The sequence below is a fragment of the Streptomyces sp. NPDC001770 genome, assembly GCF_053596135.1.
Genome location: NZ_JBSFFN010000002.1, coordinates 230,687 through 343,105 on the forward strand (window position 1 = coordinate 230,687; position 112,419 = coordinate 343,105).

General features: G+C 72.4%; 102 protein-coding genes, 1 pseudogene and 1 riboswitch (2 of these 104 only partly in view). Of the genes and pseudogenes, 57 read left to right on the top strand and 46 right to left on the bottom strand.

Going from position 1 to position 112,419, the window contains the following annotated elements:
• Positions 1 to 285 carry the 3' portion of an alkaline phosphatase PhoX gene (locus ACWCSV_RS03345; RefSeq protein ID WP_451138135.1) on the top strand. The gene continues 1,197 nt to the left of window position 1, outside the view, so only the last 285 of its 1,482 coding nucleotides appear in the window; its start codon lies off the left edge, out of view; its stop codon occupies positions 283 to 285.
• Between the two features lie 67 nt (positions 286 to 352).
• Here the strand turns inward: ACWCSV_RS03345 and ACWCSV_RS03350 are convergent, their stop codons facing one another.
• From ACWCSV_RS03350 to ACWCSV_RS03360, 3 genes are all read right to left on the bottom strand, one after another.
• Positions 353 to 3,694 carry an ATP-binding protein gene (locus ACWCSV_RS03350; RefSeq protein ID WP_451138136.1) on the bottom strand — a complete coding sequence of 1,114 codons (3,342 nt, stop codon included), beginning with the start codon at positions 3,692 to 3,694 and terminating at the stop codon, positions 353 to 355.
• An 85-nt stretch (positions 3,695 to 3,779) separates the two neighbouring features.
• Complete coding sequence (locus ACWCSV_RS03355; RefSeq protein ID WP_451138137.1) at positions 3,780 to 6,728, bottom strand: FG-GAP repeat domain-containing protein; 2,949 nt, start codon at positions 6,726 to 6,728, stop codon at positions 3,780 to 3,782.
• Complete coding sequence (locus ACWCSV_RS03360) at positions 6,728 to 9,313, bottom strand: S8 family serine peptidase (RefSeq protein WP_451138138.1); 2,586 nt, start codon at positions 9,311 to 9,313, stop codon at positions 6,728 to 6,730. Before ACWCSV_RS03360 ends, ACWCSV_RS03355 begins: the two co-directional genes overlap by 1 nt.
• Before the next feature lie 427 nt (positions 9,314 to 9,740).
• Here ACWCSV_RS03360 and ACWCSV_RS03365 point away from each other — a divergent pair, with 427 nt between their 5' ends.
• Positions 9,741 to 9,971: a hypothetical protein gene (locus ACWCSV_RS03365; protein ID WP_327175093.1), complete on the top strand. Its 231-nt coding sequence runs from the start codon at positions 9,741 to 9,743 to the stop codon at positions 9,969 to 9,971.
• Between the two features lie 155 nt (positions 9,972 to 10,126).
• On the opposite strand, the gene ACWCSV_RS03370 is transcribed toward ACWCSV_RS03365, so the two are convergent.
• Together ACWCSV_RS03370 and ACWCSV_RS03375 are read right to left on the bottom strand one after the other, a co-directional pair.
• Positions 10,127 to 11,359, bottom strand: coding sequence for a TerD family protein (locus ACWCSV_RS03370; protein ID WP_451138139.1), 1,233 nt, complete (start codon positions 11,357 to 11,359; stop codon positions 10,127 to 10,129).
• 152 nt (positions 11,360 to 11,511) lie between these two features.
• Positions 11,512 to 12,321: an NAD-dependent epimerase/dehydratase family protein gene (locus ACWCSV_RS03375; RefSeq protein ID WP_451138248.1), complete on the bottom strand. Its 810-nt coding sequence runs from the start codon at positions 12,319 to 12,321 to the stop codon at positions 11,512 to 11,514.
• Between the two features lie 255 nt (positions 12,322 to 12,576).
• Between ACWCSV_RS03375 and ACWCSV_RS03380 the strand changes: the two genes are divergently transcribed.
• From ACWCSV_RS03380 to ACWCSV_RS03445, 14 genes are all read left to right on the top strand, one after another.
• The gene (locus tag ACWCSV_RS03380; protein WP_451138140.1) at positions 12,577 to 13,536 is read left to right on the top strand and encodes a 5-dehydro-4-deoxyglucarate dehydratase; all 960 of its coding nucleotides are present in this window, start codon (positions 12,577 to 12,579) and stop codon (positions 13,534 to 13,536) included.
• On the top strand, positions 13,533 to 14,726 hold the full coding sequence (locus ACWCSV_RS03385; RefSeq protein WP_451138141.1) for a hypothetical protein: 1,194 nt from the start codon (positions 13,533 to 13,535) through the stop codon (positions 14,724 to 14,726). Before ACWCSV_RS03380 ends, ACWCSV_RS03385 begins: the two co-directional genes overlap by 4 nt.
• 474 nt (positions 14,727 to 15,200) lie before the next feature.
• A complete protein-coding gene (locus ACWCSV_RS03390) occupies positions 15,201 to 15,878 on the top strand; it encodes a GntR family transcriptional regulator (RefSeq protein ID WP_451138142.1) in 678 nt (225 codons plus the stop codon).
• 26 nt (positions 15,879 to 15,904) lie between these two features.
• Positions 15,905 to 16,807: a dihydrodipicolinate synthase family protein gene (locus ACWCSV_RS03395; RefSeq protein WP_451138143.1), complete on the top strand. Its 903-nt coding sequence runs from the start codon at positions 15,905 to 15,907 to the stop codon at positions 16,805 to 16,807.
• Positions 16,804 to 18,531, top strand: coding sequence for an L-arabinonate dehydratase (gene araD, locus ACWCSV_RS03400; RefSeq protein WP_451138144.1), 1,728 nt, complete (start codon positions 16,804 to 16,806; stop codon positions 18,529 to 18,531). Before ACWCSV_RS03395 ends, araD begins: the two co-directional genes overlap by 4 nt.
• Positions 18,532 to 18,660: 129 nt before the next feature.
• Positions 18,661 to 19,590, top strand: a complete 930-nt coding sequence (locus ACWCSV_RS03405) for a carbohydrate ABC transporter permease (RefSeq protein WP_450770809.1) — start codon at positions 18,661 to 18,663, stop codon at positions 19,588 to 19,590.
• On the top strand, positions 19,587 to 20,495 hold the full coding sequence (locus ACWCSV_RS03410) for a carbohydrate ABC transporter permease (protein WP_451138145.1): 909 nt from the start codon (positions 19,587 to 19,589) through the stop codon (positions 20,493 to 20,495). Before ACWCSV_RS03405 ends, ACWCSV_RS03410 begins: the two co-directional genes overlap by 4 nt.
• Positions 20,496 to 20,501: 6 nt before the next feature.
• On the top strand, positions 20,502 to 21,662 hold the full coding sequence (locus tag ACWCSV_RS03415) for a Gfo/Idh/MocA family protein (RefSeq protein ID WP_451138146.1): 1,161 nt from the start codon (positions 20,502 to 20,504) through the stop codon (positions 21,660 to 21,662).
• On the top strand, positions 21,659 to 22,486 hold the full coding sequence (locus ACWCSV_RS03420) for a DUF6807 domain-containing protein (RefSeq protein WP_451138147.1): 828 nt from the start codon (positions 21,659 to 21,661) through the stop codon (positions 22,484 to 22,486). The genes ACWCSV_RS03415 and ACWCSV_RS03420 overlap by 4 nt, the downstream gene beginning before the upstream one ends.
• A complete protein-coding gene (locus tag ACWCSV_RS03425) occupies positions 22,483 to 24,021 on the top strand; it encodes a family 43 glycosylhydrolase (protein WP_451138148.1) in 1,539 nt (512 codons plus the stop codon). Before ACWCSV_RS03420 ends, ACWCSV_RS03425 begins: the two co-directional genes overlap by 4 nt.
• 320 nt (positions 24,022 to 24,341) lie before the next feature.
• A complete protein-coding gene (locus tag ACWCSV_RS03430) occupies positions 24,342 to 26,372 on the top strand; it encodes a pectinesterase family protein (RefSeq protein ID WP_451138149.1) in 2,031 nt (676 codons plus the stop codon).
• A gap of 62 nt (positions 26,373 to 26,434) precedes the next feature.
• Positions 26,435 to 27,769, top strand: a complete 1,335-nt coding sequence (locus ACWCSV_RS03435) for an ABC transporter substrate-binding protein (protein ID WP_451138150.1) — start codon at positions 26,435 to 26,437, stop codon at positions 27,767 to 27,769.
• A 123-nt stretch (positions 27,770 to 27,892) separates the two neighbouring features.
• The gene (locus ACWCSV_RS03440; protein ID WP_451138151.1) at positions 27,893 to 28,711 is read left to right on the top strand and encodes a rhamnogalacturonan acetylesterase; all 819 of its coding nucleotides are present in this window, start codon (positions 27,893 to 27,895) and stop codon (positions 28,709 to 28,711) included.
• Between the two features lie 107 nt (positions 28,712 to 28,818).
• Positions 28,819 to 30,144, top strand: a complete 1,326-nt coding sequence (locus ACWCSV_RS03445) for a pectate lyase family protein (RefSeq protein WP_451138152.1) — start codon at positions 28,819 to 28,821, stop codon at positions 30,142 to 30,144.
• Positions 30,145 to 30,347: 203 nt separating this feature from the next.
• On the opposite strand, the gene ACWCSV_RS03450 is transcribed toward ACWCSV_RS03445, so the two are convergent.
• Positions 30,348 to 31,061, bottom strand: a complete 714-nt coding sequence (locus ACWCSV_RS03450; protein WP_451138153.1) for a hypothetical protein — start codon at positions 31,059 to 31,061, stop codon at positions 30,348 to 30,350.
• Positions 31,061 to 31,636, bottom strand: a complete 576-nt coding sequence (locus tag ACWCSV_RS03455; RefSeq protein ID WP_451138154.1) for a SigE family RNA polymerase sigma factor — start codon at positions 31,634 to 31,636, stop codon at positions 31,061 to 31,063. Before ACWCSV_RS03455 ends, ACWCSV_RS03450 begins: the two co-directional genes overlap by 1 nt.
• A gap of 233 nt (positions 31,637 to 31,869) precedes the next feature.
• On the opposite strand from ACWCSV_RS03455, the gene ACWCSV_RS03460 reads away from it, so the two are divergent.
• Together ACWCSV_RS03460 and ACWCSV_RS03465 are read left to right on the top strand one after the other, a co-directional pair.
• Positions 31,870 to 33,378: an NCS2 family permease gene (locus tag ACWCSV_RS03460; protein WP_451138155.1), complete on the top strand. Its 1,509-nt coding sequence runs from the start codon at positions 31,870 to 31,872 to the stop codon at positions 33,376 to 33,378.
• 204 nt (positions 33,379 to 33,582) lie between these two features.
• The gene (locus ACWCSV_RS03465) at positions 33,583 to 34,413 is read left to right on the top strand and encodes a glycoside hydrolase domain-containing protein (protein WP_451138156.1); all 831 of its coding nucleotides are present in this window, start codon (positions 33,583 to 33,585) and stop codon (positions 34,411 to 34,413) included.
• A 101-nt stretch (positions 34,414 to 34,514) separates the two neighbouring features.
• Here ACWCSV_RS03465 and ACWCSV_RS03470 read toward each other — a convergent pair whose 3' ends face one another.
• Positions 34,515 to 35,966, bottom strand: a complete 1,452-nt coding sequence (locus ACWCSV_RS03470; RefSeq protein ID WP_451138157.1) for a peptidoglycan D,D-transpeptidase FtsI family protein — start codon at positions 35,964 to 35,966, stop codon at positions 34,515 to 34,517.
• Positions 35,967 to 36,083: 117 nt separating this feature from the next.
• Entirely contained in the window at positions 36,084 to 36,854 is a 771-nt protein-coding gene (locus tag ACWCSV_RS03475; protein ID WP_451138158.1) for an IclR family transcriptional regulator, read from the bottom strand.
• 180 nt (positions 36,855 to 37,034) lie between these two features.
• On the opposite strand from ACWCSV_RS03475, the gene ACWCSV_RS03480 reads away from it, so the two are divergent.
• The 3 genes from ACWCSV_RS03480 to ACWCSV_RS03490 all read left to right on the top strand — a co-directional run bounded on the left by ACWCSV_RS03480 (position 37,035) and on the right by ACWCSV_RS03490 (position 39,882).
• On the top strand, positions 37,035 to 38,546 hold the full coding sequence (locus tag ACWCSV_RS03480; protein ID WP_451138159.1) for an aldehyde dehydrogenase (NADP(+)): 1,512 nt from the start codon (positions 37,035 to 37,037) through the stop codon (positions 38,544 to 38,546).
• 5 nt (positions 38,547 to 38,551) lie between these two features.
• Positions 38,552 to 39,163 carry a DUF1349 domain-containing protein gene (locus tag ACWCSV_RS03485; RefSeq protein WP_451138160.1) on the top strand — a complete coding sequence of 204 codons (612 nt, stop codon included), beginning with the start codon at positions 38,552 to 38,554 and terminating at the stop codon, positions 39,161 to 39,163.
• A 149-nt stretch (positions 39,164 to 39,312) separates the two neighbouring features.
• On the top strand, positions 39,313 to 39,882 hold the full coding sequence (locus ACWCSV_RS03490) for a DinB family protein (RefSeq protein ID WP_451138161.1): 570 nt from the start codon (positions 39,313 to 39,315) through the stop codon (positions 39,880 to 39,882).
• A 53-nt stretch (positions 39,883 to 39,935) separates the two neighbouring features.
• On the opposite strand, the gene ACWCSV_RS03495 is transcribed toward ACWCSV_RS03490, so the two are convergent.
• Positions 39,936 to 40,472, bottom strand: coding sequence for a kinase (locus ACWCSV_RS03495; protein WP_451138162.1), 537 nt, complete (start codon positions 40,470 to 40,472; stop codon positions 39,936 to 39,938).
• 127 nt (positions 40,473 to 40,599) lie between these two features.
• Here ACWCSV_RS03495 and ACWCSV_RS03500 point away from each other — a divergent pair, with 127 nt between their 5' ends.
• Positions 40,600 to 41,085, top strand: coding sequence for an N-acetyltransferase family protein (locus tag ACWCSV_RS03500; protein ID WP_451138163.1), 486 nt, complete (start codon positions 40,600 to 40,602; stop codon positions 41,083 to 41,085).
• A gap of 16 nt (positions 41,086 to 41,101) precedes the next feature.
• On the opposite strand, the gene ACWCSV_RS03505 is transcribed toward ACWCSV_RS03500, so the two are convergent.
• Positions 41,102 to 41,785 (bottom strand): 2-phosphosulfolactate phosphatase, encoded by a 684-nt coding sequence (locus ACWCSV_RS03505; RefSeq protein ID WP_451138164.1) that lies wholly within the window; start codon positions 41,783 to 41,785, stop codon positions 41,102 to 41,104.
• 266 nt (positions 41,786 to 42,051) lie between these two features.
• Between ACWCSV_RS03505 and ACWCSV_RS03510 the strand changes: the two genes are divergently transcribed.
• Complete coding sequence (locus ACWCSV_RS03510; RefSeq protein WP_451138165.1) at positions 42,052 to 42,783, top strand: DsbA family oxidoreductase; 732 nt, start codon at positions 42,052 to 42,054, stop codon at positions 42,781 to 42,783.
• Positions 42,784 to 43,171: 388 nt separating this feature from the next.
• Here ACWCSV_RS03510 and ACWCSV_RS03515 read toward each other — a convergent pair whose 3' ends face one another.
• Positions 43,172 to 43,738 (bottom strand): hypothetical protein, encoded by a 567-nt coding sequence (locus tag ACWCSV_RS03515; protein WP_451138166.1) that lies wholly within the window; start codon positions 43,736 to 43,738, stop codon positions 43,172 to 43,174.
• Positions 43,739 to 43,958: 220 nt separating this feature from the next.
• Between ACWCSV_RS03515 and ACWCSV_RS03520 the strand changes: the two genes are divergently transcribed.
• Positions 43,959 to 45,053, top strand: a complete 1,095-nt coding sequence (locus ACWCSV_RS03520; RefSeq protein WP_451138167.1) for an aminotransferase class V-fold PLP-dependent enzyme — start codon at positions 43,959 to 43,961, stop codon at positions 45,051 to 45,053.
• 17 nt (positions 45,054 to 45,070) lie between these two features.
• On the opposite strand, the gene ACWCSV_RS03525 is transcribed toward ACWCSV_RS03520, so the two are convergent.
• The 4 genes from ACWCSV_RS03525 to ACWCSV_RS03540 all read right to left on the bottom strand — a co-directional run bounded on the left by ACWCSV_RS03525 (position 45,071) and on the right by ACWCSV_RS03540 (position 49,325).
• Positions 45,071 to 46,123 carry a LacI family DNA-binding transcriptional regulator gene (locus tag ACWCSV_RS03525; protein WP_451138168.1) on the bottom strand — a complete coding sequence of 351 codons (1,053 nt, stop codon included), beginning with the start codon at positions 46,121 to 46,123 and terminating at the stop codon, positions 45,071 to 45,073.
• A gap of 69 nt (positions 46,124 to 46,192) precedes the next feature.
• Entirely contained in the window at positions 46,193 to 47,086 is an 894-nt protein-coding gene (locus tag ACWCSV_RS03530) for a carbohydrate ABC transporter permease (protein ID WP_451138169.1), read from the bottom strand.
• Complete coding sequence (locus tag ACWCSV_RS03535; protein ID WP_451138170.1) at positions 47,083 to 48,009, bottom strand: carbohydrate ABC transporter permease; 927 nt, start codon at positions 48,007 to 48,009, stop codon at positions 47,083 to 47,085. Before ACWCSV_RS03535 ends, ACWCSV_RS03530 begins: the two co-directional genes overlap by 4 nt.
• Positions 48,006 to 49,325: an ABC transporter substrate-binding protein gene (locus tag ACWCSV_RS03540; protein WP_451138171.1), complete on the bottom strand. Its 1,320-nt coding sequence runs from the start codon at positions 49,323 to 49,325 to the stop codon at positions 48,006 to 48,008. Before ACWCSV_RS03540 ends, ACWCSV_RS03535 begins: the two co-directional genes overlap by 4 nt.
• A 306-nt stretch (positions 49,326 to 49,631) precedes the next feature.
• Between ACWCSV_RS03540 and ACWCSV_RS03545 the strand changes: the two genes are divergently transcribed.
• The 5 genes from ACWCSV_RS03545 (at position 49,632) to ACWCSV_RS03565 (ending at position 54,652) form a co-directional block, all read left to right on the top strand.
• Positions 49,632 to 51,665: a beta-galactosidase gene (locus tag ACWCSV_RS03545; RefSeq protein WP_451138172.1), complete on the top strand. Its 2,034-nt coding sequence runs from the start codon at positions 49,632 to 49,634 to the stop codon at positions 51,663 to 51,665.
• Positions 51,666 to 51,767: 102 nt separating this feature from the next.
• Positions 51,768 to 53,378 (top strand): glycoside hydrolase family 53 protein, encoded by a 1,611-nt coding sequence (locus tag ACWCSV_RS03550; protein ID WP_451138173.1) that lies wholly within the window; start codon positions 51,768 to 51,770, stop codon positions 53,376 to 53,378.
• 235 nt (positions 53,379 to 53,613) lie between these two features.
• Positions 53,614 to 53,799, top strand: coding sequence for an NUDIX domain-containing protein (locus ACWCSV_RS03555; RefSeq protein WP_451138249.1), 186 nt, complete (start codon positions 53,614 to 53,616; stop codon positions 53,797 to 53,799).
• Complete coding sequence (locus ACWCSV_RS03560; protein ID WP_451138174.1) at positions 53,796 to 53,939, top strand: hypothetical protein; 144 nt, start codon at positions 53,796 to 53,798, stop codon at positions 53,937 to 53,939. Before ACWCSV_RS03555 ends, ACWCSV_RS03560 begins: the two co-directional genes overlap by 4 nt.
• Positions 53,940 to 54,046: 107 nt before the next feature.
• Positions 54,047 to 54,652, top strand: a complete 606-nt coding sequence (locus tag ACWCSV_RS03565; protein ID WP_451138175.1) for a dihydrofolate reductase family protein — start codon at positions 54,047 to 54,049, stop codon at positions 54,650 to 54,652.
• A 42-nt stretch (positions 54,653 to 54,694) separates the two neighbouring features.
• Here the strand turns inward: ACWCSV_RS03565 and ACWCSV_RS03570 are convergent, their stop codons facing one another.
• A complete protein-coding gene (locus ACWCSV_RS03570; protein ID WP_451138176.1) occupies positions 54,695 to 55,309 on the bottom strand; it encodes an RraA family protein in 615 nt (204 codons plus the stop codon).
• Positions 55,310 to 55,435: 126 nt separating this feature from the next.
• On the opposite strand from ACWCSV_RS03570, the gene ACWCSV_RS03575 reads away from it, so the two are divergent.
• Both ACWCSV_RS03575 and ACWCSV_RS03580 read left to right on the top strand, forming a co-directional pair.
• A complete protein-coding gene (locus tag ACWCSV_RS03575) occupies positions 55,436 to 56,077 on the top strand; it encodes a GNAT family N-acetyltransferase (protein ID WP_451138177.1) in 642 nt (213 codons plus the stop codon).
• Between the two features lie 124 nt (positions 56,078 to 56,201).
• A complete protein-coding gene (locus ACWCSV_RS03580) occupies positions 56,202 to 57,086 on the top strand; it encodes a sulfurtransferase (RefSeq protein WP_451138178.1) in 885 nt (294 codons plus the stop codon).
• A 57-nt stretch (positions 57,087 to 57,143) separates the two neighbouring features.
• Here ACWCSV_RS03580 and thpD read toward each other — a convergent pair whose 3' ends face one another.
• The 5 genes from thpD to ACWCSV_RS03605 all read right to left on the bottom strand — a co-directional run bounded on the left by thpD (position 57,144) and on the right by ACWCSV_RS03605 (position 62,021).
• Positions 57,144 to 58,037, bottom strand: a complete 894-nt coding sequence (thpD, locus tag ACWCSV_RS03585) for an ectoine hydroxylase (RefSeq protein WP_451138179.1) — start codon at positions 58,035 to 58,037, stop codon at positions 57,144 to 57,146.
• A gap of 2 nt (positions 58,038 to 58,039) precedes the next feature.
• Positions 58,040 to 58,438 carry an ectoine synthase gene (locus ACWCSV_RS03590; RefSeq protein ID WP_451138180.1) on the bottom strand — a complete coding sequence of 133 codons (399 nt, stop codon included), beginning with the start codon at positions 58,436 to 58,438 and terminating at the stop codon, positions 58,040 to 58,042.
• Between the two features lie 132 nt (positions 58,439 to 58,570).
• Positions 58,571 to 59,836 (bottom strand): diaminobutyrate--2-oxoglutarate transaminase, encoded by a 1,266-nt coding sequence (ectB, locus tag ACWCSV_RS03595; protein WP_451138181.1) that lies wholly within the window; start codon positions 59,834 to 59,836, stop codon positions 58,571 to 58,573.
• A 140-nt stretch (positions 59,837 to 59,976) separates the two neighbouring features.
• Entirely contained in the window at positions 59,977 to 60,441 is a 465-nt protein-coding gene (ectA, locus tag ACWCSV_RS03600; protein WP_451138250.1) for a diaminobutyrate acetyltransferase, read from the bottom strand.
• Between the two features lie 473 nt (positions 60,442 to 60,914).
• On the bottom strand, positions 60,915 to 62,021 hold the full coding sequence (locus tag ACWCSV_RS03605; protein WP_451138182.1) for a pyridoxal-phosphate-dependent aminotransferase family protein: 1,107 nt from the start codon (positions 62,019 to 62,021) through the stop codon (positions 60,915 to 60,917).
• 117 nt (positions 62,022 to 62,138) lie between these two features.
• Between ACWCSV_RS03605 and ACWCSV_RS03610 the strand changes: the two genes are divergently transcribed.
• Positions 62,139 to 63,263 (top strand): amidohydrolase family protein, encoded by a 1,125-nt coding sequence (locus ACWCSV_RS03610; RefSeq protein WP_451138183.1) that lies wholly within the window; start codon positions 62,139 to 62,141, stop codon positions 63,261 to 63,263.
• A 25-nt stretch (positions 63,264 to 63,288) separates the two neighbouring features.
• On the opposite strand, the pseudogene ACWCSV_RS03615 reads toward ACWCSV_RS03610, so the two are convergent.
• Both ACWCSV_RS03615 and ACWCSV_RS03620 read right to left on the bottom strand, forming a co-directional pair.
• Positions 63,289 to 63,801: pseudogene (locus tag ACWCSV_RS03615) on the bottom strand (GlxA family transcriptional regulator); the annotation flags it as partial.
• Positions 63,802 to 63,839: 38 nt separating this feature from the next.
• Positions 63,840 to 65,351 (bottom strand): PH domain-containing protein, encoded by a 1,512-nt coding sequence (locus ACWCSV_RS03620; RefSeq protein WP_451138184.1) that lies wholly within the window; start codon positions 65,349 to 65,351, stop codon positions 63,840 to 63,842.
• 433 nt (positions 65,352 to 65,784) lie between these two features.
• Here ACWCSV_RS03620 and ACWCSV_RS03625 point away from each other — a divergent pair, with 433 nt between their 5' ends.
• Complete coding sequence (locus ACWCSV_RS03625; RefSeq protein ID WP_451138185.1) at positions 65,785 to 67,062, top strand: SCO1860 family LAETG-anchored protein; 1,278 nt, start codon at positions 65,785 to 65,787, stop codon at positions 67,060 to 67,062.
• Positions 67,063 to 67,247: 185 nt separating this feature from the next.
• Here the strand turns inward: ACWCSV_RS03625 and cobC are convergent, their stop codons facing one another.
• A complete protein-coding gene (gene cobC, locus ACWCSV_RS03630) occupies positions 67,248 to 68,822 on the bottom strand; it encodes an Rv2231c family pyridoxal phosphate-dependent protein CobC (protein ID WP_451138186.1) in 1,575 nt (524 codons plus the stop codon).
• Positions 68,823 to 69,008: 186 nt separating this feature from the next.
• Here cobC and ACWCSV_RS03635 point away from each other — a divergent pair, with 186 nt between their 5' ends.
• Entirely contained in the window at positions 69,009 to 69,731 is a 723-nt protein-coding gene (locus ACWCSV_RS03635; protein ID WP_451138187.1) for a ZIP family metal transporter, read from the top strand.
• A gap of 85 nt (positions 69,732 to 69,816) precedes the next feature.
• On the opposite strand, the gene ACWCSV_RS03640 is transcribed toward ACWCSV_RS03635, so the two are convergent.
• The 7 genes from ACWCSV_RS03640 to ACWCSV_RS03670 form a co-directional block, all read right to left on the bottom strand.
• A complete protein-coding gene (locus tag ACWCSV_RS03640; RefSeq protein WP_451138188.1) occupies positions 69,817 to 71,148 on the bottom strand; it encodes a cobyrinate a,c-diamide synthase in 1,332 nt (443 codons plus the stop codon).
• A gap of 38 nt (positions 71,149 to 71,186) precedes the next feature.
• Entirely contained in the window at positions 71,187 to 71,801 is a 615-nt protein-coding gene (gene cobO / locus ACWCSV_RS03645; protein ID WP_358762947.1) for a cob(I)yrinic acid a,c-diamide adenosyltransferase, read from the bottom strand.
• The gene (locus ACWCSV_RS03650; protein WP_451138189.1) at positions 71,801 to 73,888 is read right to left on the bottom strand and encodes a putative cobaltochelatase; all 2,088 of its coding nucleotides are present in this window, start codon (positions 73,886 to 73,888) and stop codon (positions 71,801 to 71,803) included. The genes cobO and ACWCSV_RS03650 overlap by 1 nt, the downstream gene beginning before the upstream one ends.
• Positions 73,885 to 75,525, bottom strand: a complete 1,641-nt coding sequence (locus ACWCSV_RS03655) for a cobyric acid synthase (RefSeq protein ID WP_451138190.1) — start codon at positions 75,523 to 75,525, stop codon at positions 73,885 to 73,887. Before ACWCSV_RS03655 ends, ACWCSV_RS03650 begins: the two co-directional genes overlap by 4 nt.
• Positions 75,522 to 76,517 carry a cobalamin biosynthesis protein gene (locus tag ACWCSV_RS03660; RefSeq protein ID WP_451138191.1) on the bottom strand — a complete coding sequence of 332 codons (996 nt, stop codon included), beginning with the start codon at positions 76,515 to 76,517 and terminating at the stop codon, positions 75,522 to 75,524. The genes ACWCSV_RS03655 and ACWCSV_RS03660 overlap by 4 nt, the downstream gene beginning before the upstream one ends.
• Before the next feature lie 134 nt (positions 76,518 to 76,651).
• Positions 76,652 to 76,766, bottom strand: a riboswitch (cobalamin riboswitch).
• A 161-nt stretch (positions 76,767 to 76,927) separates the two neighbouring features.
• On the bottom strand, positions 76,928 to 77,158 hold the full coding sequence (locus tag ACWCSV_RS03665; RefSeq protein ID WP_451138192.1) for a hypothetical protein: 231 nt from the start codon (positions 77,156 to 77,158) through the stop codon (positions 76,928 to 76,930).
• A 12-nt stretch (positions 77,159 to 77,170) separates the two neighbouring features.
• Complete coding sequence (locus ACWCSV_RS03670; RefSeq protein WP_451138193.1) at positions 77,171 to 78,460, bottom strand: inorganic phosphate transporter; 1,290 nt, start codon at positions 78,458 to 78,460, stop codon at positions 77,171 to 77,173.
• Between the two features lie 311 nt (positions 78,461 to 78,771).
• Between ACWCSV_RS03670 and ACWCSV_RS03675 the strand changes: the two genes are divergently transcribed.
• The 3 genes from ACWCSV_RS03675 to ACWCSV_RS03685 all read left to right on the top strand — a co-directional run bounded on the left by ACWCSV_RS03675 (position 78,772) and on the right by ACWCSV_RS03685 (position 82,296).
• Positions 78,772 to 79,455, top strand: a complete 684-nt coding sequence (locus tag ACWCSV_RS03675) for a class II aldolase/adducin family protein (protein ID WP_451138194.1) — start codon at positions 78,772 to 78,774, stop codon at positions 79,453 to 79,455.
• 168 nt (positions 79,456 to 79,623) lie between these two features.
• The gene (locus ACWCSV_RS03680; RefSeq protein ID WP_451138195.1) at positions 79,624 to 80,751 is read left to right on the top strand and encodes an alpha/beta hydrolase; all 1,128 of its coding nucleotides are present in this window, start codon (positions 79,624 to 79,626) and stop codon (positions 80,749 to 80,751) included.
• 225 nt (positions 80,752 to 80,976) lie between these two features.
• Positions 80,977 to 82,296, top strand: a complete 1,320-nt coding sequence (locus ACWCSV_RS03685) for a hypothetical protein (protein ID WP_451138251.1) — start codon at positions 80,977 to 80,979, stop codon at positions 82,294 to 82,296.
• Between the two features lie 22 nt (positions 82,297 to 82,318).
• Here ACWCSV_RS03685 and ACWCSV_RS03690 read toward each other — a convergent pair whose 3' ends face one another.
• The gene (locus ACWCSV_RS03690) at positions 82,319 to 82,738 is read right to left on the bottom strand and encodes a VOC family protein (RefSeq protein WP_451138196.1); all 420 of its coding nucleotides are present in this window, start codon (positions 82,736 to 82,738) and stop codon (positions 82,319 to 82,321) included.
• A 200-nt stretch (positions 82,739 to 82,938) separates the two neighbouring features.
• On the opposite strand from ACWCSV_RS03690, the gene ACWCSV_RS03695 reads away from it, so the two are divergent.
• From ACWCSV_RS03695 to ACWCSV_RS03705, 3 genes are all read left to right on the top strand, one after another.
• The gene (locus tag ACWCSV_RS03695) at positions 82,939 to 84,537 is read left to right on the top strand and encodes an ABC-F family ATP-binding cassette domain-containing protein (protein WP_327175038.1); all 1,599 of its coding nucleotides are present in this window, start codon (positions 82,939 to 82,941) and stop codon (positions 84,535 to 84,537) included.
• A gap of 384 nt (positions 84,538 to 84,921) precedes the next feature.
• Entirely contained in the window at positions 84,922 to 85,143 is a 222-nt protein-coding gene (locus tag ACWCSV_RS03700) for a helix-turn-helix domain-containing protein (RefSeq protein WP_266702971.1), read from the top strand.
• A 145-nt stretch (positions 85,144 to 85,288) separates the two neighbouring features.
• The gene (locus ACWCSV_RS03705; protein ID WP_451138197.1) at positions 85,289 to 86,080 is read left to right on the top strand and encodes an enoyl-CoA hydratase/isomerase family protein; all 792 of its coding nucleotides are present in this window, start codon (positions 85,289 to 85,291) and stop codon (positions 86,078 to 86,080) included.
• A 5-nt stretch (positions 86,081 to 86,085) separates the two neighbouring features.
• Here ACWCSV_RS03705 and ACWCSV_RS03710 read toward each other — a convergent pair whose 3' ends face one another.
• Positions 86,086 to 86,967 (bottom strand): hypothetical protein, encoded by an 882-nt coding sequence (locus tag ACWCSV_RS03710; RefSeq protein ID WP_451138198.1) that lies wholly within the window; start codon positions 86,965 to 86,967, stop codon positions 86,086 to 86,088.
• Between the two features lie 96 nt (positions 86,968 to 87,063).
• On the opposite strand from ACWCSV_RS03710, the gene ACWCSV_RS03715 reads away from it, so the two are divergent.
• The 5 genes from ACWCSV_RS03715 to amaP all read left to right on the top strand — a co-directional run bounded on the left by ACWCSV_RS03715 (position 87,064) and on the right by amaP (position 89,469).
• Positions 87,064 to 87,543, top strand: a complete 480-nt coding sequence (locus ACWCSV_RS03715) for an Asp23/Gls24 family envelope stress response protein (RefSeq protein WP_327175035.1) — start codon at positions 87,064 to 87,066, stop codon at positions 87,541 to 87,543.
• Between the two features lie 108 nt (positions 87,544 to 87,651).
• Positions 87,652 to 87,843 carry a hypothetical protein gene (locus ACWCSV_RS03720; protein WP_451138199.1) on the top strand — a complete coding sequence of 64 codons (192 nt, stop codon included), beginning with the start codon at positions 87,652 to 87,654 and terminating at the stop codon, positions 87,841 to 87,843.
• Positions 87,840 to 88,193: an Asp23/Gls24 family envelope stress response protein gene (locus ACWCSV_RS03725; protein WP_451138200.1), complete on the top strand. Its 354-nt coding sequence runs from the start codon at positions 87,840 to 87,842 to the stop codon at positions 88,191 to 88,193. The genes ACWCSV_RS03720 and ACWCSV_RS03725 overlap by 4 nt, the downstream gene beginning before the upstream one ends.
• Positions 88,190 to 88,885 carry a DUF6286 domain-containing protein gene (locus tag ACWCSV_RS03730; RefSeq protein ID WP_451138201.1) on the top strand — a complete coding sequence of 232 codons (696 nt, stop codon included), beginning with the start codon at positions 88,190 to 88,192 and terminating at the stop codon, positions 88,883 to 88,885. The genes ACWCSV_RS03725 and ACWCSV_RS03730 overlap by 4 nt, the downstream gene beginning before the upstream one ends.
• Positions 88,882 to 89,469, top strand: a complete 588-nt coding sequence (amaP, locus tag ACWCSV_RS03735) for an alkaline shock response membrane anchor protein AmaP (RefSeq protein WP_451138202.1) — start codon at positions 88,882 to 88,884, stop codon at positions 89,467 to 89,469. The genes ACWCSV_RS03730 and amaP overlap by 4 nt, the downstream gene beginning before the upstream one ends.
• Before the next feature lie 23 nt (positions 89,470 to 89,492).
• On the opposite strand, the gene ACWCSV_RS03740 is transcribed toward amaP, so the two are convergent.
• From ACWCSV_RS03740 to ACWCSV_RS03760, 5 genes are all read right to left on the bottom strand, one after another.
• On the bottom strand, positions 89,493 to 90,248 hold the full coding sequence (locus tag ACWCSV_RS03740) for an SDR family oxidoreductase (protein WP_451138203.1): 756 nt from the start codon (positions 90,246 to 90,248) through the stop codon (positions 89,493 to 89,495).
• Positions 90,249 to 90,252: 4 nt separating this feature from the next.
• Complete coding sequence (locus ACWCSV_RS03745) at positions 90,253 to 92,046, bottom strand: glycoside hydrolase family 15 protein (RefSeq protein ID WP_451138204.1); 1,794 nt, start codon at positions 92,044 to 92,046, stop codon at positions 90,253 to 90,255.
• A gap of 85 nt (positions 92,047 to 92,131) precedes the next feature.
• Positions 92,132 to 92,941 (bottom strand): SURF1 family cytochrome oxidase biogenesis protein, encoded by an 810-nt coding sequence (locus ACWCSV_RS03750; protein ID WP_451138205.1) that lies wholly within the window; start codon positions 92,939 to 92,941, stop codon positions 92,132 to 92,134.
• A 60-nt stretch (positions 92,942 to 93,001) separates the two neighbouring features.
• Entirely contained in the window at positions 93,002 to 93,235 is a 234-nt protein-coding gene (locus ACWCSV_RS03755) for a hypothetical protein (RefSeq protein ID WP_136320436.1), read from the bottom strand.
• A gap of 64 nt (positions 93,236 to 93,299) precedes the next feature.
• On the bottom strand, positions 93,300 to 94,274 hold the full coding sequence (locus tag ACWCSV_RS03760; RefSeq protein ID WP_451138206.1) for a DEDDh family exonuclease: 975 nt from the start codon (positions 94,272 to 94,274) through the stop codon (positions 93,300 to 93,302).
• An 84-nt stretch (positions 94,275 to 94,358) separates the two neighbouring features.
• Between ACWCSV_RS03760 and ACWCSV_RS03765 the strand changes: the two genes are divergently transcribed.
• The 4 genes from ACWCSV_RS03765 to ACWCSV_RS03780 all read left to right on the top strand — a co-directional run bounded on the left by ACWCSV_RS03765 (position 94,359) and on the right by ACWCSV_RS03780 (position 97,886).
• Entirely contained in the window at positions 94,359 to 95,102 is a 744-nt protein-coding gene (locus tag ACWCSV_RS03765) for a VIT1/CCC1 transporter family protein (RefSeq protein WP_451138207.1), read from the top strand.
• 114 nt (positions 95,103 to 95,216) lie between these two features.
• Positions 95,217 to 96,119: a sterol desaturase family protein gene (locus ACWCSV_RS03770; RefSeq protein WP_451138208.1), complete on the top strand. Its 903-nt coding sequence runs from the start codon at positions 95,217 to 95,219 to the stop codon at positions 96,117 to 96,119.
• Positions 96,116 to 96,823, top strand: a complete 708-nt coding sequence (locus tag ACWCSV_RS03775; RefSeq protein ID WP_451138209.1) for a lysoplasmalogenase — start codon at positions 96,116 to 96,118, stop codon at positions 96,821 to 96,823. The genes ACWCSV_RS03770 and ACWCSV_RS03775 overlap by 4 nt, the downstream gene beginning before the upstream one ends.
• A gap of 19 nt (positions 96,824 to 96,842) precedes the next feature.
• Positions 96,843 to 97,886: a zinc-dependent alcohol dehydrogenase family protein gene (locus ACWCSV_RS03780; RefSeq protein ID WP_451138252.1), complete on the top strand. Its 1,044-nt coding sequence runs from the start codon at positions 96,843 to 96,845 to the stop codon at positions 97,884 to 97,886.
• 63 nt (positions 97,887 to 97,949) lie between these two features.
• Here ACWCSV_RS03780 and ACWCSV_RS03785 read toward each other — a convergent pair whose 3' ends face one another.
• Positions 97,950 to 99,473 (bottom strand): S8 family peptidase, encoded by a 1,524-nt coding sequence (locus ACWCSV_RS03785; RefSeq protein WP_451138210.1) that lies wholly within the window; start codon positions 99,471 to 99,473, stop codon positions 97,950 to 97,952.
• 306 nt (positions 99,474 to 99,779) lie between these two features.
• Here ACWCSV_RS03785 and ACWCSV_RS03790 point away from each other — a divergent pair, with 306 nt between their 5' ends.
• The 3 genes from ACWCSV_RS03790 (at position 99,780) to moaA (ending at position 103,038) form a co-directional block, all read left to right on the top strand.
• Complete coding sequence (locus tag ACWCSV_RS03790; RefSeq protein ID WP_451138211.1) at positions 99,780 to 100,145, top strand: DUF485 domain-containing protein; 366 nt, start codon at positions 99,780 to 99,782, stop codon at positions 100,143 to 100,145.
• Positions 100,142 to 101,785, top strand: coding sequence for a solute symporter family protein (locus ACWCSV_RS03795; RefSeq protein ID WP_451138212.1), 1,644 nt, complete (start codon positions 100,142 to 100,144; stop codon positions 101,783 to 101,785). The genes ACWCSV_RS03790 and ACWCSV_RS03795 overlap by 4 nt, the downstream gene beginning before the upstream one ends.
• A gap of 263 nt (positions 101,786 to 102,048) precedes the next feature.
• Entirely contained in the window at positions 102,049 to 103,038 is a 990-nt protein-coding gene (gene moaA, locus ACWCSV_RS03800) for a GTP 3',8-cyclase MoaA (protein ID WP_451138213.1), read from the top strand.
• Positions 103,039 to 103,096: 58 nt separating this feature from the next.
• Here moaA and ACWCSV_RS03805 read toward each other — a convergent pair whose 3' ends face one another.
• Both ACWCSV_RS03805 and ACWCSV_RS03810 read right to left on the bottom strand, forming a co-directional pair.
• Positions 103,097 to 103,342, bottom strand: coding sequence for a hypothetical protein (locus tag ACWCSV_RS03805; RefSeq protein ID WP_451138214.1), 246 nt, complete (start codon positions 103,340 to 103,342; stop codon positions 103,097 to 103,099).
• Positions 103,343 to 103,564: 222 nt separating this feature from the next.
• On the bottom strand, positions 103,565 to 103,987 hold the full coding sequence (locus ACWCSV_RS03810; protein ID WP_451138215.1) for a DUF3099 domain-containing protein: 423 nt from the start codon (positions 103,985 to 103,987) through the stop codon (positions 103,565 to 103,567).
• Between the two features lie 201 nt (positions 103,988 to 104,188).
• On the opposite strand from ACWCSV_RS03810, the gene ACWCSV_RS03815 reads away from it, so the two are divergent.
• Positions 104,189 to 104,467, top strand: coding sequence for a GlsB/YeaQ/YmgE family stress response membrane protein (locus ACWCSV_RS03815; protein ID WP_266702929.1), 279 nt, complete (start codon positions 104,189 to 104,191; stop codon positions 104,465 to 104,467).
• 72 nt (positions 104,468 to 104,539) lie between these two features.
• Here ACWCSV_RS03815 and tyrS read toward each other — a convergent pair whose 3' ends face one another.
• The 3 genes from tyrS to ACWCSV_RS03830 all read right to left on the bottom strand — a co-directional run bounded on the left by tyrS (position 104,540) and on the right by ACWCSV_RS03830 (position 108,849).
• Entirely contained in the window at positions 104,540 to 105,808 is a 1,269-nt protein-coding gene (gene tyrS, locus ACWCSV_RS03820; RefSeq protein WP_451138216.1) for a tyrosine--tRNA ligase, read from the bottom strand.
• 126 nt (positions 105,809 to 105,934) lie between these two features.
• Positions 105,935 to 107,329 carry a metallopeptidase TldD-related protein gene (locus tag ACWCSV_RS03825; protein ID WP_451138217.1) on the bottom strand — a complete coding sequence of 465 codons (1,395 nt, stop codon included), beginning with the start codon at positions 107,327 to 107,329 and terminating at the stop codon, positions 105,935 to 105,937.
• Positions 107,326 to 108,849 (bottom strand): TldD/PmbA family protein, encoded by a 1,524-nt coding sequence (locus ACWCSV_RS03830; protein ID WP_451138218.1) that lies wholly within the window; start codon positions 108,847 to 108,849, stop codon positions 107,326 to 107,328. Before ACWCSV_RS03830 ends, ACWCSV_RS03825 begins: the two co-directional genes overlap by 4 nt.
• 262 nt (positions 108,850 to 109,111) lie before the next feature.
• Here ACWCSV_RS03830 and fabG point away from each other — a divergent pair, with 262 nt between their 5' ends.
• The 3 genes from fabG to ACWCSV_RS03845 all read left to right on the top strand — a co-directional run bounded on the left by fabG (position 109,112) and on the right by ACWCSV_RS03845 (position 111,246).
• Positions 109,112 to 109,831: a 3-oxoacyl-[acyl-carrier-protein] reductase gene (gene fabG, locus ACWCSV_RS03835; protein ID WP_451138219.1), complete on the top strand. Its 720-nt coding sequence runs from the start codon at positions 109,112 to 109,114 to the stop codon at positions 109,829 to 109,831.
• 5 nt (positions 109,832 to 109,836) lie between these two features.
• A complete protein-coding gene (gene fabI, locus ACWCSV_RS03840; protein WP_450770951.1) occupies positions 109,837 to 110,604 on the top strand; it encodes an enoyl-ACP reductase FabI in 768 nt (255 codons plus the stop codon).
• A gap of 249 nt (positions 110,605 to 110,853) precedes the next feature.
• Positions 110,854 to 111,246 (top strand): hypothetical protein, encoded by a 393-nt coding sequence (locus ACWCSV_RS03845; protein WP_451138220.1) that lies wholly within the window; start codon positions 110,854 to 110,856, stop codon positions 111,244 to 111,246.
• Between the two features lie 98 nt (positions 111,247 to 111,344).
• On the opposite strand, the gene ACWCSV_RS03850 is transcribed toward ACWCSV_RS03845, so the two are convergent.
• Positions 111,345 to 112,019 carry a FadR/GntR family transcriptional regulator gene (locus ACWCSV_RS03850; protein WP_451138221.1) on the bottom strand — a complete coding sequence of 225 codons (675 nt, stop codon included), beginning with the start codon at positions 112,017 to 112,019 and terminating at the stop codon, positions 111,345 to 111,347.
• A gap of 248 nt (positions 112,020 to 112,267) precedes the next feature.
• Here ACWCSV_RS03850 and ACWCSV_RS03855 point away from each other — a divergent pair, with 248 nt between their 5' ends.
• A protein-coding gene (locus ACWCSV_RS03855; RefSeq protein ID WP_451138222.1) for a CynX/NimT family MFS transporter crosses the window boundary here: on the top strand, positions 112,268 to 112,419 show its beginning. 1,156 nt of this gene lie beyond the right edge of the window; 152 of the gene's 1,308 nt are visible here — the first part of the coding sequence; the start codon lies at positions 112,268 to 112,270; its stop codon lies off the right edge, out of view.

Here is a 112,419-nt window from a genome sequence, read left to right on the forward strand (position 1 = left end):
GGCGCCTTCGACGGTCCGGACAACATCACCGTCTCGCCGTACGGCGGCCTGGTCATCGCCGAGGACGGCGAGGGTGTCCAGCACCTCTTCGGGGCGACCGACAGCGGAGCCACCTACCCCATCGCGCGCAACGAGCTGAACGAGGGCACGGCCGAGAAGCCCGCGTACAGCGAGTTCACCGGGGTCACCTTCTCGCCCGACGGCAGGACCCTCTTCGCCAACATCCAGACCCCCGGCATCATGCTCGCCATCACGGGGCCCTGGAAGCGCCAGCCGAACAAGTAGCGGCACCGCCCCACCAGCGGGCCGGGCCGGCGCCTCACCCGCGGTCCGGCCCAGGCGGGGCCCGGCGTCACCCGAGTCGCGCCTCGCGCAGCAGCGCCCGCGCCCGCTCGGTCCTGCGGGCTCCCGCCGGGTACGGCAGGGTCCTGGCCAGGGCCTCGGCGCGGGCCAGTTCCCTGGCGCCCTCCCGCTCCTGGGCGAGCCGGGAGAGGGCGGTGCCGAGCGCTGTCCGGGCCTCCACCTCGGCGAGGCGCTCCCCGGTGCGCTCGGACCGGGTCACCTCGGCGCGGGCCAGGCGCGCCGCGCTCTCGGGGCGTCCCGACAGGAGTTCCGCCCAGGCCACCAGGACCGGGGCGTCGCCGGTGTGGCCGTCCAGGGCACGCAGCGCGTCGTCGGGACGGCGTGCGCGCAGGGCGGATTCGGCGCGGGCGGTGCGCACCTCGTACTCGGCCTGGCGGTCGCCGAGGGCGGTGGCGGCGGCTCCGGCGCGGTCCAGGAGGGCGGCGGCCTCCGCGGGGTCGCCCAGGAACGCCCGTACCCGGGCCATCGTGGCCAGGGCGTAGGGGAGGCACCAGGCCTCGTAGGCCTCCGCGCCCGCCACGGCCTGTTCGGCGAGCGCGCGGGCCGGTTCGGGTTCTTCGAGGAGCAGGCGGAGTTCGGCGAGGTTCCCGCGCTCGAACGCGGCGGCCGTCGGATCGCCGGACTGCTTGGCCAGCCCGAGCGCGCGGGCGCCGATCTCGACCGCCTCGCGCAGCCGGCCGGCCCGTCGCGCGTTCTCCCGCAGCGTCGACAGGACCGTACCGAGCAGCGTCGGGTCCCCGTACGCCTCGGCCGGCGCCAGGGCCCGGTCGCCCGCCTCGCGTGCCTGGTCGAGGTGGCCGGCGAGGCCGAGGTTGGCGGCCCGCAGGCCGAACGCGCGGGCCGACAGGCCCTGTCCGCGCGTTCCCGGCACGTTCCGGGCGGCGGCCAGGGCGTCCAGGGCGGCCTCGGCCCCGGCCATGTACCGGCCCTGGACGCAGCGGATGAGGGAGAGGGCGAGGTAGTGGCCGGCGGCCGGTTCCGGTGCGGTGTCCTCGTTCACCGGGTGGTCCCGCAGGGTCCGCAGGCCGGTGCCCGGGCCGCTCGTCTTGGCGAGCGTCTCGGCGAGCAGCGCCGCCGCGAGGACCGCGTCGTCGTGGTCGCCGCGCCGCTCGAACTCTGCCAGGGCGAGCCGTACCGCATCGGCGGCCTGCTCGAAGTGGCCCATCCTGCGCAGGACATGGGCGTGCGCGAGGCGGGCGCGGGCCGCGTCGACGTCGAGGCGGGCCACCAGGTCGCGGTAGTAGCGGTCGGCGGCGTCGTTGGCGTACAGGGCGGCGGCCCGTTCGGCGGCCCGGCGCAGGTACTCGGCGGCGCGCGGGTCGTCGGCGCGCGCGAAGTGGGAGGCGAGGGTGTCGACGGCGTCGGGCCGCCGCCGCTGGACCGCCTGCGCGAACGCGGCGTGCAACTGCCTGCGGCGGACCACGGCCAGCTGCTCGTAGCAGGTCAGCCGGACCAGCGGATGGCGGAAGGCGACCCCGGCCTCGGGCCGCCCGGCCACCACCACCTGCCGTTCCTCGACGAGCGAGGCGGCGATGGCACGTTCCAGGGCGTCGGCCGCCGCCGCGCCGGACACCTGCGGGTTGAGCCCGTGCTCGGCGACGTCGAGCAGTTCGGAGAGGGCCGCGTCACCGCCGGCCACCGAGAGCGCCTCGACCAGGCGGCGCGCGTCCGTGTCGAGCCGTTCGAGCCGGTCGGCCACCAGGTCCCGCACCCCCTCGGGGGCGTAGTCGCCCATGTCGCCGCGGGGCAGGTCGCGGGCGAGTTCGAGGGCGAAGAGCGGGTTGCCGAGGGAGAGTTCCCACACCCGGTGGGCCCCGCCGCCGTGCGGCGGCCCGCCGCCCGCGTCACGTACCACCGCCAGGCACGCCTCCTTGTCGAGGCGCTCCAACTCCTCGCGCACGGAGAGGCGCTGGCGCATCAGCGAGGCCACCACCGAGCGGCGCGCGTCGCCGTCGGGAAGCTCCTCCTCGCGGTAGGTCGCCAGGAAGCGCAGCGCCGTGCCCCGCTGCACGGCCCGCCGGGCCAGATGGCCGAGGAGCTGGTACGAACCGGAGTCGGCGCTGTGCAGGTCGTCGAGCACCACCAGCACCGGGCGGACCGCCGCCAGATCGCCGAGGAGCGCCGTGCTCGCCCGGAACAGCCGGTCCCGCTCCTCCTCCGGGCTGCGCTCGCCGGTCGTCCCCACCTGCCCGAGCGACGGCAGGAACGCCGCCAGTTCGGGGTACTCGGTGCCGACCCGGGCCCGCTCGGCCGCGCTGTGCTCGGCGAGCCAGCCGTCGAGCGCCTCCGCGAACGCCCCGTACGGCGTGTGCCCCCCGGCGTCCTGGCCGCTGCCCCAGAGCACGGCCGTACCGGCCGAGGCGGCCCGCCGCGCCACCTCGCCGACCAGGCGGGTCTTCCCCACCCCCGCCTCACCGGTGAGCAGGGTGAGGGGCGGCCCTTCCGCCGCGAGGAGACGGCGCAGCACCGCGTCGCGGCCCCGCAGCGGCGGTGCGGCCACCGCCCGCAGCGGGGCGGGGAGCAGGGGGGTGGCGGGCACGGGAGCGGGTGTGGCGGCCAGCGCGGCCCGGTGCAGACGCTCCGTCTCCGGGCCCGGTCGCACCCCGAGTTCGGTGTCGAGCGCCTCGCGGCACACGTGGTACTGGTGCACGGCCCGGCGCCGCAGCCCCTGGCGCAGCCAGGCGTCGATGAGGATGCGGTGGGCCAGCTCCTCGGCGGGGCTGCCCGCGAGGACCTGTTCGGCGACGGCCGCCGCATCGGCCGCCGCACCCCGCTCCAGGTGCTGCCCGGCGAGCCGGAGCAGCAGTTGCTCGCGGAGCAGGGTGAGCCGGCCGCGCCGGTCGTCCGCCCAGCGCGCGTACCGGTCCTCCGGCAGCAGTTCGCCGGTGAACCGGCCGATCGCGGCCATCAGTTCGTCGGGCCCGCCGTCGGCGAGGGCGGTGCGGGCCGAGGCCTCGGCCTCGTCGGCGTCGATCCACACGGTGACCGGGTCGAGGTGGAGCAGCGCCCCGTCGGAGACCAGGTACGAGGAGGTGGCGCGCGGGGCGAGTTCGGGTTCCAGGGCGCGGCGGGCGGCGTGCAGGGCGACCCGCAGGCTGCCGGCGGCGGCCTTCGGACCGGCGTCGGGCCAGCAGACGGCGATGGCCTCCTCGCGGTGGAGGCGGTGACCGGGGACGACGGCGAGCAGCTTCACCAGCGCGCGGGCGCCGGGGCGCGGCCACCGGTCGGCGAGCTCGGGGCCACCGTCGCGGGTGGCGTGGAATCCGCCGAGCAGGTGCAGGCGCAGCAACGGCGCGGCGGAAGTCGTGCTGTCCGGTCGTTGCGCGTTCATCAGGATGCACTGTAATCGAACACGCATGGGACCCCCCGGGCGAGGCCCGGGGGGTCCGTGTCACGTCAGGGCGTCAGCCCGCGGGTCAGGAGAGCTTGTACGTGGCGACCTGGTGGATGCCGTTGTCGTCGACCAGGTAGCGGCCGCCGAGGTCCTCGGCGAGCCGGTCGAGGCCGTAGTCGTCGCCCTGGAGCGAGACCACCTCGTCGGTGCCGTCGCCGTCGAGGTCGGCGGCGAGGAAGTTGCGGGCGCCGATCAGGCCGGCGTCGCCGAGAGTCGACTGGAAGGACCGGCCGCTCTCGAAGAAGTCCGCGTCCCCGGCATAGGCGGAGATGGAGCCCTCGCTGCCGGCGATCAGCAGCTTCCGGCCGCCGGGCCCGGTGGCGAACGCGCCGTTGTAGGTCTGGCCGATCACCGAGGCCAGGGCGTCCTCGGTGCCCTCACCGGAGTACCTCCGGAAGGACGAGGTGCCCGCCTCGTAGAGGCTGCCTTCGTCGGTGAAGAAGCCGCCGTGCGTCCACAGCCCGCCCATGGTCGCGGAGTGCACGACCGCGCCGGTGCGGCCGTCACGGATCTCCAGGTAGGTGTGCGGAGACGGGCTGTCGGTGGAGTTGGCGAACGGCTGCGCCTGGATCTCCCACGTGTAGGCGACCGCGTGGCCGTCCGCGTACGGGATCTCCGGGGAGGCGAAGGTGCCCTGGTAGGTGAGTGCGGCGTGGATGACCCCGTCGGTCGAGACGGCCGGGGCCTGCGGTGCGATGTTCCACTTCGTCCTGCCGGTCCTGGCGTTGAGCGCGAGCGCGGTCGCCGCCGGGTCGGCCAGGCCGAGCGAGTCGGCCTTGGAGTACGAGGTGTAGACCTTGCCGTCCTGGACCGACGGGTCGGAGAAGACCACGTCGCCGAGGTCCTCGGGCGCCGCGTACGACCAGATCCTGTGCCCGTCGCCGTAGTAGGCGTTCAGGGTGTTCGTCGGAACGACGATGTCCTGCTCGCCGTCGCCGTCGAGGTCGGCGAGCTCGACGGAGTGGACGAACTGGCCGCCGCTGTCGATGGTGGCCAGCGTCTTGCCGTTCTTCGCGTTCAGGACGACCACGGCGGAGTCGGCGGCGACGACGATCTCGTCCTTGCCGTCGCCGTTGACGTCACCCTTCCGCATGTCGTGCACCGCGCCGGGGACGGTGGCGCGCCACAGCTTCTCGGGCTTGCCGGAGAGGAGTGAGGGACCGGAGTAGGCCCACACGCCGTCCGACGAACCGGCCATCACGACGTCGGCCTTGCCGTCCTTGTTCACGTCGGCGGTCTGCGCGTAGGAGATGTCCGCCTGGAGCGGAGTGATGTTCTCCTGCTTGCCGTTGGTGAGCCGATACGTCCGGATGTTCTGGCTCTGGTCGATGACGCGGACGTGGGTGCCAGCGGCGTCGCTGAAGACGTCCTGGTACATCGGCGCGCCGCTGAGGCCCTTGTTCTGCCAGACGAGGGTGCCCTTGCCCGAGTACACGGTCGTCGCGGCGAAGCGCGCGCCGCCCGGGTTCTGCGACTCGAAGACCTTGCGGTCGTCCTCGCCCGCGGCGACGAGCTTGCCGTCGGCGACCTGGAGACGCCAGACGCTCGGCCCGTTGTCGGTGTTGTCGGCGTCGCGCTTGGTCGTCTGCGACCAGAGCAGCTTGCCGGGGGCGTCGCCGTTCACCACGCGCACCGTGTTGGCGTTCACCTGGAGGTAGTTGTCCAGGGAGGACTCGGCGACCACGTACTCGTCGCCCGCCTTGGCGGTGAGGTCACCGACCGTCAGGGCGGTGGGCAGCACGTTGACCCGGCTGTCCAGCGTCGAGCGGTTGCCGTTCTTCAGGTCGTAGGCGACGATCTCGTACTTCACCGCGTCGTTGACGTCGGCCTGCTCGACGGCGACGAGCCGCTTGCGGCCGGTGTCGACGCGCAGCTGGCGGCTGTAGAGCACGCTGTCGGTCTGCCAGGTGACCGAGCCGTCCGCCACGTTCAGGGCGAGGGTGTGGCCCCGCCCTTCGACGGTGCCGGACTTGGCGCGGTCCCAGGAGACGGCGACCTTGCCCTTGCCGAGGTCCTGGATGTCGCCCCAGGCGGAGTCCCCGGCCTCACCGGTGTCGTACGTCCACGTGGACGACGGGGTCAGCTTGCCGTCCGCCGACGAGAAGCGGATGCCGTGGAGCTTCGCCGTGTCGGCGGCCGGCGAGTTCATGTTCATCCGGGGCGAGTCGGCGACGAGCAGCGTCCCGTCGACGATCTTGACCATGGTGGCGTAGTCGTACAGCTTCGACCACACCGTCCTGCCGGTCCTGCCGTCGAGGATCGTCACGAACGTGCCGTTGGGCAGCGACGAGCCGGGCGAGGTGAACGGGCGGTAGGACGCGATGCCGACGCTCGCCGAGAAGACGATGTCGTCGACGCCGTCACCGGTCAGGTCGCCCGTCGAGTAGCCGGAGTCGGAGGACGGGGCGAACGGCGAGACAGCGTTGTAGCCCATCATGATCCGCACCGGGAACGGCTCGGTCTGCCACGGCCGCAGCGGCTTGACCTGCCAGTCCGCGTAGTACGAGGTGTTGGTGCGCTCCCACACGGACTCGCCGTCGGCGGTGTGCAGCTGCACGTTGCCCCGGCTGTGGACGGTGAGGTAGTTCCCGTTCTTTCCGACGGGCACGGTCGCGCCCATGCCCCGCACGCCCTCCAGGGAGGACTTTCCGGTGAAGGTGACCGGGGCGGCGGCGTCGGTGGCGGCGTCGGTGGACGCGCCGTCAGGCGACGAGCCGGAGCCGGAGGACGTCTCGTCCGTACCGGACGCCGGCGCGTCCTCGGCCTTGGGGCTGACCTGGTTCTCGGCCGCGTCACCGTACGGGTCGAGGGCGACGTCGGCGGTCAGCTGCTGCGCCTGGGCGGCTGTCAGCTTCAGGACGCCGTCACCGCCGTCGGCGGCCAGGGCCTGCGGGGCGACGCTCAGGCAGAGCCCGGCGGCGACCAGGGCGGAGGCGAGCTGGAGGCCCCGCCGCGAGTGGAGGTTTCTCATCACTTGGCTCCCTGCGTGAAGCGGATCGCCGAACCGGCGGTGATGACCGACTGGTTGTAGGCGTACTGGAGGGCGTCGGTACCGGCCTGGTTCTGGATGCCGACGGTGGCACCCGCACCCTGGTCCGCGACCGACTTGTACTGCAGGGTCACCGCGCCGGTGGCCTCGTCGAAGACGGCCTCGAAGGTGGCGCGCCCGGTGGTGCCGTTCGCGTAGGCCGCGTCGTTCCAGACGACGGCGAACCTACGGCTGCCGGTGGTGCCGGTGGTGGCGGTCTGGACGGACGACTTCTTGTCGAGCGTCAGGTCGTCCCAGAGCGGGGCGACGAAGCCGTTGGGGTTGTACTCGGTCGGCAGCGCGGTGTTCGCGTAGTCACCGACGCGCGGCGCCAGGAAGTTCAGCATGCCGTCGGTGGTGACGGAGGTCGTGGAGTACGAGACCCCGTACAGCTTCACCGGGAAGGGCAGCGAGATCGTCGTGGCGTCCTCGTCACCGGTCAGGGCGACCTTCTTCGAACCGGCGATCCATGAGTAGGCGGCCGGGGCGCAGCTGTTGCCGGCGGCGTCGGTGCGGGCCGGGACCTGGACGTCCTTGGTCAGGTCGGCGGCGACGGTGGTGGAGCCGGTGAAGACGCCGTTGCACAGGACCGGCGCGGTCGGCTTCACGGTCAGGGTGTAGGAGCCCTCGGCGACCTTCGGCAGGGTGTACTTGCCCTTGGCGTTGGTGACGACCGAGGGGACCGGGGAGCCGGTCAGCTCGACGGTCGCGCCGGGCAGCGCCTTGCCGGTGACGTCCAGGACGGTTCCGGTGACCTTGTGCGAGGGGACGGTGGACAGTGCGACATCCTGCGTCAGGGCCTGGTTCTCGGTGACCTCGACGCCGGTGACCTGGGCGGTCGCGTAGCCGTAGCCGCTGAGGGCGAAGTCGTAGCGGCCCGGGTTGAGCGACAGGCGGTAGGCGCCGTCGGTGCCGGTGGTGACCGTCCGGGTGCCGTAGGTGGCGTTGGTGGCCTTGACGACGATGCCGGAGAGGGCGGCGCCGGTGGCCTTGTCGGTGATCCTGCCGCTGACGGTGCCGGCGGTGTGCGGGGCCTTGTCGACGGAGGCGAGGATGTCGAGCTTGCCCTCGCCCCAGACGTTGTTCATGCCGGCGGTGCCACCGCAGTGGGTGTCGTCGACGTCACGTGCGCCCTGGTTGAGCAGGTCGCGCGTTCCCTGGATGTCGCCGATCAGCGAGGGGGCCGCCGACCACAGGAGGGCGACCGCGCCCGCGACGTGCGGGGTGGCCATCGAGGTGCCGTTCTCCGTGTTGTACGAAGAACCCGGCCACGTCGACTCGACGTTCACGCCCGGTGCCGAGATGTTCGGCTTCGCCGAACCGTCGACCAGCGACGGGCCGAAACCGGAGAAGGACGCGATCTCGCCGTTCGCGTCGTACGCGCCTACGCCGTAGGCGGGAGCCTGCGAACCGGGGGCGTGTGCGGTGGAGCAGGTGGTGCCGTCACCGTCGTTGCCGGCCGCGAACGCCTCGAAGATGCCCGCGGAGTTCCAGGCCTCGACGATGTCCTGGTAGAACGTCGTGTCGTCGCCGCCCCAGGAGTTGTTGACGATGTTCGGCGCCATGTCCGGGCGCGGGTTCTGCCCGTTGTGGTCGGTCGGCGCGAGGATCCACTGGCCGGCGGCGAGCAGGTACTCGTCCGAACACTGGCTCGACTCGCAGCCCTTGGCGGCGATCCACTTGGCGTTCGGCGCGATGCCGATGCCGTTCTTGCCGACCATGGTGCCCATCGTGTGGGTGCCGTGACCGTTGTTGTCGCACGGGGTGCCGTCGGCGGCGCAGGTCCCGGACGGGTCGTAGAAGTTGTAGTCGTGCGTGAAGGTGCCGTCGCCGTTGTTGCCCCGGTACTGGGCCACCAGGTCGGGGTGGTCGAACTGCACGCCCGAGTCGACGCTGGCGATGACGATGCCCTCGCCGCGGTCGTCGTACTGGTTCCACACGTCGTCGGCGTTGATGTCGGCCACGCCCCACTCGGGGGTGGTGTCACCGTTCGCGGAGGAGTCCGTGGCGCTCCTGGCCGACGAGCCCGCGGCCGAGGGGTTGGTGCGCGACGTGGTGATCTTCGCGTCGGAAGTCTCCATGTCGTCGAGCTGGTAGTGCCGCTCCTTGACGATGCTCGCGACGTCCGAGCGCTTCGCCAGCTGATTGATCAGGTCCTGGTCACCGGTCACCTTGACGGTGTTCGCGATCCAGTAACCTTCATGGCTCACCTTTTCCTTGTCGAGGAAAGAGTTGAGCGACTTCTGGCTGGACTCGGCGTGTGCGCGCAGCTCGCCGTAGGCGGCCTTGGCCCGCGCCGCGTGGGACTTCTGCTTCTTGGCGGAGGACAGGTCCGCCTGGTCCTTCAGCGTGACGAAGAAGGTCGCCTCGCCACCGCCGTCGACGGCGTCTCGCAGGGCGGAGTCGACCTTCGGGGACGGCGCCGCGTCGGCGGCCGCGGCCGGGGGGCCGATCAGCAGACCGGCGGCGGTGAGCGCGGCGGCCACCAGCGCGGCGGATCTGCGCCGGGACGATCGGGGCAGGTGCATCGGGGGTGCTCCTCCAGGGACGGTACGGGGGAGCCCGGACGTTAGGCAGACGCCGTTACTCGGGCATTACAGCCCGCAGTGGTGTCCGGTGGACGGGACCGATGCGCGGGACCGGGGGGCCGGGCCGGGCACGGGTGACGGCCCGCCGGGCCCGCCGGGCGGGCGCCGCCCGTCGGCGGCTCGTCCGCCGCTCGCCGCCCATGCGGCGGATCGGGCCCGGCGGGCGGCTCCGCCCCCCGCCGGACGCCCCCGAACCGCCACACCTTCGGGGGTCTTTCCGGACCGATGACCTGGGCGGCCGCGCCGTCCGAAGCGCGTCGTCGCGGCGACCGGCCCTGGTCGCGGGCGCATCACGAATGCGGCACTACTGGGCCGAGGGCGGGAACGGGCATAGCGCCCGGCGTCCGGGTGGCGCATACTCAAGGTAATGAAACAGTCAGCCGGATCCCGGCGTCACCTGCCTTCCAGTCCCTTCAACCGCCCGGCCCAGGCGGCCCCACCGGTCGAATGCTTCGACGTGGGCGACCGGGTGTCGCACGACCAGTTCGGCCTCGGGCGCATTCTCGCTGTCGAGGGCGACAACGACGCAGTCCTGATCGACTTCGCCGGGCGTCAGGGGAGGATCCTCAGCCCGTACTCCAAGCTGACCAAGCTCTGAGAGCGCCAGGGACGTGTCGGACGGACATGTCCACGGGCACGAGCGGCCGTCCGCCGGAGGACATCCGGAACCGGGGCACCTGCGAGACACCAGGTGCCCCGGAAGCCTTTCCGGGGCCGTTCCCGCGGGACGCCGGACCGCTCGGGGCCGTACGGCTAGAGAGCCGCGGCCGCGGGCTTCACCATGCCGCGTACGGTGCGTGACTTCACGTACTCGCCCATGGCGGTCATCTCCCACTCGCCGGTGAACTGCTTGATCAGCTTGGCCATCATCACCCCGGTCTGCGGCTCCGTGCTGCTCAGGTCGAAGCGGACCAGCTCCTCGCCGGTGGCCGCGTCGAGCAGCCGGCAGTACGCCTTCGCCACCTCGGTGAACTTCTGGCCGGTGAAGGAGTTCACCGTGAAGACGAGGCCGGTGGCCTCCGCGGGGATGCGGCCGAGGTCCACGACGATCACCTCGTCGTCCCCCGCCCCCTCACCGGTGAGGTTGTCGCCGGAGTGCTTGATCGCGCCGTTGAGGATGGACAGCTTGCCGAAGTAGCAGCTGTCCAGGTGCTTGCGGTCGGGGCCGTAGGCGATCACCGAGGCGTCCAGGTCGATGTCCTTGCCCCGGAACGCGGGCTCCCAGCCGAGGCCCATCTTGACCTGTGACAGCAGCGGACGGCCGCCCTTGACCAGCGAGACCGTCTGGTTCTTCCGGAGGCTGACCCGGCCCTTGTCGAGGTTGATCTTCCCGGAGGCCGCGGCAGCCGGCGGGGCGGCCGGGGGCGCGGGCGGCATCGGCGGAGCGATCCTCGGGTCCACGGGTGCGGCCTGCGGAAACGCCTGTGCGGCAGGGGCGGGAGCCGCCTGGGTGGCGGGGGCCGGGGGAGCGGGCTGGGCGGCGGGCTCCTCCACCGTCACGCCGAAGTCCGTGGCGATGCCCGCCAGGCCGTCGGCGTACCCCTGGCCGACCGCGCGGGCCTTCCAGGCGCCCTGGCGGCGGTAGATCTCGATGACCACGAGCGCCGTCTCGGTGCCCAGACGCGGCGGGGTGAACGTCGCGAGGGCGCTGCCGCTGTCGGCGTCGCGCACGGTGGCGGTGGGCTCGATGCCCTGGAAGGTCTGGCCCGCCGCGTCGGGGCTCGCGGTGACGACGATCTTCTCGATCCCGGGCGGCACCGCCGCGGTGTCGACCACGATCGAGTCCGGCGCCGTGCCGCCGCCGGAGCGGTAGGTCACTCCGGGGCCCGAGGGCTGGTTGTAGAAGATGAAGTCGTCGTCGGAGCGGACCTTGCCGTCGGCGGAGAGCAGCAGGCCCGAGACGTCGAGCCGCACCGGGGCGGCGACGTCCACCGCCACGCGGACGGCGGAGAGAGGGATGTTCGAGCCGGGGGTCATTGCGGTCATGACCGGGGTAACGAACGACCCCGCTTTGCCGTTCCCTTACCTTCCGTCCCTTCCGTGCCCTCCGGATCCTTACCTGTACGGGCGAGCGCGCCGGAGGAGGCCGCGCGCCCCCCCTCCGGCCGGACCCCGGGTGTTCTGCGCGGTCCGGAGGCTCAGTACGGCCAGATCGGCGGGTCGGTGACGAAGGGGCCGCCGACGTGCGTCTGGGCCGGGTCGGCCGGGTCCAGCTCACCGAATTCGGCGACCAGCTTCTCCGCGAACCGCTCCGAGTCGTCCTCCGGCTCGTACCCGAGCGCCCGGGCGGCCGACAGGTCCCACCACAGCCGGGTGTTGGCGGAGGAGCCGTAGACCACCGTGTGGGCGACGTCCGGGGCGGTGAGCGCGGCGTGGAAGAGGCGGGCGCCGTCCTCCGGGCTCATCCAGACCGAGAGCATCCGCACCGACGTCGGCTCGCGGAAGCAGGAGCCGATGCGGACCGAAACGGTCTCGACGCCGTGCTTGTCCTGGTAGAGCTGGGCCAGGTCCTCGCCGAAGGACTTGGAGAGGCCGTAGAAGGTGTCGGGGCGCCGGGGCGTGCCGACCGGGATGAGCGGCTCACCGGCGGCCGGGGCGGGGGTCCAGCCGATCGCGTGGTTGGAGGAGGCGAACACGATCCGGCGCACGCCCTCCTCGCGGGCCGCCTCGTACAGGTTGTACGTGCCCTCGATGTTGGCGCGCAGGATCTTGTCGAAGGAGGCTTCCAGCGAGATGCCGGCGAGGTGGATGATCGCGTCGACGCCGCGTACCGCCTCGCGCAGCGCCTCCCGGTCGGCCAGGTCGGCGACGATCGCGTCGGGCTCGCCCTCGATCGGCACGAGGTCGAAGAGGCGCAGCTCGTATCCGTAGGCCGGGAGCAGCTCGCGCATCAGCGTGCCGAGGCCGCCGGCGGCTCCGGTGAGCAGAATCGTGCGGGGAGCGGGCAAACCGGGCACTGGGCCTCCTCGGCGCGGCGGGGGCTGCACCGCGACGCGCCAGATCCATGGATGACATTCACATGCGTGGACAACGTAGGGACGGGTGACGGCGCGCGTCAAGAGGGGTGGGGCGCGTCGAACTCGCTTCGACCGTCGCGGTTTCCGCCTTGACCGCCCCCGGGAAACTGCCTTAGCGTGACGTCGTTCATGAATATGGACATCAATCAGAATTGTGTACGCCCGGAACTCGCTCAGGGAGCGCCCGTGACCTCAGCCCCCCTTGCCGCCCGGCTCACCGCAGTCGCCGGGCCGCTCTTCTTCCCCGTCACCGCGTACGGCCCGGACGGCGACGTGGACCTCGCCGCGTTCCGCCGTCACGTCCGGGCGGGCATCGACGCCGGCGCGGCGGCGGTCTTCGCCTGCTGCGGCACCGGTGAGTTCCACGCGCTGACACCCGCCGAGTTCGGGCGGGTCGTCGCCGCGGCGGTCGAGGAGACCGCCGGCCAGGTACCCGTCGTCGCCGGGGCCGGTTACGGCACCGCGCTGGCGGTGGAGTACGCCAAGCTCGCCGAGGCGGCCGGCGCGGACGGGCTCCTCGCCATGCCCCCGTACCTCGTCGTCGCCGACCAGCGGGGGCTGCTCGCGCACTACACCGCGCTCGCCGCGGCGACGAGCCTGGAGACGATCGTCTACCAGCGCGACAACGCCGTCTTCACCCCCGAGACCGTCGTCGCCCTGGCCCGCACGCCCGGCATCATCGGCCTCAAGGACGGGGTCGGCGACCTGGACCTGATGCAGCGCATCGTCAGCGCCGTCCGCACCGCGCTGCCGGGCGCCGACTTCCTCTACTTCAACGGGCTGCCCACCGCCGAACTCACCGGGCTCGCCTACCGGGGCATCGGGGTCACGCTCTACTCCTCCGCCGTCTTCGCCTTCGCCCCCGACATCGCGCTCGCCTTCTACCGCGCGCTCGCATCGGGCGACGACGCGTTGGCCGACGCCCTGCTCGACCGGTTCTACCGGCCGCTGGTCGAACTGCGCGCCAAGGGGCGCGGCTACGCCGTCTCCCTGGTCAAGGCCGCCGTACGGCTCCAGGGGCTCGACGTCGGCGAGGTGCGCACCCCGCTCACCGAACCGCCCGCCGCGCACGTCAAGGAGCTCGCCCAGATCATCGACGACGGCCGGGCCCTGCTGGCGGAGCGTGCCGTGGGGGGCGGGGCGTGAAGACCTCGGCCTTCCTCTACCCCTGGGACGTCGTCGGCGACCCGGACGCCGCCGCCCGCATCGCGGGACTGGGCGTCCAGCAGGTGACCCTCGCCTCCGCGTACCACTCCACCCGGGCGCTCACCCCGCGTCACCCCGCGACCCGGATCGTCACCGCCTCGTACGCCGCGGTGCTCTATCCGCCGGACGAGAAGCGGTGGGCGGGGCGGGAGCTGGCACCCAGGAGCCAGAAGTGGACTCCGGGCGAGGACCCTTGGGCGGCCGCGGCCGAGGCGCTCTCCGGCGCCGGTCTGGAGGTGCACAGCTGGGTCGTCCTCGCGCACAACTCCCGCCTCGGCGAGGAGTTCCCGCAGACCTCCGTGGTCAACGCCTACGGGGACCGCTATCCGTGGGCCCCGTGCATCGCCCGGCCCGAGGTCCGCGCCCACCTCGTCGACCTGGCAGCCGAGTCGGCCACCCGGCCCGGCGCGCGCGGCACCGAGCTGGAGTCGTGCGGCTGGTACGGCTTCGCGCACCTGCACGGCCACGACAAGGTCCAGGGGGTGGCGCTCGGCGAGGCGGCCCAGTACCTGATGTCGCTCTGCTTCTGCGCCGAGTGCGCCGCCGGGTACGCCCGGCACGGGCTCGACCCGGACGGACTGCGCGCCGCCGTGCGCCACGCGCTGGAACCGGTGTGGACGGGGGCCGAACCCGCGGCCGGCTGGGCCGGGGTGGAGGAGCTGCTCGGTGCCGGAACCGCGGCGGCCACCCTCGGATGGCGCCGCGAGGTCGCCCACGGCCTCCAGGAGGCCGCCGTCGGCGCCGTACGGGAGACCGCGGCCGGGGCTCCGGGTGAGGGGGGCTTCCAGGTCCTGCTGCACGCGGACCCGGCGTTCCACCGTACGGGCGCCAACGTCGGCGTCGACCCCGGGCACATCCTCTCCGTCGCCGACGGCGTGGTGCTGCCGTGCACCGGGGGCGACGCCGCCCGCGAGGCGGTCCTCGGGCCGTTCGCGGAGCACCGGGGTGTGCTCGCCGCCAACTTCGGCGTGGTCTCCGGCATGGGCGGCAGCCCCGCCACGCTGGAGCGCGACGCCGCCCACGCCGCGTCCCTGGGTGCCACCGAACTCCGGCTCTACCACGCCGGACTGGCCTCCGACGCCGACCTCGCGGCCGTCTCCGGCGCGCTGGGACGTATCGCCACCGGATGAGCCGGACGAGCCGGACGAGCACGACAGGCCGGACGAGCCGGACGGGATGACGCCCGCCGGGGCATGAGAGCCCGTACCGGATTCCGGTACGGGCCGCACCGGCTGCCCCGGCACGACGACCGGCGGGAGACCTGACCTCCCGCCGGTCGTCGGCATGCCTGTTTGGAGGGGGTGTGCCGATCGGAACGCCGAGAGACGGAAGAAGCCCGTACGCCCCTACCGCGGGCGGACGTTCGCGCCCTGCCCGACGTGCGCGGTGCCAGGCCCCCGGCGCCCGCCCCGACCTGCGCCGCAGCGTCCCGTGGATCACCTCCCGGTCAACGCCCCTGCCCGCCGGGCGGCATGGCTCTCGCGAAGTCGAGCGAACTTCTTCTGTCCGAAGCGTTGACGAAACATCTCGCCCGCTTTAGCTTCATCGCGTCGTACTTCGTACGTCATATATGAGACGCGATACGCGAGATGCGAGAGCCCTTCATGACTTTTGCGCCCACCCCGATCCCGTCCAGGACGCAGTTCGTGCTGGAGGCGATCAAGCACGCGATCCTGACGGGCCGGCTCCAGCCGGGGCAGGCACTCGTGGAGACCGAACTCGCGGGCCGGTTCGGGGTGTCGAAGACGCCGGTACGCGAGGCGCTGAAGACGCTCGCCGGCACCGGTCTGGTGGTCATGAGCCAGTACAAGGGCGCCACCGTCCGGTTCGTGGACGCCGAGATGGCGCGCGAGGTCTACGACGTACGGCTGCTGCTCGAGCCGGAGGCGCTGCGCCGCACGATCACCTGCGGAGCCTCCCTGGACGCGGCCCAAGAAGCCCTGGAACGCGCCGATTCCGCACCCGACAAGGCCGAACGCTCGCTGGCCAACCGGGACTTCCACCGCGCCCTGTACCTGCCGTGCGGCAACCCGCTGCTGGGCCGGATGCTCGACGAGGTCCGCGACCAGGCGGCGCTCGTCTCCACCGTGGCGTGGGCGAGCAACCCGTCCTGGGAGCGAGAGGCGGCCGAGCACCGGGAGATCCTGCGGCTCGCGCTCGGCGCGGACGCCGCGGGCGCGGCGGCCGCTCTCCACGAACACATCGCGTCGTTCGTGCGCCGCGCCTTCCCCGACGGCTCAGCCGGCATCGCCGCCGACGCCACCGAGGGCGGGCAGGCGTGAACCACATCGACGAAAGGCCAGTTGGCATGGACCTCATCCCGCTCAAGGCGGCCCTCGCCGACGTCGTGGCGATCCCCGTGACCCCGTTCGCGGAGGACGGGACGATCGACAAGGACACCCACCGGGCGCTGCTGCGGCGGCTCCTGGACGGCGGCGTCCGCATCGTCACGCCCAACGGCAACACCGGGGAGTTCTACGCGCTCACCCCGAAGGAGCGGCGGGCGGTCACCGAGCTGACCATCGACGAGGTGAGAGGCCGGGCCACCGTCCTGGTGGGGGTCGGGCACGACGTGCCCACCGCCGTGGCCGCCGCCGAGCACGCCCGGGATACGGGCGCCGAACTGGTCATGGTGCACCAGCCGGTCCACCCGTACGTCTCCCAGGACGGCTGGGTCGACTACCACCGCGCGATCGCCGAGGCCGTCCCGGAGCTCGGGGTCGTCCCGTACATCCGCAACCCGCTGCTCGCCGGTGAGAAGCTCACCGAACTCGCCGACCACTGCCCCAACGTGATCGGCGTCAAGTACGCCGTCCCGGACGCCGCCCGCTTCGGCGCCTTCGCCCGGGACGCGGGACTGGACCGGTTCGTGTGGATCGCCGGCCTCGCCGAGCTGTACGCCCCCTCGTACTTCGCCACCGGCGCCACCGGCTTCACCTCCGGCCTCGTCAACGTCGCCCCCGCCGTCTCGCTCGGCATGCTGGCGGCGCTGCGGGCCGGCGACTACGCCGCCGCGATGAAGATCTGGGAGCGCATCCGCCGCTTCGAGGAACTGCGCGCCGACCGGCAGTCCGCCAACAACGTCACCGTGGTCAAGGAGGCGCTCGCGGTTCTCGGCCTCTGCCGCCGCGACGTCCGCGCCCCCAGCCGGGTCCTGCCCGAGGCGCAGCGTGCCGAGGTCGCCGACCAGATCGCCGGGTGGTCGGTGTGAACACCCGCATCGCTCCCGAGGAGCTCCGCAGCCACCAGTGGTACGGCACCGACGGACTCCGTTCGTTCAGCCACAAGGCGCGTACCCGGCAGCTGGGCTACCTCCCCGAGGAGCACCTCGGCAAGCCGGTGATCGCGATCCTCAACACCTGGTCGGACATCAACCCGTGCCACGTCCACCTCCGCGACCGGGCGCAGGCCGTCAAGCGCGGGGTGTGGCAGGCGGGCGGCTTCCCACTCGAATTCCCCGTCTCCACCCTGTCGGAGACGTTCCAGAAGCCGACCCCGATGCTCTACCGCAACATGCTCGCGATGGAGACCGAGGAGCTGCTGCGGTCCTACCCGGTCGACGGGGCCGTGCTGATGGGCGGCTGCGACAAGTCGACGCCCGCGCTGCTGATGGGCGCCGCCTCCGTCGACCTGCCGACCGTCTTCGTACCGGCCGGACCGATGCTGCCGGGCCACTGGCGCAACGAAGTCCTCGGCTCCGGCACCGACATGTGGAAGTACTGGGACGACAAGCGGGCCGGCATCATCGGCGACTGCGAGATGGCCGAACTGGAGAACGGGCTCGCCCGGTCCCCGGGCCACTGCATGACGATGGGCACCGCCTCCACCCTGACGGCCGCCGCCGAGGCACTCGGCGTCACCGTCCCGGGCGCCTCCTCGATCCCCGCCGTCGACTCCGGTCACGACCGGATGGCCGCGCGGTCCGGTCTCCGTATCGTCGAACTGGTGTGGCAGCAGCGAACGTTGTCGCAGATCCTCACCCCGGAGGCGTACGAGGACGCCGTCGCCACCGTCCTCGCGCTCGGCGGCTCCACCAACGCCGTCATCCACCTCATCGCGATGGCGGGCCGCTCCGGCATCAAGCTCTCCCTCGACGACTTCGACCGCATCGCCCGCACCGTGCCGGTGCTCGCCAACCTCCGCCCCGGCGGCAAGTACCTCATGGAGGACTTCCACTTCGCGGGCGGGCTCCCCGGCTTCCTCTCCCGGCTCACCGACGTCCTCCACCTGGACCGGCCCACCGTCACCCACGACACCCTGCGCGAACAACTCGACGGGGCCCTCGTGCACGACGACGACGTCATCCGGGACCGCGAGAAGCCGCTCGCCGGTGAAGGCGGCGTCGCGGTGCTCCGCGGCAACCTCTGCCCGGACGGCGCGGTCATCAAGCACATCGCGGCCGAGCAGCACCTGCTCCGCCACACCGGTCCCGCCGTCGTCTTCGACGACTACCGGGAGATGCAGCGCACCATCAACGACCCGGCCCTGGCCATCACCCCGGACCACGTGCTGGTGCTCCGCAACGCCGGCCCCAAGGGCGGCCCCGGGATGCCCGAGTACGGCATGCTGCCGATCCCGGACTACCTGCTGAAGCAGGGGGTGCGCGACATGGTGCGGATCTCCGACGCCCGGATGAGCGGCACGAGTTACGGGGCGTGCGTGCTGCACATCGCGCCCGAGTCGTTCGTCGGCGGCCCGCTCGCCCTCGTCCGCACCGGCGACCTCATCACCCTGGACGTGACGGCCCGCCGCCTCAGTCTCGACATCGACGACGAGGAACTGGAGCGCCGCCGCGCCGCCTGGACCCCGCCGCCCGCCCGGTACGGCCGCGGCTACGGCGCGCTGTACCAGGACCAGATCACGCAGGCCGACACCGGCTGCGACTTCGCCTTCCTGGCCCGCGAGGGCGACGTACCCGACCCGTACGCCGGCTGACACCGGCGCCGCAGCATTCCGGCGCACCCCCTCCTTCCGAGAAGCCCTCCGGGGCCTCGCACGGCAAGGAGAAAGCGCTTGCAGCAGGACCGCACCACGACCGGAAACACGAGAGAACGGAGAGGTGTCATGGCACAAGCTGCCGCCGTGGCCAAACCGCCCAAGGTGCCCAGGCGCCGTTCGGCGAACCCCCGCAAGCTGCCCTATCTGCTGATCGCGCCCGCCGGTCTGCTGATGGTGGGGTTCATCGCCTATCCGGTCATCAGCGTCTTCTACTACAGCCTGCAGAACTACAACGTCACCAAGCCCTGGCGGAACGGCTTCGCCGGCCTGGACAACTACACCAAGATCTTCACCGACGACGACCAGTTCTGGACCACCCTCGGCTTCAGCGCCCAGTGGGTCGTCACCCAGGTCAGCCTGCAGCTCGTGCTGGGCCTCGCCCTGGCGCTGATCGTCAACCAGTCCTTCATCGGCCGCGGCATCTCCCGCGCGATGGTCTTCTCGCCCTGGGCCGTCTCCGGCGTGCTGACCAGCACCATCTGGATCCTGCTCTACAACTCCTCCACAGGGTTCAGCCGTTACCTCGCGGACGCCGGGATCGGCGACTACGGCACCTCGGTCCTCTCCGACACCGGGACCGTCTTCTGGGCCGCCACCGTCTCCGAACTCTGGCGCGGTGTCCCCTTCTTCGCCATCCTCATCCTCGCCGACCTCCAGTCCGTCTCCAAGGAGCTCTACGAGGCGGCCTCGGTGGACGGCGCCGGACGGTTCCGGCAGTTCTTCCACATCACGCTGCCGCACCTGCGGGACGCGATCGTCCTCTCCACACTGCTCCGCGCGGTCTGGGAGTTCAACAACGTGGACCTGCTGTACACCCTCACCGGCGGCGGGCCCGCGGGCGTCACCACCACGCTCCCGCTCTACGTCGCCAACACCGGCATCGACGGACACGACTTCGGCTACGCGTCCGCGCTGACCACCGTCGCCTTCGTCATCCTGCTCTTCTGCTCGATCGTCTATCTGCGCCTGAGCAAGTTCGGAGGCGACCACAAATGACTGCCGCACTCGCCGAGAAGACCGGCACCACCCCGCCTCCGGTCGCCGAGGTGCCGCCCCCGGCCGGCAACCGCCGCCGCGGACGCGAGCGTTCGTACGACGACGTCCCGCGCTGGCAGATCTACGTGCCCCTCGGTATCTATCTGCTCTTCACGCTCATCCCGTTCTACTGGATGCTCCTCTTCGCCGTCCGCCCCGCGGGCTCCACCTCACTGGTGCCCTGGCCGATGACCGGCGAGCACTTCGAGAAGGTCTGGACGGAACGCAGCTTCGCCGTCTTCTTCCAGAACAGCATGATCGTCGGCATCGCCACCCTGATCGCCACCACCCTGGTCGCCCTGGCCGGCGGATACGCCCTGGCCCGCTTCGACTTCAAGATCAAGGGCGCCTTCATGCTGGCGCTGCTCTGCTCGCAGTTCATCCCGGGCGCCCTGATGCTCGTACCGCTCTTCGAGATCTTCAAGAACCTCCAGATGATCAACTCGCTCGGCAGCGTGGTCATCGCGGAGACCGTCTTCCAGCTGCCCCTGTCGATCATCCTCATCAGCGGGTTCATCAAGAACGTGCCCGTCACGCTGGAGGAGGCCGCCTGGGTGGACGGATGCTCGCGCTTCCGCGCCTTCTGCGCCGTCGTCCTCCCGCTGCTGCGGCCCGGGCTGATCGCCGTCGGCTCCTTCGCCTTCGTGCACAGCTGGAACCACTTCCTGTTCGCCCTGATGTTCCTCAGCGAGCAGGACAAGCAGACGATCCCGGTCGGCCTGAACACCCTCATCGGCGCGGACAGCGTCGACCTGGGCGCGCTGGCCGCGGGCGGAGTCATCGCCGCGGTCCCCGTGGTGATCGTCTTCGCCTTCATCCAGAAGTGGCTGATCACCGGCTTCAGCGCCGGTGCGGTGAAGGGCTGACCCGCGATGACCACCCCCCTCCCCATCGTCCTCGCCGGCGCCAGGGGCCACGGCCGCTGGCACCTCGCCAACATCGAACGCCTCCAGCGGCAGGGCGTCCTCCGGCTCGCCGGGATCTGCGAACTCAACCCCCTGACCGAGGCCGAACTCGGACCGTTCGCCGGTCAGCACGTCCAGCAGTCCTCCGACTTCGGAGCGCTGCTCGACTCCACCGGCGCCCGCGCGGCCGTCGTCTGCACCCCGATCCCGACCCACACCGACCTCGCCCTGACCGCCGCCCGGCGCGGCGTCCACCTCCTCCTGGAGAAGCCCCCGGCGGCCACCTTCGCCGACTTCACCCGGATGAGCGACGGCGTACGGGAGGCGGGCACCGCCTGCCAGATCGGCTTCCAGTCCTTCGGCTCGCACGCCGTGCCCGCCATCCGTGAGCTCGTCGCGGACGGCGCCATCGGGTCGCTCCGGGGGATCGGCGCGGCCGGCGCCTGGGTGCGCGAGGAGGCCTACTACAGGCGCGCACCCTGGGCCGGGCGCCGCCGGCTCGGCGGCGCCGACGTGGTCGACGGGGTCCTCACCAACCCGCTCGCCCACGCCGTCGCCACCGCCCTCGAACTCGCGGACCGGGGCACCGCCGCGGACGTCGCCGACATCGAGGCCGAGCTCTTCCGGGCCCACGACATCGAGGCCGACGACACCAGCAGCCTCCGCGTCACCACCACCGACGGCCTGACCGTCACCGTCTGCGTCACGCTCTGTGCCGAACGGGCCGCCGAACCGTACGTCGTCGTCCACGGCGACCGGGGCCGGATCACCTTCTGGTACAAGCAGGACCGGGTCCTCCTCCAGCGCGCCGGACACGGCCCGGAGGAGACCGTGCACGGCCGCACCGACCTGCTGGAGAACCTCGCCGCCCACCTCGCCGACGGCACCCCCCTCCTGGTCCCGCCGCACCGCACCGGCGCCTTCATGCGGGTGGTCGAGGCGGTACGCACCGGAGCCGAGCCCACCGCGCTGCCCGCCGACGCCTGGTACAGCGAACCCGCCACCCAGGGACCCCGGCGCGTGGTCAAGGGCATCGACGCCGTCGTCGACGCGGGCGCCGACTCCCTCTCCCTCTTCTCCGAACTCGGCGTCCCCTGGGCCCGCTCCCGCGAGGTGAGCGCCTCGTGACCACGCTCCGCCTCACCTGCGCGGGCCGCCCCGTGGGCCGCTACGGCCACCACCCCGACGCCCACGCCGGCCGCCCCTACCTGCACCCCGTCACCACCCTCGCGGGCACCCCCGTCACCGAGGAACGCCCCGCCGACCACGTGCACCACCTCGGCGCCTCCGTCGCCGTGCCCGACGTCGCCGGATACAACTTCTGGGGCGGGCGCACCTTCGTCCGCGGCCAGGGCCCCACCGTCCTCGACAACCACGGCGTGCAGCGGCACCTCGGGTGGAAGCTCCGCGACCCGGACGGCTTCGTGGAGGAGCTCGGCTGGGAGGCCGGCGGCAGCGAACTCCTCCGTGAGCACCGCACGGTGGCCGTCGTCCCGCTGACCGGCACCGCCTGGGCGCTGGACTTCTCCTTCTCCCTCACCAACCGGAGCCGCACCGCCCTGTCCATCGGCAGCCCGGCCACCAACGGCCGGCCCGGCGCCGGGTACGGCGGCTTCTTCTGGCGGGCCCCCAAGGAGGAGCAGGCACCCGAGGTGTTCAGCGCCACCCACGAGGGCGAGGAAGCGGTGCACGGCGCCCGGGCCGACTGGCTGGCCCTCGCCGGCGACGGCTGGACCCTCGTCTTCGCCGGGGCGACCGGGGACACCCGCCGCGACCCGTGGTTCGTCCGCACCGCGGAGTACCCGGGCGTCGGCTCCTCCCTCGCGGCCGAGGACCGGCTGCCGGTGGAGCCCGGCGCGACCGTCGTACGGCGGATCGTCACCGTCGTCGCGGACGGGAAGCTCGGCCGCGACGAGGCGGCGGCCCTCGTCCGCAAGGTGGTGACGGCGTGAACCCCGGACCCTGGACCGCCGACCTCGGCGACGGCACCTACCGCAACCCGGTGCTCAACGCCGACTGGTCCGACCCGGACATCGTCCGCGTGGGCGACGACTACTACCTCACCGCGTCCAGCTTCGGCCGCGCCCCGGGGCTGCCGCTGCTGCACTCCCGTGACCTGGTCAACTGGTCCCTGATCGGACACGCCCTCGACACCCTCGAACCGGCCGCCGACTTCGCGGTCCCACGCCACGACCGGGGCGTCTGGGCACCGTCGATCCGCCACCACGCGGGCCGGTTCTGGATCTTCTGGGGCGACCCCGACCACGGCATCCAGCAGATCAACGCCGAGGACGTACGCGGCCCGTGGAGCGTGCCGCACCTGGTGAAGGCGGGCAAGGGTCTGATCGACGCCTGCCCGCTCTGGGACGAGGAGACCGGCGAGGCCTACCTGGTCCACGCCTGGGCCAAGTCCCGCTCCGGGATCAAGAACCGGCTCACCGGCCACCGGATGAGCGCCGACGGCCGTGAACTCCTGGACGAGGGAACGACGTTGGTCGACGGGGACCTGATCCCCGGCTGGTTCACCCTGGAGGGCCCCAAGGCCTACCGTCACGAGGGCGAGTTCTGGATCCTCGCCCCGGCGGGCGGGGTGACCACGGGCTGGCAGGGCGCGTTCCGGTCGAAGGACTTCTTCGGTCCGTACGAGGAGCGCGTCGTCCTGGCCCAGGGCCGCACCGCCGTCAACGGCCCCCACCAGGGCGGCTGGGTCCGCACCCCGGCGGGCGAGGACTGGTTCCTGCACTTCCAGGAGCGGGGCGCGTACGGCAGGGTGGTCCACCTCCAGCCCATGCGCTGGGACGAGGAGGGCTGGCCGGTCCTCGGCGACGAGGGCGAACCCGTCCTCACGCACGCCAAACCGACCGCACCCCAACAGCCCGTGGAGGCACCGGCGTTCGCCGACGGCTTCCCCGGCGGCCGGCACGGCAGGCAGTGGCAGTGGACCGCCAACCCGCGGGCCGGCTGGACGGTCGAGCACGCCGGGGACGGACTGCGCCTCGCCTGCGTCCGCACCCCGCACGCGCACGACCTGCGAACCCTGGCGAACGTACTCGTCCAGCGGCTGCCCGCCGAGGAGTTCACCGTCGAGGTGGAGCTCGCCCTCGGCAGCGACGTACCCGGAGCCAAGGCCGGACTCGCGGTACTCGGCGACGCGTTCAGCTGGATCGGCCTCGAACGGGGCGAGGACGGCGCGGTGTCGCTCGTGCACCGGTACGCGGAGGGCGTCGCCGAACACGAGCGGGACGCCGCACCGGGCCGCCCCGCACCCGAGGGGCGGGCCCGGCTCCGCGTCGAGGTGAGCGCCGGAGCCCGCTGCCGCTTCCACGCCGACACCGGGGACGGCCTCCGCCCCTCCGGCCAGGTCTTCGCCGCCGAACCGTGGCGCTGGGTCGGCGCGCTGCTCGGCCTCTTCGCCACCGCCCCGGCCGGTACGGGCCCCGCGGGCACCGCCGAGTTCACCGCCTTCGGCCCGCCGCAGCCCGCCTGACCCGTACCACTGTCCGACCCGCACAGCCGCCGTACCCGCGCCACCCGTCCGACCCGCACCGCAGCCTCACCCGCACCACCGTCGTACCCGCGCCACCGCCCGTACGCGCACCGTCGCGCGTACGGGCACCACCGCACACCGGTCGCCCCGCACCACCGCACGTCACGCACCTTCGCACCGGCACCTCGCACACCACGCACCGCCCGCACCTCATGCACCGCCGCACGTCACGCACTGCCCGCACGGCCACACCCGCACCACACGCACGGAACGCCGCACCGCAGCACGGACACATCTGCACCGCACGTATGGGAGCCGCAATGACGCACCTCCGTACCTCGCGCACCTGGGGAAGCACGCTCGCCGCGGTGCTCGCCCTGGCCGGGTCCTTCCTCCTGCCCGCGAGCCCGGCAGCCGCGGCGGCCCCGCCATCCGCACCTGCTCCGCCAACCGCACCGGCCGGCGCGGGACCCTCCGCCCGGCCCAGCACCTGGTCCGACACCCCGCACGGGTTCGCCTCCCTGGCGGGCGGTACCACCGGAGGGGAGGGCGGGCCGGTCGTCACCGTCACCACCGCAGGCGGCCTGGCGCAGTACGCCGGCGCCGAGGGGCCGTACACCATCCGGGTCGCGGGCTCGCTGGCCGTGGAACCCTTCGGCCACGACATCGACGTGACCTCGGACAAGACCATCGTCGGCGTCGGGGACACCGCCGAGATCGTCCACGGCGAGCTCCACCTGAACCCCGGCACCCACAACGTGATCATCCGCAACCTCACCATCCGCGACAGCTACGTCGAGGGCGACTGGGACGGGAAGACCACGGACTTCGACGCCATCCAGATGGACACCGCCGACCACGTCTGGATCGACCACAACCGCTTCACCCGCATGGGCGACGGGCTGCTCGACATCCGCAAGGACAGCCGGTACATCACCGTCTCGTACAACCAGTTCGCCGACCACAACAAGGCGTTCGGGATCGGCTGGACGACGAACGTCACCACCGAGATCACCATCGACCACAACTGGTTCACCGGCACCAAGCAGCGCAACCCCTCGGCCGACAACTGCGCCTACGCCCACCTCTACAACAACTACGTCTCCGCGCAGGTCGCGGACGGCGACCCGGTGTGGACGTACGGCAACTGGGCGCGCGGCGCCACGAAGATGGTCATCGAGAACAGCTACTACCAGGACGTCCAGCACCCGTACCAGGCCGACGCCACCGCCCAGCTCGTGCAGCGCGGCTCGGTCCTGAGGCACACCACGGGCCGCACCGACGCCTGGGGCGCGGCCTTCGACCCGCACGCCTTCTACCCGTACCGGCTGGACCGCGCCGCCGACGTGCCGGCGCTCGTCACCCGCGACTCCGGCCCGCAGAAGGACATCGGCACCGACACCGTGCTGCGGGTCCCCGCCGACTACGCCACCGTGCAGGCGGCCGTCGACGCCGTGCCGCAGGGCAACGACGGCCGGATCACCGTGCGCCTGGCGCCCGGCACCTACCGGGAGCACGTCCGCATCGGCAGGAACCAGCCGTACGTCTCCCTCGTCGGCACCGGCAAGCGCCGCTCCGACACCCTGATCGTCTTCGACACCCCGCAGGGCGAACTCAAGCCGGACGGCACCACCCAGGGATCCACCGGCAGCGCCACCGTCCTGGTGGAGGGCCACGACTTCACGGCCGAGAACCTCACCTTCTCCAACGACTTCGACGAGGCCGCCGTGGAGATCAGCGGCGAGCAGGCGCTCGCCGTGAAGACCACCGGTGACCGCCTGACCTTCGAGAACACCGCGTTCCTCGGCAACCAGGACACCCTGATGACCGACACCCCGGCGCTCACCCAGAAGGCCCGCGTCTACCTCACCGGCGCGTACCTCGAAGGCGACGTCGACTTCCTCTACGGCCGCGCCACCACCGTCGTCGAGAACTCCGTGATCAAGGCGCTCAGCCGGGGCTCGGACACCAACAACGGTTACATCACGGCCGCTTCGACCTGGAAGGAGAACCCGTACGGCATCCTGATCACCCGCAGCCGGATCATCAGCGACGCCCCTCGGGACACCTTCCACCTCGGCCGCCCCTGGCACCCGAGCGGCAACCCGGACGCGATCGGCCAGGTGCTGATCCGCGAGACCTCACTGCCCGCCGCCGTCAAGGCGAGCCCCTGGTCCGACATGAGCGGCTTCTCCTGGCGGGAAGCCCGGTTCAGCGAGTACCGGACCCACGGTCCCGGCGCCGCCGTCACCACGGACCGCCCCCAGATGTCCCCGGCCGACGCCGCGCTCCACGAGGTGGGCGACTACCTCGCGGGCGAGGACGGCTGGGCACCGCACCGCCGGCGCTGACGCCCCCCACCTGCACGGCGTACACGGCACACCCGTACCCACCCACAGAGAAGAGCAGAACCATGACCATGTCGAAGAAGTACCGGGGGCGCGCCGCGGCAGCGGTCTCGCTGACCGCGATGCTCGCCCTGACGGCCACCGCCTGCGGCGACGACGGCAGCAGCTCCGGCACCGAGGGCAGCGGCAAGGGCGAGATCACCTTCTGGGACAACAACGGCGGTCCGCGCACCGCCATCTGGACCGAGATCATCAAGGATTTCGAGAAGGAGAACCCGGACATCAAGGTCAAGTACGTCCCGATCCCGATCGCCGACGTGCAGTCCAAGTACGACACCGCGATCGCCGGCGGCGGCCTGCCGGACGTGGGCGGCGTGGGCACCGCGTACCTCGCCAACATCGTCTCCCAGGAGGCGCTGGAGCCGGTCCAGGACCGGATCGAGAAGTCCCCGCTGAAGGGCAAGCTCGTCGAGGGCATGGTCGCGAGCGTCAAGGACGCCGGCGGCCGGGGCGACGACATGTACTCCGTGCCGACCTCCGCCAACAACGGAACGCTCTGGTACAGAACCGACCTCTTCCAGGCCGCGGGCCTGGAAGCCCCCTCCACCTGGGCGAAGTTCTACGAGGCGGCCGACAAGCTGACCGACTCCAAGAACAACAAGTTCGGCTACACCATCAGAGGCGGGGCGGGCTCCATCGCCCAGGCCCTGGACGCCGCCTACGGCCAGTCCGGCATCACGGACTTCTGGAACGGCGACACGACGACGGTCAACGACCCCAAGAACGTGGCCGCGTTGGAGAAGTACGTCGGGCTGTTCAAGAAGGCGACGCCGTCCGCCGACGTCAACAACGACTTCACCAAGATGGTCGCGCAGTGGGACACCGGCACCATCGGGATGCTCAGCCACAACCTCGGCTCCTACCAGGACCACGTGAAGGCGCTCGGCGACGGCAAGTTCGCCGGCATCCCGAACCCCGTCGGTGACAGCGGCACCCGCGTCCAGGTCTCCAACCCGGTCGACGGACTCGGCCTCTTCCGCAGCAGCAAGAACAAGACCGCCGCCTGGAAGTTCATCGAGTTCGCCGCCTCGCACGCCTCCAACAGCAAGTGGAACGAGTCGGCCGGCGCCATCCCCGCCAACACCGAGGCCGCCCAGGACCCCTGGATCAACGCCTCCGAGCCGACCGCGCTCGCGGCCAAGGCCCTCACCGACGGCTCCACCAAGATCGTGAACCTGCCCTACTACCTGCCCGACTGGAACAACATCAGCAAGGCCGACAACGAGCCCGAGTTCCAGAAGCTGCTGCTCGGCAAGGTCTCCGCGAAGGACTTCCTCGACAAGATCGCCAATGAGCTGAACGCCGCCCAGAAGGAGTGGAAGGAACTGGGCAACGGCTGATCCGCGCCCGCCCGTTCGCACCCCACCCCCTGCATGCCGGGGCCGGCGGCGGCCCGGGACCACCCACCGCCGCCGGCCCCCTCCATCCCGTCCCTCCATGTTGTCCAGTGAGGCAGGTACACCGTGTCACTCACCCGCAGACGGACGGCGGCCGCGCTGGCGGCCCTGCCCCTGGCCCTCGCCGCCACACCGGCGACGGCGAAGGGCACCGGACACCGCCCCCGCACCCTGCACATCGCCGGCGACTCGACGGCGGCCCAGAAGTACGCGGACGCGGCGCCCGAGACCGGCTGGGGCATGGCCCTGCCGTTCTTCCTCGGCCCCGGACTGCGGGTCGCCAACCACGCGATGAACGGACGCAGTTCGAAGAGCTTCATCGACGAGGGGCTGCTCGCCGCACTGCTCGTGGACGTCCGCGCCGGTGACTTCCTGCTCATCCAGTTCGGGCACAACGACGAGAAGACCACCGACCCGCTGCGCGGCACCGACCCCTGGACCACCTACCAGGACCATCTGCGGACGTACGTCACGGAGGCCCGCGCACGCCACGCCCGCCCCGTCCTGCTCACCCCCGTCGAGCGCCGGCGCTTCGCCGAGGACGGCACCGCCAAGCCGAGCCACGGCGAGTACCCGGCCGCGATGCGGGCACTGGCCGCCGAGGAACGCGTACCGCTGATCGACGCCCAGGCGCTCACCCTGGCCCGCTGGCAGCAGCTGGGGCCGGACGCCACCCAGGACTACTTCAACTGGCAGGCGCCGGGGGAGTCCCCCAACTACCCGGACGGGGTGCAGGACAACACGCACCTCCAGCCACGCGGCGCCATCGACGTGGCCCGGACCACCGCCCGCGCCCTCCTGGACGCCCGCGTGCTCGCCCCCGGCCAGGTGCGCCGGCTCGACGCCCCCGTCCCCACCGACTGGATCACCTGGCCGCAGCCATGACCCCGGATCTCCGCCCCACCGGACCACGGCACCACCCCCGGCACCGCCCGTCCCCCCACTCCGTCGCACACCCCACCCCCATCCGTCGCACCGAACGAAGGAACCCCATGCCCGCACGCATGCGTCACATCCGTGCCATCACCGTGGTGATGGGCTGCGCCTCCCTCGCCCTCGCCGTGTCGCTGCCCGCCCAGGCCGCCTCCCGGCCGCACGCGAACCCGATCGAGCGCGCCGTTCTGCCCGCCCACGACGGCTGGGCCGCCGCGGACGGCTCGACCACCGGCGGCTCGAAGGCGACCCGCGACCACATCTACACGGTGACCAACCGCGCGGAGCTGATCGCGGCGTTCGAGGACGCCGGCGACGCGCCGAAGATCGTCAGGATCGCCGGGACCGTCCACGGCAACTCCGACGTGAACGGCACCCCCATCGGCTGCGAGGACTACTACACCGGCGGCTACACCCTGGAGAAGTACCTCGCCGCCTACGACCCGGCGGTCTGGGGCACCGACGCCGTGCCCAGCGGCCCGCTGGAGGACGCCCGCGCCGCCTCCGCCGCCCTCCAGGCCGCGGCCGTCAACGTCGAGGTCCCCTCGAACACCACCCTGATCGGCGCCGGCGACGACGCCACCGTCATCGGGGCCAGCCTCCAGATCAAGAACGTCTCGAACGTCATCGTCCGCAACCTGACCTTCGAGGACACCTACGACTGCTTCCCGCAGTGGGACCCGACCGACACCGAGACCGGGGCCTGGAACTCCGAGTACGACAACCTCGTCGTCACCGGCTCCTCCCACGTCTGGGTCGACCACAACACCTTCAGCGACGGCGACCGCCCCGACTCGGCCCAGCCGCACTACTTCGGCACGGTCTACCAGCAGCACGACGGGCTCTTCGACATCGTGCGCGGCGCCGACCTGGTCACCGTCTCGTGGAACGTCCTCAAGGACCACGACAAGACGATGCTCATCGGCAACAGCGACAGCGCGGGCGCGACCGACCGGGGCAAGCTCCGGGTGACCCTGCACCACAACCTCTTCCAGAACCTCAAGGAGCGGGCCCCGCGCGTCCGCTTCGGCCAGGTCGACTCGTACAACAACCACTTCGTGTCCACGGCCGGCAGCCCGTACGGCTACTCCTACGGCATCGGCATCGAGTCCCAGCTCGTCGCCGAGCACAACGCGTTCACGCTCTCGGCGGACCACGACCCGGCGCTCATCCTGAAGAAGTGGAAGGAGTCCCCGCTGACGGCCGGTGACAACTACGTCAACGGCAAGAAGACCGACCTGATCGCCGTCCACAACGCGGGCGTTCCCGCCGAGCAGCTCGCCTCGGGCGCCGGCTGGACCCCGGTCCTGCGGACCAGGGTCGACTCGCCGCGCGCGGTTCCCGCGCTCGTGGACCGCGAGGCCGGAGCCGGCGGCCACTGCTGACCCCGTCCCGCCCGGGCTGCCGGCCGTCTGCGGTTGTCTGCCGGCTGCCGGCCGGCCCGGGCGGGACCTCCACCGGCGGGAGAGCGTGCGGACTGTGCGGGTCCGCGCCCTCTCCCGCTCCACTCTCCGGCCAGCACGAGCACGAGCGCGGTCCTGAGCACGAGCGCGGTACCGAGTCTCGTCCGTCCGCGGCCCGTGTCCGCTCAGCCGGCCGGCGCGAACACGCCGCCGCTCGCCGAGACACCCGTGTCGAAGGTGCTGTGCACCGTGAAGTCGTCGCCGCTCGCGTCCCGTTCGCCCTCCGCGTGGTTGTACTGCCCCGCGAAGGTGAGGGTGGTCGCCGGGGCGGTACGGCCCGGCAGCAGGGTCCAGCGGAACACGAGGAAACCGCCCTCCTCGCCGACAAAGAGCGTGTAGTCCTCCTTGTGGCCGGACGTCCACGCGTCCGTCTTGGTCACCCCACCGGTCAGCGCGACCCGCAGCTCCACCGTGAGGGAGGTGAGCGGCCGGGTCGCGGTCACCAGTACGTCGCTCTGCGCCCAGTACGCGTTGGACCCGGGGTCCACCATGCCCCGGGTGGACACCGGGCCGTTCGCCGCCGGGAGTTGGGTACCGCGGTCCCCGGAGAGGGCGGGCGCCGTCCCCGTACGACTCGGAGAGACCGCCACCGGCGGCCCGGAAGCGCCGTCGCGGGCCGTCCACGCGACGGCGAGCGGGACCGCCACGAGCACCCCGCAGACCGCCGCCGTCGCCGCCGCGATCCGCAGCTTCGGCATCGGCGCACGCGGCGGGCGGGCGATGCGTCCGGGCGGCGGGTCCTGCGTCATCCCGCGCTCGATCCGCGCCCACATCCGCTCGCGGTCCGGGCGGTGCTCCAGCGCCGCACCGCGCAGACGCTCCCGCAGCTCCTCGTCCATCAATGCCTTCCTCCGCCGGGCTGCCCCGCCACGGCCACCCGTGCCGGAGCCGGACCCGCCTCGGGGCCGAGCAGCCGCTGCAACTCCGCCAAGCCCCGGGAGGTCTGGCTCTTGACCGTACCGACCGATATCCCGAGGACCAACGACGTGTCCCGCTCGGACAGGTCGAACGCGTGCCGCAGCACGACGCAGGCACGCTTCCTGAACGGCAGCTTACGCAGGGCCTCCTGGACGTCCACCACGGTCGGTACGTCGGGATCCTCCACGGCGAACCCGTCACCGGCCCCGGAGCGCGGCGCCCAGAACAGCGCGATCCTGCGGCGCTCGCGCACCGCGCCCCGGATCCGGGTGCGCGCCAGGTTGGCGACGACCCCGCGCGCGTACGCGACGGGATGATCGGCCTCCCTCATCCGGTCCCAGCGGTGCCAGAGGGCCATCAGGGCGTCGGCGGCCAGATCATCGGCCGCATCCGCCTCGCCTGTCAACAGGTGTGCTAGGCGGGCCAGTTCGGCGTAGTGCGCCTCGAAGAACTGATGGAACTCGGCGGCAGCGGCAGCGTCGACCACAGTGCCCACGGGTACCTCTCCCTGCTCTCGAATCCCTGTACGCGAACCGCGTCGGCTGTGTACGTTCCCTCAGCGGCACCCAGGGGTGCGAGCGGTGCGAGAGCGTACCAGCGCACCTCGGAAGCGCTGTGAAGCGGGTGTCACTCCAAGTAAGGCGTAACACGGCGAAAACCTGAACCCCCTTTCGGCAGGGGAACATTCAGTCACTCAGCCCGCAGACCACTCACACTCCGAGGAGCGCCATGCCGGACACGCCGGAAGCACCACAGGCACCAGCAGTACCCGAGGCACCGGAAGCGCAGGCGGCACCGGAGACCGCACCGGCCGCAGGCCCGGCCGCGGCTCCCAGGAACGCGCTGGACCGCTACTTCGCGATCACCGCGCGCGGATCGAGCATGGCCCGCGAGATACGCGGCGGCTTCGCGACCTTCTTCACGATGGCGTACATCCTGGTCCTCAACCCGATCATCCTCGGCTCGGCCGAGGACAAGTTCGGCGCCCACCTCTCCACGCCCCAACTCGTCACCGTCACCGCGCTGGTGGCCGCCGTGATGACCGCGATCATGGGGCTCGGCGGCAACCTCCCGCTCGCCATCGCCGCCGGCCTCGGCCTCAACGCGGTCGTCGCGTTCCAGATCGCCCCGCTGATGAGCTGGCCCGACGCGATGGGCCTCGTCGTCCTCGAGGGGCTCATCATCTGCGTCCTGGTCGTCACCGGGCTGCGCGAAGCCGTGATGCGCGCGATCCCGCCCGCCCTCAAGCAGGCGATCAGCGTCGGCATCGGGCTCTTCATCGCGTTCATCGGCTTCGTCGACGCCGGGTTCGTCACCCGCATTCCCGGCGAGACCGGCTCGACGCCCGTACAGCTCGGCGCGGTCGGGCACCTCACCGGCTGGCCGGTGCTGGTCTTCTGCGTCGGCGTCCTGCTCACCGTCGCCCTGATGGCCCGCAAGGTGAAGGGCGCCATCCTCATCAGCATCGTGGTCAGCACCGTCCTGGCCGTCGTCGTCAACTCGATCGCCGACATCGCGCCGACCGCCTGGGGCCTGACCGTCCCCGAGGTTCCCGAGGACCTCGTCGCCGCCCCCGACTTCGGGCTCGTCGGCTCCTTCAGCCTCTTCGGCGCCTTCCAGCAGGTCGGCGTGGTCACCATCGTCCTGCTGATCTTCACCCTGATCCTCAGCGACTTCTTCGACACCATGGGCACGGTCGTCGGTGTCTCCCAGGAGGCCGGGCTGCTCGACGAGAAGGGCGACGTCCCGAACATCGGCCGCGTCCTCCTCATCGACGGAGCGGCCGCCGCCGTGGGCGGAGCCGCCTCGGCCTCGTCCAACACCGCCTACATCGAGTCGGCGGCGGGTGTGGGCGAGGGCGCCCGCACCGGCTTCGCCTCCCTGGTCACCGGCGCCCTCTTCGCCGTCGCGCTCTTCCTCACCCCGCTGGCCACCGTCGTCCCGGCCCAGGCCGCGGCCCCGGCGCTCATCGCGGTCGGCTTCCTGCTGATGGCTCAGGTCCGCCACATCGAGTGGGAGAGTTACGAGATCGCCATCCCGGCGTTCCTGACGATCGCCGTCATGCCGTTCACGTACTCCATCACCAACGGCATCGGCGCGGGCTTCCTCGCCTACGTCGTGATCAAGGCGGCCCTCGGCAAGGCGCGGGAGGTCCACTGGCTGCTCTGGGCCACCTCGGCCCTGTTCGTGGTGTACTTCGCGATCGACCCGATCGAGCAGCTGCTCGGCGTGAAGTGAGCCCCGGACGCACAGTCGGCTGACCCGGTGGCGGGCGTCCGTGCCGAGGACGGACCCCGCCGCCGGTCATGCCGGTGAAGTCGGTTATGGTGCCTTCCGCTCCGAACGCCCGTCCAAGGGCGCCGTCTTCCGTGTTCCGGCCGCGCTCCGACCACGCCCGGAACGGCTCACGGCCGGAGGCACGAAACCGAATGGGGTGGGGGATTGTCCAAGCACCGTTTGTCCAAGAAGGGCCGCTACATCGCCTGGGGGGCGGCGGCCGCGGTCGCCGTCGCGGGGTCCGGGGCCGTGGCCCAGACCTCGATGGCGGCCACCACCTGGCCCGCGCAGAAGACGTTTACGGGCCAGGCGTTCGACACCTGTACCGCGCCGTCGCTCGCCGCGATGAAGGCGTGGAAGGCCGACAAGTTCTACGGCGGCGCCGCCGTCTACATCGGGGGCAGGAACCGGGGCTGCGCCCAGCCCAACCTGACCTCCTCCTGGGTGAAGTCGGTCAACTCCGCGGGCTGGAAGCTCATCCCGCTCTACGTGGGCGCCCAGCCGCCGTGCCAGAAGAGCTCGAACCCGGAGAAGCTGACCGCTTCCACGGCGGCCTCCCTCGGCGTCAAGGACGGCAACGACGCGGTCGCCAAGGCCGCGGCGCTCGGCATGAAGCCCGGCAGCCCGGTCTACCTCGACATGGAGCCGTACACGATCACGGACAAGGCGTGCAACGACGCGGTCCTGACCTACGTGCGCTCGTTCACCAAGACCCTGCGCGCCAAGACCTACCGGGGCGGGTTCTACGGCTTCAGCAGCTCCAGCGCCAAGGCGATCGCCACGGCGACCAACAGGACCGACCTGCCGGGCAACCTCTGGTACGCCCTCTGGGACGGCAAGTCCACCACCACGACCGACTGGCCGTGGAGCAAGACGCTCTACACCGACCACAGCCGGGCCCACCAGTACAAGGTCAACAGCAAGGAGACGCGCGGCGGCTACACCCTCACCGTCGACCGCGACGCCTGGGACGCCCCGGTCGCCCTCGTCGGCTGACCCGCACGACCCGCACCGTACGGAGAACGGGCCGGCCCCGCACCAGAGGGCCGGCCCGTGCTCGCTCCGCGAGCGCACTGCTCGCTCCGCGACGTCCGTGCTCACTCCGCGAGCGCAGCCTTCATCATCTTCCGCGCGATGGGCGCGGCCAGGCCGTTGCCGCTGACCTCGGAGCGGGCCGCCCCCGAGTCCTCCACGACCACGGCGACCGCCACCTCCTTGCCGGAGGAGTCGTCCTTCGCGTACGAGGTGAACCAGGCGTACGGGGTGTTCCCGTTGTCCACGCCGTTCTGGGCCGTACCCGTCTTGCCGCCCACCTCGGCGCCGTCGATCCGCGCGTTGGTGCCCGTACCGTCCTCGACCACCGTCACCATCGCGCTGCGCAACTGGGCGGCGGTCCGCTCCGACACCACGCGCTCGGTGTCGCCGTCCGCGTACTCCTGGAGCGGCGAGCCCTTGGCGTCGGTCACCGAGGAGACCATGTGCGGGGCGGCCAGCTCACCGTCGTTGGCGAGGGCCGCGGAGACCATCGCCATCTGCATCGGGGTGGCCGTCACCTCGAACTGGCCGATGCCGGTGAGCGCGGTCTGCGCGCTGTCCATCTTCTCCGGGTACACGCTCGCCGAGGCGCGCACCGGCACGTCGAGCTTCTCCACGTCGAACCCGAACTTCTCCGCCATCGCCCGCAGCTTCTCCTGGCCGAGGTCGGCCGCCACCTTGGCGAAGACGTTGTTGCAGGAGTACTGGAGCGCGGTGCGCAGGGTGGCGTTCTCGCAGGGCGCGGAGGCGCTCTCGTTCCTCAGGACGGTCGTCGTGCCGGGCAGGGTGAAGGGGTCGGGGCTGTCGGTGACCTGGTCCACGGAGTCGTACAGGCCGTTCTCCAGCGCGGCCGAAGCCACCACCAGCTTGAACGTGGAACCCGGCGCCAGCGGCTGTCGCAGCGCGCGGTTGACCAGCGGCTTGTCGGGGTCGTCCAGCAGTTTCCGCCAGGCGTCCCCGTCCGTGGTTCCGCTGATCGTCGAGGGGTCGTACGACGGGGTGGAGACCATGCCGAGGATCCGGCCGGTCTTCGGGTCCATCGCGACCGCCGCGCCCTTGTCGTCGCCGAGCGCCTCGTACGCGGCTTTCTGCACGTCCGGATCGATCGTCGTCAGCACGTCGCCCGGCTTGGCCTGCTCGCCGGTGATCACGCCGGCCGGGTTCTTCAGCCGGTCGTCCGTGCCGTCGAGCACCGAGCCGTAGATGCCCTCCAGCTGGGTGGCGCCGTACGCCTGCGAGCCGTAGCCGGTGACGGCGGCATAGAGCGCGCCGTTCTCGTAGGTGCGCCTGTACGCGAGATCTCCGCTCTCCGTCCTCTGCGATCCGGTGACCGAGGAGCCGGCCACGATGATGTCACCGAGCGGCTGCGCGTACTGCGCGATGGTGTTCCGCCGGTTGTTGTCGTTCTCCGCGAGTGCCTTCGCGTCGTACACCTGCACCCAGCTCGCCCGCGCCAGCAGCGCGAGCACCAGGAGCAGGCAGAAGACCGAAGTGCGCCTGATCGTCTTGTTCATCCCGATGGGGGACGAGCGGGGGAGCGGCGGATGTTCCCGGTTGTGCCGCTTCTCACCGATTTCTCAGGCGGCTCGTGGGGTTCTCCGGGAAGGCCGGCGGAGGCGGGTGCGGTGAGGTCAGAGGCGGCGGGTCGCCAGCGTCAGCCGGTCGCGGGCGTCGAAGAGGGCGTCCTTCACCGTCTGCTCGTGGGCGGGAGTGAGCCGGGCCACCGGTACCGAGCAGCTGATGGCGTCGCGCGAGGGCGTCCGGTACGGGATCGCCACACCGAAGCAGCGCAGCCCCAGCGTGTTCTCCTCGCGGTCCACCGCGTACCCCTGCTCGCGGATGGTGTGCAGCTCCTCGATGAGCTGCTCGCGGTCGGTCAGGGTGTGCTCGGTCAGCGCCGGGAGCGTCTCGGGGAGCATCTTGCGCACCTGCTCGTCGCTGTAGGTGGCCAGCAGCGCCTTGCCCAGGGAGGTGGAGTGGGCGGGCAGCCGGCGGCCGACGCGCGTGAAGGGGCGCAGGTAGTGCTGGGACTGCCTGGTCGCGAGGTAGACCACGTTGGTACCGTCGAGCCGGGCCAGGTGGATGGTCTCCGTGGTGTCGTCGGAGAGCCGGTCGAGGGTGGGCCGGGCCGCGGCCACCACCTCGTCGCCGTCGATGTACGAGGTGCCGACCAGCAGGGCCCGCACCCCGATGCCGTACCGGGTGCCGGTGGCGTCGGTCTCCACCCAGCCCAGTTCGACGAGGGTGCGCAGCAGCATGTAGAGGCTGGACTTGGGGTAGCCCACCGCTTCCTGCACGGCGGCGAGGGAGTGCATCCCGGGGCGCCCCGCGAAGTATTCGAGGAGCTCCACCGTCCGTACCGCGGACTTGACCTGCGCCCCACCAGACTCGGCAGCCGACATCGCCCTCGCCCCTTCCAAACTTCTTCGAAATCCCGTGACTTCGCTGTGACTTCTTGCCTGTGACTTCTTGCCAACGCGGAAGGCCCGGAAATAGAGTTCCAGGACATTCACGATGAGGAACGCTGTTCAGAATACCGAACAACTTCCTGGCGTGTGGCAGAGAGTACGGAAGGGAAAAAGGTGGCAGCAGCACCAGTCTGGAGCGTCGACCCCCGCACCGGGAACCCGCGTGAGCAGGTTGCGGTGGAGGCCGGCGCGGAGGAGGTCGACCGCGCGGTACGGGCGGCGTACGCCGTCCGCGACGCCCTCGCCGACCGCACCGTCCGCGCCGCCTTCCTGCGCACCGCGGCCGACCTGCTCGCCGGGGCCGAGGAGGAGGCCGTCGCGACCGCCGACGCCGAGACCGCGCTCGGAGCGCCCCGGCTGACCGGCGAACTCGCGCGCACCGCTGAGCAGTTGCGGGCCTTCGCGGAGGTCGTCGACGAGGGTGCCTTCCTGGACATTCACATCGACCACGAGGACGCCGGCCGCACCCCGCCCTGGCCCGACCTGCGCCGCTGGAAGATCCCGCTCGGTGTCGTCGCCGTCTACGCGGCCAGCAACTTCCCGTTCGCCTTCTCCGTCCCCGGCGGCGACACCGCGAGCGCCCTCGCCGCGGGCTGCCCGGTCGTGGTCAAGTCGCACCCCGACCACCCGGCCACCTCCGAGCTGAGCGCCTCCCTGCTCCGCCGCGCCGCCGCCGCGCACGGACTGCCCGAGGACGTCGTCCAGCTGGTGCACGGCTTCGAGGCCGGCGTCGAACTCGTCCGCCACCCGCTGATCTCCGCGGCCGGCTTCACCGGCTCGATCCGCGGCGGGCGCGCCCTCTTCGACGCGGCGGCGGCCCGCCCCGCCCCCATCCCCTTCCACGGCGAGCTCGGCTCCCTCAACCCCGTCGTCGTCACCGAGGCCGCGGCGGCCGAACGCGGCGAGCAGATCGGCACCGGACTCGGCTCCTCCATGACCCTGGGCGCCGGGCAGTTCTGCACCAAGCCCGGCCTGGTCCTGGTCCCCGAGGGCGAGAGCGGCGACGGACTGGTGAAGACCCTCACCGCGACCGTCGGCGACACCGTTCCCGCCGTCATGCTCGACCACCGGATGCGCGACGCCTTCATCGCCGGAGTACGCGACCGGGCCGCCCTCCCCGACGTGGAAGCGCCCGTCACCCCGGGCGACGGCGGCGAACACGCCGTCGCCCCCGGCTTCCTCACCGTCCCGGCCGCCCGGCTCACCGAGGACGGCCCGCACGAGGCGCTGCTGGAGGAGTGCTTCGGCCCGGTCACCGTCGTCGCCCGGTACGCCTCCGAGGACGAGGTCGCCGCCGTGCTCGGCCGCCTCCCCGGCAACCTCACCGCCACCCTGCACATCTCCGGCGAGGAAGAAGGGGGCGGCGCCGCAGGGCTCCTCGCCTCCCTCACCCCGCTCGCCGGGCGCGTACTCGTCAACGGCTGGCCCACCGGCGTCGCCGTCGCCCCGGCCCAGCACCACGGCGGCCCGTACCCGTCGACCACCTCCACCTCGACCTCGGTCGGCGCCACCGCCATCGAGCGCTGGCTGCGCCCGGTGACGTACCAGTCGACCCCCGAGGCCCTCCTCCCGCCCGAGCTCCGCGACGACAACCCGCTGGGCCTGCCCCGCCGGGTGAACGGATGACGACCATGACCCTGAGACTTCCCGAACTCCCCTTCGATCTGGAGCCGTTCGGCCCCGAGGGCAAGTGGACCTACGAGGGCGGCGTACTGACCGGCCGCGCGGGCGCCCAGCAGGACCGCTTCGTACCGCCCGGTGGCGACTCCCTGGAACCGACGAGCGACGCACCGCGCCTGCTGGGCACCGCGCCCGCCGGCGACTTCCAGCTGCTCGCCCGGGTCAAGGTCGGCTTCGCCGGCGCCTACGACGCGGGCGTCCTCTACCTGCACGTCGGGGAGCACGACTGGGCGAAGCTCTGCCTGGAACTCTCGCCCGCAGTCCCCACCATCTGCACGGTGGTCACCCGGGGCGTCTCCGACGACGTCAACTCCTTCACCGTGGACGGCGACACCTTCTGGCTCCGCCTCACCCGCAACGGAGGCGCCTTCGCCTTCCACGCCTCGCCGGACGGCGTCACCTGGACCTTCGTCCGGGTCTTCGCCCTCGGCGACCCGGAGGGTACGGCCACGGCCTCGGTCGGCTTCCTCGTCCAGGCGCCCGTCGGCGACGGCTGCGAGGCGTCGTTCGACGAGATCGCGTTCCGCACGGAGGGCGTCGCGGACCTGCGCGACGGCAGCTGAGCACCGCTCGTCGCCACCACCCCGGCCCCTGCCCGCCGCCTCCGTGCGGCGGGCAGGGGCCGGACCCGTGCGTGAACCTTCCTGCGGGGTGGCCGCGTCGGACGGGGCCCGGTGAAACACGCTGGCGTGGCACGCCCCGGTGGCCGATCATGCGGACCATGAACGAGCAGCCCGCACGCTGGACCCAGGCCACCGTCCACCCCGACATGTGGACCGACCCCGACAAGGATCCGCGCGAGAACGACGGGAACAGCCCGGACGGTGAACTCCCCACCCTCCAGGACTATCTGCGCAACTACCGCCTCACCCTCCTGATGAAGTGCGAGGGACTCGACCCGGAGCACCTGGCGCGCCGCGCCGTTCCGCCGTCCACGATGTCGCTGCTCGGCCTGGTGCGCCACCTCGCCGAGGTCGAGCGCGACTGGCGCAACTGGATCACCGACGGCGACCCGCTGCCCAAGCTCTACGGGGTCCGCGACGGTGACTTCGACGGAGCCGTCGGTGAACAGGCCCTGGTGGACGGCGCCTACGCCGACCTCGCACGCGAACAGGCCGCTACCGACGCCGTGCTGGCGGCCCACCCGGACCTGGGCGAGCGGCTCGGGAAGGGCGGCATCGTGGTCAGGGAACTGCTGGTGCACCGCATCGAGGAGTACGCCCGCCACTGCGGCCACGCCGATCTGCTCCGCGAGTGCGTCGACGGACGCGTGGGGCAGTGACGAAGCCCCGCCCCCGGCGTGGCCGTACGCCGCCCCGGCCGGTCGGCGGCCCGTCAGCGGTCCACCGCCGGGAGCCGGTCCAGCCCGGTCTCCCGCAGTACCCGTCCGACCGTGTCCACGAGGGCGCTCTCAGCGCCGACGACGGTCTCCGCGCCGCCCGGCAGCAGATCGAGAGGCCGGTACCAGGAGCGCAGATCGTCCGCCCCGACCACCTCGGCGATCGGCTTGGTGGCGTGCCGCCGCAACGTCTCCTCGAACGGCACGTCCAGGTAGTACCCGTGCGTCGGACCGCGGTGGTCCGCGCGCAGCCGGGCGAGCATCCCGCCGTAGTGGTCGGCGTACAGGATGCCTTCCAGCACGACGTGGAACCCGGCGTCGAGGGCGTACCGGACCACCGCGTCGATCAGCCCGATGTTCGCCGCCCCGGGCCGGTCGCGCTCGCGCAGCACGGTCCGCCGCAGATTGTCCTGGCCCACCAGGGCCACCCCCCGGCCGAACCGCTCCCGCACCCCCGCCGCGACGGCGGACTTCCCGGAGGCGGAATTCCCGCGCAGCACGACGAGACGGGTCTGGGCGGTGCCGGTTCTCATCCACGGGACTCTACGGACGCGGGTTTCCGGGTACACGGTGGTACGAAGCGGTGTCATGCGCCCGTAGCCCACGCCGGTACGCGCCCCGCGCGGAACCGACCCCGCGCGCCCCCGCGTCCCCTCCGGCATGTCCCTCCTCATCCGCACCGCCACCCCCGTCGACCTGGACGCGATCGTCCGCCTCCACACCGAAGCCCGCGCCACGTATTACCGCGGGCACCTCGACCCCGACGCGTACGAGGGCCCCGAGGAGGTCGGCCGGTCCGCCGCGGGCTGGGCGCGCGCCGTGGACGCCGCGCACGCCACCGTCCTCTGCGCGGAGCGCGACGGCACTCTGGTGGGCGTCGCCGGCCACGCCGTACGCGACGGCGGCACCACTCTCACCCAGCTGCACGTGCACCCCTCGCAGTGGCGTACGGGCGTGGGCACCGCCCTCCACACCGCCTGCACCGACGCCTGGCGCCGGGCCGGCGTCCGTACCGCGCGCCTGGAGGTGTTCGCCCCCAACACCCGCGCCCAGGCCTTCTACGCCCGCCACGGCTGGACCGCCGACCCGGACACCCCGCGCGACGGCACCCACCTGGTGCTGCGGCTCGTCCTCGGCGACGGCTGAGACCGCCGCCGCGGGCTCAGGTCCGGGGTGCGGGGTGCGGGCGCAGGACCATGAGAGAGTCCTCCACATCTGCCACCATGGCGAACGGGAACCGGTCGAGTTCGAGGCAGAGAGCGACGTCATCGGGGTGGGCCCCCTCGCGCACTCCCTGGGCCAGTTCGGCGGCGGCGCGCGACGCGCCCGCACGCCGGAGGAACCCGGCAGCGTCCGTCTCGACCCCGGTGGCTCTCCGCGCGATGTACCGCGCGCACGCCAGATCCTCCTCGGCCCGTCCGTCCTCGCCGGTGACCACGAAGGTGACCCTGTCGCTCCCGCTCGACCGCAGGAGCCGTGCGGTCGCCTCCGCCACCACGAAGCCCGCGCACAGCACCAGCGGCGCGTCCCTGACCGCGAGCGCGCCGACCGTACCCGCCGTGGTCTTCTGCACCACGGTCCGCCCGCCGAGGTCCACGGAGCGCAGCAGCGCGGGCGAGTTGACGGCGTCGAACCCGGGGGCGGGCGGACCGTCCTTGAGCGTCACCCACTCCGGGTGGCGGGACTTGAGCGCCAGCGCTTCGTCCAGGGACCCGGCGAGCACGATCCTCTCCGCCCCCCGGGCGAAGACCCAGGCGGCCACGGTGAAGGCGCGCATCACGTCGACCACGACCGCCACGCGCGGGGTTTCGGCCAGATCATCGGTACCGAGGAAGAGGGCGTCCATGACTGCCATGATCGTGGGAGCACGGCCCGGTCACCGGAAGAGTGGGCCGCATCACACCAGGTGGGGACGAGGGCCCGGAGGACCGTCCACGGGGACGACGCGGTGCCCGACGGGAATCCGGGCGGGGGCGCCGGTGTTGTTCCCCCTGGCGCGGAGGGCCCTCCGCGCGCGTCACCGAGCCCGTCCGGGAAAGGGCTCCCGCCACGGGAAGACCTCCCGCTACCGGGAAGACCTCCCGTCACGGGAAGAGCTGGAGAGAAGAGAGAATGCGCGTCGAGATCTGGAGCGACATCGCCTGCCCGTGGTGCTACATCGGGAAGGCCCGCTTCGAGAAGGGGCTGGCGGGGTTCGCCCACCGCGACCAGGTCGAGGTGGTGCACCGCTCCTTCGAGCTGGACCCGGGGCGCGCCAAGGGCGACATCGCGCTGGTCGTCGACATGCTCGCGCAGAAGTACGGCCGCACCCGCGAGGAGGTCCTCGCGATGGAGGGCAACGTCGCCGCGAACGCGCAGGCCGAGGGGCTCGGGTACCGCAGCGAGGGCCGTGACCACGGCAGCACCTTCGACATCCACCGGCTGCTCCACCTCGCCAAGGCGCGCGGGCTCCAGGACGAGCTGCTGACCCTCGCCTACCGGGCGAACTTCGCCGAGGAGCGCTCCGTCTACGACGACGCGGTCCTCGTCGAGCTGGCCGTGGAGGCGGGTCTCGACGAGGCCGAGGCCCGTGCGGTGCTCGCCGACCCGACGGCGTACGCCGACGACGTACGCGCCGACGAGCGCGAGGCGTCCGAACTCGGCGCCAACGCCGTCCCGTTCTTCGTGCTCGACCGGCGGTACGGCATCTCCGGCGGCCAGCCCTCCGAGGTGTTCGCCCAGGCGCTGGAGCAGGCGTGGAAGGACCGCGAGGTCACCGCCCTCACCCCGATCGGCGACGACGCGGCCGCCTGCGACGCCGACGGTGCCTGCGAGGTCCCGCAGCGGGGTGCCGCCACCGCCTGACGGCCGCGCGCGGTCGCGGTGGGGACAAGGTCCAGGAGGGGACATGCCCCCTTCCCCACCGCACCGCGCGGGTCGTACAGGTGGCTGAGGACGTGCGTTCTCCTGCCGACGGGCGATGATCTTCGCGAGGGAACTCCCGAGGATCATCGTTCGCGTGGAGTCCGTCGCCCCGCCCCGCCGCGCAGTCGGCCGGCGGCCACCGACGCGCGGCGGCGCACGGCCGGCAGGCCGAAGCCATGACCGAGACCACCACGATCCGGCTCACGGCCCGACCGCCTCGCCGAGGGGGCCATCGAGCTCCACGGTCCCGGAGAAGCCGAAGCGGCCCGACGCCACCGGCGAACCCGGCCACGAGTGATCAACCGGCTGGTGGCCCCCGGGCTTCACCTCAGTTCTGCCGCTCCAACGCGTCGGCGAAGGCGCGGAGGGCATCGGCCAGCTCTCGCTCGGTGGGCAGTTCATCCACCTTCTTCTCCAGTTCGTCGATGCGCGCCGTCAGATCCTCCAGGCTCGGTGGAGCCGTGGATCCCCCCGTGGGACCCGGGGACTCCGGCGGCTCCGTGCCGCCCGAGCCGCCCGCGTCCGAACCGTCCGAACCTCCCGTGTCCGTACCCGCGACACTGCCCCCGTCCGGGGAGCCGCCGTCGGTGGAGCCCTCGTCGGTGCTCCCCGAGCCGCTGACGGAACCGCTGTCCCCGCCGCCGGTGTCCGCGCCCTCCGTGACCCCGGAGGTGTCCGAGCCCCCTGTGTCTCCGCCGGTGTCCGTGCCCCCTGTGACCCCGGCGGAGTCCGTGTCGGGTGCCACCGTCACCGGGGTCGTCGGCGTCGGACCGGCGTGTCCGCCGTCCTCGGCGGCCACGGCGATCGCCCCGCCGACCCCCAGTACCACCAGCGCCGCCGCCCCGACGAGCGCCACCGTCGTCCTCCGCGCCTGAACCTTCCTCATGTGCGTCATGCGACGGACACTAGCCATGGATCCACGTGGAGGGATTTGTTCCGACGAATCGGCGCTCCGCCTCCTCCCCGCGCAGGTGCGGGGCGGGAGGCGGAGCGCCGATTCGCCGGGCCGGCCCGATCTGCCGGTCGGGGCACACGGGTTGTCGCGCTCGGGCGCCTCGGCGCGTCGCTCTCCGTCTCGTTGACGGCCGGGTGGAAGTCGGCTCAGGCTGGAGCGTATGGAGACCACCCCGTTGAACCGTACGACAGAGCCGGGCGAGACAACTCCGCTGGGCCGTGCCGCAGCCGCCGAGTTCGCTCCCACCACCACCTACCTCAACACCGCCTTCGCGGGCCTGCTGCCCCGCCGCACCGTCGCAGCCGTCACCGAGCTGGCCCGGGCCACCGCCGAGGGCGGGCCCGTGGGGACCGGGGACTTCGAGGTGGTGGACGCCGCGAGGGCCGGGTTCGCCCGGCTGGCCGGGGTCGGAGCCGACCGGGTCGCCGTCGGAAGCTCGGTCGCGGTGCATGTGGGGCTGATCGCGGCCTCACTGCCCGCCGGGGCCGAAGTGCTGTGCCCAGTAGGCGAGTTCAGCTCGGTCGTGGCCCCCTTCGCGCACCGCGGGGACCTGCGGGTGCGGTACGCCCCGCTCGCGGAGCTGGCCGGAGCGGTGCGGCCCACCACCGCGCTGGTCGCCCTCTCGGCCGTGCAGTCCTCGGACGGCCGGGTCGCCGATCTCGCCGCCGTACGGGCCGCCGCCGCCGCGCACGGGGCCCGGGTGCTGCTCGACACCACGCAGTCGGCGGGCTGGCTGGCGGTGGACGCGGGGGAGTTCGACTACACGGTGACCGGCGGGTTCAAGTTCCTGCTCTGCCCGCGCGGCGCCTCGTTCCTCACGGTGACCGAACAGGCGCAGGAGTCGCTGAAGCCGATCTACGTGGGGTGGGTCGCCGCCGCCGACACGGCGAACAGCACCTACGGCCCGATCGACCGGCTCACGCTCTCCGCGCGGCGGTTCGACTCGGCACCGGCCTTCCTCTCCTACTACGGGGCGGAGCGGTCGCTCGCCCTGCTGGCGGAGGTCGGCGCCGGCACCCTGTACGCGCACGCCACCGGGCTCGCCGCCCGCTTCCGCGAGGGGCTGGCGCGGCTCGGCCGGCCCGCCGTGGCGGGGGAGTCGGCGATCGTCGCGGCCCCCGGACTCGGCGAGCGCCAGGCGGAGTTGAGCAGGGCCGGTATCAGCGTCTCCGACCGCGCGGGCAATCTGCGGGTCTCCTTCCACCTCTACAACACCGAGGCCGACGTGGACCGGGTGCTCGACGTGCTCGGCTGAGCCCCGCGACGGCACGCCTACGCCGACTCCCGCCGCACCAGCTCGGTGGGGAGGATCACCGCCGCCGGGTCCTCGCCGCCGATCTGGGCCAGCAGCACGCGCACCATCTCGGCGCTGATGCGGTCCCAGGGCTGCCGGATGGTGGTCAGCGCCGGGCGGGAGTCGAGCGCGGCCGGGGAGTCGTCGAAACCGCCGACCGCGATGTCCTCGGGGACCCGGCGCCCGGCCCGTTCCAGCGAGGTCAGCACGCCCTGCGCCATCAGGTCGGACGCGACGAAGACCGCGTCCAGGTCGGGGGCGCGCTCCAGCAGCAGCGTCCCGGCGGCCTCGCCGCCGGCCCGGCTGTAGTCGCCCGGGACGATCAGGTCCTCGTCCACGGGCAGCCCGCACTCGGCCAGCGTCTCGCGGTAACCGGCGAGCCGTTCCACGCCGCCCGGGGTGTCCAGGGGGCCGCTGACCGTACCGATCCGGCGGCGCCCCGACTCGTACAGGTACCGCACCATGTCCCGGGCGCCGTCCCGGTCGTCGGCCGCCACATAGCTGACCTTCGAGCCCTGTCCGAGGGGCTTGCCGCAGGTCACCACCGGTACGCCGGCCTCGTGGAGCTGGGCGACCACCGGGTCGCCCGAGTGGCTGGAGACCAGCAGGACGCCGTCCACGTGGCCCGCGATGTACCGCATGTTCCGGCGCCGCTCGGCCTCCGTACCCGCGATCATCAGCAGCAGCGGAACGTCGTGCGCGGCCAGCGCGCTCGTGCAACCCCGCAGCAGGACATTGAAGTTGGGGTCCTCGAAAAACCGCTCCTGAGGCTCCGTCAGCAGAAACGCCACCGAGTCCGAACGGCCGGTGATCAGCGACCGGGCGTGCCGGTTGACGGTGTAACCGGTCTTACGGATCGCCGAGTTGACCGCTTCGAGGGCGGCCGGGCTGACGTTGTGGCCGCCGTTCAGCACCCGGGAGACGGTCCCGCGCGACACCCCCGCCTCGCGGGCCACGTCGTGGATCGTCGGCGGCCGGCGGCGTCCCCTTCCGGGCTGCCCGGAGAGCGGGGGAGGTTCAGTGCGGCTCATGGTGCGTGTTCTTTCGTTTTCGGGGCCCCCGGGGCGAGGGGGCGGGTCCGGCGGCCCCTGAGGGCATGGTCAGGACTTTACGGCGCCGGAGAGCAGGTCGAGACTCCAGAACCGCTGGACCACGAGGAAGAGCGCGATCAGCGGCAGGATCGCCAGCAGCGCACCGGTGATCACCAGCGTATAGAGGGCCGGCGTGTTCGAGCCCTGCTGGAGCAGGGTGAAGAGCCCGAGGGTGACCGGAAACTTCTCGTCGTCGCTGAGCATGATGTAGGGCAGCAGGAAGTTGTTCCAGATCGCGACGAACTGGAACAGGAACACCGTGACCAGCCCCGGCAGCATCATCGGCAGCGCGATGGTGCGGAAGATCCGCCACTCGCCGCCGCCGTCCATCCGGCCCGCCTCGATCACGTCGGGCGGCACGGCGGCAGCCGCGTAGATCCGGGCGAGGTAGACACCGTACGGGGAGAGCACGGTGGGCAGCAGCACCGAGAGGTACGAGTCCGTGAGGTCGGCCTTCGCGAGCAGCAGGTACTGCGGGACCGCCAGGATCACCGGCGGCATCAGCACCCCGGCGAGCAGGATGTTGAAGATCGACTCCCGGCCCCGGAAGCGGTAGACCGCCAGGGCGTACCCGGAGACCGCCGACACCGCCGTGGAGAGCAGGGCGCCCACCCCGGCGTAGAGGGCGGAGTTGCCCATCCACGTCCAGTAGACGCCGTCGCGGTACGCCGAGAGATCGGCGATGTTGTCCGTGAACCCGGAGCCGGGCAGGAAGGTGAAGGTGGAGAAGAGCTCGCTGCCGGACTTGGTCGACGCCACCACCACCCAGAGCACCGGCAGCAGGCAGTAGACGGCGCCCAGCAGCAGCGCGGCGGTGGGTATCGCGGCGAACCGGCGCGGGGCGCGGGCGGCGCGGGAGGCGCCGGGCTTCCGGGCGGTGGCCGGGAGGGTCTGCGTGCTCATCGTGCATCACCCTGCTTGGTACGGGAGTTGGCGGCCCGGAGGAAGCCGAAGGACAGGGCGAGGGTGGCGACGGCGATGATGACCGCCTGGGCCGCCGCCGCGTAGATGTCGTTGTTGACGAAGGCGTCCTGGTAGACCTTCATCAGCGGACTCCACGTGGTGGAAAGGGAGTTGGTGAGCGGCTTGAGCGTGGTCGGCTCGCTGAACACCTGGAGCGTGGCGATGATCGAGAAGAAGAAGGTCAGCACCAGCGAGGGCGCCACCATCGGGATCTTGATCCGCAGCGCGGTCTGCCACTGCGAACAGCCGTCCAGCCGGGCCGCCTCGAAGATCTCGGCGGGGATCGCCCGCAGCGAGGTGTAGATGACGATCATGTTGAAACCGGTGCCGCCCCAGACCGCGATGTTGGCGAGCGAGGCGTAGAGCGGCCCGCCGTCCAGCAGGTCCGGCTGCGGCAGCCCGAGGTGGTCCAGCACCCAGAAGAACGGGCTGACGTCGGGCAGGTAGAGGAAGCCCCACATCAGCGCGGCCACCACCCCGGGGATGGCGTACGGCAGGAAGATCGCCAGCCGGGTGAAGCCGCGCAGCCGGACCCGCTCGGTGTCCAGCAGCAGCGCGAACAGCAGCGCGAGCCCCAGCATCACGGGCACCACGATCAGTCCGTAGCCCAGGATGCGCAGCGCGCCGTGCAGCAGTTCGGAGTCGGAGAGGGCGTCCGTGTAGTTGGCGAGGCCGGCCCAGACCTCGTCCCGCGCGCCCTTGCCGAGACCGAGGCCCTTGACCTCGGTGCGGCGGAAGCTGAGGTAGAGGGCATAGCCGATGGGCAGCGCGAAGAAGAGCAGGAAGAGCAGGGCGGCGGGGACCAGGAAGGCGTACGGGGCGCTCTTGACCCCGTACGACCCACTGCGGCGTGCGCGTGTCACTCGGAGACCCCGAAGCCCTGCTTCTTCAGGTCGGCGACCGTGGCGTCCTGCATCGCGGACAGCGCCGCGCCGAAGTCCGACCTGTCCTTGGCGGCCTTGGCGAACCCGTCCTTGAACGCGGTGTACGCGACGTTGACGTTCGGGCCCCAGGCGGCGGGGGCGGTGCCCTTCGCGATCTCGGAGGCCTTGGTGTAGAAGTCGGGCTGGTTGGAGAAGTACGCCGGCGGCTCGGCGAGCGCGCCCCCGGTCTGCGCGGCGGTCGCGGCGGGGTAGATGCCGGACTCCTTCACCAGTGCGGCGAGCGCGGTGGGGTCGGTGTTCAGCCACTTCGCGAACTTCGCCGCGGCGCCCTTGTTCTTCGAGTCGTTGGTGACGGCGGTGGAGGAGCCGCCCCAGCTGCCGGTGACGTTCTGGCCCGCCGTCCACTGGGGGAGCGGGGCCATGGCCCACTTGCCCGCCGTGTCGGGGGCCGCCGTGGTCAGGGTGCCGGGGGCCCAGACCGCGCTGACCCAGGCGATCTGCTTGCCGGTGTCGAGCGCCTTGTTCCAGGCGGGGGTGTACATCGGCTGGTTGTCGATCGCCCCCTCCTTCACCAGGCCGCCCCAGAAGCCGGCGACCTTCCGCGTCGCCGCGTCGTCGATGGCGACCTTCCACTTGTCGCCGCCGGCGGTCCACCACCGGGCCCCGGCCTGCTGGGCGAGGCCCGCGAAGAGCCCGGAGTCGTTCGAGGAGAACGTCGTCAGGTCGGTGTCCGGCGACTTCTTCTTCAGCGCGCGGGCCGTCTCGGCGAACTCGTCCCAGGTGGTCGGGACGGTCAGCCCGTACTTCTCGAACAGGTCCTCGCGGTAGTAGAACATCAGCGGGCCCGAGTCCTGCGGCAGCGCGTACAGGGCGTCCGTACCCAGCGTCGCCTGCTGCCAGATCCCGTCCGCGAACGCGCTCCTGGCGTCGCCCGCCTCCTTCGATATGTCCGCGAGGACGTCGTTGGAGACCAGTGTGGGCAGCGCCTGGTACTCCGCCTGTACCAGGTCGGGCGCCTTGTGCGCCTTGGCCGCGGTGATGATCTTGGTGACCAGGTCGTCGCCCGACGCCTGCTTCTTCACCGTGACCGTGATGCCGGCCTTCTTGCCCTCGCCCTTGTTCCAGATGTCCGCGACCTTGTCGAGGCCGGGCGCCCAGGACCAGTAGGTGAGCTGGGCGGGACCGGCGGCGGCGGGCGCGTCACCCTTCCCGTCGTCCGACGAGCCGCAGCCGGTGAGGAGGGCGGAGGCGGCGAGGACGACGGCCGTGGACAACGCGACGTTGCGGTGCTTCATGGTTTTCCCCTGACGAGAACCGAGGGTTCAGCGCGGTAGGTGCGCTGTGAGCGTTCACAGTAGAGAAACGGAACCGACACTTGTCAATGGTTGTAACTGTGCGGTTATCTTGGCCTCACACCGCCGAGTGGTCGTGTGCACGTTCCCAGCATCATGCACACAAGGGTCCGAGGAGCGTCGTCGCAGGGTGGCGGTGCCACCACAGCGCCGACCGGTCGGGGTGCATCCGTACCGCCCGGTGACGGGCCGCCGCCGGACCCGGCGCCGGACGACCGCCGTCACCACCGAGAACGCCAGGAGACCCCCATGCCCCACACCGCTCCCCGAGGTCTGGACCGGCTCGCCTTCGGCGGCGACTACAACCCGGAGCAGTGGCCGGAGGAGATCTGGCCCGAGGACGTGCGGCTCATGCGCGAGGCCGGCGTGACCATGGTCAGCGTCGGGATCTTCTCCTGGGCCCTGCTCGAACCCGAGCCCGGCGTCTACGACTTCGGCTGGCTCGACCGCGTACTCGGCCTGCTCCACGAAGGCGGCATCCGCGTCGACCTCGGCACCCCGACCGTCGCCCCGCCCGCCTGGTTCTACCGCGCCCACCCCGAGGCGCTCCCCGTGAACCGCGACGGGGTCCGGTACGCCTTCGGCTCGCGCGGCGCCATCTGCCACAGCAACCCCGACTACCGCGCCGCCGCCGCCCGCATCACCGAGGAGATCGGCCGCCGCTACGCCGGCCACCCCGCCCTCGCCCTCTGGCACGTCCACAACGAGTACGGCGTCCCCGTCTCCGCCTGCTACTGCGACAACTGCGCCGCCCACTTCCGCCGCTGGCTCACCGCCCGCCACGGATCGGCCGAAGCCGTCAACAAAGCCTGGGGAACCGCCTTCTGGGGCCAGCACTACCGCACCCTCGACGAGATCGACCCGCCCCGCACCACCCCCACCGTCGGCAACCCCTCCCAGCAGCTGGACTACCGCCGCTTCGCCGACGCCACCCTGCGGGAGAACTTCACCGCCGAACGCGACATCCTGCACCGGCTCGCCCCCGGCATCCCGGTCACCACCAACTTCATGACCGCGCTCAGCCAGTGCGACTCCATCGACTACTGGGCCTGGGGCCGCGAGGTCGACCTCGTCACCAACGACCACTACCTGATCACCGACGGCCGCCGCACCCACGTCAACCTCGCGATGGCCGCCGACCTCACCCGCTCCGTCGCGGGCGGCGCTCCCTGGCTGCTCCTCGAACACTCCACCAGCGGCGTCAACTGGCAACCCCGCAACCCCGCCAAGCGCCCCGGCGAGATGGCCCGCAACAGCCTCGCGCACGTGGCCCGGGGCTCGGACGGCGCCATGTTCTTCCAGTGGCGCCAGTCCCGCGGCGGCGCCGAGAAGTTCCACTCCGCGATGCTGCCGCACGGCGGCACCGACACCCGGATCTGGCGCGAGGTCACCCGTCTCGGCGCCGGCCTCGGCCTCCTCGACGGCATCCGTGGCACCCGTACGGTCGCCGACGCCGCGATGGTCTGGGACTGGCAGTCCTGGTGGGCCCAGTCCCTGGAGTGGCGCCCGAGCCAGGACCACGACGCCCGCGAGCGCGCCGACGCCTACTACCTCTCGCTCTACGACCGCCACCTCACCGTGGACTTCGCCCACCCCGAGGCCGACCTCTCGGCCTACCCGCTGGTCGTCGTACCCGCCCTCTACCTCGCCACCGAGCAGGCAGGCGCAAACCTGCGCCGGTACGTCGAAGGGGGCGGCACCCTCGTCGTCTCGTACTTCTCCGGCATCGTGGACCCCGACGACAACGTCCATCCCGGCGCCTACCCCGGCGTACTGCGCGACGTCCTCGGGCTGACCGTCGAGGAGTTCTCCCCGCTCGGCGAGGGTGACACCGTCCGCCTCACCACCCCCGAGGGCGCCCCCGAAGGCCCCGCCCTCACCGGCGACCTCTGGTCGGACGTGGTCGTCCCGCGCGGCGCCGAGACGGTCTGGTCGTACGCGGACGGAGTCGCCGCGGGCCGCCCCGCCGTCACCCGCAACCGCCTCGGCGACGGCACCGCCTGGTACGTCTCCACCCGGCTCTCCGGCACCGGCCTCGACGCCGTACTGGACCGCGCCTGCGAGGACGCCGGGATCGCCCCGCGCACCTCGCTCCCGCACGACGTCGAGGTGGTCCGCCGCACCGGGGAGACCGGCAGCTACCTCTTCGTCATCAACCACACCGGGGGCGACACCAAGGTGCCGCTCGACGCCCCCGGCACCGAACTCCTCACCGGCGAGCCCGCCTCCGGACACCTCGCCGTCCCGGCGGGCTCGGTCCGGGTCGTACGGCTCGACGCCTGAGGCGCACCACCGCACCACCAGCCCCCCACGTAGCACCAGCCCCCACGTACCGCCCGCACCATCCCCGTATCCCGCGCAACGGTCGAAGGGACATCGACGACGATGTACGGAAAGACGCTGTTCGGCAGGACGAAAGACGAACAGGGAGCGGCGGCCCGCCGCACCCCGCGCGGCAGCCGCAGGGCCGCCGCCGCGCTCACGGCCCTCGGCGGGCTGCTGCTCGCCGGGCTCCCCGCCCAGGCCGCCCACGCGGCGGCCACCGTCACCAACCCCGGCTTCGAATCGGGCGCCACCGGCTGGACCGCCTACTCCGCCGCCGGCCAGACCGCCGCCTCCTTCACCGAGGCCGGCGGCCACGCGGGCACCACCCGGCTCAGCCACTGGTCGGCCTCCGCCTACAAGGTGGAGACGTACCAGTACCTCTCCGGGCTGACCGACGGCACGTACACCCTCAGCGCCTGGGTCCGCTCCAGCGGAGGCCAGAACTCCGCCTACCTCGCCCTGCGCAACTGCGGCTCCGCCGAACAGCGCACCGACCTCCCGCCCACCGCCAACGGCGCCTGGATACGCCTGGTGACCTCGGTCAAGGTCACCGGCGGTGCCTGCACCATCAGCCTCAACTCCGACGCGCACGCCGGGGAATGGGCCAATTTCGACGACATCTCCTTCACCTCGGGCACCACCGGCCTCAGCGTCAAGGGCGGCGACCTTTCCACCCTCCCCAAGAACGAGGCCCACGGCGCCGTCTACCGCAACGCGAGCGGCACCACCGGCGACGCCATGACCCTGCTGCACTCCGCCGGGATGAACTACGTACGCCTCAAGGTGTGGGTGAACCCGGCGGACGGCTACAACGACAAGGCCCACGTCCTCGCCATGGCCAAGCGCGCCAAGGCGCTCGGCATGAAGGTCCTCGTCGACTTCCACTACTCCGACGCCTGGGCCGACCCGGGCAAGCAGACCAAACCCGCCGCCTGGGCAGGTCACACGTACACCCAGCTGAAGACCGACGTCTACAACCACACGTACGACGTGCTCAACGCCCTCAAGGCACAGGGCACCACCGCCGAGATGGTCCAGATCGGCAACGAGATCAACGCCGGAATGCTCTGGCCCGAGGGCTCCACCGACAACTGGTCCCAGCTCGCCGGACTCCTCACCTCCGGCGCCAACGCCGCCAAGGCCGTCTCCTCCAGCACCAAGGTCGCCCTGCACCTCGCCAAGGGCGGCGACAACGCCGGAACCCGCTGGTGGTTCGACAACGCCGTCGCCTACGGCGTCCCGTTCGACGTCATCGCCCTCTCGTACTACGGCTACTGGCACGGTGCCCTCTCCGACCTCCAGACCAATCTGGACGACGCCGCCTCCCGCTACGGCAAACCGGTCCTCGTCGCCGAGACCGCCTACGCCCACACCCTCGCCGACAAGGACGGCCTGGAGAACAACATCGCCACCGCCGACCAGCTCGTCACCGGCTACCCCGCCACCCCGGCGGGCCAGGCCGCCAACCTCCGGGACGTACTCAACGTCGTCGAAGCCGTCCCGGGCGGCCGGGGCCTCGGCGCCGTCTACTGGGAGCCCGCCTGGACCGCCGTCACCGGCAGCGGCTGGGACCCGGCCGACGCCACCTCGGGCAACGCCTGGGAGAACCAGGCACTCTTCGACTACAACGACAAGCTTCTTCCGGCGGCGAGCTGGTTCTCGCACCGGTAGGACATCCGGTACATGACGACGCCCCGCGGCGCATCCGGGTTCTGGAGGCGCGGCGGGGCGCCTTTGTCGCGGTGCGGGGATCCGTACTCGAAAGGACGTACCTCGCACGATCGCCCGCGCCTCTCCCGCCCTTCTCGCTACCGTCCGCCCCCATGAGCGCCCACACCCAAGTCCCCACCCCCGTCCGCCCGATCATCGACGTCCACGTGATCGTCCGGACGGCGAGAAGCTCCTGCTGTCGCAGCGCGGCGGCCCCTACGGACACGGCCGGTGGCACGCGCCGTCCGGGAAGCTCGACGAGGGGGAGGCCCTTGCCGTGGGAGCCGCGCGGGAACTGGAGGAGGAGACGGGACCGCACGTCGACCCGGGGGCGCTCACCCTCCTGTCTACGAGGCGCGCGCGTTCACCGGGCACCCGGTGAACCGCGAGCCCGACAAGTGCCTCGACCTGCGGTGGTTCGCCGAGCACGACCTGCCCGAGGACCTGATCGAGTACCCCGCCGCAGGGCTGCGCGGCAGCCTCACCCGTCCCGGCGGGGTCACCTTCCACAACTGGTCGTAGAAACGGAGGTCGCGCCGCACGTCGAGGAGCCCGGAGCGGGGAGGCGGATGCTTCCCTGTCCGGGAGAGGCCGGGAGAGGAGAGTCCGGCAGAGAGGAGCGGTGCGCGATGAGGCTGGTACTGCAGGAGTTCGTGTCGCTGGACGGCGTCTCCCAGGGGCCGGGCTCCCCGGACGAGGACACCAGCGACGGATTCACCGGGGGCGGCTGGTTCGTGCCGCATCTGGACGAGACGTTCGAGCGGGTGGCCGCCGACTGGCTCGGCAGGGCGGACGCGTTCCTGTTCGGCCGCCGTACGTACGAGAACTTCGCCCGGGACTGGCCGGAGATGACCGACCACCCGAACGCCCGCATCCTGAACGGCTCACCGAAGTACGTCGCCTCCCGGACCCTCACCGGGGCCGGGTGGGCGCCGACCACGATCCTGTCCGGTGACGTCCCCGCGCAGGTCGCCGCGTTGAAGCGGCAGCCCGGCCGTGAGCTCCAGATCCACGGCAGTGCCCGGCTCGGCCACTGCCTGCTGAGCGCCGGTCTGGTCGACGAAGTGCGCCTCGCGATCGCCCCCGTCGTGGTGGGCCGGGGACGGCGGCTGTTCCCGGACGGCGGCACCCCCGTCGGCCTGCGCCTGCTGCACCACGGGACGACCCCGCGCGGCGTCGCGGTGCACGTCTACGAGCCGACGGGCCGTCCGGAGTACGGGACGTACGGGGGCTGACACCCGGAGGCCGGCCCTCGTACGCCCCGTCCCGGGGGCCGGTCAGCCGGTGAAGCCCCCGTCGCTCAGCGCCTTCTCGATGCGGGCGCGGTGGTCCGCCTCCCAGGCGTCGAGGGACTCCTCGGCCTCCTTGGCGAGCCTCGCCCGCGAAGCCGTGAGGATCTCCTCCTGGCGGGCGGCGGGGGTGACGACGACGCCCTCCTCGTCCGCGACAACGATGTCGCCCGGGTGCACCAGCACGCCGCCGACGCGGGCCGGCTCACCGAGTGCGCCGATCTTCTTCTTCGTGCCGGGGATCGGGATGACGCCGCGTGAGAAGACCGGGAAGCCGGCCTCGCGCACCTCGTCGAGGTCGCGGATGACACCGTCGACGACGAAGGCCGCGACGCCCCGGCGCTGGGCGACGGCGCACACGTTGCCGCCGGCCAGCGCGTAGTCCACGTCGCCCGACTCGACGACGATGACCGAGCCGGGCTCGGCGCGGTAGATCGCGGCGTGCAGCATCAGGTTGTCGCCGGGCTCGCACCGCACGGTGTAGGCCGGTCCCGCGATCCGCGGGGAGTTCCACAGCGGGCGGATGCCGATGTCCATGATCTGCTCGCGGCCCAGCAGGTCGGCCAGGGTGGTGGGGGGAATGTCCTTGAAAGCGGCGTTCATTGGCGTCTCTGTTCCTTTGTGCGGCGAGTCGGCCGGCAGGGGGCCGGCCGTGGTCTTCACCAGACCGTGAGGGCGGTGTTCCCGGTTGACATCATGGTCGGAGTCCGAGTCGTGCGGGAGGTCGCCTTGCTCACACTGCGGGATATCGCCGAGGACCCCGGCGTCCTGACGCGCCGTCTGGAGCCGTCTGACGGTACGGCGGTCGTCCTCCGCCCGCTCGTCCCCACCGACGCCGAGCGGCTGGCGCACTTCCTGGAGTGCTTGTCGGCCGAATCGAGGCGTCTCAGCACGTTCGACGGGTACGGCATCGCGGCTGCCCGGGAGCTGTGCGACGCGATCGCGCGGTACGACAAACTCCGGCTGGTGCTGGAGGACGTGCCCTCCTCCCGGATCGTCGGTCTCCTCGAACTCGCTCTCGCCCTCACCCCCGCCGACATCGCGCGGTACGGGGAAGCGGGCGTGCTCCTCGACGAACTGACCGACTGCCGCTTCGGCCCCACTCTGGCCGACGACCACCAGGGACGAGGGGTGGGAACCCTGGCCCTGCCTCTCGTGTGGGAGGCCGTACGGACGCTCGGCAGGTCGAGGGTCATCCTGTGGGGCGGCGTCCTCGCCGGCAACGCCCGCGCCATCCGGTACTACGAGAAGAACGGCTTCCGGTCCTTCGGCTCCTTCGTCGGGGCGGACGGTTCGCGCTCGCTCGACATGATGCTCGATCTCCGCGAGGCGCCGGACCGCGCGCCGGACCCGCCAAGTCCACAGGCGTGACGCCGAAGCCCATGAGCAGTCCTCCGGCGGCCGGCCGGCCCGCCCGCACCTCCGCGCCGACCGTCGTCTCGTCATGCGGGACGCAATTGCTCACATGGCGGACGGATCGCTAACGTCCGGAGCCATGACCGAACTCGTGGATGTCCCGCCGTTCGCGCGGGTCGAAGAGCTGGAAGGTCTGCCGGGGCGCGTGGTCCTGGCGGACGTGAGGTGGTATCTGGACGGGCGCTCGGGGCGTGCCGCGTACGAGGGGGGACACCTGCCGGGCGCGGTCTTCGCGGACCTCGACCACTGGCTGACCGGCCCGCCCACGACGGTGGGCGGCCGCAACCCCCTTCCCGCGCCGGAGCTGTTCGCCGAGGGCATGCGGGAGCTGGGCATCGGCGACGACGACATCGTGGTGGCCTACGACGACCAGGGCGGGGTCATCGCGGCCCGGCTGGTGTGGATGCTCCGGGTCACCGGGCGCCGTGCGGCGATCCTCGACGGCGGTCTCGCCGCCTACCTCGATGCCCACCCCGGCTCCCTGCGGACAGACGAACCGAGGCCGGAGGAGGGCGAGTTCTCCGTACGCCCCTGGCCCGCGGAGGCACTGGTGGGGGCCGACGACCTGGTGGGGCCGGAGGTCCTGACCGTCGACGCCCGCAACCGGGACCGCTTCGTCGGCGCGCAGGACCCGGTCGACCCCCGCCCGGGCCACGTGCCCGGCGCCGCGAACGTCCCCTGCCGGGAGAACCTGGACGGGCTCGGCCGGCTACTGCCCGTCCAGACCGTCCGGGACAACTTCGCCGCCGGCGGCGTGGACGCGGACACCGCGTCGAAGGTCGTCTCCTACTGCGGCTCGGGCGTGACGGCCTGCCACAACCTCCTGACCCTGGAGCACACCGGGCTCGGCCGGGGCCGGCTCTACGTCGGCGGCTGGTCCGCCTACAGCCGCGACGAGACCCGCCCGGTGGAGACCGGACCCGCCCGCTGGGACGGGAGGACTCCGGCTCCGGCGCGTACGTGACGGGGTGGGGCGGGACGGTGTGAAACCGTCCCGCCCCACCCCGTCGCCCGACTTCCGCTACCGCACCGGGGTGAAGTCGCGGGCCCCGATGAACTCGGGGCGGCGCACCGGGGCCTGGAAGGGCTCCTGTGCCGGGTTCTCCACGCTGTTGAAGACGATGAAGACGTTGCTGCGCGGGAACGGGGTGATGTTGTCACCCGACCCGTGCATCGCGTTGCAGTCGAACCAGGTCGCCGAACCCGCCCTGCCCGTGAAGAGCTTGATGCCGTGCGCGTCGGCCATCCGGGTCAGGGCCTCGTCGGACGGGATGCCCGCGTCCTGCATCTGGAGGGACTTCTTGTAGTTGTCGGCCGGCGTCTCGCCCGCGCAGCCGAGGAACGACCGGTGCGAACCGGGCATGATCATCAGCCCGCCGTTGGTGTCGTGGTTCTCGGTCAGCGCGATCGAGACGGAGACGGTCCGCATGTTCGGCAGGCCGTCCTCCGCGTGCCAGGTCTCGAAGTCCGAGTGCCAGTAGAAGCCCGAGGCGCCGAAGCCCGGCTTCACGTTGATCCGGGACTGGTGCACGTACACGTCCGAGCCGAGGATCTGCCGGGCCGCGCCCACCAGCCGCTCGTCGGAGACCAGCCGGGCGAACACCTCGCTGATCCGGTGCACTTCGAAGACGGAACGCACCTTCCGGGACTCCGGCTCGACGATCGACCGCGCGTCCGCGCCGATCGCCGGATCGGCGATCAGCCGCTCCATCTCGGCGCGGTAGCCGGAGACTTCGTCCGGAGTGAGCAACTGGTCGACGGCGAGGAAGCCGTCCCGCTCGAAGGTGAGGAGACTCTGTACGGGTACGGGCCCCGGGGCGCCCGGCGCGGACCAGACGACCGGGTCCCGGCGGGGAGTGATCGTCTCGGCGGCACCGCGCGAGGGGTACAGATCGGTGCGCGCGTAGGTGGTCATGGTCAGCCCTCCTCGGTCAGCAGCGGGTAGACGCCGTTCTCGTCGTGGTCCTCCCGTCCGGTGACGGGCGGGTTGAAGACGCAGACGCAGTGGAAGTCGGTCTTCGGCCGGAGCGTGTGGTGCTCGTGACCGTTGAGCAGGTACATGGTGCCGGGGGTGATCCAGTGCTTCTCACCGGTGTCGTCGTTGGTGAGTTCGGCCTCCCCCTGGGTGCACAGGACGGCCTCGATGTGGTTCGCGTACCACATCGACGTCTCGGTGCCCGCGTACAGGATGGTCTCGTGGAGCGAGAAGCCGACCTTCTCCTTGGCGAGCACGATGCGCTTGCTCTCCCAGGTGCCGGAGGCGGACTTCACGTGCCGGTCGGTGTTCTCGATGTCGCTGAACGAACGGACGATCACGGTGGTGTGGTGCCTTTCTCTGCGGCGATGTGCCCAGCGCCCCGGCCGGCAAGGGGTGGCCGGTGAGGCGCTCGGTGCCCGCCTGCCGGAAGTCCCGGTCCCAGGCGGGTGGTTCATGGTGGAACGGGCCGGTCAGGCGGCCGTCTCGCGGACGGACCGGGCCAGCGTGCGCAGCCCTTCGTCCAGTTCCTCGGGGGTGATGGTCAGCGGCGGCAGCAGCTTCACGACCTCGCTCTGCGGGCCCGAGGTCTCCAGCAGCAGCCCGAGCTCGAAGGCGCGCGCGGTGACCGCAGAGGCGCGCGCCGGGTCGGTGAACTCCAGCCCCCACACGAGGCCCCGGCCCCGGAAGGAGGCGGTGGGCTCCTCGGCGCAGAGGGAGAGCAGGGTCTGCTCCACCTGCTCGCCGCGGGCCTTCGTCTGCCGCTCCATGTGGCCGTCCGCCCAGTAGGCGTCGAGCGCGGCGGCGGCGGTGACGAACGCGGGGTTGTTGCCGCGGAAGGTGCCGTTGTGCTCGCCGGGCTCCCAGACGTCCAGCTCGGGGGTGAACAGGCAGAGGGACATGGGCAGTCCGTAGCCGCTGATGGACTTCGACAGGGTGACGATGTCCGGGACGATGCCCGCCTCCTCGAAGGAGAAGAAGGCGCCGGTACGCCCGCAGCCCATCTGGATGTCGTCGACGATCAGCAGCATGTCCTGCCGGTGGCACAGCTCCTGGAGCGCGCGCAGCCACTCGGCGCGGGCGACGTTGATGCCGCCTTCGCCCTGGACGGTCTCCACGATCACGGCGGCGGGCTTGTTCAGACCGGAGCCCTGATCCTCCAGCAGCCGCTCGAACCAGAGGAAGTCGGGGACCTGGCCGTCGAAGTAGTTGTCGAACGGCATCGGCGTGCCGTGCACCAGCGGGATGCCCGCACCGGCCCGCTTGAACGCGTTGCCGGTCACGGCGAGCGAGCCGAGCGACATTCCGTGGAAGGCGTTGGTGAAGGAGACCACGGACTCGCGGCCCTTCACCTTGCGCGCCAGTTTCAGTGCGGCCTCGACCGCGTTGGTACCGGTGGGGCCCGGGAACATCACCTTGTACGGCAGGTCGCGCGGGCGCAGGATCACGTTCTGGAAGGTCTCCAGGAAGGCGCGCTTGGCGGTCGTCGCCATGTCCAGGCCGTGGGTGATGCCGTCCCGCTCGATGTAGTCGAGCAACGCCCGTTTCAGGACGGGGTTGTTGTGGCCGTAGTTGAGCGATCCGGCACCGGCGAAGAAGTCCAGGTAGGTGTGGCCGTCCTCGTCGGTCAGCCGGGCGCCCCGCGCGTGGTCGAACACGGCGGGCCAGCTCCGGCAGTAGCTCCGGACCTCGGACTCCAGGGTCTCGAAGACGCTCAGGGCGGGCGGGGTGATGGTCACGGCGGTCTCCTGAGGGTTGGGGGGACACGGGGATGGTGGCGCGAGGGGGGCCGGCTGCCGCGGAAGCGCGGCGCAGCGGCTTCGCCGGGGGCCGGCGCGCTGTCGGGCCGACGCCCCCGCCGGGCGGGGGTGGTGTTCCGTCAGCTGCCGAACGGACCGATGCTGTACAGGACTTCGGGAAGATGCGTGTCCTCGGGGAACAGCTCCCCGGCGAAGAGCACCTCGCGTTCCAGCCCCACGTCGTGGCGCTGCGCGTACGAGGTGAAGAGCCGGTTCGAGGCGGTGTTGTCGGGCGTGACGGTCGTCTCCACCGCGACCAGCCCCTGCTCGGCGGCGACCCGCTCGGTCAGCGCGTCCAGCAGGGCTGCGGCCAGCCCCCGGCCCCGGTACGCACCGTCGACCGCCACCTGCCAGACGACGAGCGTCTGCGGGCGGTCCGGGCGTATGTAACCGGTCACGAAGGCGACCGGCTCGCCGTGCTCGTCCCGGGCGACCACCGAGGTCGCCGCGAAGTCGCGGCACCAGAGCAGGTAGCTGTACGAGGAGTTGAGATCGAGGACTTCGGAGTCGCGGGCGATCCGCCACAGCGCGGCCCCGTCCTCCACACGTGGCGCGTCCACGGTGAGGAATGCGCTCGGCGCATGCGGCGCATTGAGGTCGGCGGAGTCGATTCGGGCACGGGCAAGGTCTGCTGGTGCGGCGCTCATGCCAGGGAATTTACCCAGCAAATTTCGTAATCGCATCGCCGGAAAGGGTTGGGTGGCGGAGGCATACGTGTTATCACGCGAGTGCGAGCCGACCCGGCAGCGTGGGTCTTTTCTGGCGGTTCATGGTGTATTTATCCGACATAACGACTCCATTGTGGAGTCCGTCACAGCCCCGTAACTCCCTTGACCCGCATGCGGAACGCGCCTCCGGGCGCCTCCCGGATCTCCGCGTTTACCTGCTGGGAACCCGGGCACAAGAATGCGGGGAGCTGCTTATCCGTAACCAGCTCCCCGCATTCATTGAATTCGGTTCGTCGAAGAATTCGTTCGTCGGGCGTGGAGCATGTGGAGAATGCGCCGCGCCCCGTGAATCAAGCGCTCGGCCAGGTTTCCTCGACGGCCTTGCGGGCAGCTTCAAGATCGACCTGCCGGCCGGCCTCGGCCAGCGCCGAACCCAGCGCCGCGAGGGAGGCGAGGACCGCTCCGCGCGTCGCGTCCACCCCGTAGTGATTGACCCGGACCATCTCCTTGGACAGCGCCCCGCCGCCCGCGATCAGCGGCAGCGAGGGCTCCGCGAGCAGCGCCCGCGCCACCAGCGCCGAGGCGTCCACCCCGTCCGGCACGCGCAGCGTCGTGGCGACCGGCGCGGCGTCGCGCGCCTCGTGGACGTACGGCGTCAGCCCGCCGCCCAGCGCGAGCGCACCTGCCCGGGTGGCAGCGGCGGCGGCCGCGTGACGGGCCATGACGGCCTCCAGGCCCTCCGCCTCGATCCGCTCGGCGCACGCCTCCAGCGCCAGCATCTCCAGCTGCGCCGGGGCGTGCAGCAGCGCCTTGCGGCCACCGTCGATCCAGCGCTGCTTCCAGTCCAGCAGGGAGAGGTAGGAGTGGCGCGGCGCCTGCGGGTTGGCGGCGATCCGCTCCCAGGCGCGCGCGCTCACCGAGACGGCCGAGACGCCCGCCGGGCCGCCCATCGCCTTCTGCGCGCCGATCACGCACAGGTCCACGCCCCAGGCGTCCGGCAGCAGCGGCTCGGCGCCCACCGAGGCCACCGCGTCCAGCATGAAGAGGGCGCCGTGGGCCCGGACGACCTCGCCGATCCCGGCGACCGGGTTGGTGTTCCCGGTCGCGGCCTCCGCGTGCACCAGCGAGACGAAGTCGATCTCCGGGTGCTCGGCCAGGGCGGCGGCGACCTGCTCGGCGGTGACGGCCGTGTGGAACGGCACCACGAGGTCGACGACCTCGGCGCCGCAGTCGCGCAGCCAGTTCCCGAAGGTCTGGCCGTACGGGCCGGTGACGACGTTGAGCGCGGTCGTACCGGGGCGGGCGGCGCCCCGGATGCAGCCCTCCAGGGGCAGCAGCGCCTCGCCCTGCATGATCACCACGTCCTGCTCGGTGGCGAGAAGACCGGCCACCCGCTTCTCGATGGCCGCGAAGTGCGTGGCGGTGAGCGGGGCGAGGTCGAGGAAGGGGTGCGTCACGGTGGTGCTCTCTCCGGTTCGGTCAGTCGTTCTGCGGGCCTGTGTACGAACAGATGCGGGCCTGTGTACGAACAGCGCTCGGTCCGAGAGTACCGACCGCCTCGTACAGTGCCGCACATGAGCGATCACAGCGACCAGCGCGACCACCGCGACCGGGACCGGCGCGTGCTGCGGGTGAGGGGACGGGTGCTCGTCGGCCCGGACGAGGTGCGGGACGAACTGTGGGCCGTGGACGGCCGGATCACCTACGAGCGGCCCCCGGGCGCGGACCGGGCGGACACCGTCGAGGGCTGGGCGCTGCCCGGCCTGGTCGACGCGCACTGCCATGTCGGCCTCGACCGTCACGGCCCCGTCGACGCGGCCACCACCGAGAAGCAGGCGCTCACCGACCGGGAGGCCGGCGCGCTGCTGCTCCGCGACGCCGGATCACCCTCCGACACCCACTGGACCGACGACCGGGAGGACCTGCCGAAGATCATCAGGGCCGGCCGCCACATCGCCAGGACCCGCCGCTACATCCGCAACTACGCCCACGAGATCGAGCCCGGCGACCTGGTCGCGTACGTCGCGCGCGAGGCCCGCCGGGGCGACGGCTGGGTGAAGCTGGTCGGCGACTGGATCGACCGGGAGGTGGGCGACCTCACCCCCTGCTGGCCACGCGGGGAGGTGGAGGCCGCGATCGCCGAGGCCCACCGGCTCGGCGCCCGGGTCACCGCGCACTGCTTCGCCGAGGACTCACTGCGCGATCTGGTGGAGGCCGGCATCGACTGCGTCGAGCACGCCACGGGCCTCACCGAGGACACCGTCCCGCTCTTCGCCGAGCGCGGGGTGGCGATCGTACCGACCCTGGTCAACATCGCCACCTTCCCGCACCTGGCGGACGGCGGCGAGGCCAAGTTCCCGCGCTGGTCCGCACATCTGCGCCGGCTCCACGCCCGCCGCTACGACACCGTACGCGCGGCGTACGACGCGGGCGTCCCGGTCTTCGTCGGTACGGACGCGGGCGGCTCGCTCCCGCACGGCCTGGTGGCCGCCGAGGTCGCCGAACTGGTCAAGGCCGGCATCCCGCCCCTGGAAGCGCTCGGCGCGACCACCTGGGCGGCGAGGCGCTGGCTCGGCCGCCCGGGCCTGGACGAGGGCGCCCCCGCCGACCTGGTCGTCTACGGCGAGGATCCGCGTACCGACGTACGGGCCCTGGCCGCGCCCCGCCACGTGGTGCTGGGCGGCCGGGTGGTGGGCTGACGCCGCCCAGGTGGTGTCCGGCGGATCACGGGACCCGGAACGCCCGCCGGTAGGCGCCGGGGGTCGTGCCCGTCCCGGAACGGAAGCGGCGGCGCAGGTTGACCGCGGAGGTGAGACCGACGCGGGTCGCGATCGCCTCGACCGGCAGGTCCGTCTCCTCCAGCAGGGTGCGGGCCGCGGCCACCCGCCGGGCGAGCAGCCACGCACCCGGGCTCGTGCCGAGCTGGTCGGAGAAGCGCCGGGCCAGGGTGCGGGGCGAGACGCCGAGGTACCCGGCCAGGTCGTCCACCGACAGCGGTCCGCCGAGGTGCTCGTCGGCCCATCGGAGCAGGCCGTCGAGCGCGTCGCCGGGCGGTGGGGGCGGCGCGTGCGGAGCCTGACCGGCCTCGCGGTGCGGCGGCAGCACCATGTGCCGCGTGAGCAGAGCGGCGTACGCGGCCCCATGGTCGTTCCGGACCAGGTGCAGGCAGAGGTCGAAGCCCGCGCCCGCGCCGGCGCTGGTGGCGACGTCGCCGTGATCCGCGTAAAGCCTGTCCGGAGGGTCAGGTCCTTTCTGTCCAAAGGGCGTGTCCCCGGCTAGCGCGCGGGCGCCTCGGTACCCACGGCGCCAGGTACGTGCCCCAGGGCGCGCAGGATCCGGGCCAGGTCGCCGGGTGCGGCGGTGAGGCGGACGGGGGTCCCCGCGTCGTCCAGCTCGGCGACGTGCCACCCGCTGGAAACCTCGTCCCCGTCCTCGCCCCGGACCCGCCGCACGCGCACCACGGTCAGCCGCTCCACCGGCACCCGCTTCACCCCGAACCGCCCTGGACCCGCGTGCGGAGCCACCGCGAGCACCTCGCCTCCGCCCAGCACCACATGGGTGCCGAAGTGGTACGGGTTGTACTCGGTGGCCTCCAGGAAACGGGCGGGCAGGAACACCTCCTCCGCGTCGGCACCGTCCGCCCCCTCGGGCCCGTCGGACCCGTCGGCCCCCTCGGGCCCGTCGGCCCCCTCGGCCCCCTCGGACCCGTCTGCGCCGGAGGGCCCGGGCGGCCGGACGCGGGTGGTGCGGAAGGCGAGGACGAGGAGCCCCACCGACACCGCCGTACCAACCACGGTCCACGCGGTCGTCGCGGGGGAGCCGAGCGGGTCCGTGGGGTGCAGGACGCAGAGCGGCAGGAGCCACAGGGCGGTCACGGAGAGCGCCCCCGCGAAGGGGAGGGCCGAGGGGAGTACCTCGTCGTCCGGCAGCCGGCGGGCACGCACCCGCTGTACGACAAGGGCGACGGGGTAGCAGGCGCCGAGCGCGAGCGCCACCGCGATGGCGAGCAACTGCCCTGCCGGAGCGCGGTGTTCATTCCAGTTCCCGTGTCCGCCGGTGAACGCCCTCGGGAAGCCGCGCCAGAAGGTCACCTCAAGGCGGTCGCCGGGCCCGTAGGCGCCGGCCATGTCGTGGGACACGCGAATGCGCCGGGTCCCTCCACCGGCCGACACGTAGAGCGAGTTGTACTTGCGGCGCTCGTGGAAGTCCGTGCGCACCACCACTCCCGGGAGCGTGGAGAGGCACTCGTCGCGATTCGCGGCTGGTGTGGCGGCGGTGCACGGGACGACCGCCCGCCAAGCGCGTTCGTCCGCGAGGGAGTTCGGTACGGCCCAGAGGGCGACGACCACCGCCACGACGAGCAGCGGAACGCTCCAGGCGATCGGCCCGAACAGGAGGTGCCCGCCGCTGCGCGCGGTGATGACGTGCAGGTGCTCCGGTTCGGCGGGAGCCCCGTAACGGCGGCGCAGTGTCCGCAACTCCGCCACCTTCGCGTCGAATTCCGGGTCGGCGGTCCGGTAGCTCCGGGGCTGGGGCAGGTTGCGGACGTGCCCGTCGCGCAGCAGAAGACTGACCCGACGTCGTTCCTGGTAGCGGGAGTTGACGTGAATCCGGTGGACGCGCACGGCCACCACGTCCTGCCACGGCACGTTCCGGCGCCGCAGCGGAGTCCGGTAGCGCACTCCGTCCGCGCCGGCGTGCACGACGGGGGCGGCGCCTCCGAGTCCGACGGGCGACCACGCTCTGCCGGATTCGGGACGGTGGGCCGGCCGCGGATCATCGCTCATACGCACAGCTTGCCACCGGCCCGATCCGCGCTCTTGTCCAGGCTGCGGCAGTGTTCGGGGCCGTAACCTTGCCGACTTCCGCCCCTGGTGCGGGCGGTGTCACCGGCGGCAGCCGGGGCCACCGCGCTGACGCGGGTGCCGCGTTGACAGACAGTAACGATCGGGCGGCCCGCTCGTTGAAATTGCTCGATCCGTACCCCCAAGCCCCCGGAGCCTGAACTGCGTTCGGTGAAACGGGTGACTCCGAGGAACGTACGTGCCGCCAGATTCGAATACATACGCTAAAACCCCCCTTTGGGGTGAACTAGCGTCAGGTATCGGCCAGTTCACCCTTCGTGCGTAAAGATTCACGGAGTCGAGGCCACCGGCGCACGCGATGTCCCCCATTGGACGGTGCCGGTGGCTCCATGTCTCTTGTGGGGGTTCCACCATCTTGAACAGCAACACCTTCCGTCTCGCTGCCCTGGCGGTCGCCGCCGCTCCCGTCGCCCTGTTCGCCGCGTTCCCCGCGCAGGCCGCAGCTCCGGCGACGACGGGCTCGGACGAGGGCAAGGCGAGCGCGGTCGTGCTCCGGACGGCGCTCGACGTCTCGCTCGCCAACAAGACCGTCGACGTGCCGCTCAAGGCCACGCTCAACGAGGTCAACGCCCCCGAGAGCGCCGAGAAGACCGCGCTCTCCGTGAGGCTGGACGGCGTGGCCGGTCCGGTCCAGGTGCTGCGGGCCGACGTCGCGACCTCGGGCGCCACGGTCGACGAGCGCCGCGCGGAGGGGCACAGCAACCTCGTCAAGGCCCGGGTGCAGGTTCCCGGCCTGCCGTTCCTCCCGCTCATCGACGTCGAGAAGGTCACCTCGAAGGCCGTCTGCGAGGTCGGCAGGAGGCCGGTCGCGTCCTCGAACGTCCTCGGGCACGTGACGGTCCTCGGCAAGCGGGTCACGCTCACCGCGGGCGGCCGGACCGAGGTGGACCTGCCCAAGGTCGGCAAGGTGACCCTCGACCTGTCGAAGACCAGCACCACCTCGAAGACCGCCGCCGCGGCCGCGCTTCAGCTGCGGATCTCCCTCAACCCGGGCGAGCTCAACGTCGCGGATGTCCAGGGTGAGCTGACCCTCGCGGAGGCGACCTGCAGCACGCCGGGCTCCGGCCACGGCGGCTCCGGCGGCGGTTCCGGCCACGGCGGTTCGGGTAACGGCGGTACCGGCAACGGCGGTTCCGGCCACGGTGGTTCGGGTGACGGCGGTTCCGGCCACGGTGGTTCCGGCAATGGCGGGCACAGTGACGGCGGTTCGGACGGCGGCGGCTCCGACGACGGCGGTACGGACGACGGTGGCGCGACGACCGGCGACAGCGGTACGACGGGCGACACCGGCTTCACGGAAGGCGGGTACGAGGACAGCGGCGCGAGCGGTGACGGCTCCACGGGCGACACCGCCACCAGCGGTGCCACCACCGGCGACACCGGCTCCGAGGACAGCACCTCCGGCACCACCGGCGACACCGGCTCCACGGACAGCACCTCCGGCACCTCCGGCGGCAGCGGCGACGTGAAGACGCAGACCGGGACCGACAACTCCCCGGCCACCGTCTCCGGGGACGACCTCGCGGAGACCGGCAGCAGCTCCAGCACCCCGCTCATCGCGGGCGGCGCGGCCCTGCTGCTGGCGCTCGGCGCGGGAGCGACCGTCCTCGCCCGCAGGCGCGCCCGGGATTGACCGGACCGCCACCGGGCAGAGGGTCCGCGACCGGCCGCCGTAAGGGCGGGGGACGGCCGGGCATGGCTGATCCGGGATCCGGGATCCGGGATCCGGGCCGGGCCGGGCACGCGGCCCGGCCGGTCCGCACGCTCAGGCGGGCGCGCGGACCGGCCGTACCGTCCGCGGACGACCACGGCCCTCGCTCACCCCGCCCCCACCGGCAGCGCCTGGAGGGCCAGGTCCAGCGCCTGGAGGAAGCGGTTCGTCGTCACCCGGTCCCGGACCGCGAGCCGCAGCCAGTCCGGTCCGAGCCCCGGGAAGGTGTCCCCGCGCCGGGCCGCGAACCCCAGGGAACGCAGCCCCTCCCGCAGCTCGGCCGCACCCTCGAGGCGGATCAGCACGAACGGCCCCTGGGCCGGGGCCACCACCTCGATCTCGCCGAACTCAGCGATGCCCGCCAGCAGATGGGCCCGGTCCACCGCGATCCGGTCCGCCGCGCAGGCCGCCTCCGCCAGCGCGCGCGGCTCCATGCACGCCTCGGCCGCCGCCAGCGCAGGCGAGGAAACCGGCCAGAGCGGCTGCGCCTCCTCCAGCAGGGCGATCACCCCTGGGTCGGCCAGCACGTAGCCGATCCGCAGCCCCGCCAGCCCCCACGTCTTGGTGAGGCTGCGCAGCACGACGAGGCCCGGGATGTCCGTACGCCCGCAGAGCGCCTCGCGCTCCCCGGGCACCGCGTCCATGAACGCCTCGTCGACCACCAGGGTCCGCCCCGGTCTCGCCAGCGCCTCCAGCACACCGGCGGGGTGCAGCACGGACGTCGGGTTGGTCGGATTGCCGACGACCACCAGGTCGGCGTCCTCCGGCACCATCGCCGGGTCCAGCCGGAACCCGTCCTCCGCCCGCAGGACGACCCGCCCCACCTCGTGCCCGGCCGCCCGCAGCGCCGCCTCCGGCTCCGTGAACTGCGGGTGCACCACGACCGGCCGCCGGGCCGGCAGCGCCCGGGCGATCAGCACGAACGCCTCGGCCGCCCCCGCGGTGAGCAGCACCCGGCTCACCGGGAGGCAGTGCCGGGCGGCGACGGCGGCCCGCGCCGCACGGCCGTCGGGGTAGGCGGCGAGTCCGCCGAGGGAGGCCGCTATGCGTTCCCGCAGCCAGTGCGGCGGGGTGTTCGTCCGGACATTCACGGCGAGATCGGTCAGATGCCTGCCGCGTACCTCGGCGTCGCCGTGGTGACGCAGGTCGGGGCCGCCGCTCTCGATGTACCGCGTGGGGGGTGTCATGGCTGCCATGGTGGTGGGCGCGGCGCCTCCCGTCACCGGCGCAGCTGAAGATTCCGCTTCCGGGAGAACCGCGCGCGGTCCGCTCCGCCGGGCCACCGCGCACGTGGCCCGCGCCGATTTCGTCTTCGGGACCACCAGTTCGTCCGCCGCGCAGAGCGCCGCCGCCTCCGCCACCGAGACCGTACCGACCAGCGCGGCGACCGCCTCGGACGCCCCGGGCACCGGTACCCGGGTCAGCTCCGCCGCCGACCGGCCGCGCAACGGCACCCCGAGCCGTGCCGCCGCCGCGACGATGCCGGGCTCCGCGGTCTTCGCCTCGACAGTGGCCAGTTCGACCACGTCGGCGACCGCGAGGCCCGCCGTCCGCAGCACCTGTTCGATCAGCGCGGACACCTCCTCGCCGGGGACACCCCGGCGGGCGCCCACACCGACGACGAGACCCGCCCCGGCGACGGGTGCGGGGGATGGGTCTGCGGCCCCTGCGCTTGCGGTCACGGACAGTCCTTTCGTACGGGCCGCCACCGCCGGGAGTCCTCGGGACACCCGGCGGTGGCGTACGGCGCTCCTGCGGAGATTACGGAGACGGATGAGATGGCGGGGACGACAGAGACGGTGGAGACGGGGGAGATCTCGGAGACGGCGGAGATGCGGGCAACCGGCCCGATCGGCTAGCAAGGGCCCATGGCGGTGTTCGTCGCGCTCGGCGCGTTCCTGATGACTCTGGCCGGCGGCTGGGTCGCGCAACGCGTCACCGACCGCCGCCACCTGGTGCTCGGCTTCGCCGGCGGGCTGATGCTCGGCGTGGTCGGTCTCGACCTCCTGCCGGAGGCGATCGATGCGGCGGGGCGGCCCGTGGCGGGGGTGCCCGCCGCCCTGCTGTTGTTCGTGGGGGGCTTTCTGCTGGCCCATCTGGTGGAGCGCCTGCTCGCCGTGCGCCAGGCGGCACACGGGGCGGGCGAAGAGCGCGTGCCCCAGGTCGGGCTGACGGCGGCGGCCGCGATGGTGGGCCACAGCCTGATGGACGGGGTCGCGCTCGGCGCCGCCTTCCAAGTCGGCGCCGGCATGGGGGCCGCCGTCGCGCTCGCCGTCATCACCCACGACTTCGCCGACGGATTCAACACCTACACCCTTACCAGTCTCTACGGGAACAATCGCCGCAAGGCGTTCTTGATGCTCTTCGCGGACGCGATCGCCCCGATCGTGGGCGCGGCGACCACCCTCGTGTTCACTCTTCCGGAGGAATTGCTCGGCGCGTATCTCGGTTTCTTCAGCGGGGCGTTGCTCTACCTCGCCGCCGCCGAGATCCTCCCCGAGGCCCACCACGACCACCCGGCCCGTTCCACCGTGCTCTGCACGATCTGCGGAGTCGGCTTCATCTGGCTGGTCGTCGGCATCGCGGACTGAGCGAACCGGCCCGCAGCTCCCTCCGCCGTGGAGCGGACCCTCCGCCATCGGGGGAGAGGGCCCGCGGCGCCGTACGGAACGGCCCTCAGCGCACCGCCCCGCACCGCTCGACGAACCGCCGGGCCGTCCCCGGCGCCCCCGCCCAGTGCGTGTGCAGATAGCTCGCGTGCACCCCGCCCCGGACGAAGCCCTCCACCCGGCGTTCCGGCAGGTGCATCCCCCAGGCCGGTACGGGCCCCGAGCCCGGCTCCAGCACCGTCCGGTGGAACTCGTGGCCGCGCACCCGGGTCCCGGCCGCGGCGAGCGAGCTGTCCGCGACCGCGACCGCCTCCCGGTAACCGAGCGTCAGGCGCCCCGACATCCGGGCGCTCGCGTCCAGCACCCCGCACATCGGCCGGCCGTCCAGCTCGCGCGCCAGGTAGAGGAGCCCCGCGCACTCCGCCGCCACCGGCGCCCCGCTCTCCGCGAGGGCGGTGACCGCCCGGCGCAGCGGTTCGTTGGCCGACAGCTCGGGGGCGTACACCTCGGGGAAACCGCCGCCTATGACCAGCCCCGCCGTGTCCTCGGGGAGCTTCTCGTCGTGGAGCGGGTCGAAGGGGACGACATCCGCGCCCGCCGCCGTGAGCAGCTCGGCGTGTTCGGCGTACGCGAACGTGAACGCCGCCCCGCCCGCCACGGCGACGACCGGCCGCCGCCCGGAGGGGGCGTACGACTCCGGCTCCCACGCCTCGGCGGTCAGCGGGGGAGCGGTCCGGGCCAGTGCCAGCAGCGCGTCCATGTCGCAGCCGGCCCGCACGCGTTCGCCCATCGCCGCCACCGCGTCCACGGCGTCGGTGCGCCGCTCGGCCACCGGCACCAGCCCCAGGTGGCGCGACGGGGTCTCCACCTGCGCGGCCCGCCGCAGCACCCCGAGCACCGGCAGCCCGGACTCCTCCAGGGCGTCCCGCAGCAGCATCTCGTGCCGGTCGGAGGCCACCTTGTTCAGGATCACCCCGCCGATCCGCACCCCGGGGTCCCAGGCCGCGAACCCGTGCACCAGGGCAGCCACCGACCGCGACTGGGAGGAGGCGTCGACCACCAGCACCACCGGTGCCCGCAGCAACTTCGCCACCTGCGCCGTCGACGCCAGCTCGCCCCGGCCCGAGGCCCCGTCGAAGAGACCCATCACGCCCTCGACCACCGCCAGGTCGCACCCCGCCGACCCGTGCGCGAAGAGCGGCGCGATCAGGCCGGTCCCGCACATGTAGGCGTCGAGGTTGCGGCCCGGCCGGCCGGTGGCCAGCGCGTGGTAGCCCGGGTCGATGTAGTCGGGGCCCACCTTGTGGGGGGAGACGGCGAGCCCGCGCGCGGCGAAGGCGGCCATCAGCCCGGTCGCCACGGTGGTCTTGCCGCTGCCGGAGGCCGGCGCGGCGATCACGAGACGCGGTACACCGCCGGAAGTGCCGTGGGGAACACTCACCACTCGATGCCTCGCTGGCCCTTCTGACCCGCGTCCATCGGGTGCTTCACCTTCGACATGTCGGTCACCAGGTCCGCCGCGTCGAGCAGCGCCTGCGGTGCGTTGCGGCCGGTGATCACCACGTGCTGGGTGCCGGGACGGTTCCGCAGCGTCTCCACCACGTCCTCGGTGTCGATCCAGCCCCAGTGCAGCGGGTAGGCGAACTCGTCGAGCACGTACAGCTTGTACGTCTCGGCGGCGAGGTCGCGCTTGACCTGTGCCCAGCCCTCCCGGGCCTTCTCCTCGTTCGCCGTGTTGTCGTTCTCGCCGGAGGGCCCGCGCTGGACCCACGACCAGCCCTCGCCCATCTTGTGCCAGGCGACCGTGCCGCCCTCGCCGCTGGCCCCGAGGACCTTCAGCGCGTTCTCCTCGCCGACCTTCCACTTCGCCGACTTGACGAACTGGAACACCCCGATCGGCCACCCCTGGTTCCAGGCGCGCAGCGCCAGCCCGAACGCGGCCGTCGACTTCCCCTTGCCGATCCCGGTGTGGACCAGGAGGAGCGGACGGTTGCGGCGCTGACGGGTGGTGAGCCCGTCGTCCGGTACCGAAGTCGGCTGTCCCTGCGGCATTACGCGGCCCTCCCGGCTGCTCTGACATCCTTGACCAGCCCGGCGATCGAGTCGGCCCGCAGCTCGTCGAGCGTGACGGCGGTGCCTCCCAGATCGCGGGCGAGCTGTGCGGCGAGCCCGAGGCGTACGATCCCCGACTCGCAGTCCACCACGACGGACGCGGTCCCCTCGGCGGCGTGCAGCCTTCCCGCCCGCGTGGCCAGCGCCACCGGTTCCGGCCCACCGGTCGCCCGGCCGTCCGTCACCACCACGAGCAGCGGACGCCGCGAGGGATCGCGCATCCGCTCCACCCGCAGTACGTCGTGCGCCTTCAGCAGACCCGCGGCCAGCGGGGTACGCCCCCCGGTCGGCAGCGTCTCCAGCCGGGCCGCGGCCGCGTCCACCGACGAGGTCGGCGGCAGCACCAGCTCGGCGTCCCGCCCCCGGAACGTCACCAGGCCGACCTTGTCGCGCCGTTGGTACGCGTCGAGCAGCAGCGACAGCACCGCGCCCTTCACCGCGCTCATCCGCTGCCGGGCCGCCATCGACCCGGAGGCATCCACCACGAAGAGCACGAGGTTCCCCTCGCGCCCCTCCCGCGTCGCCTGCCGCAGATCGTCCCGGCGCACCACGAGCCCCCGCCCGGACCGGCCGCGCGCCCGCTGGTGCGGCGCGGCGGCCTGGACCGTCGCGGCCAGGTGCAGCTTAGTCAGAGCCCCCTCCGGACGTCGCGCGCCGGTCGTCCGGCCGTGCTCGGTACGCGCCCGGGACCGGCGTCCCGCCGCGCCCTCGCCGAGTCCGGGGACGCTCAGCATCTTCGTACGGAACGGCTCCGCCGCCGCGACCGGCTGCTGCTCACCGCCGGCCGGGGCGCCCGGGCCCTGCGGGGAACCCTGGCTCTCCGGGGAACCCTGGCTCTCCGGGGAGGACGAGGCCGGAGACCCGGGCGCCGACGCGTCCTCGGGGCCGCCTCCCTGCGGCGGCACTCCTCCGCCGGGGCCGCCCCCGTCGCCCGGCCCGTCGGGATCGGGATCGGAGTCCGGGTCCGGATCGGGCTCACCGTCACCGCTCCGCCCCTCGTCCCGCCGGTTCTCCTCCTCGGCGGCCTCCCGGAGCGTGTCGTCGAGCTTCTCCTCGTCGAGCCCCGGGGCGTCGAAGGGGTTGCGCCGCCGCCGGTGCGGGAGGGCCAGCAGGGCGGCCCGGCGCACGTCGTCGGCGGTCACCTCGTCGCGCCCGGCCCAGGCGGCCAGCGCGGTCGCGGTCCGGGCCATCACGATGTCCGCGCGCATCCCGTCGACCTCGAACGCGGCGCAGGTCGCGGCGATCCGCCGGAGCGCCCCGTCGCCGAGCACGACCCGGGGGAGCAGGGCGCGCGCCGCGGTGATCCGCTCGCGCAGCGCGCTCTCCTCTCCGGCCCACGCCGCCGCGAAGGCCGCCGGATCGTCGTCGTACGCCAGGCGCCGCCGCACGACCTCCACCCGCAGATCGGTGTCCCGGGACGCGGCCACCTCCACGGTCAGACCGAACCGGTCCAGCAGCTGCGGCCGCAGCTCGCCCTCTTCCGGGTTCATCGTGCCGACCAGCAGGAACCGCGCCGCGTGCCGTACGGAGACGCCCTCGCGCTCCACGTACGAGGCACCCATCGCCGCCGCGTCCAGCAGCAGGTCCACCAGGTGGTCGTGGAGGAGGTTGACCTCGTCCACGTAGAGGATGCCGCGGTGCGCGTCGGCGAGCAGACCCGGCTCGAAGGCCTTCACGCCCTCGGCGAGCGCCCGTTCGATGTCGAGGGCCCCGACCAGCCGGTCCTCGGAGGCGCCGACCGGCAGCTCCACCGTCCGCGCCGGCCGCGACGCACCGGGCGCCGCCGCGTGCGGACCGTCCGGGCACGCCGGGTCGGGGGACGCCGGATCGCAGGAGAACCGGCAGCCCGGCACCACCGCGACCTCGGGCATCAGCGCCGCCAGCGCCCGCACGGCGGTGGACTTCGCGGTGCCCTTCTCGCCGCGCACGAGCACCCCGCCGACCGCCGGTGACACGGCGTTCAGCAGCAGCCCGAGCCGCAGGTCGTCCTGGCCGACGATTGCGGTGAACGGATACGGCGTGCTCACAGGGCCTCCTGGATGGTGTCGGAAACGTTCGTGTGCGTCAGGGCAAGCGGTGCGGCAGGCGTCACGACAGGTGGTACGGACCCCACGTCGGCGCCCGCGCCCGGCAGCACCGGCGCGCCGGGGCCGACGAACGGCAGCCCCGCCGGGGCACCGCGCTCGATCAGTCGCCACAGGGCGTCGGTGTCCGCGTGCTCCTCGATCAGGTCGCCCAGCAGGTCCAGCTGCTCCTCGCGCAGCGCGGCGAAGCTGGTCTCCGGAGCGGCCGTGAACCTCCGCCCGGCTGCCCGGGCGACCTCCGTCAGGAAGGCCCGCCGGAACGCGTCGCTCTCCAGCGACCCGTGCCAGTGCGTCCCCCACACCTGGCCCACCCGGCAGCCGTCCAGGAACGGCTCGCCGCCCCGCACGTCGGCGACGCCGTGGTGGATCTCGTACCCTTCCACCGGCTCGCCGAGCGCCGTACCGACCGGCCGGGCCAGGGTCTTCTCCCGCGCGAACCGGACGCGTACCGGCAGCAGGCCCAGCCCTTCGACCACACCGGCCCGCGACTCGACCTCGTCCTCGATCCGCTCGCCGAGCACCTGGAAACCGCCGCAGATCCCCAGCACCGGACGGCCCTCGGCCGCCCGCCGGGCCAGGGCGTCCGCGAGACCACGGGCGCGCAGCCACTCCAATGCCCTCACGGTCCCCCGGGTACCGGGCACCACGACCAGGTCCGCGTCGGCCAGTTCCTCCGGCCGGTCCACGAACCGCACGATCACGCCCGGTTCGGCGGCCAGCGCGTCCACATCCGTGAAGTTCGACATCAGCGGCACCGCGCACACCGCGACCCGCAGCACGTCCTCGCCGTGCGGCGGCGCCACGACGGACTCCCGGACGGTCCCGCGCAGCGACACCCGCAGACCGTCCTCCTCGTCGATGCCGAGGCCGTGCGTGAACGGCAGCACCCCGTACGTCCGCCGCCCGGTCAGCCCCAGCAGCATGTCCAGGCCCGGTTCCAGCAACGACACGTCACCGCGGAACTTGTTGACCAGATAGCCCGCGACCAGCTCCTGGTCCCCGGCGCTCAGCAGTGCCGTCGTACCGAAGAACGAGGCGAACACCCCGCCCCGGTCGATGTCGCCGACGACCAGCACCGGGAACCGCGCGGCCCGGGCGACGCCCATGTTCACGATGTCGGTCCGCCGCAGATTGATCTCGGCCGGACTGCCCGCCCCCTCGCAGATCACGGCGTCGTACGTGCCCCTCAGCTGATCGAGGCAGTCCACGACCGTCCCGAACAGTGCCTCCTGCCGGCCCCCGTGGTAGCCGCGCGCGCTCATCTCGCCCACCGGCCTGCCCATCAGCACGACCTGGCTGGACCGGTCGCCGCCGGGCTTCAGCAGCACCGGGTTCATCAGCGCGGACGGCTCGACCCGGGCGGCCTGCGCCTGCATGGCCTGCGCCCGCCCGATCTCGGCGCCCTCCCTGGTCACGAAGGAGTTCAGTGACATGTTCTGCGCCTTGAACGGGGCGACCTTCACCCCCTGCCGCACCAGCCACCGGCAGATCCCCGCCGTGACGACGCTCTTGCCGGCGTCCGAGGTGGTGCCGGCGACGAGCAGCCCGCCGCCCCTCGTCGCGTTCCCGCTGCCGCTCATGCCCGTCCCCGATCCGTGATCATGTGTGTCGCCGCCGGCCGTCCCGCCGCCGGCCGTCCCGCCACCAGCCGTCCCGCGACGCAGACGGCCAGGGCCAGCACGCCCACCCGGCGCGACAGCCGCACCGCGCGCTCGACGTCGCCCGCCTCCACGGCCACGGCCCGCCCCTCGGCGCCGTTCAGCACCGGCCGGTGCTCGACCCGCCCGCCGTACGCGAGGGTCCCGCCCAGCCGTACGCCGAGCGCCCCCGCGAACGCGGCCTCCACCGGGCCCGCGTTCGGGCTCGGATGCCGGCCCGCGTCCGCGCGCCAGGCCCGGACGGCTTGCCCCGGCCGCCCCCCGGCCACGACGGCCAGGGCGGCGGTGAGCCGGGCACCCGGCCAGCCCACCACGTCGTCCAGGCGGGCCGAGGCCCACCCGTAGCGGCGGTGGCGCGGCGAGCGGTGGCCCACCATCGCGTCCAGGGTGTTCACCGCGCGGAAGCCGACGAGCCCGGGGACCCCGCCCAGCGCGCCCCACACCAGGGCGCCCACGACGGCGTCCGAGGTGTTCTCCGCGACCGACTCCACGACGGCACGGGCGATCCCCGGACCGTCGAGCGCCTGGGGGTCACGGCCGCACAGATGCGGCAGCCGCTCCCGGGCCGCCTCGACGTCCCCGGCGTCCAGCGCCGCGCCGATGGCCCTGGCCTCGCGGCCCAGCGACGTACCGCCGACGACGGACCAGGTGGCGGCGGCGGTCAGCGCGACGGCGGCCACGGGGCTGCGGCGTACGGCACGGGCGGCGAGCGCGGCGGCCCCCACGGCGCCTCCGGCGCACACCAGGGTGTGCAGCGCGCCCCGGCCCCGGTGGTCCCGCCACAGGCGCTGTTCCACGGCGGCGGCGGCCCGGCCGAACCCGGCGACCGGATGGCCACGGCGGGGATCGCCCAGCAACCGGTCGGCGATCAGCCCCGCCGAGGCGCCGTACGCGAAGACGCGGTCGGCACGCACGGCTCAGCCCGCCGCGTGCCGGAGCGGTCCCGGACCGGCTGGGACGGCTGACAGGGAAACGGGCGCACGGCGGCCAGGCATGGCGTATGTCCTCACTCAGGGTCCGCGCCCTGGTTCGACGAGACGGCGACGAGAGTGTCCTGGCTCCCGGATCGGCGGCCACCCCGGTCGTCCGTCACACGCACGCACGCCGGGGCGCCGCTCCCCGGTGACAGTGGCGGGACCGCGCCGGATTCGCACCGGCTTCCTCTGCTGTCGCCGTGAATGGCTCCGGCAGTCCACCACGCTGCGCGAAGGCCCGTCAACTCGCCGTTGACCTGCGGGGGCGCAGTGTGCCCGGACGCACATCGGGCCGGACACACGAGGTGTGTCCGGCCCGAGGGGGGCGACAAGTCCGCGAGGAGAGCGGGTCAGGCGACGATCAGATAGATGCCGTACGCGACCGCCGCCGCGCACAGCGCGAAGCAGGCGTACGCGCCGGTACGCGCCAGAGCGGCGGACGATCCGGAGCCGCCGTTCAGCGCGGCCCCGGCCTTCTTGGCGAGAGTGACGACGCCGAGGCTGAAGAAGCCGACGAGCGCCACGGTGACCACGAGGCTGACACCGAAGACGGTGGCGAGAGCTGCCCAGTCGATTTTCATGGGGGCGAGTCCTTACACCGCGGCCGGACGGGCCGGGTCGGTGGTCGTCGCCGCGGCCGGTACGGACGCGGCGGAGAGGGGGGACGGGATCGTGGCGGTGAGGCCGGTGACCGGAAGGCCGGCGGCCGACGCCCCGGGGAGCTGCGAGGGGATCGCGTCGAGCATCGGGGTGGCGACGGCTCCGGGCTCGTCCGCCTCGGCGATGTCGGTGTGGTCGACCGGCTTGCGCCGCGACAGCCACCAGATCGCGCCGGAGCCGGCGACGAGCAGCGCGGCGACCAGGACGATGCCCCAGGTGCCCTGCCGGGTCAGGAACTCGGCACCCGCGCCGACCAGACCCGCCGCCGGGAGCGTGAGGCCCCAGGCCACGAACATCCGGGTCGCGGTGGACCACTTCACCGTGCCGCCCTTGCGGCCGAGCCCGGCACCCATCACCGCGCCGGAGCACGACTGCGTGGTGGAGAGCGAGAAGCCGAGGTGCGAGGAGGCCAGGATGACGGTCGCCGCGCTGGTCTGTGCGGCGAAGCCCTGCTGCGGCTGGAGGTCGGTGAGCCCGCTGCCCATGGTGCGGATGATGCGCCAGCCGCCGAAGTACGTGCCCATGGCGATGGCCAGACCGGCCGAGCAGATCACCCAGACCGGCGGGTTCGAGCCGGGGGAGAGGACGCCGCCGGTGACCAGGGCCAGGGTGATGATGCCCATCGTCTTCTGCGCGTCGTTGGTGCCGTGGGCGAGCGAGACGAGACCGGCCGAAGCGATCTGCCCGGCCCGGTAGCCCTTGGCCGTCGACTTCAGCTGCGCCTCGTCGGTGACGTTCCGGTTGACGCGGTACGACAGCCTCGTCGCCAGCATCGAGGCGGCACCGGCCACCAGCGGGGCGGCGACGGCGGGCAGCAGGATCTTGGTGACGACGGTGCCGCCGTTCACCGAGGACCAGCCCGCGGACATGACGGCGGCACCGATGAGTCCGCCGAACAGGGCATGGGACGAGCTGGAGGGCAGACCGACCAGCCAGGTCACCAGATTCCACAGGATGGCGCCGACGAGCGCCGCGAAGATGACCTCGGTTCTCAGGCCGTCCTCGTCGACGATCCCGCCGGAGATCGTCTTCGCGACCTCCACCGACAGGAACGCGCCGACCAGATTGAGGGTGGCGGACATCGCCACTGCTGTCTTGGGCTTCAGAGCGCCGGTCGAGATGGTGGTGGCCATCGCGTTGGCGGTGTCGTGGAAACCGTTCGTGAAATCGAACACGAGCGCTGTCGCGACGACTATCGCGAGCAGCAGTGTGATGTGTTCCATTTACCCAGGCAATCGTTCGACGTCATTGGCACGTGGAACGTAAGCAACCTGAGTGAACGGAAGATGAACTGGGCGGGGCATTGTGGTGCCCCTGCCGTCGGGCCGGGGATTCCGCTTCTGGGCGCGAGAGGGCGGCCGGGCCTCCGGTGCCGGTGGGGGAGCTGCCCTCGACCAGCGTTTCCGGCCCGCACGGGGAAGCCGGACAAGCCCGGACAGGCCGGTAAATGTCGTTCCGGTCACGTCCGGGCCGGCCGCCCGGTTCGCTTCCGATTCACAGGAAGGCCGTATCGGCGGTCCTTATGATCTCCTCCATGGCTGAGGAGAGCGCGGAAAAGCGGCAGGAACCACGACCGGACGCCCTCTCCCGGGCCTGGGACGACCTCGTCCGCACGGCCCGCCGGACCGCGGCGGAGGGACTCGTCGTCGGCACCTCCGGCAACGTCTCGGTACGCGTCGGCGACACCGTGCTGGTCACCCCGAGCGGCGTACCGTACGACCGGCTCCGACCCGAGGACCTGCTCGGCGTCGACCTCGCGGGTCACCGCACCCTCGGCACCCTCACCCCCACCAGCGAGCTCCCGCTCCACCTCGCCGTCTACCGCGCCACCGGCGCACGCGCCGTGGTCCACACGCACGCCGTGCACGCCACGGCCGTCTCCACACTCGTCGACGAGGTCCCGGCCGTCCACTACGCCGCCGCGATGCTCGGCGGACCGGTCCGCACCGCCGGATACGCCCGCTACGGCACCCCCGAGCTGGCCGCGCACATGCTCGACGCCCTCCGCGACCGCACCGGCTGCCTGCTCCGCAACCACGGCACCGTCACCCACGGATCGAGCCTGGACGAGGCGTACGACCGCACCGCCCAGCTGGAATGGCTCTGCCGGGTGTGGCTCGCGGCGAGCTCCGTCCCCGGCCACGCCCCGTCCCTGCTCTCCCGGGACCAGCTCGACGAGGCCGCCGAGGCGCTCCGGGGCTACGGCCAGCGCGACTGAACCCGCCACCGCACGCCCCGGCCCGCCCGGCCCCGGCCGTGCCCGCACCGACACGCCCCACCACACCCCCCGGCCCCGCTCCGCACCGACACGCCCCACGACACGCCGGGCCCACCGGACGGCCCATCCCGCTGGCCCCCGGTACGGCCTTGCCCCAAGACTGAAGCCGTGCGCCCGGCAACAGCGACGGCAGCGGCCGTCTCCACGATCCTCGGCGCCGGCGCGGCAGCGGTCGCCGCCGGCAGATATGCCGGCGGTACCGCTCTCACGGTCCCCGCCGGTCGCCCCCTCCCGGCCGACCGCGGCCTGACCGTGCACGCGACGGCGCCCGGGCAGGTGATCCTGACCCGCTCCTTCGCCTCGCTGCGCCCCGGACTCTGGGGTCTGGCGGGGCGGGACGTCCACGCGGTCGTGGGCCCGGTGACCGAGGATCCCGCGTTCTCCGCCGACACCGTCGTCCGCCGTCTCGAACGCGTCACCCACGGCTCCCTGGAGCCGGGCACCCGCGTCCGCGCCACCCCCGAAGTGCACCGGGGCGACCCCGGCACCGCCCTCGGCCTCGTCCACCACGAGGTGGAGATCCCCGGCGAGCTCGGCGCACTGCCCGCCTGGTACGTCCCGGCCGACCGCTCCACCTGGGTCATCGCCCTGCACGGCATCGGCACCACGCGCGAGCACACCCTGAACGTGACCGGCTTCCTGAACGACCTCCGCCTCCCGGTGCTCTCCCTCGCCTACCGCGGCGACGCCGGAGCCCCGCGCTCCCCGGACGGACTCGACCACCTCGGCGCGTCGGAATGGCGCGATCTCGACGCCGCGATCCGCTACGCCCTCCGCTACGGCGCCGAGAAAGTCGTCCTGCTCGGCTGGTCCACCGGCGCCACCATGGCGCTGCACGCCTGCGTCGACTCCGCCCTCCGCGACCGCGTCGCCGGCCTGGTGCTGGACTCCCCGGTGATGGACTGGGAAACCACCCTGCGCGCCCTCGCCGCCGCCCGCGGCGTCCCGTCCGCGCTGATGCCGCTCGCCGTCCGTGCCGCCCAGGGGCGGACCGGACTGCGGGGCACCCCGCTCCTCCAGGGCAGGCTGCCGACCGTTCTGCGCGTCCCGACGCTGATCTTCCACGGACCCGGCGACACCCTGGCCCCCTGGGGACCCTCGCGGGAACTCGCCGCGCTCCGCCCCGACCTCGTCGCCCTGCACACCGTGCCCGACGCCCCCCACGCGTCGATGTGGAACCTGGGCCCCGCCGCCTACGAGGAAACCCTCCGCCGCTTTCTCACCCCTCTGATGTGAGAGCCGGGACCCGGGAGTCCCGATCCGGGAGCCATGATGTGAGAGTTGGGGGCAAACCGCCCGGTTGATGACGGCCCGGCGGGGTCGCCCGGATGAGGCGGGGCGGCCTCCGTTTGGGCTTTCGGCCCGTCAGAGGCAAGACTGCTCCCCGTGACGTCCCGTAACCCGCGCGACTCCAGGCTGCGACTTGTCCGCCCGCGACCCCTCGCCACGGCGCGCAAGGCCGTGACCACCCGCCGCACCAGGCCCGCTCCCCGCCCGCCCGAGGGCACTCCGCCACGCACCGAACTGGCCCGCCAGGCCAGGGAGGTGCTCGCCGCGGACGTACGGGTCGCCCACTGGGCCGCCGACGGCACCAGCCCCGGCACGGCCTCGCTCGCCGCACCCGAACTGGACCGTGCCGCCGCCGAGCTGGGCCTCACCCCCGAGCGGGTGCTGGCCGGCTGGGACCGCGCCCGGCTCGCCGGTCTCGTCGAGCTGCACGGCGACACCGTGCGCCCCGGCTGGCGCCTGCGCGCCTGGGACCGCGACGACTCGGCGGTCCTCCGCGGCTGGGTCGCGCTCTTCGACGCGTGGTCGCTCGTGCACGCCTCGCCCGAGGGCATCGAGGCGACCGCCGTAGCCGAGGCGATCGAGGCGGTGCCCCAGGTCCTGTCGCTGCTCCAGCTCTCGGCCGGACCCGTCCCCGTCCCCGTCCTCCTCGACCTGCTCGGCCAGCGCGTCGCCGAACTCCACGAGGAACGCTGCGAGGTGCCCTACGCCCCCGGAGCCGAGGGCGGGCCCGTCGACACCGGTACCCCCGCCGCGCCCTCCGACGAGCTGAACGCCCTGCTGCTCGACTGGGCCCTGGAGGGCCTCGCCGCCGTCGGCGCGCTCACCCTCGAACCGGGCCTCGCGACCCTCACCCCGCTCGGCAACTGGGCGGTCTGGGTCAAACTGGAGCAGATCTGCGTCGCCGCGCAGAGCCCGGCCGGGAACATCGAGCAGCCCGCCGCCGACATGCTCCTCGGCTGCGCCTCGCTCACCCCGGGCCCGGCACGCGCCGAGTACCGCGCCTGGCTCGCCGCCCGTACGGTCGGCAGCGCCGTCGCCGAACTGCTCGGCGTCGCCCGCGGCGAGGACGCGCTGCTCCGCGGGCTGGCCTTCGAGGCGCTGCGCGTCGTCGGCGCCCCGGCCGAGCCCGAGGTCCGCGCGGTCGTCACGCACCCCTCGCTCCGCCCGTACGCCCTGCTCTGGCTCGCCGAGTACGAGGGCGCCGACCCGGACGACGCCCAGGAGGTGCTCAGCCGGGAAGAGGCAACCTGGCTCTGGGTGGACACCGCGGCGGCCGTCGCCGACCACGGCGAGACCGGGCTGCTCGTGCGGCATCTGGACACCGCTGTCCAGGGCACCGTCCCGGCACTGCTCGACGAGGTCCGGGCGGTCGGCCACCCGCGCACCGTCCAGGTCCTGGTCGCGCTCGCCGCCGCCCACCCGGACCCCGCGCTCGCCAAGGCGATGCGCCGGGCCGCGTTCCAGGTGCACACCGGCGGCAGCCGCGCCTGACCCTCGCCCCGGGCACGGCCTCTCAGACCGCGCCCGGGGCGTACGTCCCGAAGCTCCACACGTTGCCCTCGGCGTCCCGGGCCATGTAGTCCCGCGAGCCGTAATCCTGGTCGGTCGGCGGCATCAGGATCTCCATCCCGTGCGCCGCCGTCCGCGCGTGGTGGCGGTCCACGGCCTCCGCCGAGTCGAGGACCACGTAGACACCGACCGGGCCCCCGCCCGCCATGGCCCGCGCGAAGACGCCCTCGCGTCCCCGGGACCCGAGCATCACCCGGCCGTTGCCCAAGGACAGCTCCGCGTGGACCACGGCGCCGTCCTCGCCCTCGTACACCGCCTCTTCGGTGAACCCCAGCACCTCGGTCAGCGTCCTGATCGCCGCCTTCGCGTCGTCGTACAGGACCGTCGGGAAGACCGTGGGTGTGCCGTGCGCCGTCTCCGTCATGGAACGTCACCCTCCGCCACTCGCCGGGTATGTGATCCCCGTCTCATTCTGGCACCGTCCGGCGGTCCGGGCCCGTGCACGGCGGAGGAGTTGCGCACCGCCCGTAGAATGGGCCCATGGCAATTCTCCTTGTGCATTAGCGGCGTCGAGAGACCTCCGCCCTCGTCCCTCCGCCGTCCATACCGCCCTGGAGTCTTACCGTGATCACCGCTTCCGGCATCGAGCTGCGCGCCGGCGCCCGCGTCCTCATCGAAAACGCGTCCTTCCGCATCGCCAAGGGCGACCGCATCGGCCTCGTCGGCCGCAACGGCGCCGGCAAGACCACCCTCACCAAGTGCCTCGCCGGCGAGGGCACCCCCGCCGGTGGCACGATCACCTCCTCCGGCGAGGTCGGCTACCTCCCGCAGGACCCGCGCACCGGCGACCTCGACGTCCTCGCCCGGGACCGCATCCTCTCCGCCCGCGGCCTGGACGAGATCCTGCGCCGGATGCGCGAGAACGAGGAGCGGATGGCGAACGGCAAGGGCGCCACCCGCGAGAAGGCGATGAAGAAGTACGAGCGCCTGGAGACGGAGTTCCTCACCAAGGGCGGGTACGCCGCCGAGGCCGAGGCCGCCACCATCGCCGCGGCCCTCAGCCTCCCGGACCGGGTGCTCGGCCAGCCGCTGCACACCCTCTCCGGTGGTCAGCGCCGCCGTGTCGAGCTCGCCCGCATCCTCTTCTCGGACGCCGACACCCTGCTCCTCGACGAGCCCACCAACCACCTCGACGCCGACTCCATCGTCTGGCTGCGCGACTACCTCAAGTCCTACCGGGGCGGCTTCATCGTGATCTCCCACGATGTCGACCTCGTGGAGACGGTCGTCAACAAGGTCTTCTACCTGGACGCCAACCGGTCGCAGATCGACGTCTACAACATGGGCTGGAAGCTCTACCAGCAGCAGCGCGAGGCCGACGAGAAGCGCCGCAAGCGCGAGCGCCAGAACGCCGAGAAGAAGGCCGCCGCCCTCAACTCGCAGGCCGACAAGATGCGCGCCAAGGCCACCAAGACCGTCGCGGCCCAGAACATGGCCAAGCGCGCCGACCGGCTGCTCGCCGGGCTGGAAGCGGTCCGGGTCTCCGACAAGGTCGCCAAGCTGCGCTTCCCCGAGCCCTCGCCCTGCGGCAAGACCCCGCTGATGGCGGAGGGCCTCTCCAAGTCGTACGGCTCGCTGGAGATCTTCACCGACGTCGACCTCGCGATCGACAAGGGTTCCCGGGTCGTCATCCTCGGCCTCAACGGCGCCGGCAAGACCACCCTGCTGCGCCTCCTCGGCGGCGCCGAGAAGCCCGACACCGGCGAGATCATCCAGGGCCACGGCCTCAAGCTCGGCTACTACGCCCAGGAGCACGAGACCCTCGACCCGGAGCGCACGGTCCTGGAGAACATGCGCTCCGCGGCCCCGGACCTCGACCTGGTGGAGGTCCGCAAGACGCTGGGCTCGTTCCTCTTCTCCGGTGACGACGTGGACAAGCCCGCGGGCGTCCTGTCCGGTGGCGAGAAGACCCGTCTGGCCCTGGCCACACTGGTCGTCTCCTCCGCCAACGTCCTGCTGCTCGACGAGCCCACCAACAACCTGGACCCGGCCAGCCGCGAGGAGATCCTCGGCGCGCTGCGTACGTACAAGGGCGCGGTCGTCCTCGTCACGCACGACGAGGGCGCGGTCGAGGCGCTCCAGCCCGAGCGCATCATCCTGCTCCCCGACGGGGTCGAGGACCTCTGGGGTGCCGACTACCGCGACCTGGTCGCCCTGGCCTGACCGGCCGGGCCGCACGCCCCGGAGCGACCGGTTCGGGAGCGTCCGAGGCCGCTCCGATCGAATGATCCACCCCGAATGGATCATTCGGCCTACGCGTGATCCCTCATCTGTGCGAGACGGTCTCATCCTTCGGCGCGGCGCCCGGCAGATACCTGCCGGGCGCAGTCATATCCGTGCTTTCCCCCCGGACAGCCCTGACCTGCGCTTTCTCTTTCGTGCTCTCCCCACCTGCCTCTTGAGCCCCTCGGAATGCTTCATTCCGCTTCCGCGGCGCCCTTCCCTGGCCCGGAATCGGGTTGTACGTACCTTGCCGAATGGGTGGCCAGGGCGCACGGTAGGGGTGATCATGAGAAACCAGAGCGCACTTCCCATGAGGAGGCACGGGTGGCCGAGACTCTGAAGAAGGGCAGCCGGGTTACCGGCGTCGCGCGCGACAAGCTCGCGGCAGACCTGAAGAAGAAGTACGACTCCGGGGCGAGCATCCGGGCGTTGGCCGAGGAAACCGGCCGCTCCTACGGATTCGTCCACCGGATGCTGAGTGAGTCCGGCGTGACCCTGCGGGGACGCGGCGGAGCCACACGCGGCAAGAAGGCCGCATCGGCCTGACGGTCGGCGGCGGGTTCCGGGCGCGGGCGGAAGGCCCACCGGAACCGGGGTGGACCACCCGGTCGGCCAGACGGCCGGCCAGGTGGTTACTGTTCAGTCACTTATCAAGTGAAGTGCTGACAGCACCCCGATCCGGAGGCGCACGATGACCTCGCTCGACCCGCTGCTCGACAAGGACGGCGTACGACTCACCGTCGATGACGCGGTCGCCACGGTGACCCTGACCAACCCGGCCAAACGCAACGCTCAGTCTCCCGCTCTGTGGCGGGCGTTGACGGAGGCCGGGCGGGCCGTCCCCGGCACCGTGCGGGTCGTGGTGCTCCGTGGCGAAGGCAAGTCCTTCTCCGCGGGCCTCGACCGGCAGGCGTTCGCTCCCGAGGGCTTCGACGGTGAGCCGTCCTTCCTCGACATGGCGCGCGGGCCCGCAGCAGGGCTCGACGCGACCATCGCCGAGTACCAGGAGGCATTCACCTGGTGGCGGCGGAACGACATCGTGTCGATCGCCGCCGTGCAGGGCCACGCCATCGGGGCGGGCTTCCAGCTCGCCCTCGCCTGCGATCTGCGGATCGCCGCCGAGGACGTGCAGTTCGCCATGCGGGAGACCAGCCTCGGGCTCGTCCCCGACCTCACGGGCACCCACCCCCTGGTGCACCTCGTGGGGTACGCCCGCGCGCTGGAGATATGCGCCACCGGCCGCTTCGTGCTGGCCCCGGAGGCCGAGCGCACGGGCCTCGCCAACCTCGTCGTCCCCGCCGACCAGCTCGACGCCGCGACCAAGGACCTGGCCGCCGCACTGCTGGCCGCGCCGCGCGACGCCGTGATCGAGACCAAGGCACTGCTGCGCGGCGCCGTCCAGCGCACCTACGAGGAGCAGCGCGCCGCCGAGCGCGCCGCCCAGGGCCGCCGTCTGCGCGACCTGGCCGGCCTCACCGACTGACGGCGTCAGCCGGTCTCCGGGGCCTCCACCACAGCGGTGACCAGCACCGAGACCGGCGGGCCGTCCTCCAGCGCACCCGTCACCGCGGTGCGCACCGCACGGGCCACGTCGAGCGCCCGGTGCCCGCCGGCCGTCGCCACCTCGACGCGTACGTGACCGGCGGACGCGGTCACCGGCGCGCCCAGCACCTGGGTCAGTGAGACGACGCCGGGGACCGCGGCGGCGGCCAGCCCCGCGGCCCCGTCGTCCCGCCCCGCGCGGACCTCCGGCCGGGGGAAGGCCGCCCGCTCCCCGTCCGCCCGCTGGCCGGACGCCGGCGTGGCCGCCGGAGCCGGGCCGGCCGGGGAAGTCCCCGCCGGGGGTGTCCCCGCGTCCAGCAGGCCCGTCACCCGCAGGTCCACCTCCGTTACATCGAGCCCCAGCCGCCGCGACGCGGCGTCCATCAGGGCTTCCCGGAGCAGCGCGGCGGACGTGGGCAGCGGCCGGTCGGCGGTGGCGGTGAACTCCGCCTCGATCCGCAGTGGACCCGGCGGCAGCGCGCTCGGAGGCGCGGGCGGCCCCTGGGCGCGCCCCTCCCGGGGTTCGTCCCTCAGCCCTTCGCCGTACCGCCCTCCCGGACCCGCTCCGGGCCCGGCTCCGGCCTCCCGCCCCGGGCCTCCCTCCGGCGCACCGGGGGTGGTGCCCGCCGTCGCCGCGCCGATGCGCAGCCGCCCGAGCACCGCGCCGGGCCCCGCCGTGGAGTCCCGCAGAACCGAAGCGGCGGCCCGCTCGGCGATCCACGCTCCGTCCGCCGGACCGCCCAGAGGGAGCAACCGGCCAAGCCCCAGTCGCTCACGCACCGAGGCCGTCCATCCATCCGCCCGCCGGGCGCCGTCCGCCGTTGTCATCGCCCCAGCCTGCCGCATCCGCAGCGCGGTCCCGGGCTGGCGCACTTAGTGTGGGCAAGGAAGTACTCCCCTGCCCCATCGAAGGGATGAGCGGCCATGAGTGAGACCACCACGCAGCGCCCCGGCCCGGATGCTTCCGGCGAAGGCAGGAGCCTGACGAAGCGCGGCGGCGGCGACGCCGGGACCCGCGGGCGGACCACGATCGCGGACGGTGTCGTCGAGAAGATCGCCGGGCTCGCGGCCCGCGACGTCGACGGTGTGCACGCCATGGGCGGCGGGCTCTCCCGCAGCTTCGGCGCCATGCGCGACCGGGTGCCCGGCGGGGGCGGCAAGTCGCCCGCCCGCGGGGTGAAGGCCGAGGTCGGCGAGTCCCAGGCCGCACTCGACCTGGAGATCGTCGTCGACTACGGCGTTGCCATCCACGAGGTGGCCCGTGACGTCCGGGAGAACGTCGTCGCCGCCGTGGAGCGGATGACCGGGCTCGAAGTGGTCGAGGTCAACATCGCGGTCAGCGACGTCAAGCTGCCCGACGAGGAGGACGACGAGGACGACGGGTCCTCCTCCCGGGTCCAGTAGTCCGGGCCGCACCGTGCGCCCGGCGTCCCGTCACGCCCCGTGGCCCGGCGGCCGGCCGGCCCACCGATCCCGTTTACCCCTGCGCGTCGAGGGAGTTGAGGAGTCAGCATGAGCATGGCCGTGGTCGGCATGGTGGCCGGCATGGCACTCGGGTTCGCCGGGTACTTCGGTGGATTCGGTGCCTTCCTGCTGGTCGCCGCACTGGGCGTGGTCGGCTTCATCGCCGGCCGCTTCCTGGACGGCGACTGGGAACCCGGCGACTTCTTCCGGAGTCGCGAGCGCGGCGACCGGCGACGGTGACCCCGTTGACCGGCCCGGTACCCGCGGCTGAGCGCGGCGAGACCCGGATCGCCGACCGGGTCGTCGCGAAGATCGCGGCACAGGCCGCCCGGGAGGCGATCGACGGGGTCCCCGAGGACGGCTCACCGCCCAGCGCCTCGGTCACCGTTCACCGGGACTCAGCCCGGGTACACGTCAGCCTGGAGCTCGGTTACCCCAGCGACATCGGCCGCCAGTGCGGAGCCGTACGCCGGCAGGTGGCCGAGCGGGTCAGGACGCTGGCGGGAATGGAGGTGCCCGAGGTGGCCGTACGGATCGAACGCCTGCACTCGGCGGCGACGGGCTCCTCGGGACAGGGGAGGATCCGGTGAGCGAACCCTCGTACCCGGACGGGCCGGACGGCCCGGAGCACGGCACCCAGCGGCTCCCCGTCGTCACCCCGGAGCCGCTCGGCCCCGAACGGAACGCCTCCTCGTCCACCTACCAGCCCCTCCCCACGCCGGAGGAGCCGGTCCGCGGACGGGCCGGACGCTTCTGGTCGGCCCGCCGCGTCCCCGCCGCCCTTCTCGCGCTCGTGGTGCTCGGCGCCTCGGGGCTCTTCCTCTACGACGTGGCCGCCGTACGCGCCGACCACCCGGCGATGCGGTGGCGGCGCTCGCTGGCGGACGGCCTCGCCGAACGCTCCCTCGACGACGTCTGGGTGCTCACCGGCGCCGGGATCGCCGCCGCCCTCGGTCTGTGGCTGCTCCTGATTGCCCTCACCCCGGGGCTGCGCTCCCTGCTGACGATGAGCCGCAGGCACCCCGGGGTGCACGCGGCCCTCGACCGCACCGCCGCGGCCCTGGTCCTGCGCGACCGGGCCGTGGAGGTGTCCGGGGTGCAGTCCGTACGCGTCAGATCGGGACGCCGCAAGGCCGCCGTCCGGGCCGTCTCGCACTTCCGGGAACTCGGCGAGGTACGGGCCGACCTCGAGTCCGCGCTCACCACCGCCATCGCCGAACTCGGCCTCGCCAGACCGCCGAAGCTCTCCGTCCGTGTCCGCCGGGCCGCCAAGAAGGGATGAGCGCCATGCTCCGCACGGTCAACCGGGTGCTGCTCGCCCTCGCCGGACTGATCCTCGTCGCCGTCGGCGGCACCGTGCTCGCCACCGGCCTCGGCGCCGCGGTGCCGTCCTGGTTCCCGTGGAGCGGGAAGTCCGACGTGCTGCTCAGTGACGCGGACCGGGGCCGCTGGCGCGACGAGGGCTGGTGGTGGCCGACCGTCATCGCGATCCTCGCCGTGCTCGTCGTCCTCGCCCTGTGGTGGCTCCTCGCCCAGTTGCGGCGGGCCCGGCTCGCCGAAGTGCTGGTCGACAGCGGCGACGGCGAGGGGGCGCTGCTGCGGGGCCGGGCCCTGGAGGGCGTCCTCGCCGCGGAGGCCGGCAACCTCGACGGAGTCGCCCGCGCCCAGGTCACGCTGACCGGCCGCCGGACCGCTCCGCAGGCCCGGGTCCGCATGCGGCTGGAACCGCACGCCGTCCCGGCGGAGGCGCTCCGCGGCCTCTCCGACGAGGCGCTGGCCCACGCCCGCGCCTCGGCCGGACTGGACGAGCTGCCGGCCGAGGTGCTGCTGAAGGCCGTCAAGCACCGCGCGGAACGCGTCACCTGACGGAAGCGGTACACGGCCCGGGCTCAGAACCCGTGCCGGGTACCACCGTCCACCGGCAGCATGATGCCGGTCAGATAGGACGCGGCGGGGGAGAGCAGGAAGGCCGCGGTCTTCCCGAACTCCTCGGGCGTGCCGTACCGGCGCAGCGGGATGCCGGCCTCGCTCGCGGTACGGGCCGCGTCGGCGTCGCCCGAGAGCGCGTCGAGCTCGCGCACCCGGTCGGTGTCGATCCGCGAGGGCAGCAGCCCGATCACCCGGATGCCGCGCGGCCCGAGCTCGTTCGCCAGGGACTTCGCGAAACCGGCCAGCCCCGGGCGCAGCCCGTTGGAGATGGTCAGGCCGGGGATCGGCTCGTGGACCGATCCGGAGAGCACGAAGCCGATGACCCCGCCCTCGCCGAGTTCGGCCGCCGCCGCGCGGGCCAGGCGCACCGCGCCGAGGAAGACCGACTCGAAGGCCGACTGCCACTGCTCGTCGGTGTTGGAGGCGGCGGTGCCGGGCGGCGGTCCGCCGACGCTGATCAGCACCCCGTCGAGCCGCCCGAACCGCTCCTTCGCGGTGTTCAGCATCATCCGGGCGGCCGTCGGGTCGCCGTTGTCGGCCGCGACGCCGAGGGCGTCCGGTCCGAGCTCGGCTGCGGCGGCCGTGACGCTCTTCTCGTCACGGCCGGTGATGAGTACCTTCGCGCCGTCCGCCGCCAGGGCGGTCGCCGCGGCGTTGCCCAGCCCCCGGCTGGCCCCGGTGACGACGTAGACGCGGTCCTTCAGTCCAAGATCCATGGCCCTATCCTGCCGCCTCCTCCCCGGCCAGGGCCACCGCCGTGTTCACCAGCCCGATGTGGCTGAACGCCTGCGGGTAGTTCCCGAGCTGACGACCGGCCACCGTGTCGTACTCCTCGGCCAGCAGACCCACGTCGTTGCGGAGTTCCAGCAGCCGCTCGAAGATCTCCTCGGCCTCGGCGGTCCGCCCGGTCCGCAGCAGCGCGTCCGCGAGCCAGAACGTGCAGACGATGAAGGCCCCTTCCTCGCCCGGCAGCCCGTCGACCGACGCCCCCTCGGTGCTGTAGCGGCGGACCAGGCCGTCGCTGCCCAGCTCCGCGCGGATCGCGTCGACCGTACCGACGATCCGGGGGTCGTCCGGCGGCAGGAAACCGGTGCGGACCATGAGCAGCGTCGCCGCGTCCAGCGCCTTCGACCCGTACGACTGGGTGAAGGTGTTCCGCACGGGGTCGTACCCCTTCTCGCACACCTCGGCGTGCACCGCGTCGCGCATCGCGCGCCAGCGGTCCGGGTCGCCCGGCAGCGAGGGGTCGGACTCCAGGGAGGTCACCGCCCGGTCCGCCGCGACCCAGGCCATCACCTTCGAGTGGACGAAGTGCTGCCGCTCGCCCCGGATCTCCCACAGGCCCTCGTCCGGCTCGCGCCAGGTGGACTCGAGGAAGCCGAGCAGGCTGAGCTGGAGGTTCCAGGCGTGCGGCTTGTCGGTCAGACCCGCGTCCCGGGCGAGGCGGAGGGAGTCGATGACCTCGCCGTAGACGTCGAGCTGGAGCTGGCGGACCGCCGCGTTGCCGGTGCGGACCGGCCGGGAGTTCTCGTACCCGGCCAGCCAGGGCAGCTCCGTCTCGGGCAGCCGGCGCTCACCGGCCAGCCCGTACATGATCTGGAGGTCGGCCGGGTCGCCGGCGACGGCGCGCAGCAGCCAGTCCCGCCAGGCCGCCGCCTCGTCCAGATACCCGACCGCGAGCAGCGCGCCGAGGGTCAGCGTGGCGTCCCGCAGCCAGCAGTACCGGTAGTCCCAGTTCCGTACGCCGGCGATCTCCTCGGGCAGCGAGGTGGTCGGAGCCGCCACGATCCCGCCGGTCGGCCGGTACGTCAGCGCCTTCAGCGTGATCAGCGACCGCAGCACCGCGTCCCGGTGCTTCCCCTGGTACGTGCAGGTCTCCGCCCACTTCGCCCAGTCCTTCAGGGTGTGCTTGAGCGCCTTGTACGGGTCGATCAGCTTCGGGCGCGGCGAGTGCGAGGGGTGCCACGTCAGGACGAAGGCCACCTGCTCGCCCTCGGCGACGGTGAAGGAGGAGCACGTACTGAACTGCTCCCCCCACGTCTTGACCGGCGGATCGCTGCGCAGCCAGACCGAGTCCGGCCCCGCGACCGCCACCCGGTGGCCGTGCGAGCGGCGCATCCACGGCACGATGGAGCCGAAGTCGAAGCGGAGCCGCAGCACCGAGCTCATCTCGACGCTCCCGCTGACCCCCTCGACGATCCGCATCACGTCGGGCGACTTGTCACGCATCGGCATGAAGTCGATGACCTTGACGGTGCCGGTGGGGGTCTCCCAGTACGTCTCCAGGACGAGCGAGTCACCGGCGTAGCCGCGGCGGGTGCAGGTGTCGGAGGCGGCGGTGCCTTCGGGCGCGATCCGCCAGTGTCCGTTGTCCTCGTCGCCCAGCAGTGCCGCGAAGCAGGCGCCCGAGTCGAAGCGGGGCAGGCAGAGCCAGTCGACGGAACCGTTTCTGCCGACCAGTGCGGCCGTCTGGAGATCGCCGATGAGGGCGTAGTCCTCGATACGTTGAGTCACGCAGTTGCGTTTTCCCGAATGGGGCGGTTGCTAAGCAGGCCGGACCGGCCGGGTGCGCACGGCCCCGGCTCGCCTGCCGCGTGCTCTACGCGTGCGCGGGCTCCGGCTCCCCGGCGCCGCCCGCGGCCTCGGCGGCCGCCTTCGCCGCCGCCTCGGCCCGGTCCTGCTTCTCGCGGCGCGCCAGGACCGTCCAGCCCACCGGGACGGCGGCGGCGAACAGCCACCACTGCACGGCGTACGCCATGTGCGGGCCGATGGAGTCGTGGTCGGGGGTGGCGATCTGCTCGGGCGAGTTCCCCGCTGCCTCGGGCGCGGTCATCTCGATGTAGCCGCCGAGGACCGGGCGGGAGAGCAGCGCGGACTGCTGGGAGCTGTTGATCAGCATCACCTGGCGGTCCGGCAGTCCCTTGAGGTCCTTGATGCCGCTGGTGCCCGTCGTCTCGTCCGCCATCAGGCGCCCGGTGACGGTGACATCGCCCTTCGGGGCGGCCGGCACGTCGGGAAAGGCCGCCTGGTCGGCGGCGGACTCGACCCAGCCGCGGTTCACCATCACGGTGCCGCCGCCGTCGAGGTTCAGCGGGGTGAGGACGTGCACCCCGATCCGGCCGTCGTCGGACGTGCGGCGGCGCACCACGACCTCATGGGCGGTGTCGAAGGTGCCGCGGGCGCTGACCGTGCGCCAGTAGTCCGCGCGGGGCACGGTGTGGCCGGGCGAGGTGAGCCGCTGTACCGGCTCCGGAGCGGCCGCGAGGTTCCGCGCGATCAGGGCGTTCTGCGCGACCTTGTGCTGGTGGCGGTGCAGCTGCCAGAAGCCCAGCTCGACCATGGTCGGGATCAGGACGAGGACGAGGAGGGTGACGAGCACCCACTGCCGGGTCAACAGGAAGCGGTACACCCCATGACCGTACAACCGGGGTCATGGGGTGCCTCACGGTGGGGTGGTCCGTCGGGCCCGTCACACTTTGTCCACGATGCCCGCCTTCCCCTCGGCGCGGGCGCAGTGGCCGCCGCAGAACCAGTGGCCGTCCACCTCGACGCCCTGCCCGATCACCTGCACACGGCAGTGCTCACAGATCGGCGCCATGCGGTGGATGGCGCAGGCGAAGCAGTCGAAGACGTGCACCGCGCCCTGCGCGTGCACCTCGAAGGACATCCCGTAGTCGTTTCCGCAAACCTCACAACGTGCCATGCGCCACAGGGTGGGCGAGCGGGCGAGCGGTGGGCGAGCGGCCGGCGGGCGAGTCGCCGCCGGTTCACTCCGATGCCGGTGCCACGTCCCGCAGCAGATGGGTGAAGGCCGCCTCGTCCACCACCGGCGTACCGAACGACTTCGCCTTGACCGTCTTCGAGGTCGCGGAGTCCGGGTCGTTGGTCACCAGCAGGCTGGTGAGCCGCGACACACTCGTCGCCACGTGGAGTCCGGCCTCCACCGCACGGTCCTCCAGCAACTCACGGTCGACCGAGGTGTCCCCGGAGAACGCCACCCGCATGCCCTGCTTCAACGGCCGGTCCGGGCTGTAGCGCCCCGGGTTGGGGTACGGGCAGGCCGGCCGCTTCCGCGCGGGGCGCCAGCTGTTCTGCCCGTACGACGACTGGTGGCCGATCTTCGGGCGCACCGGCGAGTCCGACCACTCGGTCAGCGGCCGGCACTCCAGCAGCGGCAGCCGGACCCCGTCCCGCGCCGCCGCCCGCAGGCTCGGCCGGAACGCCTCGGCCAGCACCCGGGCGTCGTCCAGCGCGTGGTGCGCGTGCTCCTGCACCACTCCGAAGTGCGAGGCCAGCGAGGACAGCTTGTGGTTGGGCAGCGGCAGCCGGAGCTCCTTGGCGAGCGCGATGGTGCAGAGCCGGTGCTCGACCGGGGCGACCGCGGAGGCGCGGGCGTACTCCCGGGCGATCATCGACCAGTCGAACGCGGCGTTGTGGGCGACCAGCACCCGGCCGGCGAGGTACTCCGAGAACCGTGCGGCGATCTCCGTGAAGAGCGGGGCGCCTTCGAGCATCTCGGAGGTCAGGCCGTGGATCCACACCGGCCCGGGGTCGCGCTCCGGGTTGACCAGCGTGTACCAGTGGTCCTCGATCTCGCCCCGGGCGTCCACGCGGTAGACGGCGGCGGAGATTATCCGGTCGTCGCGGGCGAGGCCGGTGGTCTCCACGTCGACGACCGCGTACCCCTGGGGATACGCGGCCGGCCACGGCGCTGCGGTCTGACGGTCGTCGAGCATGGTCACAGAGAATACGGGCCCCGACCGACAGTCCCCTATTCGGCCGCCTCCCGGACACCGATGCGGTACGGGTCCTCCCACCCGCGCCGCATGCGGTGGGACGATCCGGAGGTGACGGAGACCCAGGCCCGAGACGAGCACGACGAGCCCCACGACGGGGGCCTCTCCACCCGGTTGAACTGGCTGCGGGCCGCCGTCCTCGGCGCCAACGACGGGGTGGTCTCCACCGCCGGGCTCGTCGTCGGTGTGGCGGGCGCCACGGGCGACCGGAGCGCGCTCCTCACGGCGGGACTCGCCGGACTGCTCGCCGGATCGATGTCCATGGCAGCCGGTGAGTACGTCTCCGTCTCCACCCAGCGCGACTCCGAGAAGGCCGCCCTCGCCACCGAGCGCCGCGAACTGAAGGAAGAACCCGAGGCGGAACTCGTCGAGCTGACCGGCCTCCTGGAGGGGAAGGGCCTCAGCCGCGAGGTCGCGCGCGAGGCCGCCCTCCAGCTCACCGAACGCGACGCGCTGCGCGCCCACGCCGAGGTGGAGCTCGGCATCGACCCGGACGAGCTCACCAACCCCTGGCACGCGGCGGGCGCCAGCTTCCTCGCGTTCACGGCCGGTGCGCTGCTGCCGCTGCTCGCCATCGTGCTGCCCCCGTCCTCGTACCGGCTGCTGGTGACCGTGGTCTCGGTGCTCGTCGCCCTCACGGCGACCGGCTGGTGGAGCGCCCGCCTGGGCGACGCGCCGGTGGCCCCGGCGGTGCTGCGCAACGCCGGCGGGGGAGCGGTGGCAATGGGGGTCACCTACGCCGCGGGGACGCTGCTGGGGATGGCGGGGGTGTGAACCCGGGACGGCCGTGTTGGAGGAACTCACCAAATATCGGGGGTGGTTGATCCTGCTTACTTGGTGGTAACAACGTCTGTTCCGCCACCCTCCGGCGGCCCTACGGTTCATCGCATGGAGCCGAACCTGCCCGATGTCGTGCTGTGGTCCCTGCCGGCCTTCATCCTGCTCACCGTCGTCGAGATGATCAGCTACCGCTTCCACCCCGACGAGGACGCCGCCGGGTACGACGCCAGGGACGCGGCGACCAGCGTGACCATGGGGCTCGGCTCCCTCGGCTTCGACCTGCTGTGGAAGATCCCGGTCGTCGCGCTCTACACGGCGCTGTACGAACTCACCCCGCTGCGGGTCCCCGTCCTGTGGTGGACGGTCCCGCTGATGCTGCTCGCCCAGGACTTCTTCTACTACTGGTCCCACCGGGGCCACCACGTCGTCCGCCTGCTGTGGGCCTGCCACGTGGTCCACCACTCCAGCCGGAAGTTCAACCTCACCACCGCACTGCGCCAGCCCTGGACCTCCGCGACCGTCTGGCCCTTCTACCTGCCGCTGGTCGCCTGCGGAGTGCACCCGGCCGCGCTCGCCTTCTGCCAGTCGGCCAACCTCGTCTACCAGTTCTGGGTGCACACCGAACGCGTCGGGAAACTCCCCCGGCCGTTCGAGTACGTCCTCAACACGCCCTCCCACCACCGCGTGCACCACGCCTCCCAGGGCGGCTACCTGGACCGGAACTTCGGCGGCATCCTGATCCTCTGGGACCGGGCCTTCGGATCGTTCACCGAGGAGAGCGAACGGCCCGTCTACGGCCTCACCAAGAACATCGCCACCCACAACCCGCTGCGCGTCGCCACCCACGAGTACGTGGCGATCGCCCGGGACGTCCGCGCGGCGACGAGCTGGAGCGAGCGCGCCGGACGGGTCTTCCGCGGCCCCGGCTGGCAGCCGGCCGGAACCTCCACCAGCGCCGCCACCACCGCCCCGGCCCCGCAGCACCCGCCGGTCGCCGGGACCACCGGATGACCGGCCGCGCGACAGCCGGCTCCGGGGGCTGGACCCGTCACGCACGGGCCGGCCGGATCGCGCCCCTGCTGCTCGCCGGGTACCTCGTGGTGTCGGCCGCCGACCTGGGCGGGCTGCTGGCCGGGGCGGACACCGTCCACCTCCTCGCCAAGCCGTTGCTGATGCCGCTGCTCGCCGCGTACGCCGCCGTCCGGGGCGGGCCCCGGTGGCTGATCGCCGCACTGCTCCTCGGATGGGGCGGCGACGTGGCCCTGATGGTGGACCACGACACCGCCTTCCTCCTCGGCATGGGCTCCTTCGCCGCCGGACACCTCTGCTACCTCCGGCTCTTCGGCCGGGCGCCCGCCTCGCGGGCGGCGGGCGGCGCCTACGCGGTCGTGCTCGCCGCCGTCCTGGTGGCGATGTGGGGCGACCTGCAGGCCGGGATGCGCCTGCCGATGGCCGGGTACAGCCTGCTGCTCGCCACCATGGCCTGGCGCTCCGGCGCCCTCGGCCGGTACGCCGCCGCGGGCGGGGCGCTCTTCCTGCTCTCCGACTCACTGATCGCCACCGGGGTCGCCGGCTGGCCGCAGCCGCCCGGCCACGACTTCCTCGTCATGCTCACCTATCTCGCCGCCCAGCTCCTGCTGACCACCGGAGCGCTCGGGGGTATCCGGAGCGCCACGCGGGCCAGGGCGTACCGTGGAAAGGTTGAAACCGCCTGAAACCAGCGAGGACCCCCACATGCGCGCCACCGTCATCCACGCCCCGCACGACATCCGGGTGGAGGAAGTGCCGGACCCGGTCGTCCAGCAGCCCACCGACGTGGTGGTCCGGGTACTGCGCGCCTGCATCTGCGGCAGCGACCTGTGGGCCTATCGGGGCGAGTCCGCCCGCAAGCCCGGCCAGCGCATCGGACACGAGTTCCTCGGCATCGTGGAGCAGGCCGGCTCCGACGTCACCGGCTTCGCCGCCGGCGACCTCGTCGTCGCCCCCTTCGTCTGGTCGGACGGCACCTGCGCCTACTGTGCCGACGGCCTCCACACCTCCTGCCCGCAGGGCGGGTTCTGGGGCTCCGAGGGCTCCGACGGCGGCCAGGGCGAGGCCGTCCGGGTCCCCTTCGCCGACGGCACCCTCGTCAAGCTTCCGGCCGAGGCCGCCTCCGACGACCGGCTGCTCACCGCGCTGCTGGCCCTCTCCGACGTGCTCGGCACCGGCCACCACGCCGCCGTGGGCGCCGGGGTGAAGCCCGGTTCCACCGTCGCGGTCGTCGGCGACGGCGCGGTCGGCCTCTGCGGCGTCATGGCGGCCAAGCGGCTCGGCGCCGACCGGATCATCGCGCTGGGCCGCCACACCGCCCGTACCGACATAGCCCGCGCCTTCGGCGCCACGGACGTCGTCGCGGCGCGGGGCGAGGAGGCCGTGGCCGCCGTACGCGAGCTGACCGGCGGAGCCGGGGCGCACAGCGTCATCGAGGCGGTCGGCACCGAGCAGTCCATGCGGACCGCGTTCGGGATCGCCCGTGACGGAGGCGCGGTCGGCTACGTCGGCGTCCCGCACGGCAGCGGCACCGGCCTGGACCTCGGCGACATGTTCAACCGCAACGTCGCCCTGCGCGGCGGGGTCGCCCCGGTGCGCGCGTACATCCCCGAGCTGCTCCCGGACGTGCTGGACGGCACCATCGACCCCTCGCCGGTCTTCGACCTGGCGGTCGGCCTGGACGAGGTGCCCGCCGGATACAAGGCGATGGACGAGCGCACCGCGCTGAAGGTCCTCGTCAAGCCGTAGGGGAACGGACGCCGGAGGGGCCCGGAGCGACGACGCGCTCCGGGCCCCTCCAGCTCCGCGTTCCTAGTAGCGGACCGCGTCCAGCGCGTCCACGTTACCGGCTCCGTAGAAGCCGTTGTACGCCTTGCCGCCCTTGCAGACCGCGTCGACGGTGCCGTCGCTGTCGATGTCGTACGGGGCTCCGCACGCGGTGGCGTCGGCCTCCAGGGCCAGCAGCGCCTTCACCGCGGCGGGCGAGGCGTGCGGGTGCTTCGACTCGATCAGGGCCACGACACCCACGACGTGCGGGGTCGCCATCGACGTACCGGCCTTGTAGCCGTACTGGCCGCCCGGCAGCGTCGAGAGGATGAGGCCGCTGGTGGCCGGGGCCTCGGGCTTCTGGTAGATCGTCGAGTCACCGCCCGGGGCGGCCACGTCGACCACGCCGTAACCGTAGTTCGAGTACGACGACTTGAGGCCCTTCGCCCCCGTGGCGGAGACGGTCACCACGCCCGGCAGCATCGACGGGATGTCGAGGCAGGTGCGCGGGTCGATGACCCGGTCCTCGGTGACGGTGTCGTTGGGGCTCGTCGAGTCCTCGATCGACTTGGCCGCCAGGTCCTCGGCGGAGTTGCCGGCCGCCGCGACGTTCACGACACCCTTGCCCTCGGCGTAACGGGTGGCCCGGCCGAGCGCCTCGACCAGGGCGCCCTGGTCGGGGTCGTTCTTGCAGTTGTAGAGCCACGGGTCGGTGTAATAGCTGTTGTTCGTCACGTCGACGCCGTGCTCGGCGGCCCAGACGAAGCCGCAGACGACGGCCTCCGTGTAGAAGAACCCGTCCGTGGTCGCGACCTTGATCCCGGCGACCTTCACGCCCGGGGCGACGCCCGTGACCCCGATGCCGTTCTTCGCGGCGGCGATGGTGCCGGCGACGTGGGTGCCGTGGTCGCTCTCACCCGCGGCGGGGCGCCAGGACCCCGGCGTGGTGTCGGGGGCGCCGGAGACGCAGTTGGCGGAGGCCGCCGCGTCGAAGTTGGGCGCCAGGTCCGGGTGGGTGTCGTCGACGCCGGTGTCGATCACGGCCGCCGTGACGCTCCTGCTGCCGAGGGTGATCTCATGCGCCTTGTCCGCCTTCATGGCGGGCAGGTCCCACTGCAAGGGCTCCAGCGGGTCCTGCGACGCGCTCGCGCCCTCGGCAGCGCCGGCCGCCTCCGCCGCGGAGAGCGGCTGCGCCGCCGCGCCCACGTCGGTCGTCGCCTGCGGGACGATCGGGTTGGTGCGGGTGGCGCCGGCCGATTCGACACCGCGCACCTTGCGGATGGTCTCCGCGAACGCCGGGTTCTGCGAGTGGACGACGATGACGCCGATCTGGTCGTACGCGACGACGATCGTGCCGCCGGCCTTCGCGATGGCCTTCTCGACCTGCTCGACGGTCTTGTGACTGCCTTCGGTGTTCACGACGTAACTGAGCTTCGGGCCGTCCTGCGACACGGCCGGTGCCGACGCGGCCGAGGCGGTGGTGGCGGGAAGGAAGCCGAGGGAAGCGGTGAGCGCGATTCCTACGGGCAGCGCGAGTGCACGTACGCGCCTGGATGCCAGATGAGCCATGGGTTCTCCACATCATCCGTATCAGCCGGCCGGACACCTTGCGTGTCTGGTCGGGTACATGACCAGTGAAGTTAGCGTCGATCATCGCCACGCATCAATGAATTGAGGCAAACGAGTTCGAAGGGTGATCTACGCGGGCCGTTCGGGGTGCTTTCACGTCATCCCCGACGGCCGAAAGCGGGAGTGAACCGCTTCGTCGCGGCGCACGTGCCGTTGTCAGGGGAGTCGCACGACCGATTCCAGCGGAGGTTCCCCATGAAACCGATCACGTCGCCCATCACCGCCCCCGCGTCGCGAGGAGAATCCGTGGCTACCGATGCACCGCCGCCCGAGCGCAGTACGGACACCAGTCCGGACCAGCCCACCACCGAGGCCTACCTGGAGGTCCAGGGAAGCGCGGAATTCGCCGAACTGCGCCGCTCGCACCGGTCGTTCGCCTTCCCGCTGACCGTCGCCTTCGTCACCTGGTACCTGGTCTACGTCCTGCTCTGCAACTACGCGGGCGACTTCATGGGAACCAAGGTCGCCGGCAACATCAACGTCGCGCTCGTCCTCGGGCTCGCCCAGTTCGCCACGACCTTCCTCATCGCGTGGTTCTACTCCCGCCACGCCGCCACCAAGCTCGACCCGAAGGCGGCGGCCATCAAGTCCCGTATGGAGGCCGACGCATGAGCGCCGCCCAGGTCGCGCACCCCGCCGTCCAGCTCGCCGCCGCCGAAGGCGCGAGCGACCACCGGACGCTGATCATCACCCTCTTCGCGGTCTTCGTGGTCGCGACCCTCTTCATCACGGTGTGGGCCGGCCGCCAGACCAAGAGCGCCGCCGACTTCTACGCGGGCGGACGCCAGTTCACCGGCTTCCAGAACGGGCTCGCCGTCTCCGGCGACTACATGTCCGCCGCGTCCTTCCTCGGCATCGCCGGAGCCATCGCGCTCTTCGGCTACGACGGCTTCCTCTACTCCATCGGCTTCCTCGTCGCCTGGCTCGTCGCCCTGCTCCTGGTCGCCGAACCCCTGCGCAACTCCGGCCGCTACACGATGGGCGACGTCCTCGCCTACCGCATGCGGCAGCGCCCCGTACGCACCGCCGCGGGCGTCTCCACCATCGTCGTCTCGATCTTCTACCTGCTGGCCCAGATGGCCGGGGCCGGCGTTCTCGTCTCACTGCTCCTCGGCATCACCAGCGACGGCGGAAAGATCGCGATCGTCGCCCTGGTCGGCCTGCTCATGATCGTCTACGTCACCATCGGCGGGATGAAGGGCACCACCTGGGTGCAGATGGTCAAGGCCGTCCTGCTCATCGCGGGCACCCTGCTCATCACTTTCCTGATCCTGCTGAAGTTCCACTTCAACATCTCGGACCTGCTGGGCACCGCCGCCACCAACAGCGGCAAGGGCTCCGCCTTCCTGGAGCCCGGCCTCAAGTACGGCGCCACCGGCACCTCGAAGCTGGACTTCCTCTCCCTCGGCATCGCCCTGGTCCTCGGCACCGCCGGACTGCCGCACATCCTGATCCGCTTCTACACCGTGCCCACCGCCAAGGCGGCCCGTAAGTCCGTCAACTGGGCCATCGGCATCATCGGCGCCTTCTACCTGATGACGATCGTGCTCGGCTTCGGCGCGGCCGCGCTGCTCAAGCCGGACGACATCATCGCCTCCAACAAGGCGGGCAACACCGCGGCCCCGCTGGCCGCCCTGGAGATCGGCGGCGGCTCCGGCTCCACCGGCGGCGCCGTACTGCTCGCGGTGATCTCCGCCGTCGCCTTCGCCACCATCCTCGCCGTGGTCGCCGGACTCACCCTGGCGTCCTCCTCGTCCTTCGCCCACGACATCTACGCCAACGTCATCCGCAAGGGGAAGGCGACCGAGAAGGAGGAGGTCCGCGCCGCCAAGTGGGCCACCGTCGCCATCGGCATCGTCTCCATCGGCCTCGGCGCCATGGCCCGCGACCTCAACGTGGCCGGACTGGTCGCCCTGGCCTTCGCCGTCGCCGCCTCCGCCAACCTGCCGACGATCCTCTACAGCCTCTTCTGGAAGCGGTTCACCACCCAGGGCGCCCTCTGGTCCATCTACGGAGGACTCGCCTCCTCCGTCCTGCTGGTGCTCTTCTCGCCGGTCGTCTCCTCCAAGCCGACCTCGATGTTCCCGGACGTCGACTTCGCCTGGTTCCCGCTGGAGAACCCCGGCCTCATCTCCATCCCGCTGGGCTTCCTGCTCGGCCTCGTCGGCACCCTGCTCTCCAAGGAGGAGCCCGACAAGGGCAAGTACGCCGAGCTGGAGGTCAAGTCCCTCACCGGCGTCGCCGCGCACTGAGCGCGTCCGGGCTCCCGCCCGGCACCCCGCACGCAAGGAAGTTCACACAAGCGTACGGATCGAGCACGTCCACCGCGCCGGTCACGCCGTAGAGTCCTCACGGTGTGACCGGCGCAGGCCGTGGAGCCACACCGCGCGGAACCACGGTGTGCGCCACCACCGTGCGCGGGGTCCGGCCGCCCGGCTCGCGTAGTCTCGGAAGAGAAGAAGAGCCAGGACCGCATCACGGACACGCCGTGAACGCCATCGGGGGAGGGGCGCACATGCTCATCGACACCTACGACCGGGTCGCCACCGACCTGCGTGTCTCCCTGACCGACAAATGCAACCTCCGCTGCACCTACTGCATGCCCGAAGAGGGCCTCCAGTGGCTCGGCAAGAGCGAACTGCTCAGCGACGAGGAGATCGTCCGGCTCGTCCGGATCGCCGTCGGACAGCTCGGCATCACCGAGGTCCGCTTCACCGGCGGCGAGCCCCTGCTCCGCCCGGGACTGGTGGGCATCGTCGAGCAGTGCGCCGCGCTGACCCCCCGCCCCCGGATGTCCCTCACCACCAACGGCATCGGGCTCAAGCGCACCGCCGCCGCCCTCCAGGCCGCCGGGCTCGACCGGGTCAACGTCTCCCTGGACACCCTGCGGCCCGACGTCTTCAAGACCCTGACCCGCCGCGACCGGCACGGGGACGTGCTCGACGGGCTCACCGCCGCGCACGAGGCGGGCCTCACCCCCGTCAAGGTCAACTCCGTGCTCATGCCGGGACTCAACGACGACGAGGCCCCCGACCTGCTCGCCTGGGCGGTCGCCCACGGCTACGAGCTCCGCTTCATCGAGCAGATGCCCCTCGACGCCCAGCACGGCTGGAAGCGCGACGGCATGATCACCGCCGGTGACATCCTCGCCTCGCTGCGCACCCGCTTCACACTCACCGCCGAGGACGACGGCGCCCGCGGCTCCGCCCCCGCCGAACGCTGGACCGTGGACGGCGGCCCGCACCGCGTCGGGGTCATCGCCTCGGTGACCCGCCCGTTCTGCCGGGCCTGCGACCGCACCCGGCTCACCGCCGACGGGCAGGTCCGCACCTGCCTCTTCGCCCGCGAGGAGACCGACCTGCGGACCGCGCTGCGCTCCGGCGCACCGGACGAGGAGATCGCCCGGCTCTGGCGCGTCGCGATGTGGGGGAAGAAGGCGGGATCGGGCCTGGACGACCCGTCCTTCCTCCAGCCCGACCGCCCGATGTCCTCGATCGGCGGCTGACGGCGCGTACCGCCCCGGGGCCGCCCGCGCGCGGCGGGATCAGGCCTCGGCCGTGGGATCAGCCCCCGGCCGGGTCCTCCCAGTCGGCCAGCGCCACGACGTCCTTCAGGAACCCCCGTACCCCCAGGAACTGCGACAGGTGCTCGCGGTGCTCCTCGCAGGCCAGCCAGGTCTTGCGGCGCTCCGGGGTGTGCAGCCTGGGGTTGTTCCAGGCGAGCACCCACACCGCGTCCGCGCGGCAGCCCTTGGCGGAGCAGATGGGGGTACCGGTGCCGCTCTCGGCGGAAGTCAGGGGGAAGTTCACGGCCTCCACCCTAAAACAGCCGGTGGGGCCGCCTCCGCGCGCGTCCGGAGGGCGGGAAAAAACGACGCCGAGCAGCCACGGGGGGAGCTGCTCGGCGTCGGTCTCTCGCTCCGACGGGGGATGCGGAGCGCATAAAGGAGTATGTCACGCACGCCCTGTCGGGATGCACCTGAACTCCACGATTGAGTCGCGGTTTTCTTGGGTTCTGCCCGCTGGTGAAACTCATCCGTGCCCGTGCGGATACCGGGTGCGACCGTCCGTCCCCGCAGCCGTGTCCGTACCGGTTCCGGCGCGGTCCTCGAAGGCGCGCCCCGCATCCGTTCCGGCTCCCGTTCCCGCTCCGGCGCCCGACTCCAGGGCCGGCAGCACGGGTGCCGGCACGAAGGTGGACGGCAGCGAAGGGGTGTTCTCCCGGCCCGCGTTGGCGATGACCACCGCCACGTACGGCAGCAGCAGGCCCAGGGCCAGCGCCACGATCGAGATGTGCCGCTCGACGTTCCACAGGACCGCGGCGAGGATCACCGACACCGTCCGCACGGACATCGAGATCACGTACCGGCGCTGCCGGCCGCGCACGTCGTCGGCCAGCCCCTGCCGGGCCCCGGTGATCCGGAAGACCTCCGCGTCGCTGCGCTTGCCCATCATGTCTCCACCGCCTGCTCGCTGTGTGCCGGACACCCAGGACCGGACCGTTCTCAAGGTACGCCCGGCCCGCCCCGCGATCGAGACCGGGTGGGCCGGTCGCGCCCTCCTGGTACCCGTACGGCACCGCCCGACATGCGGGGGAAGCATCCGCACACGACACTTGAGCCGATATGCGCATGATGCGCAGTTCGAGGAGGCGGTATGAGCTGGTTGTGGGCGATCATCGTGGGCCTGGTGCTGGGTCTGATCGCGAAGGCGATCCTTCCGGGCAAGCAGGACATCCCGCTCTGGCTGACGACCGTGTTCGGCATCATCGGCAGCATCCTCGGGAACGCCGTCGCGGCCTGGATCGGCGTCGAGGACACCAAGGGCATCGACTGGATCCGGCACGTGCTCCAGTTGATCGGCGCGGTGGCGGTGGTCGGTGTCGGCGACGTGGTCTGGCAGTCGATCCGGGGACACGGCAAACAGAGAACCTGATTCCGGACAGCACACACGGCGGAGGCCGGGCACGCGGGACGCGCGCCCGGCCTCCGCCGTGTCCGGAAGGGTTCAGCCCGCGGCGATCTCGACCACCGCGAGGTTCTTCTTGCCCCGGCGCAGTACCAGCCACCGGCCGTACAGCAGGTCGTCGGCGGCGGGCAGCGCGTCGCCGTCGGTGATCTTGACGTTGTTCAGGTACGCGCCGCCCTCGTTCACCGTGCGGCGGGCACCCGACTTGCTCGGCGCGAGACCGACCTCGACCAGCAGGTCCACCAGCGGCGCCGGCTCGGCGACCTTCGCGTGCGGCAGCTCGGAGAGCGCGGCACCCAGCGTCGCCTCGTCGAGCTCACCCAGCTCGCCCTGGCCGAACAGCGCCTTCGACGCGGCGATGACGGCCGCGCACTGGTCGGCGCCGTGCACCAGCGTCGTCAGCTCCTCGGCCAGCGCGCGCTGCGCCGTACGGGCCTGCGGACGCTCCTCGGTGATCTTCTCCAGCTCCTCCAGCTCGGCCTGCGACGCGAAGCTGAGGATGCGCATGTAGGGGGAGATGTCGCGGTCGTCGACGTTCAGCCAGAACTGGTAGAACGCGTACGGGGTCGTCATCTCCGGGTCCAGCCAGACGGCGCCGCCCTCGGTCTTGCCGAACTTCGTGCCGTCCGCCTTGACCATCAGCGGGGTCGCCAGCGCGTGCACCGTGGCCGCGGGCTCCAGGCGGTGGATCAGGTCGATGCCCGCCGTGAGGTTGCCCCACTGGTCGCTGCCGCCCTGCTGGAGGACGCAGCCGTGGCGCCGGTACAGCTCCAGGAAGTCCATGGACTGGAGCAGCTGGTAGCTGAACTCGGTGTAGCTGATGCCCTCCTGGGACTCCAGGCGGCGGGCCACGGAGTCCTTCGTCAGCATCTTGTTGACCCGGAAGTGCTTGCCGATGTCCCGCAGGAACTGGATCGCGGACATGCCGGCGGTCCAGTCCAGGTTGTTCACCATGACCGCGGCGTTCTCCCCCTCGAAGGAGAGGAACGGCTCGATCTGCGAGCGCAGCCGGGTCACCCAGGCGGCGATGGTCCCGGGGTCGTTCAGCGTGCGCTCGGCGGTCGGCCGCGGGTCGCCGATCTGACCGGTCGCCCCGCCCACCAGCGCCAGCGGACGGTGGCCCGCCCGCTGGAGCCGGCGCATGGTGAGCACCTGGACCAGGTGACCGACGTGCAGGCTCGACGCGGTCGGGTCGTAGCCGCAATAGAAGGTGACCGGACCGTCGCCAAGAGCCTTGCGCAGGGCGTCCTCGTCAGTGGACTGGGCGAACAGCCCGCGCCACTTGAGCTCGTCGACGATGTCCGTCACGGTTCCGTGTCTCCTTCAGCGAGTGAACAGTGGGCCTCCGTGCCTGGTGGGCCCACTCCCGGCCAGTCTAAGCGGTGTCCCGGGCCGCCCCCGATGGGTTTACGGGACGGGGCCCGGGCCCCCGGCTCACACCCCCCGGCTGACCGAGCTCATGTTGAAGTCCGGGATGCGCAGCGCGGGCATCGCGGCGCGGGTGAACCAGTCGCCCCACTCGCGCGGCAGCGTCCGCTCCGTGCGGCCCGCCTCGGTGGCGCGGGAGAGCAGGTCGACCGGCGATTCGTTGAACCGGAAGTTGTTCACCTCGCCGACCACCTCGCCGTCCTCCACCAGGTAGACGCCGTCCCGGGTCAGCCCGGTCAGCAGCAGCGTCGCCGGGTCGACCTCCCGGATGTACCAGAGGCAGGTCAGCAGCAGCGCCCGGCCGGTGGTCGCCGCCACCATCTCGTCCAGCGACCGCTCGCCGCCGCCCTCCAGCAGCAGGTTGTCGATGGCCGGGGCCGGCGGCAGGCCCGTGGACGCCGCCGTGTGCCGGGTGGTGGTCAGCCGCTCCAGCCGGCCGCCGCCGATCCAGTCGGTCGACCCGAGCGGCAGCCCGTTGTCGAAGACGGACGCCTCGTCCCCCGAGGAGTGCGCGATCACGAACGGGGCCGACTCCAGCCCCGGCGCGTGCGGGTCGCTGCGCAGGGTCAGCGGCAGCGGCGAGAGCGTCTCGCCCAGCCGGGTCCCGCCACCCGGCCGGGAGAACACCGTCCGCCCCTCGGTGGCGTCCCGGGCGGTCGACGACCAGAACTGGTAGATCAGCAGGTCCGCCACGGCGGTCGGCGGCAGCAGGGTCTGGTAGCGGCCGGCCGGCAGCTCGATCCGCCGCTCCGCCCAGCCGAGGCGGCGGGCCAGCTCCGCGTCGAGGGCCGCCGGGTCGACGTCCTTGAAGTCGCGGGTGGCCCGCCCGGCCCACGCGGACCGGGAACGGTCCGGCGACTTGGCGTTCAGCTCGAGGGTGCCGGTCGGCTGGTCGTGGCGGAGCCGCAGCCCGGCCGAGGTGCCCAGGTAGGTGGAGACCATCTGGTGGTGCGCGAAGCCGTACAGCTCGCGGCCGCCCGTGCGGGCCCGGGCGAAGGCCTCGCCGAGGGCCGGCGCGAAGTCGGCGAAGACGTCCGACCCGGTCTCGGCGGGTGCGTCGGTGAAGTCGGGGGAGGCCGGAACGCCGGTGACCGGCGGCTGGGCGTCCTCGGCGGGACCCGCCGCGCGGGCCGCCGCCTCCGCCGCCCGTACCAGCGGTTCCAGGTCGTCCGCCGTGACGGCGGAGCGCGAGACGACCCCGGAGGCCGTTCCCTCGGAACCGTCCACGGTGGCGACGACGGTCAGGGTCCTGCCCCGGGTCACGCCGTTGGTGGTCAGGGCGTTGCCCGCCCAGCGCAGGTTCGCCGAGGACGCCTCGTCGGCGATGACCACGCAGCCGTCGGCGGTGGACAGTTCGAGGGCGCGCTCGACGATCTCGTACGGCTTGCTCACGCGGCTCATCGGCCCGCCTCCTGCGTCGTGTTGAGGATGTTCACGCCCCGGAAGAGAGCGGACGGGCAGCCGTGCGAGACCGCCGCGACCTGGCCCGGCTGGGCCTTGCCGCAGTTGAAGGCGCCGCCCAGCACGTACGTCTGCGGGCCGCCGACCTTCTCCATCGACCCCCAGAAGTCGGTGGTCGTCGCCTGGTACGCGACGTCCCGCAGCTGACCGGTCAGCTCACCGTTCTCGATCCGGAAGAACCGCTGCCCGGTGAACTGGAAGTTGTAGCGCTGCATGTCGATCGACCAGGAGCGGTCGCCGACCACGTAGATCCCGCGCTCCACCCCGCCGATCAGATCCTCGGTCGAGAGCCCGCCCGGGTCGGGCATCAGCGAGACGTTGGCCATCCGCTGCACGGGGACATGGCCCGGCGAATCGGCGTACGCACACCCGTTGGACCGGCCGAGGCCGGTCAACTTCGCGATACGCCGGTCGAGTTGGTACCCGACGAGGGTGCCGTCCCTGACCAGGTCCCAGGACTGCGCCTCGACGCCCTCGTCGTCGTACCCGATCGTCGCCAGCCCGTGCTCGGTCGTCCGGTCACCCGTCACGTTCATCACCGGGGAGCCGTACGCCAGCTTCCCCAGCTGGTCGAAGGTGGCGAAGGAGGTCCCCGCGTAGGCCGCCTCGTACCCCAGCGCCCGGTCCAGCTCGGTGGCGTGGCCGATCGACTCGTGGATGGTCAGCCAGAGGTTCGACGGGTCGACGACCAGGTCGTACCTCCCCGCCTCCACGCTCGGCGCCCGCATCTTCTCGGCGAGCAGCCCCGGGATGCGCTCCAGCTCGTCGTTCCAGTCCCAGCCGGTGCCGGTCAGGTACTCCCAGCCGCGGCCGGCCGGCGGGGCGATCGTCCGCATCGAGTCGAACTCGCCCGTCGTGCCGTCCACCGCCACCGCCGTCAGCTGCGGATGCACCCGCACCCGCTGCTGCGTGGTGACCGTGCCCGCGGTGTCCGCGTAGAACTTGTTCTCGTGGACGGCCGTCAGCGAGGCGTCCACGTGCGCGACCCCGTCCGCCCCGAGCAGCCGCGCGCTCCACTCGGCGAGCAGCCCGGTCTTCTCCTCGTCCGGTACGGAGAACGGGTCGATGCCGTACGCGGAGACCCAGGTCCGCTCGCCGTGCACCGGCTCGTCCGCCAGTTCCACCCGCTCGTCGGAGCCCGCCGCCGCGATCACCTTCGCCGACAGCTTCGCCATGGCGACGGCCTGCGAGGCGACCTTCGCCGCCGCGTCCATCGTCAGGTCCACACCGGACGCGAACCCCCACGCCCCGCCGTGCACGACCCGCACCGCGTACCCGAGATCGGTGGAGTCCGAGGCCCCGGAGAGGCGGGCGTCGCGCAGCCTCAGGGACGCGCCGCGCACCCGCTCGAAGCGGAAGTCCGCGTGCGTGGAGCCGAGTGCGCGGGCCCGCGCGAGGGCGGCGTCGGCGAGGGCCCGTAGGGGCAGGGCGAGAAACGACGGGTCGATGTCATGGGCCACGGACGGCCTCCCTTGCGCTGTGGAATCGTGCCCGGGCGTGAAGTCAATCACGGTGCGGCCGGGGCGTGATGGACGGTCGAGCGCGTCATCTCTACGGCGGAAGGCGGCCCGCGCGGCCCGCCCGGCACACCACTGGAAGCGGCGCCGACTGTAGAAACCCCACAGCACCTCGCACGAGCCACTGTCAGGGCCCGATTCTCCGTACACCGCACCGTACCGATAGGTTTTCGACGTACCAGACCGTCAAGGAAAGGGTGATCCGTTGAGCCGCTCGGTTCTCGTCACCGGAGGAAACCGGGGCATCGGCCTCGCCATCGCCCGCGCCTTCGTCGACAACGGCGACAAGGTGGCGATCACTTACCGCTCCGGCGAGCCGCCTCGGGAACTCGCCGAGGCGGGTGTCCTCGCCGTCCGCTGCGACATCACCGACGCCGAGCAGGTGGAGCAGGCCTACAAGGAGATCGAGGAGAAGCACGGCCCCGTCGAGGTGCTGGTGGCCAACGCCGGCATCACCAAGGACCAGCTCCTCATGCGGATGTCGGAGGAGGAGTTCACCTCCGTCATCGACACCAACCTCACCGGCACCTTCCGTGTGGTCAAGCGCGCCAACCGCGCCATGCTGCGCGCGAGGAAGGGCCGCGTGGTCCTCATCTCCTCCGTGGTGGGCCTCCTCGGCTCGGCCGGTCAGGCCAACTACGCCGCTTCCAAGGCCGGACTGGTCGGGTTCGCCCGGTCGTTGGCCCGCGAGCTCGGCTCGCGGAACGTCACTTTCAACGTCGTCGCGCCCGGTTTTGTCGACACCGACATGACGCAGGTGCTCACCGAGGACCAGCGCAAGGGCATCGTCGCCCAGGTCCCGCTCGGCCGCTACGCGCAGCCCGCGGAGGTCGCCGCGGCGGTCCGCTTCCTCGCCTCCGACGACGCGTCGTACATCACTGGAGCCGTCATCCCCGTTGACGGCGGATTGGGCATGGGTCACTGATCACCATGAGCGGAATTCTCGACGGCAAGCGCATCCTCATCACCGGGGTGCTGATGGAGTCCTCCATCGCGTTCCACACCGCCAAGGTGGCCCAGGAGCAGGGCGCGGAGATCATCCTCACCGCCTTCCCCCGCCCCACCCTGACGGAGCGCATCGCCAAGAAGCTCCCCAAGCCCGCGAAGGTCCTCGAGCTCGACGTCACCAACGCCGAGCACCTCGACCGGCTCGCCGGTCTGGTCCGCGACGAGCTCGGCACGCTGGACGGTGTCGTCCACTCCATCGGCTTCGCGCCGCAGGACGCCCTCGGCGGCAACTTCCTGAACACCCCGTTCGAGTCGGTCGCCACCGCGATGCACGTCTCGGCGTTCTCGCTGAAGTCGCTCGCGATGGCCTGCAAGCCGCTGATGACCGAGGGCGGCTCGATCGTCGGCCTCACCTTCGACGCGCAGTTCGCGTGGCCGCAGTACGACTGGATGGGCCCGGCGAAGGCCGCGCTGGAGGCCACCTCCCGTTACCTCGCCCGTGACCTGGGCGCGGACAACATCCGCTGCAACCTGATCTCCGCGGGCCCTCTCGGCTCCATGGCCGCGAAGTCCATCCCGGGCTTCGGCGACCTCGCGAAGGTCTGGGACACCCGGTCGCCGCTGGCCTGGAACATGGCCGACCCGGAGCCCGCCGGCCGGGGCGTCGTCGCCCTGCTGTCGGACTTCTTCCCGAAGACCACGGGCGAGATCATCCACGTCGACGGTGGCGTGCACATGATCGGCGCCTGACCCGTACGGCCCCCTGCCGGCCGCGCACCCGCATCCGGATCCCCTCCGGAGGGTGCGCGGCCGACGCGCGTTCCGGCCCGTGTCTCGCGCGGCGGACCGGACCGGGCGGACCGGACCGGGGAGCCGCGTACGGGGCACGCGGGAGCTCCGCCGCGCACGGTCCGTGACGCCCCGGGTCGAAAAGACCGGCGATCCACCGCAGAATGTGGAGGAACCGGACTCTGGTCAGGCTGCGGGGAGGAGAACACCGTGCGTCCCACGCATCGCCGCACCTGGGTTCTGCTCGTCTCCGCGGCAGCCGTCGCGGCCCTCGCGGTCCCGGTCGGAATCCACACCGCCGGATCGGGGCCGGCCGCCGGATCCGAGGGCTCGGGCCCCCGCACACCGTCCCTGGAGCCCGCCGGATCCGAGTGCCGCACCACGGTCGAGGGCTCCCTGGTGGTCTCCTACTGCCACAACCCGTACCCCTCCCTCGACCGTGTCCGGCTGCACACGGAGTGCGCCCAGTGGTGGGACGTGGACGGCGACGGCGCGGCGGTCGTCGTCGAGCCGGGGCGTACCGTCCGGCTCCAGGACCGCTGCTGGAAAGAGGTGGCCACCGCCTGGGTCACCCACAACGCGACGCCGCCGGACACCGCCTGAAGGCTGCCCAGGGCGCTCCGGTCGGGGGCCTTTCCGGTCAGCGGCCCCCCTTCGGTGAGGATTTCTTCGGTCAGCCCCCTTCGGCCGGCCTCTTCCGGTCAGGGCCTCTCGGGCGGGCAGTGCAGCGCGTGGCCCCCGGCCTCCTCGGCCGCCGTCCGCGCGTCGCCCTCGCGGATCGCCTCGACCAGCCGCCCGTGGTCCATGAGGTCCTCCGGCCGCAGCTCCGGTCCCACGTCACCGCGCAGGTAGTCGCGGAGCACATCGCCCAGGTCCGCGTAGATCCCGGTCAGTACGTCGTTGTGCGCGGCGGCCACGATCGCCAGGTGCAAGGTGGCGTCCGCCTCGACGAACCCCTCCGCGTCCCCCGCCGCCCAGGTCACCTCGCGCCGCGCCATCAGGGCGTCCATCTGCTTGAGGTCCCGGTCGGTGCGCCGCCCGGCCGCCAGCCGCGCCGCCGCCGACTCCAGTACCGAGCGGAGCTCGGACACATGGCGCGGATCGGCGGTCGCGAAGCGCCGCTGCATCACCCCGGCCAGCTCACTGGTGGCCACCACGTACGTTCCCGAGCCCTGGCGGATGTCCAGCAGACCGTTGTGGGCGAGGGCGCGCACCGCCTCACGGACCGTGTTCCGGGCCACGCCGAGCTGCTCGACCAGCTCCGGCTCGGTGGGGATGCGCGAGCCGACGGGCCACTCGCCCGAGGTGATCTGGTTCCTCAGCTGGGCAATCACCTGGTCGGCGAGTGCCGAGCGCCGGGGGGACGTCAGCGCCATGAGACTCCTTGCTTGGCAGTGCTCCGCAGTGCTCCGAGCCCTCGGTGGCCCGGAAACCTCCCGGATTCCGGGGTGCGGCGAGGCGTGGTCCGGATTCTGTCAGGAGCGCCCGGGGCATCCGCGCCCCGGGAGCGCCGTCGGTGGTGGTGTGCGCGCCCCGGGAGCGCTCTGCCGGTGGCGTCCGCACCCCCGGAGCGCCGTCGCGCCGGGGTGGACAACCAATCATCCCATGATTCTATGATGGCGTCATGCTGGAAGACGTCACCGAGACACCCGACCCGGCCGCCGCGACCCCGGCACGGGGGCCCGAACCGACCGTCCCGAAGTCCACGCCCCCCGCCGGGGACGCCCCCGCGGCAGCCTCCCCGTGGTTGCCGCGCCTCCTCGCCGTCGGCCTCGT

What these genes read in the sequence shown, in the direction of transcription:
- ACWCSV_RS03350 (WP_451138136.1), bottom strand. Translation starts at nt 3,694, where the DNA reads ATGAACGCGCAACGACCGGACAGCACGACTTCCGCCGCGCCGTTGCTG.
- ACWCSV_RS03355 (WP_451138137.1), bottom strand. Translation starts at nt 6,728, where the DNA reads ATGAGAAACCTCCACTCGCGGCGGGGCCTCCAGCTCGCCTCCGCCCTG.
- ACWCSV_RS03360 (WP_451138138.1), bottom strand. Translation starts at nt 9,313, where the DNA reads ATGCACCTGCCCCGATCGTCCCGGCGCAGATCCGCCGCGCTGGTGGCC.
- ACWCSV_RS03365 (WP_327175093.1), top strand. Translation starts at nt 9,741, where the DNA reads ATGAAACAGTCAGCCGGATCCCGGCGTCACCTGCCTTCCAGTCCCTTC.
- ACWCSV_RS03370 (WP_451138139.1), bottom strand. Translation starts at nt 11,359, where the DNA reads ATGACCGCAATGACCCCCGGCTCGAACATCCCTCTCTCCGCCGTCCGC.
- ACWCSV_RS03390 (WP_451138142.1), top strand. Translation starts at nt 15,201, where the DNA reads ATGACTTTTGCGCCCACCCCGATCCCGTCCAGGACGCAGTTCGTGCTG.
- ACWCSV_RS03395 (WP_451138143.1), top strand. Translation starts at nt 15,905, where the DNA reads ATGGACCTCATCCCGCTCAAGGCGGCCCTCGCCGACGTCGTGGCGATC.
- ACWCSV_RS03405 (WP_450770809.1), top strand. Translation starts at nt 18,661, where the DNA reads ATGGCACAAGCTGCCGCCGTGGCCAAACCGCCCAAGGTGCCCAGGCGC.
- ACWCSV_RS03410 (WP_451138145.1), top strand. Translation starts at nt 19,587, where the DNA reads ATGACTGCCGCACTCGCCGAGAAGACCGGCACCACCCCGCCTCCGGTC.
- ACWCSV_RS03415 (WP_451138146.1), top strand. Translation starts at nt 20,502, where the DNA reads ATGACCACCCCCCTCCCCATCGTCCTCGCCGGCGCCAGGGGCCACGGC.
- ACWCSV_RS03430 (WP_451138149.1), top strand. Translation starts at nt 24,342, where the DNA reads ATGACGCACCTCCGTACCTCGCGCACCTGGGGAAGCACGCTCGCCGCG.
- ACWCSV_RS03435 (WP_451138150.1), top strand. Translation starts at nt 26,435, where the DNA reads ATGACCATGTCGAAGAAGTACCGGGGGCGCGCCGCGGCAGCGGTCTCG.
- ACWCSV_RS03445 (WP_451138152.1), top strand. Translation starts at nt 28,819, where the DNA reads ATGCCCGCACGCATGCGTCACATCCGTGCCATCACCGTGGTGATGGGC.
- ACWCSV_RS03450 (WP_451138153.1), bottom strand. Translation starts at nt 31,061, where the DNA reads ATGGACGAGGAGCTGCGGGAGCGTCTGCGCGGTGCGGCGCTGGAGCAC.
- ACWCSV_RS03460 (WP_451138155.1), top strand. Translation starts at nt 31,870, where the DNA reads ATGCCGGACACGCCGGAAGCACCACAGGCACCAGCAGTACCCGAGGCA.
- ACWCSV_RS03470 (WP_451138157.1), bottom strand. Translation starts at nt 35,966, where the DNA reads ATGAACAAGACGATCAGGCGCACTTCGGTCTTCTGCCTGCTCCTGGTG.
- ACWCSV_RS03475 (WP_451138158.1), bottom strand. Translation starts at nt 36,854, where the DNA reads ATGTCGGCTGCCGAGTCTGGTGGGGCGCAGGTCAAGTCCGCGGTACGG.
- ACWCSV_RS03485 (WP_451138160.1), top strand. Translation starts at nt 38,552, where the DNA reads ATGACCCTGAGACTTCCCGAACTCCCCTTCGATCTGGAGCCGTTCGGC.
- ACWCSV_RS03490 (WP_451138161.1), top strand. Translation starts at nt 39,313, where the DNA reads ATGCGGACCATGAACGAGCAGCCCGCACGCTGGACCCAGGCCACCGTC.
- ACWCSV_RS03495 (WP_451138162.1), bottom strand. Translation starts at nt 40,472, where the DNA reads ATGAGAACCGGCACCGCCCAGACCCGTCTCGTCGTGCTGCGCGGGAAT.
- ACWCSV_RS03500 (WP_451138163.1), top strand. Translation starts at nt 40,600, where the DNA reads ATGTCCCTCCTCATCCGCACCGCCACCCCCGTCGACCTGGACGCGATC.
- ACWCSV_RS03505 (WP_451138164.1), bottom strand. Translation starts at nt 41,785, where the DNA reads ATGGACGCCCTCTTCCTCGGTACCGATGATCTGGCCGAAACCCCGCGC.
- ACWCSV_RS03510 (WP_451138165.1), top strand. Translation starts at nt 42,052, where the DNA reads ATGCGCGTCGAGATCTGGAGCGACATCGCCTGCCCGTGGTGCTACATC.
- ACWCSV_RS03515 (WP_451138166.1), bottom strand. Translation starts at nt 43,738, where the DNA reads ATGACGCACATGAGGAAGGTTCAGGCGCGGAGGACGACGGTGGCGCTC.
- ACWCSV_RS03520 (WP_451138167.1), top strand. Translation starts at nt 43,959, where the DNA reads ATGGAGACCACCCCGTTGAACCGTACGACAGAGCCGGGCGAGACAACT.
- ACWCSV_RS03525 (WP_451138168.1), bottom strand. Translation starts at nt 46,123, where the DNA reads ATGAGCCGCACTGAACCTCCCCCGCTCTCCGGGCAGCCCGGAAGGGGA.
- ACWCSV_RS03530 (WP_451138169.1), bottom strand. Translation starts at nt 47,086, where the DNA reads ATGAGCACGCAGACCCTCCCGGCCACCGCCCGGAAGCCCGGCGCCTCC.
- ACWCSV_RS03540 (WP_451138171.1), bottom strand. Translation starts at nt 49,325, where the DNA reads ATGAAGCACCGCAACGTCGCGTTGTCCACGGCCGTCGTCCTCGCCGCC.
- ACWCSV_RS03545 (WP_451138172.1), top strand. Translation starts at nt 49,632, where the DNA reads ATGCCCCACACCGCTCCCCGAGGTCTGGACCGGCTCGCCTTCGGCGGC.
- ACWCSV_RS03550 (WP_451138173.1), top strand. Translation starts at nt 51,768, where the DNA reads ATGTACGGAAAGACGCTGTTCGGCAGGACGAAAGACGAACAGGGAGCG.
- ACWCSV_RS03565 (WP_451138175.1), top strand. Translation starts at nt 54,047, where the DNA reads ATGAGGCTGGTACTGCAGGAGTTCGTGTCGCTGGACGGCGTCTCCCAG.
- ACWCSV_RS03570 (WP_451138176.1), bottom strand. Translation starts at nt 55,309, where the DNA reads ATGAACGCCGCTTTCAAGGACATTCCCCCCACCACCCTGGCCGACCTG.
- ACWCSV_RS03580 (WP_451138178.1), top strand. Translation starts at nt 56,202, where the DNA reads ATGACCGAACTCGTGGATGTCCCGCCGTTCGCGCGGGTCGAAGAGCTG.
- thpD (WP_451138179.1), bottom strand. Translation starts at nt 58,037, where the DNA reads ATGACCACCTACGCGCGCACCGATCTGTACCCCTCGCGCGGTGCCGCC.
- ACWCSV_RS03610 (WP_451138183.1), top strand. Translation starts at nt 62,139, where the DNA reads ATGAGCGATCACAGCGACCAGCGCGACCACCGCGACCGGGACCGGCGC.
- ACWCSV_RS03620 (WP_451138184.1), bottom strand. Translation starts at nt 65,351, where the DNA reads ATGAGCGATGATCCGCGGCCGGCCCACCGTCCCGAATCCGGCAGAGCG.
- ACWCSV_RS03635 (WP_451138187.1), top strand. Translation starts at nt 69,009, where the DNA reads ATGGCGGTGTTCGTCGCGCTCGGCGCGTTCCTGATGACTCTGGCCGGC.
- cobO (WP_358762947.1), bottom strand. Translation starts at nt 71,801, where the DNA reads ATGCCGCAGGGACAGCCGACTTCGGTACCGGACGACGGGCTCACCACC.
- ACWCSV_RS03655 (WP_451138190.1), bottom strand. Translation starts at nt 75,525, where the DNA reads ATGAGCGGCAGCGGGAACGCGACGAGGGGCGGCGGGCTGCTCGTCGCC.
- ACWCSV_RS03665 (WP_451138192.1), bottom strand. Translation starts at nt 77,158, where the DNA reads ATGAAAATCGACTGGGCAGCTCTCGCCACCGTCTTCGGTGTCAGCCTC.
- ACWCSV_RS03670 (WP_451138193.1), bottom strand. Translation starts at nt 78,460, where the DNA reads ATGGAACACATCACACTGCTGCTCGCGATAGTCGTCGCGACAGCGCTC.
- ACWCSV_RS03675 (WP_451138194.1), top strand. Translation starts at nt 78,772, where the DNA reads ATGGCTGAGGAGAGCGCGGAAAAGCGGCAGGAACCACGACCGGACGCC.
- ACWCSV_RS03690 (WP_451138196.1), bottom strand. Translation starts at nt 82,738, where the DNA reads ATGACGGAGACGGCGCACGGCACACCCACGGTCTTCCCGACGGTCCTG.
- ACWCSV_RS03705 (WP_451138197.1), top strand. Translation starts at nt 85,289, where the DNA reads ATGACCTCGCTCGACCCGCTGCTCGACAAGGACGGCGTACGACTCACC.
- ACWCSV_RS03710 (WP_451138198.1), bottom strand. Translation starts at nt 86,967, where the DNA reads ATGACAACGGCGGACGGCGCCCGGCGGGCGGATGGATGGACGGCCTCG.
- ACWCSV_RS03715 (WP_327175035.1), top strand. Translation starts at nt 87,064, where the DNA reads ATGAGTGAGACCACCACGCAGCGCCCCGGCCCGGATGCTTCCGGCGAA.
- ACWCSV_RS03720 (WP_451138199.1), top strand. Translation starts at nt 87,652, where the DNA reads ATGAGCATGGCCGTGGTCGGCATGGTGGCCGGCATGGCACTCGGGTTC.
- amaP (WP_451138202.1), top strand. Translation starts at nt 88,882, where the DNA reads ATGAGCGCCATGCTCCGCACGGTCAACCGGGTGCTGCTCGCCCTCGCC.
- ACWCSV_RS03740 (WP_451138203.1), bottom strand. Translation starts at nt 90,248, where the DNA reads ATGGATCTTGGACTGAAGGACCGCGTCTACGTCGTCACCGGGGCCAGC.
- ACWCSV_RS03755 (WP_136320436.1), bottom strand. Translation starts at nt 93,235, where the DNA reads ATGGCACGTTGTGAGGTTTGCGGAAACGACTACGGGATGTCCTTCGAG.
- ACWCSV_RS03765 (WP_451138207.1), top strand. Translation starts at nt 94,359, where the DNA reads ATGCGGTGGGACGATCCGGAGGTGACGGAGACCCAGGCCCGAGACGAG.
- ACWCSV_RS03770 (WP_451138208.1), top strand. Translation starts at nt 95,217, where the DNA reads ATGGAGCCGAACCTGCCCGATGTCGTGCTGTGGTCCCTGCCGGCCTTC.
- ACWCSV_RS03775 (WP_451138209.1), top strand. Translation starts at nt 96,116, where the DNA reads ATGACCGGCCGCGCGACAGCCGGCTCCGGGGGCTGGACCCGTCACGCA.
- ACWCSV_RS03780 (WP_451138252.1), top strand. Translation starts at nt 96,843, where the DNA reads ATGCGCGCCACCGTCATCCACGCCCCGCACGACATCCGGGTGGAGGAA.
- ACWCSV_RS03785 (WP_451138210.1), bottom strand. Translation starts at nt 99,473, where the DNA reads ATGGCTCATCTGGCATCCAGGCGCGTACGTGCACTCGCGCTGCCCGTA.
- ACWCSV_RS03795 (WP_451138212.1), top strand. Translation starts at nt 100,142, where the DNA reads ATGAGCGCCGCCCAGGTCGCGCACCCCGCCGTCCAGCTCGCCGCCGCC.
- moaA (WP_451138213.1), top strand. Translation starts at nt 102,049, where the DNA reads ATGCTCATCGACACCTACGACCGGGTCGCCACCGACCTGCGTGTCTCC.
- ACWCSV_RS03810 (WP_451138215.1), bottom strand. Translation starts at nt 103,987, where the DNA reads ATGATGGGCAAGCGCAGCGACGCGGAGGTCTTCCGGATCACCGGGGCC.
- ACWCSV_RS03815 (WP_266702929.1), top strand. Translation starts at nt 104,189, where the DNA reads ATGAGCTGGTTGTGGGCGATCATCGTGGGCCTGGTGCTGGGTCTGATC.
- ACWCSV_RS03825 (WP_451138217.1), bottom strand. Translation starts at nt 107,329, where the DNA reads ATGAGCCGCGTGAGCAAGCCGTACGAGATCGTCGAGCGCGCCCTCGAA.
- fabI (WP_450770951.1), top strand. Translation starts at nt 109,837, where the DNA reads ATGAGCGGAATTCTCGACGGCAAGCGCATCCTCATCACCGGGGTGCTG.
- ACWCSV_RS03850 (WP_451138221.1), bottom strand. Translation starts at nt 112,019, where the DNA reads ATGGCGCTGACGTCCCCCCGGCGCTCGGCACTCGCCGACCAGGTGATT.